93 protein-coding genes and 2 pseudogenes are annotated in these 104,633 nt (G+C 70.3%); 66 read left to right on the forward strand and 29 right to left on the reverse strand.

The genetic code is table 11. The features are described 5' to 3' along the window. Positions 1 to 951: 951 nt before the first annotated feature. Together I4Q55_RS42405 and I4Q55_RS42410 are read right to left on the reverse strand one after the other, a co-directional pair. Positions 952 to 2,943, reverse strand: a complete 1,992-nt coding sequence (locus I4Q55_RS42405; protein WP_206796261.1) for a hypothetical protein — start codon at positions 2,941 to 2,943, stop codon at positions 952 to 954. Beyond that, on the reverse strand, positions 2,940 to 3,743 hold the full coding sequence (locus I4Q55_RS42410; RefSeq protein WP_206796263.1) for a sigma-70 family RNA polymerase sigma factor: 804 nt from the start codon (positions 3,741 to 3,743) through the stop codon (positions 2,940 to 2,942). Before I4Q55_RS42410 ends, I4Q55_RS42405 begins: the two co-directional genes overlap by 4 nt. A 272-nt stretch (positions 3,744 to 4,015) precedes the next feature. Between I4Q55_RS42410 and I4Q55_RS42415 the strand changes: the two genes are divergently transcribed. From I4Q55_RS42415 to I4Q55_RS42460, 10 genes are all read left to right on the forward strand, one after another. After that, positions 4,016 to 4,159, forward strand: coding sequence for a hypothetical protein (locus I4Q55_RS42415; protein ID WP_206796264.1), 144 nt, complete (start codon positions 4,016 to 4,018; stop codon positions 4,157 to 4,159). Between the two features lie 300 nt (positions 4,160 to 4,459). Beyond that, positions 4,460 to 6,301 (forward strand): ATP-binding protein, encoded by a 1,842-nt coding sequence (locus I4Q55_RS42420; protein WP_307793460.1) that lies wholly within the window; start codon positions 4,460 to 4,462, stop codon positions 6,299 to 6,301. Further along, positions 6,301 to 8,019 (forward strand): DEAD/DEAH box helicase, encoded by a 1,719-nt coding sequence (locus tag I4Q55_RS42425; RefSeq protein ID WP_206796266.1) that lies wholly within the window; start codon positions 6,301 to 6,303, stop codon positions 8,017 to 8,019. The genes I4Q55_RS42420 and I4Q55_RS42425 overlap by 1 nt, the downstream gene beginning before the upstream one ends. 1,023 nt (positions 8,020 to 9,042) lie before the next feature. Continuing rightward, positions 9,043 to 9,906 carry a hypothetical protein gene (locus I4Q55_RS42430; protein WP_206796267.1) on the forward strand — a complete coding sequence of 288 codons (864 nt, stop codon included), beginning with the start codon at positions 9,043 to 9,045 and terminating at the stop codon, positions 9,904 to 9,906. A gap of 115 nt (positions 9,907 to 10,021) precedes the next feature. Next, the gene (locus tag I4Q55_RS42435) at positions 10,022 to 10,912 is read left to right on the forward strand and encodes a conjugal transfer protein (protein WP_206796268.1); all 891 of its coding nucleotides are present in this window, start codon (positions 10,022 to 10,024) and stop codon (positions 10,910 to 10,912) included. 16 nt (positions 10,913 to 10,928) lie between these two features. Continuing rightward, positions 10,929 to 11,168, forward strand: a complete 240-nt coding sequence (locus I4Q55_RS42440; RefSeq protein ID WP_206796269.1) for a hypothetical protein — start codon at positions 10,929 to 10,931, stop codon at positions 11,166 to 11,168. Continuing rightward, positions 11,165 to 11,626 (forward strand): hypothetical protein, encoded by a 462-nt coding sequence (locus tag I4Q55_RS42445; RefSeq protein ID WP_242547756.1) that lies wholly within the window; start codon positions 11,165 to 11,167, stop codon positions 11,624 to 11,626. The genes I4Q55_RS42440 and I4Q55_RS42445 overlap by 4 nt, the downstream gene beginning before the upstream one ends. Before the next feature lie 11 nt (positions 11,627 to 11,637). Beyond that, complete coding sequence (locus I4Q55_RS42450) at positions 11,638 to 14,205, forward strand: ATP-binding protein (RefSeq protein ID WP_307793461.1); 2,568 nt, start codon at positions 11,638 to 11,640, stop codon at positions 14,203 to 14,205. Positions 14,206 to 14,391: 186 nt separating this feature from the next. Then, complete coding sequence (locus I4Q55_RS42455) at positions 14,392 to 16,263, forward strand: hypothetical protein (protein WP_307793462.1); 1,872 nt, start codon at positions 14,392 to 14,394, stop codon at positions 16,261 to 16,263. Next, the gene (locus I4Q55_RS42460; protein WP_206796273.1) at positions 16,260 to 17,252 is read left to right on the forward strand and encodes a bifunctional lytic transglycosylase/C40 family peptidase; all 993 of its coding nucleotides are present in this window, start codon (positions 16,260 to 16,262) and stop codon (positions 17,250 to 17,252) included. The genes I4Q55_RS42455 and I4Q55_RS42460 overlap by 4 nt, the downstream gene beginning before the upstream one ends. Positions 17,253 to 17,438: 186 nt before the next feature. On the opposite strand, the gene I4Q55_RS42465 is transcribed toward I4Q55_RS42460, so the two are convergent. Further along, the gene (locus tag I4Q55_RS42465) at positions 17,439 to 18,029 is read right to left on the reverse strand and encodes a hypothetical protein (RefSeq protein WP_206796275.1); all 591 of its coding nucleotides are present in this window, start codon (positions 18,027 to 18,029) and stop codon (positions 17,439 to 17,441) included. Positions 18,030 to 18,092: 63 nt separating this feature from the next. Between I4Q55_RS42465 and I4Q55_RS49860 the strand changes: the two genes are divergently transcribed. Further along, positions 18,093 to 18,860, forward strand: a complete 768-nt coding sequence (locus tag I4Q55_RS49860; RefSeq protein WP_242547757.1) for a hypothetical protein — start codon at positions 18,093 to 18,095, stop codon at positions 18,858 to 18,860. Between the two features lie 22 nt (positions 18,861 to 18,882). On the opposite strand, the gene I4Q55_RS42475 is transcribed toward I4Q55_RS49860, so the two are convergent. After that, positions 18,883 to 19,281 (reverse strand): Lsr2 family protein, encoded by a 399-nt coding sequence (locus I4Q55_RS42475; RefSeq protein WP_206796277.1) that lies wholly within the window; start codon positions 19,279 to 19,281, stop codon positions 18,883 to 18,885. Between the two features lie 560 nt (positions 19,282 to 19,841). On the opposite strand from I4Q55_RS42475, the gene I4Q55_RS42480 reads away from it, so the two are divergent. The 11 genes from I4Q55_RS42480 to I4Q55_RS42530 all read left to right on the forward strand — a co-directional run bounded on the left by I4Q55_RS42480 (position 19,842) and on the right by I4Q55_RS42530 (position 30,860). Further along, positions 19,842 to 21,644, forward strand: coding sequence for an ATP-binding protein (locus I4Q55_RS42480; RefSeq protein WP_206796278.1), 1,803 nt, complete (start codon positions 19,842 to 19,844; stop codon positions 21,642 to 21,644). Between the two features lie 5 nt (positions 21,645 to 21,649). Continuing rightward, positions 21,650 to 22,504 (forward strand): replication-relaxation family protein, encoded by an 855-nt coding sequence (locus tag I4Q55_RS42485; RefSeq protein WP_307793463.1) that lies wholly within the window; start codon positions 21,650 to 21,652, stop codon positions 22,502 to 22,504. Next, positions 22,501 to 23,601: a ParB/RepB/Spo0J family partition protein gene (locus I4Q55_RS42490; RefSeq protein ID WP_206796282.1), complete on the forward strand. Its 1,101-nt coding sequence runs from the start codon at positions 22,501 to 22,503 to the stop codon at positions 23,599 to 23,601. The genes I4Q55_RS42485 and I4Q55_RS42490 overlap by 4 nt, the downstream gene beginning before the upstream one ends. Then, positions 23,598 to 24,689 (forward strand): DUF4417 domain-containing protein, encoded by a 1,092-nt coding sequence (locus tag I4Q55_RS42495; RefSeq protein ID WP_206796284.1) that lies wholly within the window; start codon positions 23,598 to 23,600, stop codon positions 24,687 to 24,689. The genes I4Q55_RS42490 and I4Q55_RS42495 overlap by 4 nt, the downstream gene beginning before the upstream one ends. After that, positions 24,689 to 24,997, forward strand: coding sequence for a hypothetical protein (locus I4Q55_RS42500; protein WP_206796287.1), 309 nt, complete (start codon positions 24,689 to 24,691; stop codon positions 24,995 to 24,997). Before I4Q55_RS42495 ends, I4Q55_RS42500 begins: the two co-directional genes overlap by 1 nt. Positions 24,998 to 25,010: 13 nt before the next feature. Then, entirely contained in the window at positions 25,011 to 27,374 is a 2,364-nt protein-coding gene (locus I4Q55_RS42505) for a hypothetical protein (RefSeq protein ID WP_206796289.1), read from the forward strand. Further along, positions 27,374 to 29,296: a hypothetical protein gene (locus I4Q55_RS42510; RefSeq protein ID WP_206796400.1), complete on the forward strand. Its 1,923-nt coding sequence runs from the start codon at positions 27,374 to 27,376 to the stop codon at positions 29,294 to 29,296. Before I4Q55_RS42505 ends, I4Q55_RS42510 begins: the two co-directional genes overlap by 1 nt. Beyond that, positions 29,293 to 29,739 carry a hypothetical protein gene (locus tag I4Q55_RS42515; protein ID WP_206796291.1) on the forward strand — a complete coding sequence of 149 codons (447 nt, stop codon included), beginning with the start codon at positions 29,293 to 29,295 and terminating at the stop codon, positions 29,737 to 29,739. Before I4Q55_RS42510 ends, I4Q55_RS42515 begins: the two co-directional genes overlap by 4 nt. Positions 29,740 to 29,803: 64 nt before the next feature. Next, on the forward strand, positions 29,804 to 30,151 hold the full coding sequence (locus tag I4Q55_RS42520) for a hypothetical protein (RefSeq protein WP_206796293.1): 348 nt from the start codon (positions 29,804 to 29,806) through the stop codon (positions 30,149 to 30,151). Between the two features lie 38 nt (positions 30,152 to 30,189). Then, positions 30,190 to 30,423, forward strand: a complete 234-nt coding sequence (locus tag I4Q55_RS42525) for a hypothetical protein (RefSeq protein ID WP_206796295.1) — start codon at positions 30,190 to 30,192, stop codon at positions 30,421 to 30,423. 2 nt (positions 30,424 to 30,425) lie between these two features. Continuing rightward, the gene (locus I4Q55_RS42530) at positions 30,426 to 30,860 is read left to right on the forward strand and encodes a hypothetical protein (protein ID WP_206796297.1); all 435 of its coding nucleotides are present in this window, start codon (positions 30,426 to 30,428) and stop codon (positions 30,858 to 30,860) included. A gap of 3 nt (positions 30,861 to 30,863) precedes the next feature. Here the strand turns inward: I4Q55_RS42530 and I4Q55_RS42535 are convergent, their stop codons facing one another. After that, complete coding sequence (locus I4Q55_RS42535) at positions 30,864 to 31,952, reverse strand: hypothetical protein (protein ID WP_242547759.1); 1,089 nt, start codon at positions 31,950 to 31,952, stop codon at positions 30,864 to 30,866. A gap of 203 nt (positions 31,953 to 32,155) precedes the next feature. On the opposite strand from I4Q55_RS42535, the gene I4Q55_RS42540 reads away from it, so the two are divergent. The 5 genes from I4Q55_RS42540 (at position 32,156) to I4Q55_RS42560 (ending at position 38,277) form a co-directional block, all read left to right on the forward strand. Continuing rightward, positions 32,156 to 32,878, forward strand: a complete 723-nt coding sequence (locus I4Q55_RS42540; protein ID WP_307793464.1) for an N-6 DNA methylase — start codon at positions 32,156 to 32,158, stop codon at positions 32,876 to 32,878. A 72-nt stretch (positions 32,879 to 32,950) separates the two neighbouring features. Beyond that, on the forward strand, positions 32,951 to 33,235 hold the full coding sequence (locus tag I4Q55_RS42545) for a hypothetical protein (protein WP_206796299.1): 285 nt from the start codon (positions 32,951 to 32,953) through the stop codon (positions 33,233 to 33,235). 502 nt (positions 33,236 to 33,737) lie between these two features. Continuing rightward, positions 33,738 to 36,020, forward strand: coding sequence for a heavy metal translocating P-type ATPase (locus tag I4Q55_RS42550; protein ID WP_242547760.1), 2,283 nt, complete (start codon positions 33,738 to 33,740; stop codon positions 36,018 to 36,020). Then, positions 36,017 to 37,759: an alpha/beta hydrolase gene (locus I4Q55_RS42555; protein ID WP_206796301.1), complete on the forward strand. Its 1,743-nt coding sequence runs from the start codon at positions 36,017 to 36,019 to the stop codon at positions 37,757 to 37,759. The genes I4Q55_RS42550 and I4Q55_RS42555 overlap by 4 nt, the downstream gene beginning before the upstream one ends. A 62-nt stretch (positions 37,760 to 37,821) precedes the next feature. After that, positions 37,822 to 38,277: a hypothetical protein gene (locus I4Q55_RS42560; RefSeq protein ID WP_206796302.1), complete on the forward strand. Its 456-nt coding sequence runs from the start codon at positions 37,822 to 37,824 to the stop codon at positions 38,275 to 38,277. Here the strand turns inward: I4Q55_RS42560 and I4Q55_RS42565 are convergent. The 3 genes from I4Q55_RS42565 to I4Q55_RS42575 form a co-directional block, all read right to left on the reverse strand. Next, positions 38,225 to 40,954 (reverse strand): HAD-IC family P-type ATPase, encoded by a 2,730-nt coding sequence (locus I4Q55_RS42565; protein ID WP_277992096.1) that lies wholly within the window; start codon positions 40,952 to 40,954, stop codon positions 38,225 to 38,227. The genes I4Q55_RS42560 and I4Q55_RS42565 overlap by 53 nt on opposite strands. Positions 40,955 to 41,019: 65 nt before the next feature. After that, entirely contained in the window at positions 41,020 to 41,907 is an 888-nt protein-coding gene (locus I4Q55_RS42570) for a universal stress protein (RefSeq protein WP_206796304.1), read from the reverse strand. 107 nt (positions 41,908 to 42,014) lie between these two features. Then, positions 42,015 to 43,013 carry a nitroreductase family protein gene (locus tag I4Q55_RS42575; RefSeq protein ID WP_206796305.1) on the reverse strand — a complete coding sequence of 333 codons (999 nt, stop codon included), beginning with the start codon at positions 43,011 to 43,013 and terminating at the stop codon, positions 42,015 to 42,017. A 193-nt stretch (positions 43,014 to 43,206) separates the two neighbouring features. On the opposite strand from I4Q55_RS42575, the gene I4Q55_RS42580 reads away from it, so the two are divergent. From I4Q55_RS42580 to pflA, 7 genes and pseudogenes are all read left to right on the forward strand, one after another. Further along, the gene (locus I4Q55_RS42580) at positions 43,207 to 43,599 is read left to right on the forward strand and encodes an HPF/RaiA family ribosome-associated protein (protein ID WP_206796306.1); all 393 of its coding nucleotides are present in this window, start codon (positions 43,207 to 43,209) and stop codon (positions 43,597 to 43,599) included. Positions 43,600 to 43,809: 210 nt separating this feature from the next. Continuing rightward, a complete protein-coding gene (ppdK, locus tag I4Q55_RS42585; RefSeq protein ID WP_206796308.1) occupies positions 43,810 to 46,491 on the forward strand; it encodes a pyruvate, phosphate dikinase in 2,682 nt (893 codons plus the stop codon). Positions 46,492 to 46,623: 132 nt separating this feature from the next. After that, positions 46,624 to 48,363 (forward strand): annotated as a pseudogene (gene ctaD / locus I4Q55_RS42590) (cytochrome c oxidase subunit I); the annotation flags it as partial. 407 nt (positions 48,364 to 48,770) lie between these two features. Continuing rightward, positions 48,771 to 49,139 carry a sigma 54 modulation/S30EA ribosomal C-terminal domain-containing protein gene (locus tag I4Q55_RS42595; protein ID WP_307793465.1) on the forward strand — a complete coding sequence of 123 codons (369 nt, stop codon included), beginning with the start codon at positions 48,771 to 48,773 and terminating at the stop codon, positions 49,137 to 49,139. After that, the gene (hemG, locus tag I4Q55_RS42600; RefSeq protein ID WP_206796312.1) at positions 49,136 to 50,542 is read left to right on the forward strand and encodes a protoporphyrinogen oxidase; all 1,407 of its coding nucleotides are present in this window, start codon (positions 49,136 to 49,138) and stop codon (positions 50,540 to 50,542) included. The genes I4Q55_RS42595 and hemG overlap by 4 nt, the downstream gene beginning before the upstream one ends. Before the next feature lie 145 nt (positions 50,543 to 50,687). Beyond that, positions 50,688 to 52,779, forward strand: a pseudogene (locus I4Q55_RS49865) (formate acetyltransferase). Beyond that, on the forward strand, positions 52,776 to 53,510 hold the full coding sequence (gene pflA / locus I4Q55_RS42610) for a pyruvate formate-lyase-activating protein (protein ID WP_206796402.1): 735 nt from the start codon (positions 52,776 to 52,778) through the stop codon (positions 53,508 to 53,510). The pseudogene I4Q55_RS49865 and the gene pflA overlap by 4 nt, the downstream one beginning before the upstream one ends. Positions 53,511 to 53,676: 166 nt before the next feature. On the opposite strand, the gene I4Q55_RS42615 is transcribed toward pflA, so the two are convergent. Beyond that, positions 53,677 to 53,904 carry a hypothetical protein gene (locus I4Q55_RS42615; protein WP_206796316.1) on the reverse strand — a complete coding sequence of 76 codons (228 nt, stop codon included), beginning with the start codon at positions 53,902 to 53,904 and terminating at the stop codon, positions 53,677 to 53,679. A 251-nt stretch (positions 53,905 to 54,155) separates the two neighbouring features. On the opposite strand from I4Q55_RS42615, the gene I4Q55_RS42620 reads away from it, so the two are divergent. Both I4Q55_RS42620 and I4Q55_RS42625 read left to right on the forward strand, forming a co-directional pair. Continuing rightward, positions 54,156 to 54,464, forward strand: coding sequence for a hypothetical protein (locus tag I4Q55_RS42620; protein ID WP_206796318.1), 309 nt, complete (start codon positions 54,156 to 54,158; stop codon positions 54,462 to 54,464). A gap of 48 nt (positions 54,465 to 54,512) precedes the next feature. Then, positions 54,513 to 54,752, forward strand: a complete 240-nt coding sequence (locus I4Q55_RS42625; protein WP_206796320.1) for a hypothetical protein — start codon at positions 54,513 to 54,515, stop codon at positions 54,750 to 54,752. 365 nt (positions 54,753 to 55,117) lie between these two features. Here the strand turns inward: I4Q55_RS42625 and I4Q55_RS42630 are convergent, their stop codons facing one another. The 5 genes from I4Q55_RS42630 to I4Q55_RS42650 form a co-directional block, all read right to left on the reverse strand. Continuing rightward, complete coding sequence (locus I4Q55_RS42630) at positions 55,118 to 55,729, reverse strand: CBS domain-containing protein (RefSeq protein WP_206796321.1); 612 nt, start codon at positions 55,727 to 55,729, stop codon at positions 55,118 to 55,120. Between the two features lie 69 nt (positions 55,730 to 55,798). Further along, positions 55,799 to 56,986, reverse strand: a complete 1,188-nt coding sequence (locus I4Q55_RS42635; RefSeq protein ID WP_206796322.1) for a globin domain-containing protein — start codon at positions 56,984 to 56,986, stop codon at positions 55,799 to 55,801. 124 nt (positions 56,987 to 57,110) lie between these two features. Further along, a complete protein-coding gene (locus I4Q55_RS42640; RefSeq protein WP_206796323.1) occupies positions 57,111 to 58,349 on the reverse strand; it encodes an acetyl-CoA hydrolase/transferase family protein in 1,239 nt (412 codons plus the stop codon). Between the two features lie 297 nt (positions 58,350 to 58,646). Then, positions 58,647 to 60,332 (reverse strand): SulP family inorganic anion transporter, encoded by a 1,686-nt coding sequence (locus I4Q55_RS42645; RefSeq protein ID WP_206796324.1) that lies wholly within the window; start codon positions 60,330 to 60,332, stop codon positions 58,647 to 58,649. After that, a complete protein-coding gene (locus I4Q55_RS42650; RefSeq protein WP_206796325.1) occupies positions 60,329 to 60,739 on the reverse strand; it encodes a metalloregulator ArsR/SmtB family transcription factor in 411 nt (136 codons plus the stop codon). Before I4Q55_RS42650 ends, I4Q55_RS42645 begins: the two co-directional genes overlap by 4 nt. 190 nt (positions 60,740 to 60,929) lie before the next feature. On the opposite strand from I4Q55_RS42650, the gene I4Q55_RS42655 reads away from it, so the two are divergent. The 9 genes from I4Q55_RS42655 to I4Q55_RS42695 all read left to right on the forward strand — a co-directional run bounded on the left by I4Q55_RS42655 (position 60,930) and on the right by I4Q55_RS42695 (position 71,004). After that, the gene (locus tag I4Q55_RS42655; protein ID WP_206796326.1) at positions 60,930 to 64,640 is read left to right on the forward strand and encodes a nitrate reductase subunit alpha; all 3,711 of its coding nucleotides are present in this window, start codon (positions 60,930 to 60,932) and stop codon (positions 64,638 to 64,640) included. A gap of 1 nt (position 64,641) precedes the next feature. Next, positions 64,642 to 66,270, forward strand: a complete 1,629-nt coding sequence (narH, locus tag I4Q55_RS42660) for a nitrate reductase subunit beta (protein ID WP_206796327.1) — start codon at positions 64,642 to 64,644, stop codon at positions 66,268 to 66,270. After that, positions 66,267 to 66,962 carry a nitrate reductase molybdenum cofactor assembly chaperone gene (narJ, locus tag I4Q55_RS42665; RefSeq protein ID WP_206796329.1) on the forward strand — a complete coding sequence of 232 codons (696 nt, stop codon included), beginning with the start codon at positions 66,267 to 66,269 and terminating at the stop codon, positions 66,960 to 66,962. The genes narH and narJ overlap by 4 nt, the downstream gene beginning before the upstream one ends. Beyond that, on the forward strand, positions 66,959 to 67,705 hold the full coding sequence (gene narI, locus I4Q55_RS42670; RefSeq protein ID WP_206796330.1) for a respiratory nitrate reductase subunit gamma: 747 nt from the start codon (positions 66,959 to 66,961) through the stop codon (positions 67,703 to 67,705). Before narJ ends, narI begins: the two co-directional genes overlap by 4 nt. Further along, complete coding sequence (locus I4Q55_RS42675) at positions 67,698 to 68,096, forward strand: CBS domain-containing protein (protein WP_206796331.1); 399 nt, start codon at positions 67,698 to 67,700, stop codon at positions 68,094 to 68,096. The genes narI and I4Q55_RS42675 overlap by 8 nt, the downstream gene beginning before the upstream one ends. Then, positions 68,093 to 68,863 carry a YwiC-like family protein gene (locus tag I4Q55_RS42680; protein ID WP_206796332.1) on the forward strand — a complete coding sequence of 257 codons (771 nt, stop codon included), beginning with the start codon at positions 68,093 to 68,095 and terminating at the stop codon, positions 68,861 to 68,863. The genes I4Q55_RS42675 and I4Q55_RS42680 overlap by 4 nt, the downstream gene beginning before the upstream one ends. 117 nt (positions 68,864 to 68,980) lie before the next feature. Then, positions 68,981 to 70,192: an MFS transporter gene (locus I4Q55_RS42685; RefSeq protein WP_206796333.1), complete on the forward strand. Its 1,212-nt coding sequence runs from the start codon at positions 68,981 to 68,983 to the stop codon at positions 70,190 to 70,192. Next, positions 70,185 to 70,652 (forward strand): hemerythrin domain-containing protein, encoded by a 468-nt coding sequence (locus tag I4Q55_RS42690; RefSeq protein ID WP_206796334.1) that lies wholly within the window; start codon positions 70,185 to 70,187, stop codon positions 70,650 to 70,652. The genes I4Q55_RS42685 and I4Q55_RS42690 overlap by 8 nt, the downstream gene beginning before the upstream one ends. A 16-nt stretch (positions 70,653 to 70,668) precedes the next feature. Beyond that, positions 70,669 to 71,004, forward strand: a complete 336-nt coding sequence (locus tag I4Q55_RS42695) for a hypothetical protein (RefSeq protein ID WP_206796335.1) — start codon at positions 70,669 to 70,671, stop codon at positions 71,002 to 71,004. Between the two features lie 163 nt (positions 71,005 to 71,167). On the opposite strand, the gene I4Q55_RS42700 is transcribed toward I4Q55_RS42695, so the two are convergent. From I4Q55_RS42700 to I4Q55_RS42710, 3 genes are all read right to left on the reverse strand, one after another. Then, positions 71,168 to 72,844, reverse strand: coding sequence for a WD40 repeat domain-containing protein (locus tag I4Q55_RS42700; protein ID WP_206796336.1), 1,677 nt, complete (start codon positions 72,842 to 72,844; stop codon positions 71,168 to 71,170). 342 nt (positions 72,845 to 73,186) lie between these two features. Further along, the gene (locus I4Q55_RS42705) at positions 73,187 to 73,624 is read right to left on the reverse strand and encodes a pyridoxamine 5'-phosphate oxidase family protein (protein WP_206796338.1); all 438 of its coding nucleotides are present in this window, start codon (positions 73,622 to 73,624) and stop codon (positions 73,187 to 73,189) included. After that, positions 73,611 to 73,967, reverse strand: a complete 357-nt coding sequence (locus I4Q55_RS42710) for a spore germination protein GerW family protein (protein WP_206796340.1) — start codon at positions 73,965 to 73,967, stop codon at positions 73,611 to 73,613. Before I4Q55_RS42710 ends, I4Q55_RS42705 begins: the two co-directional genes overlap by 14 nt. 159 nt (positions 73,968 to 74,126) lie before the next feature. Here I4Q55_RS42710 and I4Q55_RS42715 point away from each other — a divergent pair, with 159 nt between their 5' ends. The 7 genes from I4Q55_RS42715 to I4Q55_RS42745 are packed head-to-tail and all read left to right on the forward strand — an operon-like array spanning position 74,127 to position 80,271. Then, positions 74,127 to 75,020, forward strand: a complete 894-nt coding sequence (locus tag I4Q55_RS42715) for a class I fructose-bisphosphate aldolase (protein ID WP_206796342.1) — start codon at positions 74,127 to 74,129, stop codon at positions 75,018 to 75,020. After that, positions 75,017 to 75,613, forward strand: a complete 597-nt coding sequence (locus tag I4Q55_RS42720) for a 2-oxoacid:acceptor oxidoreductase family protein (RefSeq protein WP_206796344.1) — start codon at positions 75,017 to 75,019, stop codon at positions 75,611 to 75,613. Before I4Q55_RS42715 ends, I4Q55_RS42720 begins: the two co-directional genes overlap by 4 nt. Beyond that, a complete protein-coding gene (locus tag I4Q55_RS42725) occupies positions 75,597 to 76,838 on the forward strand; it encodes a transketolase C-terminal domain-containing protein (RefSeq protein WP_206796345.1) in 1,242 nt (413 codons plus the stop codon). The genes I4Q55_RS42720 and I4Q55_RS42725 overlap by 17 nt, the downstream gene beginning before the upstream one ends. A 5-nt stretch (positions 76,839 to 76,843) precedes the next feature. Next, positions 76,844 to 77,839, forward strand: coding sequence for a thiamine pyrophosphate-dependent enzyme (locus I4Q55_RS42730; RefSeq protein ID WP_206796348.1), 996 nt, complete (start codon positions 76,844 to 76,846; stop codon positions 77,837 to 77,839). A 1-nt stretch (position 77,840) separates the two neighbouring features. Next, positions 77,841 to 79,463 carry an NAD(P)-binding protein gene (locus tag I4Q55_RS42735; RefSeq protein WP_206796350.1) on the forward strand — a complete coding sequence of 541 codons (1,623 nt, stop codon included), beginning with the start codon at positions 77,841 to 77,843 and terminating at the stop codon, positions 79,461 to 79,463. 9 nt (positions 79,464 to 79,472) lie between these two features. Continuing rightward, complete coding sequence (locus I4Q55_RS42740; RefSeq protein ID WP_206796352.1) at positions 79,473 to 79,739, forward strand: DUF1876 domain-containing protein; 267 nt, start codon at positions 79,473 to 79,475, stop codon at positions 79,737 to 79,739. A gap of 10 nt (positions 79,740 to 79,749) precedes the next feature. Then, positions 79,750 to 80,271 (forward strand): flavodoxin domain-containing protein, encoded by a 522-nt coding sequence (locus tag I4Q55_RS42745; protein ID WP_206796354.1) that lies wholly within the window; start codon positions 79,750 to 79,752, stop codon positions 80,269 to 80,271. A 52-nt stretch (positions 80,272 to 80,323) separates the two neighbouring features. On the opposite strand, the gene I4Q55_RS42750 is transcribed toward I4Q55_RS42745, so the two are convergent. From I4Q55_RS42750 to I4Q55_RS42765, 4 genes are all read right to left on the reverse strand, one after another. Beyond that, complete coding sequence (locus I4Q55_RS42750) at positions 80,324 to 81,343, reverse strand: hypothetical protein (protein ID WP_206796356.1); 1,020 nt, start codon at positions 81,341 to 81,343, stop codon at positions 80,324 to 80,326. Positions 81,344 to 81,423: 80 nt separating this feature from the next. Then, positions 81,424 to 82,377 (reverse strand): magnesium transporter CorA family protein, encoded by a 954-nt coding sequence (locus tag I4Q55_RS42755; protein WP_206796358.1) that lies wholly within the window; start codon positions 82,375 to 82,377, stop codon positions 81,424 to 81,426. Positions 82,378 to 82,381: 4 nt separating this feature from the next. After that, positions 82,382 to 82,822 (reverse strand): hypothetical protein, encoded by a 441-nt coding sequence (locus I4Q55_RS42760; protein WP_242547762.1) that lies wholly within the window; start codon positions 82,820 to 82,822, stop codon positions 82,382 to 82,384. 138 nt (positions 82,823 to 82,960) lie between these two features. After that, on the reverse strand, positions 82,961 to 83,839 hold the full coding sequence (locus tag I4Q55_RS42765; protein WP_206796360.1) for a universal stress protein: 879 nt from the start codon (positions 83,837 to 83,839) through the stop codon (positions 82,961 to 82,963). A gap of 189 nt (positions 83,840 to 84,028) precedes the next feature. On the opposite strand from I4Q55_RS42765, the gene I4Q55_RS42770 reads away from it, so the two are divergent. Next, on the forward strand, positions 84,029 to 84,913 hold the full coding sequence (locus tag I4Q55_RS42770) for a universal stress protein (RefSeq protein ID WP_206796361.1): 885 nt from the start codon (positions 84,029 to 84,031) through the stop codon (positions 84,911 to 84,913). 2 nt (positions 84,914 to 84,915) lie between these two features. Beyond that, positions 84,916 to 85,548, forward strand: coding sequence for a CBS domain-containing protein (locus I4Q55_RS42775; RefSeq protein WP_206796365.1), 633 nt, complete (start codon positions 84,916 to 84,918; stop codon positions 85,546 to 85,548). A gap of 52 nt (positions 85,549 to 85,600) precedes the next feature. Here the strand turns inward: I4Q55_RS42775 and I4Q55_RS42780 are convergent, their stop codons facing one another. Then, positions 85,601 to 86,626, reverse strand: coding sequence for a hypothetical protein (locus I4Q55_RS42780; protein ID WP_206796366.1), 1,026 nt, complete (start codon positions 86,624 to 86,626; stop codon positions 85,601 to 85,603). 26 nt (positions 86,627 to 86,652) lie between these two features. Then, a complete protein-coding gene (locus tag I4Q55_RS42785) occupies positions 86,653 to 87,804 on the reverse strand; it encodes a site-2 protease family protein (RefSeq protein ID WP_206796367.1) in 1,152 nt (383 codons plus the stop codon). Positions 87,805 to 87,932: 128 nt separating this feature from the next. On the opposite strand from I4Q55_RS42785, the gene ppk2 reads away from it, so the two are divergent. Then, positions 87,933 to 88,745, forward strand: coding sequence for a polyphosphate kinase 2 (ppk2, locus tag I4Q55_RS42790; RefSeq protein ID WP_206796368.1), 813 nt, complete (start codon positions 87,933 to 87,935; stop codon positions 88,743 to 88,745). A gap of 13 nt (positions 88,746 to 88,758) precedes the next feature. Continuing rightward, positions 88,759 to 88,950 (forward strand): hypothetical protein, encoded by a 192-nt coding sequence (locus tag I4Q55_RS42795; RefSeq protein WP_206796369.1) that lies wholly within the window; start codon positions 88,759 to 88,761, stop codon positions 88,948 to 88,950. Here I4Q55_RS42795 and I4Q55_RS42800 read toward each other — a convergent pair. After that, the gene (locus tag I4Q55_RS42800; RefSeq protein ID WP_206796370.1) at positions 88,941 to 89,492 is read right to left on the reverse strand and encodes a hypothetical protein; all 552 of its coding nucleotides are present in this window, start codon (positions 89,490 to 89,492) and stop codon (positions 88,941 to 88,943) included. The genes I4Q55_RS42795 and I4Q55_RS42800 overlap by 10 nt on opposite strands. Before the next feature lie 127 nt (positions 89,493 to 89,619). On the opposite strand from I4Q55_RS42800, the gene I4Q55_RS42805 reads away from it, so the two are divergent. The 10 genes from I4Q55_RS42805 (at position 89,620) to I4Q55_RS42850 (ending at position 98,539) form a co-directional block, all read left to right on the forward strand. After that, complete coding sequence (locus tag I4Q55_RS42805) at positions 89,620 to 90,459, forward strand: universal stress protein (protein ID WP_206796371.1); 840 nt, start codon at positions 89,620 to 89,622, stop codon at positions 90,457 to 90,459. 20 nt (positions 90,460 to 90,479) lie between these two features. Further along, positions 90,480 to 91,067, forward strand: coding sequence for an HPP family protein (locus I4Q55_RS42810; protein ID WP_206796381.1), 588 nt, complete (start codon positions 90,480 to 90,482; stop codon positions 91,065 to 91,067). Continuing rightward, positions 91,064 to 91,594 (forward strand): flavodoxin domain-containing protein, encoded by a 531-nt coding sequence (locus I4Q55_RS42815; RefSeq protein WP_206796382.1) that lies wholly within the window; start codon positions 91,064 to 91,066, stop codon positions 91,592 to 91,594. Before I4Q55_RS42810 ends, I4Q55_RS42815 begins: the two co-directional genes overlap by 4 nt. After that, positions 91,591 to 92,994, forward strand: coding sequence for a DUF4389 domain-containing protein (locus I4Q55_RS42820; RefSeq protein ID WP_206796383.1), 1,404 nt, complete (start codon positions 91,591 to 91,593; stop codon positions 92,992 to 92,994). The genes I4Q55_RS42815 and I4Q55_RS42820 overlap by 4 nt, the downstream gene beginning before the upstream one ends. A gap of 13 nt (positions 92,995 to 93,007) precedes the next feature. Further along, positions 93,008 to 93,286: a DUF1918 domain-containing protein gene (locus I4Q55_RS42825; RefSeq protein WP_206796384.1), complete on the forward strand. Its 279-nt coding sequence runs from the start codon at positions 93,008 to 93,010 to the stop codon at positions 93,284 to 93,286. Beyond that, the gene (locus tag I4Q55_RS42830; protein ID WP_206796385.1) at positions 93,270 to 94,181 is read left to right on the forward strand and encodes a universal stress protein; all 912 of its coding nucleotides are present in this window, start codon (positions 93,270 to 93,272) and stop codon (positions 94,179 to 94,181) included. Before I4Q55_RS42825 ends, I4Q55_RS42830 begins: the two co-directional genes overlap by 17 nt. Further along, the gene (locus I4Q55_RS42835; protein ID WP_206796386.1) at positions 94,178 to 94,618 is read left to right on the forward strand and encodes a hypothetical protein; all 441 of its coding nucleotides are present in this window, start codon (positions 94,178 to 94,180) and stop codon (positions 94,616 to 94,618) included. The genes I4Q55_RS42830 and I4Q55_RS42835 overlap by 4 nt, the downstream gene beginning before the upstream one ends. Before the next feature lie 65 nt (positions 94,619 to 94,683). After that, a complete protein-coding gene (locus I4Q55_RS42840; protein ID WP_206796387.1) occupies positions 94,684 to 95,295 on the forward strand; it encodes an HPP family protein in 612 nt (203 codons plus the stop codon). Then, complete coding sequence (locus I4Q55_RS42845; RefSeq protein WP_206796389.1) at positions 95,292 to 96,197, forward strand: universal stress protein; 906 nt, start codon at positions 95,292 to 95,294, stop codon at positions 96,195 to 96,197. Before I4Q55_RS42840 ends, I4Q55_RS42845 begins: the two co-directional genes overlap by 4 nt. Further along, on the forward strand, positions 96,194 to 98,539 hold the full coding sequence (locus I4Q55_RS42850) for a phosphoketolase (protein ID WP_206796390.1): 2,346 nt from the start codon (positions 96,194 to 96,196) through the stop codon (positions 98,537 to 98,539). The genes I4Q55_RS42845 and I4Q55_RS42850 overlap by 4 nt, the downstream gene beginning before the upstream one ends. A gap of 69 nt (positions 98,540 to 98,608) precedes the next feature. On the opposite strand, the gene I4Q55_RS42855 is transcribed toward I4Q55_RS42850, so the two are convergent. The 5 genes from I4Q55_RS42855 to I4Q55_RS42875 form a co-directional block, all read right to left on the reverse strand. Further along, positions 98,609 to 98,809: a hypothetical protein gene (locus I4Q55_RS42855; RefSeq protein ID WP_206796392.1), complete on the reverse strand. Its 201-nt coding sequence runs from the start codon at positions 98,807 to 98,809 to the stop codon at positions 98,609 to 98,611. Beyond that, complete coding sequence (locus I4Q55_RS42860) at positions 98,806 to 99,615, reverse strand: hypothetical protein (protein ID WP_206796393.1); 810 nt, start codon at positions 99,613 to 99,615, stop codon at positions 98,806 to 98,808. Before I4Q55_RS42860 ends, I4Q55_RS42855 begins: the two co-directional genes overlap by 4 nt. Positions 99,616 to 99,881: 266 nt before the next feature. Continuing rightward, the gene (gene cydD, locus I4Q55_RS42865) at positions 99,882 to 103,247 is read right to left on the reverse strand and encodes a thiol reductant ABC exporter subunit CydD (RefSeq protein WP_206796394.1); all 3,366 of its coding nucleotides are present in this window, start codon (positions 103,245 to 103,247) and stop codon (positions 99,882 to 99,884) included. Further along, positions 103,244 to 104,263: a cytochrome d ubiquinol oxidase subunit II gene (gene cydB, locus I4Q55_RS42870; RefSeq protein WP_206796395.1), complete on the reverse strand. Its 1,020-nt coding sequence runs from the start codon at positions 104,261 to 104,263 to the stop codon at positions 103,244 to 103,246. Before cydB ends, cydD begins: the two co-directional genes overlap by 4 nt. 17 nt (positions 104,264 to 104,280) lie before the next feature. Further along, positions 104,281 to 104,633 (reverse strand): cytochrome ubiquinol oxidase subunit I (locus tag I4Q55_RS42875; protein WP_206796396.1); only part of this gene is annotated, 353 nt, incomplete at its 5' end.

The following is a 104,633-nucleotide window of genomic DNA, read 5'->3' on the forward strand; positions in this document are numbered from 1 at the left end:
GCCGCGACGGGCCACCGCGACGACATCGTCACGGAACTCACGGGGGTAGGGCTTGGGCACGGTGACATCCTTCCAGGCGAGGCCGAAGCCTCACAGATGAGGTGTCAACCAGACCCTGGGCAGACCCATGACCGAAGTGTTCAACGTCGAAGTAATCCAGCAACAAGTTGAGCCTGGGATTGTGGCGCCGGCCGCTGGCCGCTGGCTTTCGGTGGGCAAACGGCGCAGGGGGCAATTTCGCCCAGGCCGTGTCGCGTCCGGCCTGCGTTGCTGCCAGGCTTTGCCGCGGGACCGCAGCTCTGGAGTCATCGGGGCGGGCCAAGGGGCGGATACTGCTGCAACTCGAGCGTGCTGCTCGATGTTGCTGGGTATCATGGGCGGCGTCGCCGAACGGAACGGCAAGGTTGCTGCGCCGATAGCCCGGGGCGGTCGCCGCCACGAGTTGCCCGGCAGTGCGAGGCCGCTCGGCATGGTGCGTCAGCACCCAACAGATCACATCCTCCTGGCTTGGCGTGAGGTAGAGCTGGGTCGTGGTGAGCAGCGCGTATCTGAGCACGACTGGGCGTCGGTGAGCGGCAACTTGGGCTCCTCGGCCATCCGATAGGCGGCCGTTTGCTGAAATGCATGTATCGTCGCTGTGCTGCCCGATGCGCCTACAGCAGCGACTCGCTACGGTTTAGCGTCTCGATGCGGCTGCCGAGCGACGAAGGGCGCGGTGGATCCCCTCGACCGTGTCACCGCGGAACCCATTGCAGTGGTCGTCAGCGTCCGCCTGGTCTCCGCGGCCCGAACAACAGGCGCTGTTGACCGTCGAGGTCAGCCGGCGGCTCGATGGCCGGGTGGCACGAGCGAGGTACCGCTGGAGCGGGCGAATGCTGCGGTCGGAGGTGCTCCAGGCGATCGATAACTGATAGTACCGGATCGGTAACGCCATGTGTTGTTGTCCTAGTGTCACCGCGGCGGCCGGTGGCGGCCGGTGCGCACGTGTGCGTCGGGCGTCGCGGCGTGCCGGCCGTACTCCGCTGCGGAGTTGTCGGAGGCGAGCGTGCCCGTCGCCACGGCTGGCAAGACGGACGTTGCCACCTGGCTGGATTCGTCGTGATGGTCGAAGACCGAGCCGGCGAGCGCCGGGATCTGATCGGTCCTTCCGTCATCGGTCCGCCACGGCGCCGGCGACCACGATTTGACCAAGGGGGGTGAAGGTGGGAAGCCGGGTTGCCGCGGGTGTGGGGTAGTCGGGAGCGCGTGGTCCACCAACTCTTTGAGCGCGCCGAGCGCCGAAGCGCGATCGCGGACGTCGCACCGGAGGATCGGTGCGGAAACCTCCAGAGCGGTGCGAATCTCCTCGACGGAATGGGGGGTTGTCCCGTCGACGTCGTGCACGGCCACGACGTACGGCACTTCGCGCTCCTCGAGCCGGTCGATCAGCGGGAAGCAGTCTGCCAGGGCACGGGTGTCGACCACGAGTACGGTACCGAGTGTCCCTGGGAGGTGGGAGATAGCCGGAGTCGGTGACTCCAGCACGGCGAGTGTAAGGCCGTGGTGCATTTCAACCCTCCCCACCTTCGATGCGAGACCGCCCGGGAACGAGACCTCCGTCCGGGTGCCCGGGTCGGACACCGCACTCGCGAAGGTGCTCTTGCCGGAACCCCGTCCACCAGCGACGGTGACGCTATCGAAAGCAACCTCGAACCACCCACTGGCTTCAGTGTCCGCCGGAGTGACGCCGAATTGCTGGACGTACGCCTCCACTTCGCCGTCCGGGGTGGCGATGCGCATCCGGCGAAAGGGCGTGGTCTTGTCCGGGGGACTACTGAGGACCGGGGGGATTGGCGATCGTACGGCGAGCACTGCGTCTGACCAGGGCGACTCGAAGAGCATCGTCCGCGAGCCAGCGGCAAGTTCCCGGACGTCAGAGACCGTTCTCCCGACCCACGGAGCGCCGGCTTCGTCGCGTGACATGTAGCCGGTGCCCAGCGCGGCTTGTGCCCGAAGGCGGGCGTTCGGGTCGGCTGTGCGCCGGTTCCGCTCGACGAGCGCGATCAGCAGTTGCTCTACCAGGCTCATCACCGCCAACTCCGGGTAGCGGCAGACCAAGAGGACACCGTCGCCGTCAAAAGTCCGTTCGATCGCTTCCTGCGGCACCTGGGTGCGCGAGCCCACCCGCTCGAGCATCTCCAGGAGGATGTCCCGGTGCGAGACCGGCGAAGCGCGGTGCGCGGCGGCCCCGACCAAATCGATGCGGACGACAGTACGGCTGCCGACCATTTCGGCCAGCCGTGACGACGGGGAAACGATGATCTTCTCCTGCTCGGTGCGGCTTCGCAGACGGTCGAAGATCTGCGACTGGGCGGCGAGCACCTCCTGAGGCTCGATGCCGAGGATGTTGCCGGCATCGGTGCAGGTGAGACCCAGGGCGACCCGGAAGAGCAGCACGGCGCGATCCCGCTCGGGCAGGGTCCACGCCAGGGCGGCGAAGCGGTCAGGCGGTGCGAGGTCGGGATCGCTGGTGCTCAACCGGCCCACGGCTGCGGACGCGTGGTTCCACGTCCAGCGGAGGAGTGCCCTGCCGTCACCGGGGTGATTCGGCAGGTACTCGAGCACGTCCGTCAGGACCTGCTGCGCGATGTCATCGGCTCGGCTCGTGCTACCCAGCCCAGCCCGGCAGTACCTCGTCATCGGTGCGACAAGGTGGTTGAGCAGCTCATGGGAGCGTTCGACGTCTCGTTCGCTAGAGGATTCGAAGACGTCATCGAGATCGAGAAGCGGTGATCCAGCAGACTCGGCGGCGTCTTCCGGCTGATCGGCTTTGGCGACGAGGGCTTCGGCATGCGCAAGCTCCGTACGCTGTCGGAGACGGCGGGCTCCCGGTGTCCCGAGGGAAGACTTCTCGAGCAAATTGTCGACAGTCTCCAGGGCCCGCAGGTCCTCGAAGTGGGTCATTTTCCCGCTCCTCCCTGGCGCTTGCGATGACGATGGAGGAGTTGCTTCACCATTCCGACAGTGACCTTGCTGCCTACCTCAGCACTGATCAACTCAGCGATCTCGTCGAGCTTGTACCCGAACGCCGACGCGACGACGGCGATCTGAGTCCGGCGGTCGGGCAAGTTTCTGATTGCTTCGTCGATCGTCGACCGGAGCAGCCACATGTCCTCGGGTGACTGAATGATCGTGTCAGGCGTTCGGCCGACGGCTGCTTCTCGCCTCTCGGCAGCCTTCGTGTTGTGCTCCTTCAGCCACGCTCGGTAAACGTTCGGGAAAGCCAGTATGCACGTGCCGATGAAGTACGTGTTCAAGTTCGCGCCGCCGTCCACAGCCCAGCCCTGCCCGGCCATCTGGTTGGCCTTGAAGGTGCGGAGTGCGCTGGTGACGGTGTCGTTCGCCAGGTCGACGTGGTCATCGCGGCCCCACCAGTTCGGCATCGGGCCGAGTGCCCGGCCCTTCTCCCGGCAGCGAGCGAAGATTTCGCCGGAACCCATCCACGCCTTCATGACGGTGACGCCGTAACTGGCCAGCTGGGTCGCAACGTGTTCCCAGCTCGGGCCGGAGAAGTTCGCCGCCGCAAGGTGGTCGAGAAGCTTTTGATCATTGCGTCGCCGTTCCCGAGACTCTGCCTCCGCTTGGTGGGCTGCATCCTCGGCCGCAAGTGCGACCGATTCGCCGTCGTCGGGGGATGTTGTAGGTGTGAAATCGCGGTCGGCGCGACGGCGTATGCCATCGTCGCGCTTCCCGCCGTACTGCATCGTTCCTGCCTTCCCGAACCTTCGAGGGGCTTCGTGGTGCATGCCGGACCGCCGCCGACTTTGCTCGTCGACCTCCGTCCTAGGTGGGGTGATGCAGGGCGGGTTACGGCGCTGTCCGAAATTGATTGAGCGAAGCCCGCAGTGCAGCGGGCGTAACTTCGCCCGCTGCCGTGGCCTAGTACTCCGGGCACAACACCCCGACCCGCCCACCATGGAGAACAACGATGGCCAAACCTCCCTCGCCCCCGCCGCTACTCAGCGTTCGCACGGCGGTGATCCTGCTGCTCGGCGTCGTATTCGGCGCCGTCGTCGGCGGTCTCACCTACCTCGCAGGCAGCAACGTGCCCGCCGCCCTGCTGGCCGGCATGATGAGTGCTGGCGGGGTGATCGTCTTTCTGCACAAAGAGATTCGTTGACAGTTCCCGCCGAGTCGGCCTGCGGTGCCGGCTCGGCGGGATCCAGCTGCTACCCAGCACAAAGACGATGGCCGGGAGACCGTTGTTACAGTCGTGGGATTCGGCAGGCCTCGCTCCAGTCGCGGGCCGCAGGTCGCCGCGGTGCCGGACGTACCGGTTACTAACGATTTGGGAGCGGCAGTCCCGCGCACGTATACGTCTGGTGCCACGACGCGATAAGTGCATCGTTGGCTTGGTTGGATCACTTGGGTCGAATCGAGCGCTCTACATGCCGGAGGACAACGGGTGAAAGTTAGACGGGTGTCGATCAGCAACTTCCGCGGCGTGCGGTCGGGCAGCGTTTTACTGGACTCGCACAGCCTGCTCGTCGGCGGGAACGCCGTCGGGAAGTCCACGATATGCGAAGCCCTCGATCTCGTGCTGGGATTGGAGCGGCTGTACCGCCGACCGGTTATCGACGAGTACGACTTCCACCAGGCGAAATATCGAGGCAGCGACACCACCTCGACGGAAGATTCGTCACCTCCTGAGATTCGCATCGAGGTGGTCCTCACGGAGTTGTCGCAAGAAGCCCTCCGCCGCTTTCGCGGGCACCTCCGGCCGTGGTCGAGGGACAGCGGCGACTTCGCGTCACCGGTCTCCGATGACGCGGTCGAACTCGTCAATGGGGAGTGGTGCTTGCCGGTGGTGTTCCGAGGCCGGTTCAACGCCACGGAGGACGACTTCGAGGGCGACACGTTCTTCGCGCACCCGCAACGGCCCGACGGCGACTACGACGAGGACGCCCTCGGTGGCGAACTCACGGCGTTTCGCCGAGATGACAAAAGATTCTGCGGATTCTTGTATCTTCGGCCGAACCGAACGGGAAACCGCGCACTGAGCTTCGGTCGAGGCTCGCTGATTGACACCATCGTCCGGCTGGAGTCGGATCGGACCGGATCGCTGTGGACCAACGCGCTCGACGCACTCAGCGGGATCGACCTGGCTGAGACGACAGCAGGGTTCGCGGAGATCCGCGGAGAGGTGCTGTCCCGCATCCGGAAGTTCCTGGCGATGCCCGAGGAAGACACCGCGGTCGGCGTGCGACCGTCGGATCTGACCCGGGAACACCTGCGCGAAGTGCTGCGCATGTTCATCGCCATCCAGCCCGGTACCTACCCAGTACCGTTCAACCGACTCTCCACCGGGGCGCTCAACGTTCTGGTATTCGCGCTCCTGACCTACATTGCCGACATCCGCGGTCCCGGCTCGGTCATCTTCGCCATGGAAGAGCCCGAAATCGCTCTGCCTCCGCACACCCAGCGACGTCTCGTGGACTTCGTGACCGAAACCATGGGGCAAGCCATCGTCACTTCGCACTCGCCCTACGTGATCGAACGGTTCGACCCGAGCCGAATCGTAGTCCTCAAGCGCGACGAGACCGGGGCGCTCACCAGCGGCAGGATCGATCTCGGCGAAGACGTCAAACCGAAGAAGTATCGGGAGCAGCGCCGCCAGTTCGCCGAAGCCGTGCTCGGCCGTGCCGTGCTCGTCGTCGAGGGAGCTACCGAAGTCGCGACCTACCTGGCGGTGGCTGACGCCCTCGCCGCCGACCCAGCCACGCCGTATCAACACCCCGACGTCGCGGGCCTGAGCCTATTCGACGCCGGTGGCGATGCCCGCGTCCCGCTATACGGACCAGTCTTCGCCGCGCTGGGCAAGTCCGTGTTCGGGGCGCACGACACCCCCAACACGCCGCTCACCCCGGAACAGTTGACGAAGGCCCAATCGTTCGCGATCCACCTCGACATCGGCTTTCCCAGCATCGAGGACCTCCTCGTCGCCCAGATCCCTCCCGCCGTGCAGCGCAAGTTCCTCACCACGGTCGCGACCCGCTCCGACTACCCACAGCAATGCGGACACCTCCCCGACCCGGCGACCGACGAACAAGTGACCACCCTGACGCGCCACGTCATGAAGAACCGCAAGGGCCCCGAATCGTTCGCGCCACTGCTCATCGCCGAATGCAGTCCCAATGAACTGCCCCGCACCTTGGTCGATCTGCTGCTCGACATTCACAAGCACCTGTCAACAGCCCCGCTCGACACCGATGGGACCCCGACCACCGATATCCAGAGCACCGACGAGCCCAGGCCGACGTGATGGAACTCGATGACACCCGCGTCGCGATCCTCGACGCCTCCGGACACCTTCTCATCCAAGGAGGGCCGGGCAGCGGCAAAACCACCATTGCGTTGCTGAAGGCCGCACGCATCCTCGCCACGTTGGAGTCGGAACAGCGGGTTCTATTCTTGTCCTTCTCCCGCGCCGCCGTCCGGCAGATCGGCGACCGCGTCGCAGAGCACCTGCCCCGCGCCACCCGTGATCACCTGGAAGTCCGTACGTTCCACGCTTTTTTCCTCGACTTCGTCCGCGCCCACGGGCCACTGCTCACCGGCACACCGGCGGTGTTCCTGCCACCCGACGCCGAGAACCAGCACAAAGCCGACCACAACGGCGACTGGGAGGCCGAAACTGAGTGCCTCGCTCGTCGCGGCATCTACGTCTTCGACCAGCTCGCCGCGACCGCCGCCACGGTGCTCGAACGCAGTCCGGCCCTCCGGCACCTCTACAGCGACCGCTATCCGCTCATCATCGTCGACGAGTTCCAGGACACCAACGTCGACCAATGGCGCGTCATCCAAGCACTGGCCGAGAACTCGACCGTCATCTGCCTCGCGGATCCCGACCAGCGCATCTACGAGGGGTTCGTCAAAGGAGTCGACGAAGAACGGCTGCAGCACGCCATCAAAACCCTGACGCCGACACCGTTCGACCTCACCGGAGACAACCACCGCAGCGCCGGCAACGGCATCCTCGACTACGCGAACGCCGTCATGCGCAACGAACCCGCTCTACCGCCACCAGCGATCCAGTATGTCTACTACAGCTACCCCTACTCACCGGAGCAGGTCACTCACTACGCAGTTCTCCAGCTCCAGAACCAACTTTCCACGCAACTGGGCCGGCAACCCACCATCGCCGTCCTCGCTCCGTCCAGTGCCTTCGTCGCCCGCATCTCGGAGGCGATAGCCACCGACCAGACACTCAACGGAAAGACGTTGCCGGCTGCCGACCACGAACTCGTCTGGGACCCAGGCCTGTCAGCCGCCGCTGGTTACGTTGTCGCCAGCATCCTCGAATGGCCTGCACTACCTCGCATCGAGGCGATCACCGCGACACTTCGGAGCGTCGCGGACTTCTACCGCGTCAAGTTCGCCGGCAAGCCAGCCGAATCCACACGATCGACCATTGCGGCGACCGAGCGGGCGATCACCACATTCGCCACCGGCAAGACCCTGCGCACCAAGACCGGCAAGACGATCGTCGATGCGTACGACGCCGGGCTGCAACTCACGGGCAACCCGGTTACGGACTGGCAGCTCGCCCGCTCCCGATTGCGGGGGTCCAATGAGCTAACGGAGGTGTTCGGCAAAGCTAGGTTACTCCGTCTGCTCCACGCGACCGACAGCCTCGCTTGGGGACTCAACGACATCTGGGACGGCGCAGGCGCCTACCCCGCCGCGGCGGACGCCGTACGCCGCATTCTTGCTGATGAACTCGTCGCTGGCCGCCCCGCGGAACCGCATCCCGTCACGCTTATGAACATGCACAAGTCGAAAGGCAAAGAGTTCGACGCGGTCGTCATCGTCGAGGCGCAGCACAACGCCAAACTCCTCGACTCCGGATGGGACGCTAAACGCGTCGTCCGACAACGCCGCGTGCTCCGCGTGGCCATCACCCGTGCCCGATACCGCGTGATCTTCGTGCGCCCGCGGAACGCGTTCCCGCTCGTGCGTGTAGATGTGCCGCGGAAGTGAATCCCGGGCGACGCGGGCGTTCCGCCCGGTAAGTGTGGTTGCGGGCCACGCCGATGGGCGGGCACCGATGCGAGACTGAAGACGGAGAGAGAGTATCCGCAGCGTTGCAGCGCAATCCCTTTTATTTACGTCATAGCGAGACGGTCGGCTGGCGGCCCTCGTCAGTGCGGACTGCAAGATATCTTGTAGGCTGGTCGTGAGATCGGCATCTCGCTGCGATCCGAGGACGTCTTAGACCTTGCCTCCTTGGTATAGAGCGCGTGCTACGAACCGATGGCTCGAGCGTGGAGCTTGGCGCTGTCGAAGAACCCGGCCGGAGAGTGGTTCCACAGCCAGGGTGGTTGCGCTGGGTTTGATAGACCGGCTCGTCCAAGCTTCGGGCGAGGTTGCGCAACATCGTCTCGATCTTCGGCACCAGCAAGTAGACGCAGGCTTCGTCGTCCCCCGACCAGTAGCGCAACAGGCAGTCGGCCAGCACACGCGCGATCTCCGTGGAGATGGAGGGATTCTCGGCGGCGAAGAAGTCCTGGAGCTCTTCACGGCTGGGGCTGTGATTGGTCCCGATCTTGGCGAGTACCTGGGCGAAGATCGGGGCGGTGATCTCCATGTTGAAGGACTCGACGAAGGCAAGTCTCTGCAGCTTCCGCTCGTCGTCGTTCTGCGGCCGCCAGCGGGGGCAGCCCGTCGCCACCGAGCATGACCCGGGTAATCATGGAAAACACCGGGGCTTGTTGTTTGAGGTCCTTCACGCGTGCGCGGTTGCTGTCGGTGAGCCCGCTAGGCGGGGCGCCGGTACCTCCGTGAGAGAAACGCTGCAGGCAAACGCGCCAGTCGTCGTCGTCGGCGATGTGGTCCATCCACTGGAGCGATGGCTCACGGCCTGACTCCTAAGTGAAGTTCAGTTACTCATCCGGGTGATCTTGGCTTGCCCCGTGGCAGGGCAAGGTCGCGGGCCAGGAATGGCGCGAGCACCGGTTCGGACGCTGGCCCGGATCTTGTCATCCAAGCGAAGGAGCTGGCGCTATGAGCAGCCGGTCCACTGAGAACAGCCCGTTGACCATGTTGCAGAAGGAGTTCAGCGACTCCCGGGTGGTAGTGCGGTTCGATCAGTCTCTCCGCGGCTGGTCCGTCAAGGACACCACGCTTTCAGATGTTGCATCGCATGAAGACCTCGTTGCCATCCTGGCCACGCGAGACTACGGCCGACATGATGAAGTTCTTCACGCACTATTGGTCCGGGCGGCGGAACTGGGAAGTTCGGGCGTCGTCGCCACCGAGATCGTGGTGAACGCGCTGTTGCCGGCTGTTCCAGGCATCGTCGGCCGGGTCGTCCGGGCAGCTCGTGCAGCCGCCGGCGCGGTCGGGGTACGGCGTGGCGTAACTGGTGGTGGCGTCTCGGCCTCGGAAGACAGCCGCGACATCCAGGCGTCGGTGATCGGGCACCTGTGGGAGCAGACCCGGTGCTACCCGCTTCGACGGCGGCAGCATGTCGCGGCGAACCTGGTGCGCGAGACCCAGCGGGCTGCCCAACGGGATTTCGGCGTTGACCACGGCCAGGCCGCCGCGGACGTGGTCAGTATCGACGACGACGCGGTGTACCGGCCTCTGGCGGCCCTCCCGGCCGAGCCCGACGCGTCGGAAGAACTGCTCGAGCTGCTGGCGTGGGCGGTGGAGAAGGAGCGGCTCGACGAGCACTCCGCCACCATCCTGACCACCCGTTACTTCGATGGCCCGGTCGGTCGGGACGGCGTCGCCACGGACCGGCAGATCGGCGCGCTGATCGGGCTGAGCCAGCCCACGGTCACCCGGCACCGCCGACGGGCGTTCGAGCAGCTGGCCGAGGCCGCGACGGAGTTTAGCGGCCTTGACCTGCCTTGGCCCAGCTGAATCACACCAGTGGGCCGATCTGCGTGTCTCTGAGCAACAGCCCGCAGGTCTCGCACAGGGAGGTCGAGTCGTGTTCCGTCGTCACGATCGCGGTGGCGCGGGCATCAGCCCGCTGGTGAAGCTGCTGCCCGACGCGGACGTTGAACCCGCGTTGCGGGGTGCGACCCGCCGTGCCGGCCGGTGGGCAGCGTGGTTGGCGGTGCTGGCCAGCCCGCTGCTGACGATCGCCGGTCTGATCGTTCTCCAGCCAGCGGGTGCGCCGTCGATGCGGGACGGCGGCGCACTCGCGTCTTCTACCTCGCCGGAGGGGTGGGCGGAGATGTACGTGCGCTCCTGGCTCTCGGCAACCCGAGACGACCCGGCGGACCTCGAAACCTTCTACCCGCCCGGGATGAAGTCGCAGCGGGCCGTCGGGACGCAGGTTCCGGTCGACACCGCGGTGATCTCGGCGGTCTCGACGGCACCGGGGACGTGGTCGATCGTGGTGGTCGCCGACGTGCTGGTGCTGCAGCCCGACGGCAAGCGCGCGGCGATGTTGCTGTGCGCCCAAGTGGCGATGATCGGCACGGACGCCGCCTTCGTCGCCGCAGCCCTGCCCACGCCGGTGGCTTGCCCGGGCACCGGCGGCGCCGTCGTGCTGGCTTACGACGAGGTCGCTGATCCGGGCGGGCCGGTCGGGCAGTCGGTCGCCGGGTTTCTGGCCGCCTACCTGGCGGGGCAAGGCCAGCTGGACCGCTTCGTCAGTCCCGGGGCAAGCCTTGCCCTGCCGCGGCCGGCGCCGTACATGGCTGTGCAGGTCACCGAGGTGCGCACGCGCGAGAAGTTCGAGCCGGGCCAGGCCGCGCGGCCGGTCGACGGGACGGTTATCCACAGCTTCACCCATGCCTGGGGTTGGGATGCCACTGGGCAGAGCACGCCGGTCGACTACGCGCTGACCCTGGTCGCGCGGGCGGGCCGGTGGGAGATCAACCGCATCGATCCGGCGCCGCTGCTGGCGGGCCGGTGAGCAGGGGAGAAGTCCGATGATCGTGCTGGCCGCGGACGTGAAGTCCTGGATCGACACCAACCTGGCCTGGGGTGACCAGTCCGTCCGGCGGCTGATCCTGCTGGCCGCCGTCGTCGGTGGGATCGGGCTGCTGATCGGCACGAGGGGGAACTTCACGCGGGCGATCAAGTACGGCGTGATCGCGGCGATCTTCCTCGGGATCCTGCTCAACCTCGACGCGGTCGCCGGCATGTTCGGCGCCTGGTTCACGCATTGACCGCGCCGAAGGGCCGAGGCGACGTCCTGGTCGGCCGCTCCTACACCCGCTCACGGCGGTTCCCGCGGATGTTCGGGCGGATGCCCGGCCGTGATGGCGGCTACCTGCCCGGCGGTCCGTACACGCTGACCCAGGGCACGCTGTTCCTCATTCTGCTGGTCGTGGTGTGGAAGCTGCCGCTGCTGGACTGGCTCGGCCCGGCTCGCTGGGTGTTGCCGCTGTCGGCGGTGTTTCTCCGGCGGGCCCGGATCGAGTCCCGGACGCCGCTGGGCTGGCTCGCCGGGTTCAGCGCGCACCTGCTCGCGCCGCGAGCCGGCATGCTCGGTCGCCGCCCTTATCGGCCCGTGCGACCCGAGCGCAGCTGTGGCTGGCTGTACGTGCACCTTGACGTGGCCGAGCAGCCGGTGGCGCCGGTGTCGTCGCTGCAGCAGGTGCTGGCCCAGGCTCGGGAGCGGTGATGGATTCCCCGGTGACCGATGTGGCGGGCAACCTGCTGTTCTGCATCGACGGCTCGGTCTGGGCGGTGTGGCGAGTGCTGCCGCACGAAAGCGCTCGCTCCACCGGGCGCCAGCTGCGGGAGCTGTACGACCGCACGGTGACGCTGATGAAGTCGCTGCGCGGGGAGGTGATGATCGCGTCGCTGTGCGAGCAGGTCCAGGCCCACGCGATCGTCCGGCGCTGCCTCGACGGGATCGATCTGGACGCGAACCCGCACTGGGCGGAGACGGTCCACAACGCCTGGGACCAGCTCGACACTCTCGACGTCCTCGGCCGCAGCTTCTGGCTCTCCAAACCCCTCGCCGGCCACGGCTGGAAGGAAGCCGCCCAGGCGACCGCGCGTGCGGCAGCCACTGCGGTCGGTGAGCTGCTCGGCGTGCCCGCCCGGCCTGCCTCGGCCGCCACGGTGGCAGCTGGCCGGGAGCGGGCGCGGGTGGCGGCCCAGGAGCTCGGCGGGGCGGTCCCGTTCCGGCCGGCGACGGAGGTGGAGTTGCTCTGGTGGCTTTGCCGGGCTCCGGTACGCGGGGTGAACGAACCCCAGCTCGACCGGACCGACGCCGTCCACAACACCGGCCTCGCCGTCCGGCGGGGGAGCGGACGCGCGCGGCTGACGACGCTGCGCAGCTGCGTGTTCGACGAAGGCGGCCGCACCGACCCGGCCGAGAACCGGCAGGGCTGGGGGCCGCTGGGGCTGCTGAACCGACGGTTCGTCAAGTGCGTGACGCCGTCCGACGACGGCGCGGTCGCCAGCTACCAGGCATTCCTCGTGCTGGCCGAGATGCCGCGGGCCTTCACTTTCCCCGGGCACGAGATCCTGGCTCGGCTGGCCGACATCGGGTTCGGCGTCGACTACGCGCTGCGGATCACCGCCCGCTCGAACGAGGACGCCCGCGCCGCCAACCGGCGCCGGACCCGGGACCTGATGAGCCAGGACGAGGAGCACGCCGGCGACACCGCCGGAGTCCCGGCGGACGTCATCTCGGCGCAGGAGGAGATCCAGCACAAGAACGCCCGCCTCGGCGCCAGCTCGACCGAGATCGACCTCGAGGTCGGCGTCGTCGCCTGCGTCTGGGGCCCCACCGCGCGTGACGCCGACGCCCGCGCGAAGGCGCTGCGGCAGGCGTTCTTGGGCGGGGAGTACCGGTGGGAGCGACCGCTCGGCGGTCAGCGGCAGCTCTACCAGGCGCTGCTGCCGGGGAGCCGGACGCCGATGGTGGTGCGCGAGTGCAGCCAGAACCTCCTCGCCACCGACTCCGCGATGCTCCTGCCGGTCTCGGCGACCGACTTCGGCGACCCGACCGGGGCGTTGTTCGGCTTGACCGTGGACGGCGGTGCCATCACCCCGTTCCTGCTCGACCCGACCTACGGGCCCACCCACGACTCCTCGGGCGGGATCGCGGTCATCGGCGAGCTTGGTGCTGGGAAGTCGGTGATCCTGAAGAACGTCGCCGCGGTCGTGCGGCTGATGCTCGACGGGCGGGTTATCGTCATCGACCGGACCCGCAGCCGGGAATGGGCGCCCGTCGCGGCGGCGCTGCCGGGGAACGCGCAGATCGTCGACATCATCGACCCCAGCCTCGACGACCGGCCCGCCGCGGCTCAGCTGCGGCACTCCTGCGACCCGCTGCGGGTCTTCCGCAGCACGAGCAAGTCGAGCACCGGGATCGCCGAGACGTTCTTCGCGTCCTGGCTGGACCTGGAGTCCAACTCTGCCGAACGGGACGCCCTTGGCCGCGGCCTCGACGACGTCAGCGGCCACCCGGACGCCTCCAGCAACCGACTTGTCGACACGCTCCGGAGGCACGGCGGGCGCGACCCTGCGGCCCGGGCGTTGGCGGATCGGCTCGAGCGGCTGCGGCGCGACCCGATCACCCGCCCGATCTTCGACGCCGAACTGCCGCCGGTGGACCTGTTCGGCGCGGACATGGTCGTGTTCTGCACCAACGAGATCCCGCTGCCGAGCGCTCTAGAAATGAGCAACGAGCGGATGGCCGCCCGGATCCCGCCGCGCAAGCTCTTCGGCCGCGCCTTCCACCTGCTCATCGCCGCGATCGCCAAGGAAATCTGCTTCACCACGGGCCGGTGGGGCGAGTTCATCTGTGACGAGGCCTACAACGTCACCGGCACCCCCGAAGGCCAGCAGATCGCTCTGGAGTTCGTCCGCGACGGCCGCAAGCACGGCGCCGACGCCGCGTTCGGATCCCACGCGCCGAAAGACCTCGGCGACGACGTCCTGCGCGGCCTGATCGCGGTGCGGTTCCTCGGCCGCCACCGCGACGACGGCCTCGCCCGCGCCAGCCTGGCCTGGCTCGGCGTCGACCCCGCCGATGCCCGCTACCACGAGGTCGTCACCAAGGACCTGTCGCCGCTGAACCCGTCCGGTGGCGAGGAGGAGCGGCGTGCTCGAGCGGGGGAGTTTCTGGTGCGGGACCACAGTGGACGGATCGGCAAGGTCAAGGTGATGACCCAGCCGTATCGCACGCTGCCAGACGCCGTCCTGACCACACCTGACGTATCCCGAGGCCATCGGGCGCATTGAAGACCGGCCTTCTGATCCCTGTCTCACAGAGACGCAGGGCAGGAGGTCGTGATGAGACTGCGTTCTGCCGGAACCCGTGGGATCGCGATCGTCGCTGTCGCCGTCCTCATTGGACTCGTCACGCCACAAGCTGCACACGGCCAGACGCAACAGAATCCGTGCGAGCCATATCCGACCTGCCTGTGGGTGCCCGGTGACCAGCCGCCGCCGAAGCCGGGTCCGGACGCGCCGCCACTGCCGTTGCAGGACGACCCTGGTCACCACGTCCACCTCGGTGGGATCTTCAGCATCGACGACGGCTACGGCCGCGATCTGCACAACTACGATCTCTTCGCTAACCTGCCCGGGCTGCTGGACAACCCGATGCCGACGATCTGGCTGTGGCTGGCCAACATCGGCTTCGCCGTCGGCAAGTACGCGGTCGGGTTCTCGGTCTGGTTTACCGAATGGGCCGCCTCCAGCCAGGTCTTCGACTGGATCAAAGCGCCGGCGCGAGACCTCGAAGGCATCTGGCAGACCTCGGTCATCGGCGACCTGAAGCTCCGCGAGATCGCGATGCTCGTGGCCACCTGTTACCTCGGGCTGCTGTTCGCGCGCGGCCTGACTACCCGGGCATGGCGGGAAACCGCGTCGACCATCGCGGTCAACGTCCTCGCCGTCGGGATCCTCACCCATCCCGTCGACGTCCTCGTCGGCGACGAGGGCGTGCTGTCCCTGTCTCGCGACCTCGCTGCCGACGTGTCCAGCGTCGTCATGGGCCAGGAGCCCGGCGGCACCGGGAACCCGGCCGCGCCGATCGGCCAGGCGTTCATCGACAACCTGCTGGTCACGCCCTGGGAGACGCTCAATTACGGCACGCCGATCAGCCGGGTCAAGGGCATCCCCGGCGCGTGCCAGTACTCCGTCAAGCGAGTCCTCGACGACGGTCCGTGGTCCGGCAAGGACGACAGCACCAAGGCCCGCGAACTCGACGGCTGCCCCGGCGACTACGGCAAGTACAACGAGGTCGCCGACGGCGATCGCACCCTCGGAGCTTGGCTGTACGCGATCGCGATGCTCCTGTTCGCCATCCTGGTGATCTGCCTAAACGCCATCCAGGTTCTCGCCCCGTACCTGCTGCTGTTCGAGGGGCTGCTGCTCGCGCTCGCCCTGGTCGCCGCGCTGGTGCCCTCGATGCAGCACCAGCTCGCTTACCGGGTCGGCTCGATCGCCGCCACCATCGCCCGGCTGCTGGCTGGCATGGTGTTCCTCGCCGTCATGACCGTGCTGCTGCGCACGCTCATGCTGGCCGACCTCGGCCCGCAGCTGGTTCGGTTCGCCGTCATCGACCTCGTCGTCTTCTCCGGCTTCCTCTTCCGCAAACGCCTGGCCGCGAACCTCCAGCGAGTCCGCGGCCAGGTCAGCTCCCGGCTGCAACGGCTCGGCAGGCCACGCCACGCACCGAAGGCGCTGCCGACGCCGATCGTCCCCGCTGGTCCGGATCGGCTGGCCCGCACGGTCAAGGCCGGGACGTCCGCGTTCGCGGAGACCTTCGCGCCGGTCGGGCGGCTCAAGGAGCGTCTGGTCACCGCTGGGCATGCCGGAGGGCAGGTGCTCAAGTACACCGTGGGAGCGCCGGTTTCGTGGCCGCAGGCAGCCCACCGTGCGCAGACGGCGCTCACCACGAAGGCCGGCGTCGCCAAAGGTGCGCTGGCCCGCCGAGCCGAGGCCGCCAAGACCTACGCCACGGCCTACGCCGGAAACCTCGGGACAGCGACCGGCGCGCGGCCCGCATGGCACGCCGCCACGACGGTGCTCGCCGCACTCGGCAACCGTGCAGGCGGGCAGAAACCGGCAGCGTCGACCTACCTCAGCGCGGAGATCGCCGGAACGACGCCGCCGGCCACCGGACGGAAACCGGCGTTCACCGGCACCAACCTCGGCGCCGCGGCCCACGGGCGCGGCTTCATCACGAAGCCACCGGCTGAGACCGCTCCGCCGCCCGCGATGCTGCCGCCGTCCGTCCCATGGGCGCAGCGGCTGCGCCAGCGGCTCGGCGACGCCGCCAGCCGACGATGAACCCGCTGCTCGCCCTCCGAGGCGTCGAGACCGCACGAGACCAGCTTCGCGAGCACCCGGCCCGCTGGGGCTGCCTCGCCGCGCTGCTGCTGTTCGGCCCGCCTGCCGTCTGCGTGCTGATCGTCGTCGTCCTGCTCGCGACGCTCGCCGGAGCCGGCGACTCGAGCTCGGCAGCGGCACCGAACGGCGGCGCGGTGGGCGACATCCCGGCCGACTACCTCGCCCTCTACCGCGAAGCCGCCCAAACCTGCCCCGGCCTCGACTGGACCATCCTCGCCGCCATCGGCAAGATCGAAACCGACCACGGACGTTCGCAGCTGCCCGGCGTCCACAGCGGGGAGAACAGCGCCAAGGCGGGCGGCCCGATGCAGTTCCTGCAGCCGACGTTCAACAGTGTCGTCGCCCGCCACCCGCCGCCGCCCGGCGGCGCGCACCCGCCGTCCCGGTACAACCCGCACGACGCGATCTACGCCGCCGCGGCCTACCTCTGCGACTCCGGAGCCCGCGACGGACGCGACCTGCACGCCGCGATCTTCGCCTACAACCACGCCGAGTGGTACGTGAAGAAGGTCCTCGCCCAAGCGGAAAAGTACAGCTGCGGCGCGGTGCAGGCACCGAACGACACTGTCCGGGCCGTGATCAAGTTTGCTTGCGACCAACTGGGGCTGCCCTACGTGTGGGGCGGCGACGGACCTGCCAACGGCGACCGCGGCTTCGACTGCTCGGGACTCACCAAGGCTTCCTACGCCGCAGCTGGCATCGGCTTGCCCCGGACAGCGCAGACCCAGTACAACGCCGGGCCACGGATCGCGGCAGCTCCGCTCCAGCCAGGTGATCTAGTCTTCTTCGGGACAAGCACCGGTCACATCACTCACGTCGGGCTCGCTCTCTCGGCGACCTCGATGGTGAACGCACCGGACTTCGGGACACCCGTCCGAGTCGACACGATCAGGCGACCTCTCGGTGCCACACGACCGGCCGGCTCGTAGCTGCCAAGGAGCGCACGGCTAGGTTGCCTCGGCGACGAGCTGCCCGAAGTCGGCAACTGCGGCTGCGCGCTGGGGCGACGCGAACGCTGGCCGCAGTCGCTCGGCCGCGGCATTCGACATGCGCCAGAAGGTTCCCGAGCTCGCTCCGGCGAATGGGCCGAACGCGAGCGGTGCCGCGACGGTCGGCTACGCGTCTTCACGCGAGCGTTTGGCGGGGAGATCGCCCCGGTAGGACGCGAGGAACCAGCTCGCAACGAGCGATACCGGATACAGGGCCTGGAGCACGTTCGTCTCGATGTTGATGTTCACGAGCGTCCATCCGATCCATGCGGCGCCGTCCCTCCGGTCGCGTAGCCACGCGATTCCCACGGCCGCGCAGCTGACACCCACGCAGATGCCGGCGGCAGCGAAGAACCCGGCTCCTTGTACCGCTACCAGGAACGACATCCACGCCATCTCCGAGGCGACGGCGTGGATCGGCACGGTCGGTGCGCTGTTGAGATTGAACAGCACCCCGGCGAGGGCGGCTGCTCCGAGAAACAGCGGTAGGTGCCTCGGCTCGTCAGCCCAGGAGACCACGGGCATCAGTTTCTCGCTGACCTGTGTGAACCCCAGGAAGTCGCCGACATGCGCGGCAATGGTCGTAGGGGCAATGATCTGCGCGATCACCGCGAAACTCAGCCAGATCGTCGAGCAGATGCCCGCCACGACCGACACCACCTTGTGCAGGAAATTCTCGCTGACTGTCTTCGCCGCGAGTGCTTCAGCGATGGCCATCGAACCCCCTCAAGATCGAATCCATGCGCCATTGTAGGTGCATAATCGCAGGTAGGGGATGCTATGGAACTGGTCGCCGCTTCGCCCGGCGCGCGAGCTTGGCCATCGGGTCGAAACGATCGTCGAGGCTTGCCGGCGCATGTCGGTGCCGAATTGAATCAGGCCTGGATGGGCGTGACTGGTTCCGACGAGTCATCGATCGCGGGAGGCGTTGTGTCGGAGGTTCGCGGACAGGTCCAACCGGCGGTCGTTGGCCTCGACGTTGGCAGCGCGTTCGGCATCGATCACAAGCAGAACACATTCCCTGCTCGGGAGGCTCTTTTGGACGTTGCCCCGAATGCCGACATGTTCCCCCGCACGCATGGCCGCCAGGTCATGCTGGGGAACAGCGCGCCGAAGGCGCTCCGTCTGGGCGACCTGGTCACGAGCGTCGCGTTCTGGTGGGTGACCACCGCCGCGGTCGCGATCCTGATCGCGGTCTTCGTCCTCCACCGACACCTTCGTTCCCACCACCTCCGCTCCCGTGTCCGGTTCGAGCTGCTGCCGACGGCCACGTTCGATCCCTCGCCGCAAGCCGTGCAGGCGTTCGCGCATCAGCTGGGGCGGGTGCGGCCGGTGCGTGGTTGGGTGCCGAAGTCGGTGGTGGGGGTGCGGATCCGGTTCGGCACGGATTCCGAGTTCGGGAAGATGGTCATGAGCGTGGAGGGGCGCGAGTCCGTGACCGGCGTGCTCAACAAGCTCGTTTATCCCGACGTCGAGATCCGGCGGGCGACGTCCGACGTCGGCGACGAGGGTGATGTCTCCTCGCCGCCGACAGGACGACAGCGGTGATCTTTCCCCAGTGATCTGCTGGTCAAGCGGCGGTCTTCTTGCGCGAAGCACGCTTCCGCGGTGCCGGAGCCTCCGCCTCGGCGACCTGGGCTTGCTCGAAGGCGGAAACCACCTCGGAGGAGAGACGTCCGCGCTCGGAGACCTCATAGCCGTTCGCGTTGGCCCAGGCGCGGATCTGCTGGTTGCGCTCGCGGTCGGACGCGGTGGTCGCGGTCGACTGGCCCGTGGCGACGCGGACCTTGCGGCCGCCGATGCGCCGGCCGGCGCCGACGTAGCGGGCCAGTTCGTCGCGCAGGGCGGCGGCGTTCTCGTCCGAGAGGTCAATTTCGTAGGTCACGCCGTCGAGGCCGAACTGCACGGTCTGTGCGGCGGGGGTGCCGTCGATGTCGTCGAGGATCTCGACGAGGACTTTCTGGGCCATTGAATGCTCCTCGGGATGGATGCGCGTCCAGGAACACCTGCAAGTTGCAGATTCTGCGATGTTCTGTCGCCGAGTGTATCCACAACGCGACCGGAAAGGAAAAGTCACCCCCGTGCTCGGCTGCATCAAATCCGCCCGGTGTCTCCCGTGACTGATGGTGCAAACCGTTCGTGGGAGGAGAACCCGCCGTGCATCGTCAGCCGTCCTCGCCGGACGTTCACGTGGCGCGAGCCGAGCTTGTCCTGGCACGGCCTGCGCATCTTCCGCTGTCGGCCTTGCCGATTCGGCCGGACGATCCACTTCAGACGCTGGCGAACGCACTTGGTGACGTTCGCGTCGACCTCGGTGAATCGGTGCAGGTCTGCCTGGATCTTGTCCCGTTGACGCCGGCGCGTATCCGGCACCTCGCTCGTCGAGCCATACCGCATTCCGGTGGAAACGGTATGAGGCCGTTCGGCGTAGTCGCCGACCTTGTCGCTGAACTGCTTGGCGAGTTCTTGCCCACTGCTCGCCCTCAGGCAGCCGGGCGTTCACGAAATGTGATGTCTTCGCCTCAGCGAGTGAAAAACAAGTTCGTGACCGATGAGCCGGTTTTCGCTGTTCAGGTCCTGATCCGCTGTGTTTCGGAAATCCCGGGCCGGGCGCAGGCGCACCTGCGCAGTGTCATCGGAGCGTTCGACATCTTCCGAGGTGAGAACTACTGGCGGGTGCGCGGCCCGCGAGTCCTCGGCTGGCACTTCGGCGCGGACACCGCGGGAGTGCGCTGGCTGTTCGACCGGCGATTCCGGACTGGGCTGGCGAAGCCGCGGCCGGGCTCGCTCGTGACGACCAGCGAGATCGCGGGCCTGCTGAAGCCGCCGTCTGGCCGGTGCCAGTCGCCGGCGATCGCCCGCAGCCGCGGCTGGGTGCTCCCCGCGCCGCGCGAGATTCCGACCTACCGGCCGGGGACGGGCCTGGTGCGGCTCGGGTACGTCACCGACGTCAACGGCGACGAGCGCCTGGTCGGCGTGCCCCTGCGCGAGCTGCTGTTCTCCGCCCGCTTCGGCAAGGCCGGGTTCGGAAAGACCGAAGAAGCCCTGGCCCAGGCCATCGAGATCGCCCAGCTCGGCGGCGGCGTCTGGTTCCTCGACCCCCACGCCGATGGTTGGAAGCGCGCCAAGCCCTACCTCTCCGATCCGGCGTTGCGGGCGCGGCTGTGGGAGGTCAACCTCGACGTCCGCGGCCGGAGCAAGCGCCTCCCCGGCTGGAACCCGCTGAGCATGCAGGGCTTCACCGAGTCCGACATCGAGGACCGCGTCGACGCCGTGGTGACGTCCTTCGCCGCGGCGCTCGGCTGGGGTGACGCGGCGCCGCGGGCGAAGTCGATCCTAACCAAGGCCTGCGAGGCCCTTTGCTACGTCGCGATGCGGCTCCCGGCCGACTGCGCACCGACGATCTTCCAGATCCCGACGCTACTGGACGACGAAACCTGGCGCGAATCCATCCTGCCGGCGCTCAAGCCGTCCGTGCGCCGGTACTGGACGGACTCGTTCCCGAAGCTGACCCCCGACGCGACCACGGTCGTCACCAACATCATCAACCGCCTGCGGACCAGCCCGACGCTCTCGGCGTTCCTCGGCTCCTCGGTCACGACCTACGACGTGCGGCGGGCGATGGACACCGGGCGGATCGTGTTCGTCTGCACCACCGGCACCGGCGAGACGAACAAGCTGATCACCTCGTTCATGATCTACGACCTGTTTCGCGCCGGCCGCTCCCGCGCCGACACCCCGGTCGAGCAACGGCGCAGGTGCGACGCCTTCGTCGACGAGCTCGCCGCGGTCGACGGCGCCTCCCGCGGCTACCTCGCCGCAATCCTCGAGCAGCTGCGCAAGTACCGCGTCGCGCTGCACGCGATGAACCAGATGCCCGACCGGCTCGCCGCCGAGACCCGCAGGGCGCTGCTGCAGAACCAGTCGCTGCTGATGACCTCGGCCGCCGCGATCGACGGCGCCCGCACGGTGGCTCGGGAGTTCGGTGGCCTGGTCCAGCCGGCCACGGTGACCGAGCTGGAGCAGTTCCATCACGTCGTCACCGTCACCCTCGGCGGGCAGCGGACGACGCCGTTCAAGATCCGCGGGCTGCACGTCGACGACGAGTTCGCCGAGCACTTCCATCCCGAATGGAACGACGACGTCGGCCAGGCCCTCGACGCCAACCTCGCGCGCCGCCCGATCGGCGAGGTCCTCGACGAGCTCGAGGACCTGGACGACCGGATCCTCGCCGCCCTGCAGGCCGAGCGGCCGGCACCGCCGCCGCGCCGCGGACGTCCGCCGACCCGGGGCAGCGGCGCCGGCATCGACCTGACCTCGAGCGTGGAGTGATCATCGTGGACGTCTTCCAGCGTGAGGCCCTGACCGTCCTGTACTGGCATCGGCTGGTGTCCACGGAGCAAGTCCGGCGGCTGGTGGCCCCGACGCTGTCCCCGGTCACCGTGCGCGCGAAGCTCACCGGCCTGCGGCAAGCCGGGCTGGCCGACCGGATCACGCGGGAGCACCGGCCGCGCACTTGGCACGTGACCTCGGATGGAGCCGAGGTCGTTGAGGCTGCGGGGGCGGTCGACGCGCGTGCTTATCGGCTGCCGGGCACCGCGGTCGCGCACCTGCTGCAGGAGCACACCCTTGACGTCGTCGAGACTGGTCTCGCGTTCGTCGAGACGGCTCGGGAGCACGGCGACGAGTGCGGTCCGTTGTCCTGGACGCCGGAGGTTGCCCACCCGTTTCGTGACCGCGCGGGAGACCGGCGCGGGGTCGTGATCGCCGACGCCGTCCTGCACTACGTGCTCGAGGAGGCTGGCAGGCGGTCGCAGCGGACGCTGTTCGTCGAGCTGGACCGCGCGACGATGCCGGTCGCACGCTTGGCCCGCAAGCTCGTCGGCTATATCCGCTACCACGACCACGCCCCAGCCGGAGCAGGTCGGAAGCCGACGTGGCGGGAGCGGTATCCCCGGTTCCCGCGGGTCCTGATTGTCCTGTCCGGTGCCGAGGAGCGCGTGCTCGAGCGCCGGCTCGCAGACCTGCGTGCCCACGCTCAGGCCATGCCCTTGGTGAGCACGGCCGCGGGGCGGGTCGACCTGGTGGTGACGACCTTGCCCCAGCTGGTGGCGCGCGGCCCGCTGGAGCCGGTGGCGATGCCGTTGCTGGGCGATCCGCGGTGGGTGAGCGTGTTCGGCAGGCTGTCATGACCGAGGTCGTGCAGCAGTTCGGGCTGTCACCGCGGCTGCGGCAACGCCGGTTCGCGCTGCTGCCGCTGCGCGGCGAGGGCACGCCGTTCACCGAGCTGCAGGGCCGGCTCCCTGGCGACGCCACCACGCCGGCGGACCTCGCGGACCTGATCTCCTCGATCGCCAGCGTCGGCGTCCTGCAGCCGGTGCTGGTCGAGGAGATCGACGCCGGTGACGGGACGCATCCGGCGATGAAGCTGGCCGCGGGGGAGCGGCGGCTGCGCGCGTGCCGGTGGGGCGCGGTCAACCGGCCGGACAACCCGCACTTCGCCGCGCTGCCCGCCGTGGTCTGCCCAGGCCCGCTGTCGGATGAGGAACGACGGATCTGGCAGCTCGTGGAGAACCTGGCTCGGGAGAGCCTGCGGCCCGGTGAGCTCGCCGCCGCCTTGGTACTCGACCGCTGCGCCGTCCTGCTCGGCAAGCTTCTGGCCGGCGGCCGCGCCGTTCCGGCCGAGGTCTACGCGATCGACGACCCGATCGCCCGCTTCGCCGCGATGGAACGCATCCGCGGCAGCGACAAGAGCTGTGCCGCGCCGTGGGCCGAAGTCCTGACCCGGCTCGGCCTGCAGCTGAGCCCGCGCAAGGCCCGCGAGCTGGTCCGCGCCTTCGCCGAGATGCCCCGCGAGATCGCCGAGGAGATGGACGAGGCGAAGGTGTCGCTGCACACCCGCATCCGGTTCGTCGAACTGCGCCGCGGCCGAGAGCAAGCTGCCGCCGACATCTGGGCCGCAGTGAAGAACACCGGCCGGACCCGGCTGCTGCCCTCCGCCCTCGCCGCCGCCAGCGCTGATGAAGGGCTGAGCGCAGAGCAAGCCCTGGACGAAGCCGAGCGCGTCCAGGAGCAAGCGGACGCTGCTCGCGCCGAAAAGCTACGCACCAAGCCGGGGGCGCAGGTCGCCGCGGTCGACAGCCGGCTCGTTGAGCGCGCTCTGGCCGCCCTGCGCCAGCTGCTTCTCGCCCTGGTCCAGGGTGCCGAGTTGGGGGAGCACGACCGCGGCTCGGTCGCGCTGCTGCTCGACCAGCTCGGCGACGTCATCCACAAGGGAGGGCCCGCGTGAGCACCTTCCTTGGCATGCCGAATGCGCCGGCCGCGCGCTGCGACTGCCGGCGCTGCCCCTGGTACGTCGACGCCGAGCCTGCAGTCGCCATCGCGCCGCTGTGCTCCGGCTGCAACTCCGACTGCTCCTACTGCGGCTGCGCCCGCACCGACTGTCGCGCGTGCCCGATCCGTTGCGGCTCCCGCACCGACATCGACGCCTGGATGCGCGACGTCGGCGGCACTCTGGAATTCGACGACCTCACCGTCAGCACCCCGCTGCCGACGCCGCTACCGGCCTTTATCCCGCAGGTCGACGGCTCCAGCGTCGCCGAGCTCGACGAGGCCGTGCGGTGGCCGGCGTACGCGGTCGGACTGCGGCGGGTGTTTTCTCCTCGCACCCACGAGCTTTACCCGCGCTGGTGCGACGGCCGGTCCGCGGCCGAGGTCTTCGAGGTGCCGGACACCACGCTGACGGTCCTCAGCGGATACGGGGAGGATCCGCTCGTCGAGGCTTTCTGGACCGCCCGGCACCGCGACGACCTCATCGCGCGCATCGCGGCCCTGCAGTTCGGGCTCGTGCTGGCGCCGAACTACTCGATCTACGGCAACTGGCCCCGCGCTGAACACCTGATCAACATGCGCCGCTCGCTGATCATCGCCGCCGAGTTCGCCGCGGCCGGCATCCCGACCGTGCCGAACCTGTACTGGTACCGCCTCGAAGACCTGCGCCGCCAGGCCGACTGGGCCGCCGAGACCGAGCCGGCCGCCGTCGCGGTCAACGTCCAAACCGTGCGGGAGAACAACAACTGGCAGGCCTGGGCGCTGCCCGGCTTGTCCTGGCTGGCCGAGAACCTCCCGCCGGACGTCGTGGTGATCCTGACCGGCCTGTCGCGGCGGGATCGCATCGAGACCGCGCTCGACCTGTTCGGCGACCGGCTCGTCGTGATCAGCCAGAACCCGGCGCAGTACGCCCTGCACGGCGCCCTGATGACCGCCGACGGCCGCCAGGACGTCCACGCCCGCATTCCCGACGCGTTCGCCCGCTCCGTTCGGTTCATGGCCTCGCTGCTTCCCCACGGCACCGTCACCACCCGGGGAGGCACCTGATGTCCCGGCACGTCTGGGTTCTGCTGGGCTGGTCGCCCGAACACGGCGCCGCGGTCACGGTCGTCGGCGTCGTGGGCCTCGAGACGGAGAAGCCGGAGAGCTTCGTCGAATGGATCCCGCGGGAACCCTTCGCCGGACGGATCTGGCGTGAACGACTTGCCGGCGCCGACCCGGCGACGCTGGCCGACCGGATGGCGTTCTGGGCCGAGACGCCGGTTGCCCCGGCCGTGCGGGTGGAGCCGGCCGAAGGAGCACTCGGGGACGTGGTGAGGGCGCAGGTCGACGACGTCCTCGGGGCGGCGAACTGAGCCGGGACCGCCGATGGGGACCAACGCCAAAGCCGGCCACGCCGCCTACACCGTCGCGCCCGCCGGTGCCTTCGCCGAACACCTCGCCGCCGTCTGCGCGAACACCGAGGAGCCCGCGGACGCAGCCGAGGCCGACCTGCAGTTCATCGCCGGCATCGTCGCGGGCGGCGTCGACCCCGACGACCCCTTCGGACCGCCAGCGATCGACCTGCCCGGCGATCCGGTCGAGGGCTATGGCGTGTTCTCCGCCGCGGTCGGCACGGCCCTCGCGGCCGGGAGCCAGCTCTCCGACACGGCTGCCGGGCCTTACCAGGAGCAGCTCCAGGCACTCAGCGCCGAGTACTTGGCAAACCTCGAGCCCGGGCAACTCGCCGAGATTGCCGCCGCATCGGGATTCGAGCATCCGGAGCTGGTCGGGATCGGCGGGCAGGACCCGCATCCCCTGTCCGTGTGGCTCAATCCCTCCGTTCCTGCCGATGCCGAAGCCAAGAAGAAGATCCAGGCCCTCGCACAGGCCCGCCACGACGCCCTCTGCGCCGGCCAGACGATCAACGGCAAAACGCTTGCCGAGTGGGATCTCTCGGCGACCGCCTCGGCGTTGCCCGAGGGGTTCGAGGGGTGGGCGGCGACCGAAGCCGACCTCGCCGAGGTGCAGGGCGACTTCGACGCTGCCGCAGCCGCAGTCGCCAAGCAAGGCGCCGCCGCCGAGCCCGAGCTGGTCGCCGCGCTGGTGCACTGGGAAAACCGGATCGCCACCGCACAGAGCGTCGACCCGGCTCAGGACTTCGGCGTCGCGACCGCGGCGGCCCGTCACCACGTCGACGAGCTCCTGGGAGCCGTCACCCCGCTGCAGCTGAGTGCCGCGGTGGCGACCGGGAAACACGACGGGCACATCGCCGATCCGCAGCTGCAGACTCTCGACGCCCACCAAGTCCTGCAGCTGCTGCGCGCCTCCACGCCGGCTGCCGAACGCCAGGAGATCGCCGGCGTCGTCGCCGAGCGGTCGGCGATGCTGGCGCACTCCGCCACCTGCGCCGCCGAGGCCACCGCCACCCTCGACGCCGGCCCGGTCGACCAGGTGAACGCCGGTGCGCTGGTGCCGCAGCTGCGGGCGATTGCCGAAGTGCACACCGCCGCCGCGGCATGGGACACCTTCGAACCGGCTCCGCTGAACCAGGCGGTTCTGCACGCCGGCCAGGCGAAGGTGCTCGCCTGGGCCGACGGCCAGAAGGTCGGCGACCTGCGGAAGTTCGTCGCCGGCGTCGGCATCGTGACGTCGGCCGAGGCTGCCGCGGCGACCAAGTCGACACTCGGGAAGCTGCTGCAGGGCCACCTGAAGGCCTCGACCGCGACGGTCAGCGCTGTCAAGGGCACACTCAAAGCTCCGGCGAAGCCGGCTCCGGTCCCGAAAGCGTCCCCGGACCCTCCGAAGCGCCTCAGCCGGTTCGGGATGCAGCACGCTCAGCTCGTCGCCGCCCTGCAGCAGGCTTCGGCCGCTCACGCCATCATCCCCAAGGCCTTGGACCCGGCCGTCGTTGCGGCCTGGGACTTCGGGGCGGGCACACCGGCGAATCTCGGCGGCACCCATCCGAAGACCCTCCACACCGGACCGGACGGCACGACGTGGCTGGCCAAGCAGGAAGCAACCCCGCACGCGGGCGCCATCACCCACACTGAGGCCGCGGCTTCCCGGCTCGCCGCCCGCGCCGGCCTTCCCGTCGTCCCGGTCTACGCGACCAAAGTCGATGGCAAACCCGTCAGCGTGCAGCCCCTGCTCACCGGGGCCAAACCGATCGCGGGTACCGCGTCGAGCTGGTCGCAAGCCGACGTCGACGAGATCGTCCGGCTGCACGTCACCAGCTGGGCACTGGGCAACCACGATTCCCACCAGGGCAACGTCCTGCGCACGAATGCCGGCGGGCTCGTGCCCATCGACCAGGGCCAGTCGTTCAAGAACTTCGGCCGCGACAAGCTCAAGCTCGGCTACCGCCCCAGCACCACGGCCGTCTATCACCAGGTCTATGACGCTCACCTGGCAGGCAAACTCGGGCCGGGCGTGCAGGTCAACCCGGCCGCGGCGCACTCGGTCATCCGCCGGCTCGAGTCCGTGCCGGACGCCGAATGGCGCGCCATGCTCCACACCGTCGCCCACGCCGGTGCCGCACAGAAGCTGACGTGGGTCGCGCCGATGCGTGCTCGTGCCGCGAAGGCGAAGGGCATCCCGGAGGCAGCCGTCACCACCGGCCAGATCGCCGAGTCCTTTCTGGACTACGCCGTCGAGCGCAAGAAGACCCTGCGGCGCGACTTCGTGAAGTTCTTCACGGAGGACCTGAAGATTTCTACCGCCACCGCGCTGGCGCACCTCGGCAAGACGTGATGGGCACCAACGCAAAAACCACCCACACCCCGTACGCGATCGCCCCGGCCGGCGGGAGCGACCCCGTCGAAGTCGACGAACAGCCGGCGGTATTCGTCGACGAGCCGATCGCCGCCGAACCGGGGCAACAGCCGGTCACCCCGATCCCGCTGACTCCGGATGTCGGACACGCCTACGGCGAGCCCGTGCTCGTCGGGGGTGCCGATCTGAACGCCTCGACCGCCACGCTGGTCAGCTACCACAGCGCGAACGGTCCGCGTACCGTGCTGCACGCCCGCGTCGACGAAGACGCCGAAGCAAAGCTGCTCGACGCACTCAACATCAGCCCCGGGATGGTGCCGACGCAGGTCGAGCAGCAGGTCACCGGCAGGCTGCCCGTCGACGAGCAACACGACCTGGCCGAGAAAATCATCACCGCGGCCAAGAGCGTCAACCACCACATCGCCAACGGCACCCTTACTGCCGAACAGGGGCCGCCGGCGACGACCGCGAAGAAGATCGACGCTGCGGAAACCGCCGTTCAAGGTCTCGGCGACGCGGCCTCGCCGGTCGAGAAAGCCATGCTCGATCACTACGCCGCCCAGCTCCAGGACGTGCAGCACGCCGTCGCGACCGGAACGCCGGTCGCCCAGGTCAAGCCGTTCCTGCACGAAGGCACTGAGTTGGTCACCGTCATGGTCCCGGCGTCGCCACCCGACGGGGCCGCTGGCGCGGTCGCCGTGCTCCGCGGCGCGACCCGGATCAAGCCGAAACTGGACACCACCACCGGGCAAGCCAGCTGGGACGGGGCCCGCACGACCAACGTCCTCGGCAAGGAGTACGCCATCGACCTCGGTGACGGCTACCAGGCGGTCTACCGGCCTTACGGCGTCAACGACCCGGCGACGACCGAGTACTCGCTGCGTGGACGTCTCGAAGTCATAGCCCCTGCGGGCGAGGGCCACGGCCCTGAACTCGTCGCGCGGCTCGGACAGCTCAACCTGGCCAACCGGCCGATGACCCGGGACGAGGGCGAGTACACCTACCTCACCGCCAATATCACCGCGCAAAGCCTGGAGAAGCGTGCCGAAGTCGCTGCCGCGCACGCCACCGGCCAGCACCTCGAGGAGATGGTCCGGCAGGAGATCTTTCACGAACGCTCCCACGAAGCGGTCGGCATGACCGGCCCGCAGCTGGCCGACTTCGCCAAGAACATCCAGCTCGAAGCCCACACGCGAGCGCTGCCGGCGAAGGTGCAGGTTCTCCGCGAAGCCGTCGCCAAGGCCACGGGTTTCGCCGACGGTGACGCGCTCGCCGCCAGCACTGGCTACGACCCGGCGCCGCGGCGTTCGGCGGGTTGGCTGACCTGGACCCGGTTCGACGTCGGCAACTCCGCGAGCAAGCTCAGCAGCGCGGTCGCCGGCCGATCTCTGGTCCACTCGACCTCGTACACCGGCCTGAAGGCCATGCTGGCTACCGCTGTCCTGGCGTCCACCGAGCGTCGGACGACGATGGGCACCCACGTGGGCGTGGGCCAGAGCGAGGCAGCCGACAAGCTCACTGGCGGCGCGAGCTCCGTCTTCCTGCGCGTTTTGCCGACGTCGTCACTGGATTCCGGACCGAAGCTGATCTGGGACCAACCGGGACGGCTGCTCGCCCGCGCCGACTACTACGGCGCCAACGCCGACACCTACGGAGTGGTCAACCCGGCCAAAGCCGGTCAGTACGCGAAGTCGACCCGCGACCCGTTCAAGATCGCCAAGTTCGCCAACTCGAGCAACGAGGTGATGTTCACCGACGGCATCGACCTCCTCGGCCCGGAAGGCCCGAGCCGCATCCTGTGCAACAACACCTCCCAGCGCGATGAAATCCGGACGATGTTGCAGGCCAAGGGCATCACCGCCATCGCAGGGAAGCCGGTCGAGAAGGTCGTCACCGTATGAGCAGTCCGACTGCCGACCAGCTTTGGACCGCGCTGAACGAGTTGCTCGCCGGCCGCGGTGAAGACGCCACCGACGACCTGCCCGGTGCCGAACTCGTCGTCACCGAGGAGGACCAGGAGGTGTTCCGCGCCGCGCTCGCCCGACACGCTCGCCGGGACCCCGCCGATCCCGCCGTGATCTGGATTCGACCGCTCGTGGCTTTCGCCGGCGCCCAGGATGGCCTCCCGGTGTTCGACCTCTCGATCGTCCGACGGCGTGCCCTGCATGTCACAGCAGTTCAAGCCATCGAACGCGGCCTCGACCTCGAACTGGTCACCGGGCAGCACGCGCGGGTCCAGCCGGCTCGCGGCGCCGAACTCGCGATGCTGCAGGACTTCGACACCTGGATGACCACCCTGTCGCTCGAACAGCGGACCGAGGTCGAAGCGCTCGACAGCGACTGAATCTGTCCCGTCACGTCCGGCCCGTGTCTCTGGCGATACCCGGGCGATGCGGTGGTGACGGACGATGCGACACGACGACGAGGCGCCGGAAATCGCGGCCGTGGAATGGGTCGCCGACCACCTCGAAGCCCACGGCCACCTCCTCGTGCACGGCTCGACGATCGCCGAAGTCATCGGCCGCGTCCAAGCAGTCGATGTCCGCCCGGTCGCGGCACCGCAGGACGTACGGCTGCGGATCCTGCACACCGGCTGGTGGCAGACGGAGACGTGCCACTGCCGGCGCTCACTGGCGTGTTCGAACCACCCGAGGTGGCACTACCACCCGGCCGCGGCCACCGATCGGAACGCCTGGCGAGGCGCCGAAGTGCGGCTCGTGCTCGCGGTGAATCAACCCGACGCGGCGGAGACGTGACTCCTGCGTCCGAACTCGGCTCTGCCACGGAGGAAACCGTGTACGAATACTCCGACGACGAACTCGACCAGGCCGCGACTTCCGCCGCGCAGCGATTCGACCTGGACACCCCGCACGCCCGCGAACTGGTCGACATCGTCGCGACCGCGCTCACCGAAGGCGGCGACGCGATCGACGACGCGGCCTGGGACGTCCAGGACAACGACCCGGGCGTCGCGGGGGAGGACTTCGTCGACGACGTCGCGAACAACCTCGGCTACGACCTCCCCTGACCGTGGATCCGGTACTCGACGACGGCGCCGACCGCTACATCGTCCTGCAGCGCAAGGGCCAGCTGTTCCCCGCGATCTACGCCGCGGCTCACCGGCTTTGCCGGCTGCCCGTCTGGCGGGGACGTGACGCCGTCGATCCCTCACCGGTGCTCGACGCCCTTGAGGACTCGGCGATCCAGGTTGCGTTCTTCTCCGGCGGGGAGATCAATGCGTCGCTGGAGCGGCTGTTGACCGCGGCTCGTGCTGTCGTCGACACGGTCCGGACCATCCAGGCGTCCAGCCGGCCGGGTTTCGGTGGCAACGTCGACGAGCGGCTTCGGCCCGACGACGAGGCCGGTCGTCGGCAACTGGACCATGCGATCACGGGGTTCGTCGAAGCCGCCCGCTCGGACCTGCGCATCGAGGGCAGCTGGCTGCCCGTGCATCCGGCGAGCTGACGGCTACTCGCTGGTGCGGGTCGGTGGCTTGTCGACCAAGTTCACCTTCTTGGTGATGCGGATCGGCGCGTCGACCGGCCCGCGCCAGTGTCCCGCGACCGGCGTCAACCGGCGCAGCGTCCGTCCCGGACCGTAGGCTTGGCGGCGGATGAACGGCGCGACCGGGAACCGGACACCCACCGTCCGTCCCGACGGCTCGCCGCGATGAGCCGATCGCGAAGAGGTCTTTCGGCTCACCGAGACCACCCTGACCGGTGCGGCGCTGTAGCCCGCCCGTTCGGCGCGGACGCGCTGAGTACGGGGGAGGTGCTCTTCGGCGGTCTCGGTCAAGGTGTTCGGCGTGCAGAAGATCCAGCCGGCGTGGACGGTCTGCAGCCACCCGATCGTCGTCTCGGCGGCGCCGATCTGATCGGGACGGATCGCCCGGACGCCCGGGGCGGGCGCCCGTGAGGCCGCCTTCGCGCCCCAAGGCATGTAGAGCTCGTTATCCCAGGTCAGTTCGGCGTTCTGCTGGTGGGCCGTCAGCTCGGCCTCGGCAGCGCTCGCTCCCATCGACCGGGCCAGCCGCTTGATCGCCGCGAAATCGGTGACGCTCCAGAAAGTCACCCAGAGTCCGCCGGTGTCCGAGGAGAGAAGTTCGGTCCCGCCCCAGGAAACGGCGACGATGTCGATGCGCTTGCCGTCCTCTCGAACGTACTCGGCCATCGGCTCGGCGAACAGCATGAAGCCCGTCGGCGCCGGGATGTCCTGCGGCTGGATGTCCCAGTGGTCTCGCAGGCTTGGCGCGGCTTGACGGACCAGGCGGGTGATGTCGGGGGTCACGTAGAACAGCTGCGCTCGGCTGAGCCGCTGATGTTCGTCGGCGAGCAGCAGCCGGGCGCCGAGTCCTGGTTCGGCCACGGGCCTCAATGTCCCGCGGCCACAACGCAGGGAAGCTTCGGCGAAGAGGGTGGCCGGCTCGGTCAGGAGGTAGTCGGCCAGGTGCTCTCGCAGGTCCGGCAGTTGCCGTGGTGTGGGAGGCGACCAGCCAGCCGACTCGGGAGCTGTCATCGGTGCATCGCTCCTTCGAAACCTTGTGTACGAAGTTCTCATGATTTACGTTAGGCAAACCTTGAGAACTAAGTCAACAAGGAATCAAAGGGGAGTTTGAGATGAGCAGGAAGCATCGGCGCAACCGGGGGCCGGCGAGCAAGTCGATCAACGCTGAAGCCCACGCCCTGACAGTCGCCGTCGAGGTCGCCTCGGCCTGGCACAAAGGTGGTGGTCCCGACCGGCCGGAAGTGCCGCTCGGAGTGGTGGCGACCATCGCGGCCGCCGGGTTGCTTGTCGACCGCGCTGACGGTGTGGCCGTGGGAATCCGGCTGGCCACGCCGGCCGGCTTCGTCGACATCGCCCGGCGGATCTGGGCCGTGACTGTCGCTCGCCGTCCGGATCTGCCGTTGTCGGTGTATCCGCTGCTCGGCTGGCTGTTCGCCGACGTCGACGAGCCACTGCTGCAGCGGATCAAGCGGACCGCCGACGCTGCACTGCGCGCCGGCCAACTCGACTTGACCGCGACCGAACGCCGTTTCGACTGCGACCTGCTCGGCCCCGTGCTCGGCGCGCTGCGCTCTCGGACGGCAGCGAAGGTGAACGCGCAGATGTACACCCCTGGTGACATCGCCTGCGCGCTGACCGCCGTCGCCATCGGCGACCTCGAACCTGGGCAGGCGTTCTCCGACGTGACCGTCGGCACCGGCGGGCTCTTCCGGGCGGCCGCGCAGGTTGTCCGCAGCCGCGGATTCGACCCGGCGGACATGCAGTGGTTCGGCGCCGATGTCGACGAACTCGCCATCGCGGCCACCGCGGTCAACAGCCTTCTCTGGGGTCTCGGGCCGCAGGTCTTCCTCTTCGCGGGAGACGTCCTCGTTCACCCGCAGTGGGCGGACGAGGCGTGTCGCAGGCGAGCGCAGTTCCTTGGCGAGGTCGGCAGTCTGGAGGATCAGATCAAGCTGCTGGGCTTCCTGAAGAACCTCTGATCACGGCCGTGCGCCGACGCGCCGCACCGCCGAATCCCGCGATGACCTGGTCGTTCCTGCTAACTTCCCGACGTGGAACACGTCGACCGGCAGATCGCCGATGGCCCGGCCGCGCCGGCCGACACGACCTTCCGCTATGTCGACATGGTGGAAATCGGCACCTGGTTCGACGTCAGCCACCGTGCCGTCGCGAACTGGCGTTCCCGCTACGCCGGCGCGCACCCGTTCCCGGAACCGGACGTGGTCATCGGCCGCACGCCCGGCTGGTCTCCTGACCGCAGGAGCGAGATCGAACAGTGGGAGGCGGGGCGCCCTGGCCAGGGAGCCGGCGGTGGCCGTCCGAGAAAGGCGGACTGACGGCTGTTCACTGCCTGGTGTTCGGGAGGCCGGTCAGTCCGGTGGAGATGTCTGATGGGTGCCACGGTGCGCGGCTCTGATCGTCTTCGATAACCCCTCACACGGCTGGCTGCGGGTCGGGTTTCCAGACCGGCGCGCCGCAGGACCGCTACCTGGCGATCTTCGAGGCCTTGGGGCTGCCGCTGATCTCGGGCACCGCGCGGCGGCGCACCAACCCAGCCTTGTTGATCACGTCCAGCAGCTCGGCGTAAATCGCGTCGCTGCGTCGGCGCCAAGACCACGATCCGAACTCCGGCGCCGGGTTCCACCGGGGCCCCGTTCCGAGTGGCCGAAGGGCCCTTCAGCCGGGGGTTTGTGGCCCTATCCGCTCGCGGCTCGGCGCGATCGGATGTGGATCGCGGTTGTTCCGGACGGGAGGCTTTCGGTGATCGAAGTCGGCGAGTCGACGCCTGGCACGACAGGGGCCTGGATACGACGGGTGCGGAGGTGGGCGGAGCCGGCATTGCTGGTTGTCACCGTGGGCGCGCTGCTTGCAGGTGGGGTGGCGTGGCTGGCGGGTGCGGCTGTGTTCGCCGACGTGTGCTGGGCAGCCGGGACGCTGGTGGCGGTGCTGCCGGCGGTGTGGTGGGTCGTCGCGGCGCTGCGGCGGAAGCAGGCCGGGGTCGATCTGATCGCGGTGCTGGCGTTGGTGGGCACGCTGGCGGTCGGTGAGTACGTCGCCGGGGCGCTGATCGCGGTGATGCTGGCGACCGGGCGTGCGCTGGACGCCGCGGCGGAGCGGCGGGCGTCGCATGATTTGCGGGCGTTGCTGGAACACGCGCCGAAGTCGGCTCGGCGGCGGAGCGGCGACACGGTCACCGTCGTGCCGTTGTCAAAAGTAGTGGTCGGCGATCTGCTGGTCGTCGGCCCTGGCGAGGTCGTTCCGGCCGACGGTGTCGTGGACAGTGGCTTCGCGGTGCTGGACGAGTCGGTGCTGACCGGCGAGCCGCTGCAGGTCGAGCGGTCCGCGGGTGATCCGGTGCGCAGTGGGGTGGTGAACGCCGGGTCGGCGTTCGAGCTGCGGGCCGCGGCCACCGCGGAGGAGAGCACGTACGCGGGCATCGTGCGGCTGGCACGCCAAGCGGGCGCGGAGAGCGCCCCGGTGGTGCGGCTGGCCGACCGGTATGCCGCCTGGTTCCTGCCGTTGTCGCTGGCCGTGGCCGGGTTGGCGTGGCTGGTCAGCGGGTCCGCGGAGCGCGCGGTGGCCGTGCTGGTGGTCGCCACGCCGTGTCCGCTGCTGCTGGCGGCGCCGGTCGCGATCGTGTCGGGGCTGTCCCGCTCCTCCCGTCTTGGGGTGATCATCCGCGGTGGCGGGGCCTTGGAGACGCTGGGGCGCGCGCGGACGCTGGTGATGGACAAGACCGGGACGCTGACCACCGGCCGGCCTGCCGTCGTGGAGATCGCGGCGGCACCCAACTGGCAGCCGGACGAGGTGCTGCGGCTGGCCGCGTCGGTGGATCAGCTGTCCCCGCACGTGCTGGCGGAGGCGATCACGGCCGAAGCCCGCGTGCGGAGCCTGGTGCTGTCGCTGCCCCGTGACGTGGTCGAAGAGCCCGGCCGCGGTGTGCGTGCGACGGTCGAGGGCCGCCGGATCGAGGTCGGCAAGCCGGGAGGGCCGCTCGGCGAGGAGCCGTGGACGGTGGCGGTGCAGAGCCGCGCGCGGCTGGACGGGGCCGCGGTCGCGTGGCTGACAGTCGACGGCGCGGTGGCCGGCGCGGTGCTGTTGCGGGATCCGCTGCGGCGCGACGCTCCTCGTACCCTGCGGCGGCTGCGCGGCGCGGGGTTGCGCAGGCTCGTCATGCTCACCGGGGATCGCCGGGAACCTGCGCAGGAAATCGGCACCGTGCTGGGCTTGGACGAAGTGCGCGCGGACCAGACGCCCGCGGACAAGGTGGCCGCCGTCCGCGAGGAACGTGCGCGTCAGGTGACGGTGATGGTGGGTGACGGCGTCAACGACGCGCCCGCGCTCGCCGCGGCCGACGTGGGCGTGGCCATGGGCGCGCGCGGCTCCACCGCGTCCTCCGAGGCAGCTGACATCGTGCTGACCACCGACCGGCTGGATCGGCTGGCCGACGCGATGGATATCGCCCGCCGGGCGCGCCGCATCGCCGTCCAGAGCGCTATGACCGGCATGGCACTGTCGCTCGCGGCGATGGCGGTCGCCGCCGTGGGCTGGCTGCCACCCGCCGCCGGCGCGTTGCTGCAGGAAGGCATCGACGTCGCGGTCATCCTCAACGCGCTGCGAGCGTTGCGCGGCAAACTCGCCGGCGGGCTCGCGCTCGCCCCGGCCACCGAGCAGCTGCTGCACCGGTTCGCCGCAGAGCACGACGAGCTGCGCGGCATCGTCCCGGCGGTGCGCGACGCCGCCGACCTGCTGGCCGCCGGGCCCACACCGGAGGTCCTGAGCGAACTGCAGCGGGTGCACAAACTGCTGTGCGAGCGGGTGCTGCCGCACGAACGAGCCGAAGAAACCCAGCTCTACCCCGCCCTCGCGGGTCCGCTGGGCGGTCCGGAAGCGACCGCGACGATGAGCCGGGCGCACGCGGAGATCGAACGGCTCACCCACCGGCTGGGCCACCACCTGCAGCTGGCGGGATCCGCCGGCCGGATCGGCCCCGACCAGGTCGACGACCTGCTGTCGGCTCTGTACGGCCTGTTTGCCGTGTTGAGTCTGCACTTCGTCCAGGAGGAAGAGAACTACTTCGCGTTGGCGGCGGAGCCCGAGGAACTGGGGAAGCGGCCATGACTCTCGATCGGGAAGCCCCGGCGGTCCGGGCGGGGGAAGTGTCGTTCGTGGTCGCTGGCTCGCGGTGCGCGGCGGACCTCTACTGGCCACCGGACGCCGGGCGACCCGTGCCATGCGTGGTCATGGGGCACGGTGGAAGCGGGACCAAACGGCTCGGCCTGCCGGGCTATGCGCGGCGGTTCGCCGCCCGGGGCATGGCGGTCCTGGTCTTCGACTACCGGCACTTCGGCGCCAGCGAGGGCAGCCCGCGCCAGCTGATCGACGTTCGCCAGCAACGGGAAGACTACCGCGGTGCCGTCGCCTACGCCCGGACGTTGCCGGGGATCGATCCGGCTCGGATCGCGCTGTGGGGCACGTCGTTGAGCGGAGGGCACGTGCTCGCCGTAGCGGCCGAAGATCCGGCCATCGCGGCGGTGGTGGCACAGGTTCCCGTGCTCGACCGCCGGCGCCGCGGCCGCACCCTTGCCCAGCGGCTCGACCGCGATGTCCTGACTCGCCTGCTGCAGTTCACCGCGGCGGCCGTGCGGGACCTGGTGTGCTGGTGGCGAGGCGAACCGCCGTACCTCGTCCCGGTCGTCGACGAGCCTGGGCGGCTCGCGGCGTTCGTCGAGCCGGAAGCCCGGGCGGTGTTCACCGCGCTCGGTGGTGAGGCCACCGGCTGGCGCAATGCCGTCGCGCCGCGGTTTGTCTTCGCTCTTCCCCGCTACGCCGACGGCACCGCCGAGCGGCTGGCGATGCCGGTGCTGATGTGCCTGGCCGACCACGATCTGGAGGCCTCGAGCCGGTTCGCCGCGAAAGTCGCCGCGAAAGCACCGGTCGCGGAAGTCCGGCACTACCCGGCCGGGCACTTCGACGTCTACGTGCCGCCCTGGTTCGACCGCATCAGCACCGATCAGGCCGAATTTCTCCATGGCCGGCTGTGCACCGAGGCCGGCGCGTCCGTGCCGCCGCCGGAAGTGTCTCGGATGCTTTGCCTACGCACCGGGTCGGGGCGGCCGCTGGTCTTCCTGCCCGGCCTCGGCTCCCACGACCATCCGCCCCGGGCGTTGGACCGGTGGTTCCAGACCCGGCAGGTCAAGCCGCTGGCCCGCGGCCGCGAAGTCTGGTGGGTCGCCCGCCGCACCGATGGCCTTGCCAAGACCACGATCGCCGAGCTCGCCCGCGAACACGCCGCGGCCCTGCGGTGGTGGTTCGGCCGCCCGGTTGACGTCGTCGGGGTCTCCACCGGCGGCAGCATCGCCTTACAGCTGGCGGCAGACCACCCCGATGTGGTGCGGCGGCTGGTCGTCGTCTCGGCCGCCTACCGCCTCGGCGACTTCGGCCGCACCACTCAGCGCCGGGCCGCGAAATGGCTCCGCCTGCACCGGCCACGCCGCGCCGGCGCGGCGATGATGTCGATCCTCGGCGCCGCTCCCGGCACCCGGCACGTCATGCGGGCACTGGGCTGGCTGCTCGGCCCGCTGATCGCTCCCGCCGATCATGGGCTGCTGGCCACGATCGATGCCGAAGACGACTTCGACCTCCGGCTCCGGCTGCCGGAGATCACCGTGCCCACCCTCATCGTCGGCGGCGACCAGGATGCCTGCTACGGCAAGGAACTCTTCCAGCAGACGGCCGCGGAGATCCCTGGTGCCCGGCTGATCCTTTACCCCGGCCACGGCCACCTCGGAATCCAACCTGGACAGCTGACCGACGACATTCGCAGCTTCCTCGACGGCGAAGGCCCTTCGCCCAGGTGACAGACTCCTCTAGGCCGCTGTGCCTGCGGATTCGAAACTGGACCCGTACCGGAGGAGGTCTCATGTCCGCAACTGTGCAGCGACCGCGGCGTCACACCACGCGTCGGGTCGGCTACCTGGTGGCCGCTGTGGTCGATGTCGTGCTGCTCGTGCTGATCAACGTGGAGCCGGGCTGGCAGGCCGCGCCGGTGCTGACCGACGCGGCCGCTGGTGTGGTGGTGGTCGTGGACATTTCGCTGGCCATCGCCCTGGCCGTCAACTTGCTCTGCGTCTTCTTTGCACGGCCGTGGTTGGCCAGATCCGGTGAAGTGGTGAGCACGGCCGCCGGCCTGGCCGCGGTGAGCACGGTGCTGGCTGTGTTCCCCTTCCGCTTCGGCGATCCGGCTGTCGACTGGGCGGCCGTCATGCGCGGCGGATTGACTTCGGTTGTGGCGGTGGTGTCCATCGCGCTGGTGGTCCAGCTCGTCAAACTCGTACTGGCGGTCCGCTTTCGCCGGGCCCACGGTCGCTGGGAGTGAGCTGGGTACGGCGGCGTCGTAGTGCTTTGCGGAGCTCTTCGAACGCGAGCGCGGTGGCGGCCAGTGCGGTGGCGACAGCCCAGTCGGCCGCGGTGAGGGCGGTCGTGCCGACCAGCGCCTGTGCTGCGGGAACGTGGACCGCGCAGATCTGCAGGACCAGCACGGCGGCGAGGGCGGCCCAGAGGCGCCAGTTCCGTAGCAGCAGCGGGCCGAACACCGTGGCGTTTTCGTCGCGGACGTTGAAGAGGTTGAACACCTGGTAGAGCACGAAGGTCGTGAAGGCCAGGGTTTGCGCGGTGTCGGTGCCGCGGTCGAGGCCGAGCCGGTAGGCGGAGAGGGTGCCGGCGGTCATGAGGAGGCCGGTGCCGGCGATGCGGGCGAGGCGGCGTCCGGTGAGGATGTGCGCGCCCGGGGGCCGGGGTGGTTCGTGCATGACGGCGCGGCGGGCGGGTTCGAGGCCGAGGGCCAGTGCCGGTGGTCCGTCGGCGATGACGTTGACCCACAACAACATCAGCGGGGTGAGTATCGCGGGTTCGGACAGGAAGAGCACGGATCCGGCGACCATGGTGAGGATCGCGGCGAGGTTGGTGTTGATCTGGAAGCGGACGAACTTGACGATGTTGTCGTAGATGGTGCGGCCTTGGCGGACGGCGCCGACGATGGTGGCGAAGTTGTCGTCGGTGAGGACCATCGCGGCGGCCTCTTTGGACACGTCGGTGCCGGTGATGCCCATGGCCACGCCGATGTCGGCGCCTTTGAGGGCGGGCGCGTCGTTGACGCCGTCGCCGGTCATGGCGACGGTTTCGTGGTGGCGTTGCAGGGTCTGCACGATGCGGATCTTGTGTTCGGGGGCGACGCGGGCGAACACGCCAACGCCGGGTGCCTCCCGCTCGAGGGCGCTGTCGTCGAGCCGGTCGATGTCCTTGCCGGTGATGCCGCGGCCGGTGATGCCGAGGGCGCGGGCGATCGAGGTGGCGGTGGCGAGGTGGTCGCCGGTGATCATCTTGACGTCGATGCCGGCGGTGTGGCACTCGGCGACCGCGGCGGCGGCTTCGGGGCGGGGCGGGTCGAGGATGCCGACGAGGCCGACGAGGACAAGCTGCTCGGGTAGGAGCGGGGTTTCGGTGGCGTCGATGCCGGGCTGCTCGGCGACGGCGATGGCCAGCACGCGTTCGCCGCGGCCGGCGAGCTCCTCGAGCACCGCGGAGATCTCGCGGTATCGCTGCGCGTCGAGCGGGCGGTCGCCGCCGGTGCAGCGGACGTGGGTGGCGCGGCGGAGCAGGACGTCCGGGGCGCCCTTGACGCACACCCGTACGCAGGATCCGGTGCGGTGGAAGGTGGCCATGTACTTGCGGCCGGAGTCGAACGGGATCTCGGCGACGCGCGGGGTGGCCTGGCGCAGTGCGGTGACGTCCACTCCGGCTTTGCCGGCGAGGGTGACCAGGGCACCCTCGGTGGGGTCGCCCACGAGCGTGCCGTCGCGGACGACGGAGTCGTTGCACAGGGCGGCGGGCGCCAGCACGTCGCGCAGGTCGGGAGCCGGGCTTCCGTCTTCGGCTGCGATCGTCCCGTCGGGCCGGTAGCCCTCGCCGCTGATGCGGTAGCGGCGGCCGGCGTGCCACAGCGAGCGGGCGGTCATCTGGTTGAGGGTGAGCGTGCCGGTCTTGTCGGTGCAGATCACCGTGGTCGAGCCGAGGGTCTCGACCGCGGTGAGGCGTTTGACGATGGCCCGCCGTCGGGCCATGCGGCGCATGCCCAGCGCGAGCGTGACCGTGACGACCGCGGGCAGCCCTTCCGGGATGGCCGCCACGCCGAGCGCGACGGCGAGGGTGATGACCTCGCCGAGGCCGCTGCCGGTGAGGAACTGGATCACCGCGACTCCGGCGACCGCGATCCCGGCGAGGTAGGCCAGCCGCACCCCGAGCTTGTCCAGCTGCCGCTGCAGTGGGGTGCGGACGGCTTCGGTCCGTTGCAGCAGACCGGCGACCTTGCCGATCTCGGTGGCCATGCCGGTCGCGGTGACCAGCAGTTCGCCGCGGCCGCGGGTGACGATGCTGGTCATGTGGGCCATGCAGGCGCGGTCGGGCAGGCCGACATCGGCGGGCAGGGCTTCGCTGGTCTTGGTGACCGGGACCGACTCGCCGGTCAGGCCGGACTCGTCGGTCTCCAAGGTGACTTGGTCCAGCACTCGCCCGTCGGCGGGGATCCGGTCCCCGGCCTCGACCAGCACGACGTCACCAGGCACCAGATCGGCGGCCGGTACGTCGACGACCCGCCCGCCACGCCGGACCCGCGCGGACGGGCTCAACATCTCCCGCAGGGCCGCCACGGCACGGTCGGCGCGCCGTTCTTGGAAGAACCCCAGCACGCCGTTGAGGCCCACGACGACCCCGATGACCAGGGCCTCCCGGAAGGAGCGTTCGACTACGCCGGCCAGCGCGGCGGCGAGCACCAGCACCACGTTCAGCGGATTGGCGACCTGGGCGACGAGTGCCTGCCACCAGGGCCTGGCCGGCGGCTCGGCCAGCCGGTTCGACCCGATCTCAGCGAGACGGTGGGCGGCTTCCACATCGTCCAGACCACCGGCGGGGTCCACGTGCAGCCGGGACGCCAGCTCGGCGATTTCCAGTCGCCACGGCTGCGAAACGGAGGGGGACGCAGTCCGGTTGCCGGTCAGGACGGGTCCTCCTCCTTCGCTGGGTTCCCGGTCAGCCGGTTGAGGTGAGCCGGCCGATGGCCTGGTCATGGCCGGGGCGGCGGAACGACGGCCACCGGGCAGGCGGCGTGGTAGATGAGGGCATGGCTCGTGGAACCCAGGAGCAGGCCGCGGAAGCCACCCCGGCCGCGGGAGCCGACCACGACCAGCTGGGCGTTCTCGGCCTGTTCGAGCAGGGTGTGCGCGGGCCGGTGCCGGGCGACGACGACCTCCACCGGCACGTCCGGGTGCTCGGCCCGGGCCGGGACGAGCCACTCGCCGACCAGCGCACGGTGCTCGCGCTCGATCGCGTTCCAGGCCTCGTCCACGCCGATCTCGCCCAGTGGCATGTCCAGCCAGGTGTGCACCGCGACCAGCGGCACCCCGCGCGAGGCGGCGGCGCGGAAGGCGAACGGGATCGCCGCCGCGCTGGTGGGTGACCCGTCCACGCCGACGACCACCGGCCCGTCTTCTCGCGGTTCGGTCCGGGCGTCGGCGCCGCGGACCACCACGATCGGGCAGTGGCCGTAGGTGGCCACCGCCACCGCGATCGACCCCACCACCAAGCCGGTGAACCCGCCCAGGCCCCGTGACCCCAGTACGACGAGCTCCGCCGACGCCGAGCGGGCGATCAGCTGCTCGGCCGCCCAGCCGCGGACCAGGTCCGTGCTCATCCGCACGTCCGGTGCGGCCTTCTGCGCCACCGATTCCGCCGCATCGAGCCATTCGCGGCCGTACTCGAGCTGCGCGCGGTGGTAGGCGGGCACCAGGCCTTCCGCGTACGGCACGGCCACCGGCACCAGCGCGCACGCGTGGACGATCACCAGTGGCAGGTCCCGCCGGACCGCCTCCTGGGCGGCCCAGCTCACCGCGTGGGTCGCGGCGGTCGAACCGTCCACCCCCACCACGATCGGCCGAACGCCTGCTTCCACCATTTGTCACTCCCTCTGAGATGTCCTGATCAAACGACTACCCGCCCCTGCGGGAAGCCACACGGCAGTCACACCCCGCTCGAGCGAGCGGGGCTGCGCGACCGCGGTACCTACGCGCTGAGCTGGTCCGGTTCCAGCAGGACGTCGGCCAGTGATCGTCGCGGGGTCCACGCCACCGGCTTGCCATGGCCCAGGCGCAGGACGATCTGCGGCCACAGCCCGCCGCCGAGCAGGTCGCGCAGCTCGGCACGGACGGAGGCGACTTCGACCGGCTGGGAGATGAACGACGCGTCGAGCCCGGCGGCGGTCGCGGTCAGCAGCACGCGCTGCATGGCTTGACCGGCCCGGATCCGGTCGAGCCGGGTGTCGTCGAAGGAGCCGATGACCACGACCAGCGGGTCGGATTCGTCGATCCGGCCGCGCCGGGGCGAGGGCTCGGTCCCGAAGTCCCGCAGGATCCAGCCGCCGTCGTCGGCGGGCATCGCGCCGGCGGCGTAGTCGGGGACGCCGTCGCGGCTGCGGCGGTCGCGGCCGGTCCAGTACCGCCACTCGGCGAGGAACGCGGGGTTGGCGACCTGGGCGTGGTGGCTCTTGTTGACCAGTTCCCGCAAGCGGTCCAGCTGGACGGCGTCCAGCCGCGGCAGCCAGGCCTGCTCGATCTCGGCGGCGTGCCGCAGCTTGGTGACCACGGTGGCCGGGATGGCGGCCTGCTCGAACGGCGTGCGGTTGGTGTGCCGGCGCGGGATCGCGTCGGCCAGCTCGACCAGCCGCGGGTCGGGTTTGCGGGCGGCGAAGGGCCGGACCACGGCCAGCAGCGTCGGCTCGTCACGCCGGGGGAGCAGCGTCGTGGCCGGGTGGGCGCCCAGCGCGTGGATCGCGGTGCGCAGGTTGAACAGCGCGGCCCCGCAGGACAGCAGCAGCTCACGCCGGTCGGCGTCGACGACCGGAAGCGCCCGCTCGGTGTCCGCGTGCAGCTCGAGCCCCACGGGGGTGCAGCGGAACCGCCAGGGCTGCGTGTTGTGCGTCGACGGGGCCAGCACCGCGGCACCGATCACGGATTTCACCTGGTCGGAGTCCAGCAGGCCGACCGGCGTGATGGCTGAAGTCATGTCTCCCCCCATGCCGCGGGCGCGGCACGCTGTGGATCGGAAGGCTCGGCCCGAGGATCTCCCGGGCGGACCGGGCTCCGAAAGAGCACAAGGTCACCAGCAGCGAGCCTCTGGGGTCGGTGGAGCCTTTGGTCCTTCGGGCAAGGGACCTGTGGTTCTGGGTGGACTCGCACAGGGCGAAGATGATCAGGGCATGCAGATCCACATCAGCACCGACAAGAACGTGCACGGCAGTGACGCCCTGATGCGACGCGTCGAGCAGGAGCTCGAGTCCGCATTCTCCCGCTCCTCCGAGCGAATCACCCGTCTGGAAGCCCACCTCGGTGACGAAATCGCCGCTCGCGCTGCCGGGCTGGATCGGCGGTGCGTGCTCGAAGCGCGCCTGGCCGGGCACGGGGTTGTTTCGGTGACCCATCACGCCGGTTCGGTGACCGACGCCTGCCACGGCGCCATCCGCAAGCTCGAAAGCGTGCTGGAGAGCAAGTTCGGCCGGCTATACCAGCACAAGGGCGGGGAGTCCATCCGGCACCTGGACGTACCGGCCGACCCGGCCCAGACCGTTACACCGGCGGTCGGCGCACACTGACGCCACCCACCGGAAACGCGGGCGAAGCGGCGTTTCCGGCGAGGACCAACAGCTCCTCCGAATGAGGACCTACGGCACCCGGCGGTGGACCGTTGTGCAGTGTCCGGCACGGTTCCGAACCGGTGGGATGGAGCAGGCCGAGGACCGAACTCACGGCCCGACGGCCGCCGCAAGGCACAGGCTACTTCGGACACCGACGTGGAGATGACGATGCACAAGTACGTGTACGACTTCGCCGAGGGCAACCGCGCCATGGCGGACCTGCTCGGGGGCAAGGGTGCCAACCTCGCCGAGATGACCGTGATGGGCCTGCCGGTGCCGCCGGGGTTCACGATCACCACCGAAGCGTGCCGGGCGTACCTGGTCGCCGGTGCACCACCCGAGGGGCTGGCCGAGGAGGTGGCGGAGCACCTGCACACGCTGGAGCGCGCGATGGGCCGCAAGCTCGGCCAGGTGGACGAGCCGCTGCTCGTTTCGGTCCGCTCCGGAGCGCGGTTCTCGATGCCGGGGATGATGGACACCGTCCTCGACATCGGGCTGACCGACGAATCGGTGACCGGGCTCGCCGCGTGGTCGGGGGATGAGCGGCTGGCGTGGGACTCCTACCGGCGACTGGTGCAGATGTTCGGCACGACCGTGCTCGGCGTCGACGCCGCCCACTTCGCCGGCGCGTTGCGGGCCGCGAAGCAGGCCAAGGGCGTCACCGGTGACCTCGGCCTGGACGCGGCCGACCTGCGCGCGCTGACCGCCACGTTCAAGGACATCGTTCACGAACAGGCGGGCCGGGAGTTCCCGCAGGACCCGCGCGAGCAGCTGAACCTCGCGATCAACTCGGTGTTCGAGTCGTGGAACACCGACCGCGCCCACGTGTACCGCCGCGCCGAGCACATCCCCGAAGACCTGGGCACCGCGGTAAACGTGTGTGCAATGGTGTTCGGCAACCTCGGCGAGAACTCCGGCACAGGTGTCGCGTTCACCCGTGACCCCGCCACCGGGGCGCCCGGCGTCTACGGCGACTACCTGGCCGACGCCCAGGGCGAGGACGTCGTGGCCGGCATCCGCAACACCCTGCCCCTGCACCGGCTCGCCGACCTGCAGCCCCGTGCCTACGAGCAGCTCCTGGGAATCATGCGGACGCTGGAGGAACACTACCGGGACCTGTGCGACATCGAGTTCACCATCGAACGCGGCCGGCTGTGGATGCTGCAGACCCGGGTCGGCAAGCGCACCGCGGCCGCCGCGTTCCGCATCGCCGAGGCCCTGCGCGAAGAAGGTGTGATCGACGCCGACGAGGCGCTGCGGCGGGTCACCGGCGCGCAGCTGGCGCAACTGATGTTCCCCCGCTTCGCCGACACCGCCACCGCGCCCGTCGCCACCGGCGTGGCGGCGTCCCCGGGCGCGGCGGTCGGTGAAGCGGTGTTCGACTCGGCCACCGCGGTCCGCCGGGCGGAGGAAGGCGCCGCCGTCATCCTGGTCCGGCGGGAAACCAATCCCGACGACCTCGACGGACTGATCCACGCCCGGGGCGTGCTCACCAGCCGCGGCGGCAAGACGTCCCACGCCGCCGTCGTCGCCCGCGGGCTGGGGCGCACGTGCGTGTGCGGCGCCGAGTCCTTGGACGTCGATGTGGCGAACCGCCGGTTCACGACCGCGGACGGCACGGTGGTCGCCGAGGGCGACGTGATTTCCATCGACGGCACCGCGGGCGAGGTGTATCTCGGCGAGCTGGCCGTGGTGCCGTCCCCGGTCGTCGACTACTTCGAAGGCCGCCGCGAGCCCGGAACCGATGCGCTGTTGCGGGCGGTCGACCGGATCACCACGCACGCCGACACCCGGCGGCGGCTGGAGGTCCGGGCGAACGCCGACACGCCGCAGGACACGCAACGGGCCCGCCGTCTCGGCGCGACCGGGGTCGGACTGTGCCGCACGGAGCACATGTTCCTCGGCGACCGCCGGGTGCTGGTCGAACGGCTGATCCTGGCCGGGACCGACGCCGAGCGCGAGTCCGCGCTCGCGGCGCTGCTCCCGTTGCAACGAGCGGACTTCGTGCGGATTCTCGAGGAGATGGACGGGCTGCCGGTCACGATCCGGCTGCTGGACCCGCCGTTGCACGAGTTCCTGCCCGACCGCACGGCGCTGACCGCCGAAGTGGCGGTGGCCAAGGCACTCGGCCGGCGGGGTGCGCCGGAAGACCTGCTGCGCGCGGTCGACCGGCTGCACGAAGAGAACCCGATGCTCGGCACCCGCGGAGTCCGGCTCGGGCTGGTCGTGCCCGGTCTCTACGAGATGCAGGTGCGTGCCATCGCCGAAGCCGCCGCGACCCGGGTGCGTGCGGGCGGTGCCCCGCGCGTGGAGATCATGATCCCGCTGGTCGGCGACGTGCGGGAGCTGGACATAATGGCCGGCCGCGCCCGGCGGATCCTCGACGAGATCACCGCCGAAACGGGATTCCCGTACGAGATCGGCACAATGATCGAGCTGCCCCGGGCCGCAGTGACCGCAGGGCGGATCGCCGGGTCGGCGGAGTTCTTCTCCTTCGGCACCAACGACCTGACCCAGACGGTGTGGGGCTTCTCGCGGGACGACGTCGAGGCGTCGTTCTTCCCCACCTACCTCGCCGAGGGCATCTTCGGCGTGTCCCCATTCGAGACGATCGACCGCGACGGCGTCGGCAAGCTCATCGCCGGCGCCGTGGAAGCGGGCCGGGCCACCCGCCCGGGCCTGGTCATGGGGGTGTGCGGCGAACACGGCGGCGACCCCGCGTCGATCGGGTTCTTCCACGAGGCGGGCCTCGACTACGTGTCCTGCTCGCCCTTCCGAGTGCCGGTCGCCCGCCTCGAAGCCGGACGCGCCGCCGTCGGCCAGGCCGACAGCGCCGTCGACAACCGATAGGAGACGAAGGCGCCGCGGCGTCCCGTTCCCCGAGGGACTTTGGGGTATCCACAGAGGACTTTGGTCCCTGTCGGGCGGGGCGGGTGCCGCGGTCGACTGTCGCGTGCGACGAACGGACAGACAGGAGCGCCCGTGACGGCCACGAGACCCGGCCCGATTGCCATCCGACCGCAGGCGGGACGCGAACGCGTCAAGGGTGCGTGGCTGCTGCAGCTGCTGCGCACCACCGACCACAAACAGATCGGCGTGATGTACCTGGTCACGACGTTCGCGTTCTTCCTCATCGGGGGAGCGATGGCGATGCTGATCCGCTCCGAGCTCGCGCGACCGGGACTGCAGTTCCTTTCACAGGAGCAGTACAACCAGCTGTTCACCATGCACGGCACGGTGATGCTGCTGCTGTACGCGACGCCGAGCGTGTTCGGCTTCGCCAACTTCGTGCTCCCGCTGCAGATCGGCTCGCCGGACGTCGCGTTCCCGCGGCTGAACGCGTTCTCGTTCTGGCTGTTCCTGTTCGGCGGCCTGATCATGCTGAGCGGGTTCTTGACCCCGGGTGGCGCCGCCGACTTCGGCTGGTTCGCCTACACCCCGCTCTCGGACGCCATCCACTCACCCGGCGTCGGCGCCAACCTCTGGATCGTCGGGGTGGCCGTCGGCGGCCTCGGCACCATTCTCGGCGCGGTCAACATGGTCACCACCGTGGTGTGCCTGCGCGCGCCGGGCATGACGATGTGGCGGATGCCGATCTTCACCTGGAACATCCTGGTCACCAGCATTCTCGTGCTGATCGTGTTCCCGATCCTCACCGCCGCCGGGTTCGGCCTGCTCGCCGACCGATTGATCGGAGCGCACGTGTTCGACCCAGCCAACGGTGGCGCGGTCCTGTGGCAGCACCTGTTCTGGTTCTTCGGCCACCCCGAGGTCTACATCCTGGCCCTGCCGTTCTTCGGGGTGGTCTCCGAGATCCTGCCGGTGTTCTCCCGGAAACCGCTGTTCGGCTACCGCGGCCTGGTCTGGGCGACGCTGTCCATCGCGGCCCTGTCGGTCGCGGTGTGGGCACACCACATGTACGCCACGGGCGCCGTGCTGCTGCCGTTCTTCTCCTTCATGACCTTCCTGGTGGCCGTGCCCACCGGGGTCAAGTTCTTCAACTGGATCGGCACGATGTGGAAGGGGCAGCTGACGTTCGAGTCACCGATGCTGTTCTCCGTCGGCTTCCTGGTGACGTTCCTCTTCGGTGGCCTGACCGGTGTGCTGCTCGCGGCGCCGGCGATCGACTTCCACGTGTCGGACAGCTACTTCGTCGTCGCGCACTTCCACTACGTGCTCTACGGCACGATCGTGTTCGCCACCTTCGCCGGCATCTACTTCTGGTTCCCGAAGATCACCGGCCGGATGATGGACGAGAAGCTCGGCAAGTGGCACTTCTGGACCACGTTCATCGGCTTCCACGGCACGTTCCTCGTCCAGCACTGGCTGGGCGCGGAGGGCATGCCCCGCCGGTACGCGGACTACCTCACCAGCGACGGGTTCACCACGCTGAACACGATCTCGACGGTCGGGGCGTACCTGCTCGGCGCTTCGGTGCTGCCGTTCGTCTGGAACGTGGTCAAGAGCTACCGCTACGGCGAGATCGTCACGGTGGACGACCCGTGGGGCTACGGCAACTCGCTCGAGTGGGCGACGTCCTGCCCGCCGCCGCGGCACAACTTCACCGAGCTGCCCCGGATCCGCTCCGAGCGGCCTGCGTTCGAGCTGCACTACCCACACATGATCGAACGCCTTCGCCGCGAGGGCGAGATCACCCTCACCGGCAAACCGAAAACCCATGCGACCGGTGAAGATCCACCGCTCCTCCCCCGCGGATCGATGACCGATTTGTTACCACTGCAGAAAGGCAGACTGTGTCGCGCACGCTCAATCTGGACGTGGACGTCTCAGGTGACGTCATCCCGGCCGCCCGGGAGTTCGTCCGCCGCCGGATCGGCGCTGTGCTCCGGCGGGTGCCGGGGCAGGTCGAATCGGCGAAGCTCAAGCTCACGGTGTACCGGAAACCGGCTGTGCCGCGGCCCGCGCTCGTGGAGGCGAACCTCGTCGTCGACGGGCGGCCGTTGCGGGCCCAGCTGCCCGGCGTGTTCTTCCAGGAGGCGGCCACGCTGCTCCGGAGACGGCTCGGTGAACAGCTGGCGCGGCTGCAGAACCCCAGCGTGCCGAGGCCGTGGTCCTCATCGACCGGCGAGCCGCCAGCGCTTCCGCGGCCGGCTGGGCAGCGGGCAATCGTGCGCCGCAAACGGTGTCCGCTGAGGACGTGCCGCCCGGACGAAGCAGCACTGACGATGGACCTGATGGACTACCGCGTCCACCTCTTCGTCGACGCCGACACCGGCGAGGACGCGGTGGTCTACCGCGGCGGTCCGACAGGGTACCGGCTCGCCCGGCTGGCCGGTCTGGCCCCGCCGGCCGGGACCGTCACGACGCCGTGGGTCGTCAACGTCCACCCGGTGCCCCGGCTGACCCTCGAGGCGGCCGTCGAGCGGCTCGACGCCCTCGAGCTGCCGTTCCTGTTCTTCCGGGACGCCGGCACCGACCGCGGCGCCGTGCTCTACCAGCGCTACGACGGGCATTACGGGCTCGTCACCGCGGCATGACCGGCACGCGTCGCGTCGCGGTCGTCGGCGGCGGGATCTCCGGGCTGGCCACGGCTTACTTCCTTCGGCAGCGTCGCGATCCACCCGAGGTCCTCCTCATCGAGGCCGACCATCGGCTGGGCGGCAAGATCCGCACGCACGACGTCGAGGGCCTGCCGGTCGACACCGGACCGGACGGGTTCCTGATCCGGGCGCCCCGGATGCGGGCGCTGGTCGACGAACTCGGTCTGTCGCCCGCGCTGGCGGCCCCCGCCACCGCCCGGTCCTACCTGTGGAGCCGGGAGGCCTTGCGGCCGCTGCCCTCCGGCGCGGCGTTCGGTATCCCTCGCCGGGTACTGCCACTGCTGCGCTCCCGCCTGCTGTCCCCGGTCGGGCTGGCCCGCGCCGGGCTGGACCTCGTGCTGCCGGCCACGGAGCTGCCCGGCGACCCGTCGGTCGCCGAAGTGGTGCGGCCCCGGTTCGGTACGCAGCTGCTGGACCGGCTGGTCGGTCCTCTGGTCGGCGGGGTGTACGCCGGACAGCCGGACAGGCTGAGCGCACGCAGCGCGACCCCGGACGTCGCCGCGCTGGCCCGCCGGTCCCGCAGCCTCTACCTGGGACTGCGACGCACCGCCAGCCCGGCTTCGGGGCCGGCTTTCATGACCGTCGACGGTGGCCTGGGCCGCCTGGTGGACGCGCTGGCCGACCGGCTCGCCGACATCCGCCTCGGCAGCCGGGTGAGCAGGATCGACCGCGGAACCGGCGGCTACCGCCTCCGGTTCGCCGTGGGCAACCCGGAAGACGTCAACGCGGTGGTCCTCGCGGTGCCGGCGTTCACGGCCGCAGACCTGCTCGCGCCCCTGAGCCCGGAAGCTGCCCTCGCCCTGGGCGAAATTCCCTACGCCGACGTCGCGAGCGTGACCCTGGCTTACCCGCGTGCCGCGCTGCGGCGTCCGCTCGACGGCACCGGTTTCCTCACTCCCGCCGGTGAAGGACGGCTCATCGTGGGCTGCACCTGGTTGCCGGCGAAGTGGGCGCACCTCGACGATTCGGCGGTCGTGCTCCTCCGATGCCTGGTCGGCCGTCACGGCGACACCCGCTGGCGCGACCTCGACGACGACACGCTCGCTGCGCGGGTCCACCGGGAACTGGCCGAAGCGATGGACTTGACCGCGGGACCTGAGCGGGTGCACATCCAGCGCTGGCCGGCGGCGTTGCCCCAGTACACCATCGGCCACCAGGACCGGCTCGATCGGATCGACGCCGGATTGCGCTCCTTGCCGGGGATCCACGTGACCGGGGCCGCGTACCACGGCGTCGGTTTGGCCGCGTGCGTTACTCAGGCCGAGCAGGTGGCGGCGGAGGTGTTTGCGGCTACCTGCGAACACGCCGTGGCAGCGGACGGCGCCGCCGACGCCCACTAGGAGCACAAGGGCCGGCGGCAGAGGACCAAAGGCCCGCATTTTTCAACCGGCCTTCCCTGTGCCATCGCGATCAAGCAGACGATCGTGGTGGGAGAACGAGAAAAGGGAAGGTGGGTGCGTGATGGCAGCACCGGTGGCCGGTCCGATGACCCGGACCGACGCGTGGTCCGGGTTCCACGGCCAGAGCTGGCGCGAGGACATCGACGTCCGGCAGTTCGTGCAAGACAACTACACGCCTTACGAGGGCGGGGCGGAGTTCCTGGCCGGCCCGACCGACCGCACCACAAAGTTGTGGGTGACGCTGACCGAGTTGTTCGCCGAAGAGCGCCGCCGCGGAATCCTCGACGTCGACTTCCGCACGCCGTCATCGATCACCGCGCACGCCCCGGGGTACATCGACCGGGACCTGGAGCTGATCGTCGGGTTGCAGACCGACGCACCGCTCAAGCGCGCGATCATGCCGACCGGCGGGTTGCGCATGGTGGAAGCGGGGCTCGCGGCCTACGGCTACGAGCTGGACCCGGCGGTCAAGGAGATCTTCACCCGGTACCGCAAGACGCACAACGACGGCGTGTTCGACGCCTACACCGCCGAGATTCTGCGGGCCCGGCGTGCGGGGATCATCACCGGGCTGCCGGACGCCTACGGGCGCGGGCGGATCATCGGCGACTACCGCCGGGTCGCGCTCTACGGGGTGGACCGGCTGGTCGAGGCGAAGCGGGCCGAGCGTGCCGCGCTGGACGCGGTGCTCTCGACCGAGGCGGTCATCCGGGACCGTGAGGAGCTGGCCGAGCAGATCCGCGCGCTCGACGAGCTGCGGGAGATGGCCGCGTCCTACGGGGACGACATCTCGCGCCCGGCCGCCACCGCACGCGAGGCGGTGCAGTGGCTCTACTACGCCTATCTCGCGGCGACCAAGGAGCTTCCTGCGCACCCCGGCCTACGACGAGCTGTTCTCCGGCGACCCCACCTGGGTCACCGAGGCGATCGGCGGCATCGGCGAGGACCGGCGGCCGCTGGTCACGAAGACCAGCTTCCGGTTCCTGCAGACGCTTTACAACCTCGGCCCCGCCCCGGAACCCAACCTGACGGTGCTGTGGTCGCCCCGGCTGCCGGCGGGCTTCAAGCGGTTTTGCGCGCAGGTGTCGATCGACACCAGCTCCATCCAGTACGAGAGCGACGACCTGCTCCGGCCCCGGTTCGGCGACGACACCGCGATCGCGTGCTGCGTGTCGGCGATGCGGGTCGGCAAGCAGATGCAGTTCTTCGGCGCCCGGGTCAACCTGGCCAAAGCACTGCTGTACGCCATCAACGGCGGGCGCGACGAGCTGACCGGCGAGCAGGTCGCCCCCGCGTTCGCTCCACTGTCCGGGGACTACCTGGACTACGCGCAGCTGCGGGCGGCGTTGGACCGGATGACCGACTGGCTCGCCCGTACCTATGTGGACGCGTTGAACATCATCCACTACATGCACGACAAGTACGCCTACGAGCGACTCGAGATGGCGCTGCACGACTACCCGGTGCAGCGGCTGCTGGGGTGTGGCATCGCCGGTCTGTCGGTCGTCGCCGACAGCTTGTCCGCGGTGAAGCACGCCCGGGTACGGGTGATCCGGGACGAGACCGGGCTCGCCGTCGACTACGCCGTCGAAGGCGAATTCCCACGTTACGGCAACAACGACGACCGCGCCGACTCGATCGCCGTCGAGCTGGTCGAGGACTTCATGACCAAGGTCCGCCGCTACCCGGCCTACCGCGACGCCGTCCACAGCCAGTCGGTACTCACCATCACCTCCAACGTGGTGTACGGCAAGCACACCGGCAACACCCCCGATGGCCGCCGGGCCGGCGAGCCGTTCGCGCCGGGGGCCAACCCGATGAACGGCCGGGACGACCACGGCCTGGTGGCCGCGGCGCTGTCGGTGGCCAAGCTGCCCTACGACCAGGCCCAGGACGGCATCTCGCTCACCGCGACCGTCGTCCCGGACGGCCTCGGCCGCACCCGGGAGGAGCGGATCGCCAACCTGTGCGGCGTCCTGGACGGCTACGTCGACGCGGGCGGGTTCCACCTCAACGCCAACGTGCTGGACCGGAAGACGCTGCTCGATGCGATGGCGCATCCCGAGAAGTACCCGCAGCTGACCATCCGCGTGTCCGGCTACGCCGTGAACTTCGTGCGGCTCACCCCGGAACAGCAGCGCGACGTGGTCAACCGGACCTTCCACGGCTCGGTGTGACCGGCACGCTCGGGTCCGTCCACTCCTGGGACATTTCCACGGGGGTGGACGGGCCCGGTACCCGGTTCGTGGTGTTCACCAGCGGCTGCCCGCTGCGCTGCCTGTACTGCCAGAATCCCGACACCTGGCACATGCGCGACGGGAAGCGGGTCTCCGTCGACGACCTGGTCGCCGAAATGACCCGGTACCGCCGGTTCATCGAGGTCGCCGGGGGTGGCCTCACGGTCAGCGGCGGGGAACCGCTGCTGCAGCCCGCGTTCGTGGGCGAGCTGCTCCACCGGGCCAAGGCGCTCGGCCTGCACACCGCGCTCGACACCTCCGGCAACCTCGGCACCAAGGCCACCGACGCGCTACTCGCGGACACCGACCTCGTGCTGCTGGACATCAAGTCCTGGGACCCTGGCCGTTACCGCCGCTTGACCGGCGGCGACGTCGCGCCGACCTTGGCTTTCGCCCGGCGGCTGTCGGAGCTGGGGAAGGCGATGTGGGTGCGGTTCGTGCTGGTGCCCGGCCACACCGACGACCCCGATGATGTCGAAGGGATCGCGTCCTTCGTCAGTTCCTTGTCCACCGTGGAACGGGTGGACGTCCTGCCGTTCCACAAGCTGGGCGCGGCCAAGTACACCGCGCTCGGGTTGCCGTTCCCCCTCGCCCACGTATCGACCCCCGAGCCGGACCTCGTCCGGCGGGTCCGCGACCAGTTCGCCGGGCACGGCCTGCCGACGACCTGACCGTGCTTCACGCCCGCAGCCGCCTGCCGGTTCGTCGAGAACGGGGAAAGCTCGCGGCGATCGGCCGTCTCGACGCCGCCGGCGACCTCGTCGCGGGTACCGCGGGAACGATCGTGCGGACCTGAACACCGGCGTCGGCGTTCCGGCGGAAGCCGGAAACGCTGCCTCAGTTCTCCGGGTTGTCGACGATGTCGAGCCGATAGCCGGGCACCAGCCGTGCGTGGCCCGGGGTGAATTCGATCCACACAGAACCGGGGCGGAGGTCGGGTGCGTGGTCGACCACGACTCCGGTCTGGCCGTCGAACTGGCCGCTGTGGGCGCGCACGCGCAGCCCGGTGGGGAATCCGCCGGCCCGGGCTGGACCGAGGTGCTTGGTGCGGTGGGCGAGTCGCATGTCGGCCTCCAGTTCGATGGAAGGGGCCTTGGTCTTCTCCCCGTCCCTCGATGATGCCGCTCGGCGGCAGGCGGGTGCAGGGGAGAAGGCCAAGACCCGGCGGGCCGATCTGTCCGTCCGGATGGAGTCGTTGTTCCCGCGCCCGCTGCAGTCCACATAGGGGTCGGGACTTCCAAATGGGGTCTTCCGGGGCGGCGGTTGGTGACCAACGGCCCTGCGCGGACCCGGGGCCGGGTGGGCATGGTGAAGGGGTGAACAGTTCATCCGCGACGGTCACCGCTGAGGTCGGACCCGGCATCGATCCCACTCTGCTCGACGACGCGCTTTCGCGGGCGCGGGCATTCTGCGCAACGAACCCGCTCGGCGCCCTCACCATCGCGGCCCGGAAGACCGGGCACCCGGCCATGCCCGACGCGGTGCTCGCCGACGTCCACGCCTCGGTACGTGGCCGGCACGTCGACGCCCGCGCCGTCGCTCCCACCTTCGACGCCGCACTCGATCACGCCCTCGCACGGCTCACCGAACAACTCGACCGGCACGTCGCACTCGCCGCTGTCTGAGCCTCCTGCGGCGCCGTGAACGGCGCCCACCACCACGTCAGGACCGACATGCTCGACTTTCTCGTCACCACCCAGCCAACGGCTCACGAACGCGACCGTGCGATCCGGGTGGTGCGACAGCACGCTCTCGACGACCAAGATCAGGCCGAGCTGCTGGATATGCTCGGCTTGGCCCAGGATGACGTCCCCATGCCGGCACCGCGGCCTCACGGGAACCTGTCGGCAGCCGAGCTGCTCGAGCTGTTCGCTCCCTTCGCCGCCGAGCGGGCGGCCCTGGCCGCGCGCTGATCCGCGGCCGGTAGCCAGGGGAGATGCGTGCCAGACGCTCCAACGCTGCCGCGACCGGGAAACCGGACTTGGTGCGGGCGCCGGCGGTGTACCTGCACCGGCTCCGCCGCGAGATCGCGGCGATGCCCGCGTCGACGGTTACGGGAGGTGCTCGTCCCGGTCGCCGGATGAGCGCCGCCGATGGGGCACATGCACCACGTCCGCCTCGACGTCGCGCTCCAGAACCCCGCGTGTCTCGCTCATGTCGAGCAGATGGCCCTCTTCGTCGCGGGCGACCCAGACGTGCCGTCCGCCGACCACCTCTTGCTTGATGACGACCTGGGACCGGTCGTCTGGTGTCTCGTTCCCTATTCCTCGGTTCCGGGTCACTGTGGGGCGGGCGCGGCGACTTGGACGCCGACGACCCCGGGGAGCGCGCCGGCGATGACCGTCGCCATGTGGCGTTCCGATGCGTCGGCGCCTTCGCAGGTCAGCGTGACGCACCCGTCGGCCACCGCGACCTGCCACGGTCGCCGGCTCGCCATCGCCAGGTGGTGCCGGACGTCGCGCTCGATGACCGAGCCCTCGCGTGCGATCGTCCGCAGCAGGTCTCGGCGGCTGACGACGCCGGCCAGTTTCGTGCCGACCACGATCGGGATCACCCTCAGGTGCTTGTCGAGCATCAGGCGGCCCAGTACGGCTTCGTGGGCGTCCGGAGCGGCGGTGACGACCTCGGTCGTCATCACCTCGGCGACCGTGGCGGACGGCCTCGACGGCGGTGGCGGGGGCGCGTCCTGGTGGATCAGAGTTCGCGGGTCGGGCAGGATTCTGCCGCGCAGAAGGTCGGCCTCGGTCACCACGCCCACCAGGTCGCCGTCCTCGTTCACCACCGGCAGCGTCGTGAAACTGTGCGTCGCCAACAGCCGCACGACTTCCTTCACCGACGTCTCCGGCGTGGTGGTCACCACTGAGGTCGTCATGAGCTGGTCTGCACGCATCACGGTCCTTTCCGCGCTCGGCCTCCCTTGCCCCGTACCCGGCCGCAAGGCCGGTAAACGAAGCCCCGGTCAGTCCCGGTCGAGCATGCCGGGGCCGAAGACCTCGTAGTGGATGTGCTCGGCGGGCAGGCCGCGGCGGATCAGCCCGGCGCGGACGGCGTGCATGAACGGGAGCGGGCCGCACAGGTAGGCGGTGGTTCCCGGAGGCAGCGGCAGCGCGTCGACGTCCATGAGCCCGGGCCGCGAGTGCTTGTCGTGGTCGTTCTCGTACCAGTGCAGTTCGTCGGCCTCAGCCAGCCCCGTCGCGGTCTGGGCATATTCGCGGCGCAGCGCGTGGTGGGCGGGGGAGCGGTCGGCGTGGGCGAGGACGACCCGCCGGGTCGGCTGGGTGCGGGTGAGGTGGTCGAGCATGGCGGCCATCGGGGTGATCCCGATGCCGGCGCTGACGAGCAGCACCGGTCCGTCGCCTGAGGTGAGGGTCGTCTCGCCCGCGGGTGGGCCGAGCAGGAGGATGTCGTCTTCGGTGACGTGGTCGTGCAGGTGGTTGGAGACCGCGCCGTCCGGTGTGCCGTCGTGGCCGCGGACCCGGCGGACGGTGATCCGCAGCGAACCGCGTCCGGGGCCCTGGGACAGCGAGTATTGGCGAGGCTGGCGGTGGCCGTCGGGCAGATCGACGGCAACCGAGACGTACTGACCGGGGGCGAAGTCCGGCACCGTCCCGCCGTCGTCGGGCACCAGGGTGAACGAGACGGTGTCGACGGCTTCGTCGAGGCGCTTGGCGACGCGCCAGCGGCGCCAGAGGTCGGCGGGGTCGAGGTCGCCGCGCTGGTAGAGGCGTGCTTCGGCGGCGATCAGGCGGCAGGCGAGCAGCCAGTAGACCTCGTGCCAGGCGGCGGCGATTTCGGGGGTGACCGCGTCGCCGAGGACGGTGCCGACGGCGGTGAGCAGGTGGTGACCCACGATCGGGTACTGCTCGGCTCGGATGCCGAGTGACACATGCTTGTGGGCGATCCGCTCGGCGATCGAGTCGAAGGGCGCGGTGTCTTCGGCGAGCAGGTGTTCGGCGAAGCCGGCCACGGCCGCGGCGAGCGCGAGCTTCTGCCGGCCGTCGGCCTGGTTGCCCTGGTTGAACAGGTCGAGCAGCTCGGGGTGCGCGGCGAACATCGACGAGTAGAACTCACCGGTGATCTCCACGGCGTGCGCACGAACCACGGGCAGGGTGGCGCGAACCACCGCGGCGGATGCAGGCGAGAGCAAGGAATTCTCCTCAGATGGGGAACCGGACTCGCTCCCGATCTTGCCGAGACGACGTGCAAGGCCACAGGGATCTTCGGGCCCTCAGTCGAGGACCTTGGTCACCAAACGGATTCGGCCGATCGGATCAACCGCGGAGAGCGAACCCGAGCTCTCGCCCCCGTTCCCGGAGGTCGTCGCGGACGTCCGGGTGGGCGACACGGTCCACGATCTGCTGGGCCTGCTCGCTCGAGTCGTTGCCCCAGATGGTGGCGGTGCCGTTCTCGCTGACGATGAAGCTGTGCTGAAAGGAGGTGACGGGACCCGCCAGCCGGGGCACGACCGTCGACACGTTCGCCTTCGGGTGCCAGGACGGGAGCGCGATGATCGCCCGCCCGCCCGGGGAATGCAGGGCGCCGACCACGAAGTCGGTCTGGCCGCCGAAGCCCGAGTGGATCGAGCCGCGCACCCGGCTGGCGTTGGCCTGGGCGAACAGGTCGACCTCCAGCGCGCTGTTCACCGAGATGAGGGAGCGCCGGCGGGCGATCACGGCGGGATCGTTGGTCTTCTCGGTCCGCAGCAGCCGGACCCGCGGGTTGCGGTCGACCCACTTGTACAGCTCGGCGCTGCCGAACACGAACGACGCCGTGATCGGGACAGCCGGGTCCAGGGCGCCGGCCCGGTCGAGGCCGAGCACGCCGTCGCTGAACATCTCCGACCACACCGCGAGCCCCCGTCGTCCGGTCACCGCAGCCAGGGTCGCGTCGGGGATGCCGCCGATCCCGAGTTGCAGCGTCGCGCCGTCGGCCACCAGCTCGGCCACCCGCCCGCCGATCGTGCGCGCCGCGTCGCCCAGTGGCCGCGGCTCGGGTGACCGGAGCGGCTCGTCGGCTTCGATGGCGTAGTCGATCTCGTCCAGCGGTAGCACGCCGTCGCCATGGGTGTACGGCATGTTCGGGTTGAGCTGCGCCACCACCAGGCCACCGCGGGAACGGACCGCTTCGATCGCCGCGGGCAGGATGTTGACTTCGGTGCCCAGCGATACTGTGCCGTTCACCGGCGGGGACGTGTGGATCAGGACGACGTCCGGTGGGAGCGAGTGCTTGAGCAGCTCAGGGGCCAGTGACAGCCGGCACGGGAAATACCGCAGACCGGCCCTGCCCCGCATTCCCGGACCGACGAAGGGCGTCTCGAGCAGCACACCTTCTCGATCCGGCATGCCCGCCTGCGCGTTCAGGGCGAACAGCCGGTACTCCGGCAGTGCGGCGTCCAGGACGGCCAGCGCCCGTGCGGGCGTGGCGAAGTTCCCGCTGACGACGACCCTGGGTGCCGGTCCTGGCACCTCGGCCAGTACCGCGCCCAGCTGCGACTCCGACAGCATCCGCATCGGCGGCTCTCCGTTCGTCGTTCCTGCCGATCATGCCCGGACCGTGCGGTCCAATGGTGATGATCATGGCATCGGCCCGACGTCACCCGCAGGGGCCTTTGTCCTTCTCCGGCAAGGACTTTGCGCCCTGCCACACGGCACCGCGGAGGTAAATCCTGAAGGTCGAGGGATCGTCCCGCAGCCCCGGAAGCCTCCCGAAGCGGGCGCCCTCGCACAGAACGGTGGTGGTGGCCCGGGCCGCGTCCCCCTTCCCCTGCCGCCCGGCCGCCACCACCGGATCTGCGCCACGGCTGATCATCAACGCGGCGTGGACTGTCCTTCCGTACCGACAACGGTGGCGTCGGGTGTCCGCGCCCGTCGCACGTGTGACCGGGCGTGGGCGGCGGCTTCGGCGAAGTCGGTGAACAGGTGGTTCTCGTGCCGGAGTTTGCCGAGGGCGCCGGTGGCGGTCAGCACGTGCTGGTGGTGTGGCCGGATTCCCTTGACCAGCACGGTGATGCCGCGGGCTTCGAGTTCTTCGATCGCTTCGCCGAGTGCTTTCGCGCCGGTGGCGTCGAGGAGGTGCAGGCGGGACAGGCGCAGGATGACGACGAGGACGTTGTCTGCGGTGCCGGCGATGTCGGTGACTATGCGTTCGGAGGCGCCCCAGAACATCGCGCCTTCGAAGCCGAACACCGCGATGTGTTCGTCGCCAGGGGTGGCGGGGCCGGGAAGCGGGTCTTGCCGGGCGTGGGCGGAGCCGGCGAGGTGGCGCAGGGCGAAGAAGGCGGCGACGAGCAGGCCGATTTCGACGGCGAGGATGAGGTCCGCCGCGACGGTCACCAGCGCGGTCACGGCGAAGGTGGCCGCGCTGGAGCGGCTCGCCTGAACGACCTCGCGGATCGTGCCGAACGGCACCATCCGCAGGCTGGTGACCATGAGAACGCCCGCCAGCGCGGCCAGCGGGATGCGGGACACGAGTCCGGTGGCGGCGTAGATCACCGCGAGGATCACCAGCGCGTGCGTGATGGCGGCCAGCCGGGTGCGGGCGCCGGAGCGGGCGTTGACGGCGGTGCGGGCGATCGCGCCGGTGGCGGGCATGCCGCCGAAGAGGCCGCTGGCGATCGAGGCCAGTCCTTGGCCGACGAGTTCGCGGTCCGGGCGGGTCGGGCCGACCGGGGGCCCGCTGCGGGTCATCGTCACGGCGACGCGGGCGGAGAGCAGGGATTCGATGGCCGCCAGCGCGGCGACCGCGACGACGGCTCCGGTGAGGTCGCCTACGGCGCCGAGGCTGAAGGACGGCAGTGCGGGGGTCAGGGTGCTCGGCAGGCCGCCGATCCGCGGCAGGGGGGCGTGGACGAGTTCGGCGATGACGGTCGCCGCGGCGACCGCGAGCAGGGACGCCGGGATCCCGCGGTGCAGCATGGGCAGCACGAGCATGAGCACGGCGACCAGCGCCACGGTCGCGATCGTCCAGCCGGCCGCACCACCGCCGGTCACGGCGTGGGCGACGGCGCCGGCCGCGGCCAGGGCCGGGTTCTTCCCCGGTGGCGCGGTCGTGCTGACGGCCGCGGGGACCTGCTGCAGGAAGATGATGCAGGCGATCCCCAGCGTGAAGCCTTCGACGACTGGCCAGGGGAGATACCCGACCAGCCGGCCCAGCCGCGCGGCGCCCGCGACGAGCACGACCAGACCGCCGAGGATCGAGACCAGGGCGACCGAGGAAGCGCCGTGGACCGCGACGATCGGGGCCAGGACCACGGCCATCGCGCCGGTGGGCCCGGACACCTGGACCGGGGAGCCGCCGAACACCGCGGCGACGATGCCGGCCACAACGGCCGTGACCAGGCCGGCCGCCGGTCCCGCGCCCGAGCTGACCCCGAACGCCAGTGCCAGCGGCAGGGCCACGACACCGACGGTGACCCCGGCGAGGAGGTCCGCGCGGAGCACGGGCCCGTGGAGGTCGTAATCACCCCGGCCGGGCAGCAGGTCGCGGGCGTTCACGCCCGGGCCGCGATCTCGTCGAGCATGGCTTGCGGACTCGCGCCGGGCAACGGTGGCAGCTCGCGCGCCGCACGCAGCTGCTCCGAACCGGGGCGCAGCCCGGCCATCAGAAAGGCGCGGGCGACCACGAGGAGCTCGGCGACCAGGGGTTCGGCGAGCCAGTACTCGACAGCGTTGCCGGTGCGCGACGAGGTGACGACGCGGGAGCGGCGCAGTACCGCGAGGTGCTGGGACAGCTGGGAGGCTTCGCACCCGGTCACTTCGAGCAGTCGTGTCACCGGCGCGCCCTCTTCGCCGGCGGCGGCCAGCACCTCCAGCACTTGGATCCGCGTCGGGTGTGCGAGGCACTTGAACAGGTCGGCCTTGATCCGGTACAGCGGCTCCGTGGTGCGGGATCTTGCGGGCATGAGCACCTCCTGGGTTGATGATTCTATCAATCCATCAATCCATCGCGGATCGGGGCCGCGCGCGAAGGACGAAAGTCCATTCGAGCCGTGACATTCGCCTGGTGATCGATCCGGTGCCTTCATCGAAGCTGGGCAGTGTCCGGCGGACACCAGGTGGTGTCGCCGTCCCGCCTGAAGGAGCCGCGTCATCGTGTTCAGCCATCCGGATCCCGCGGCGCCCGCGAACGACCACGTTCCCGGCCACGGCCCGCTGCTCGGCGTCCGCCGGTTCCTGACGAAGGAGACGGTCGGCGACCGCGGCCGCACCCTGCACCAGATCGACTCCGGTGCCTGGGAGACCTTCTACCGCGACCGGTGGAGCTACGACCGGGTCGTGCGCTCGACCCACGGGGTGAACTGCACCGGGTCGTGCTCGTGGAACGTCTTCGTCAAGGACGACCTCATCACCTGGGAACACCAGGCCACCGACTACCCGACGACCGGCCCGGACAGCCCGGACTACGAGCCGCGCGGCTGCCCACGCGGTGCGTCGTTCTCCTGGTACGAGTACTCGCCGTCGCGCGTGCGGCACCCGTACGTGCGGGGCTCGCTGCTCACCATGTTCCGGGCGGGTGTGAAGCGGTTCGGCGACCCGGTGGCGGCGTGGGCGGACATCGTCGAGGACCCGCGCAAGGCCGAGGCCTACAAGGGGCAGCGCGGCCGCGGCGGGTTCGTGCGGGCCACGTTCGACGAGGCGGCCACGATGGTGGCCGCCGCACACGTGTACACGACCAAGACCTTCGGGCCGGACCGCGTGGTCGGCTTCTCGCCGATCCCCGCGATGTCGATGGCGTCCTTCGCCGCCGGGACCCGGTACCACGCGCTGCTGGGCGGCACGCTTCTGTCGTTCTACGACTGGTACGCCGATCTGCCGGTCGCCTCGCCGCAGGTGTGGGGCGACCAGACCGACGTCCCCGAAGCCGGCGACTGGTGGAACTCCACCTACCTGATGATGTGGGGCTCGAACATCCCGGTGACGCGCACCCCGGACGCCCACTTCCTCGCCGAGGCCCGCTACCGCGGCACCAAGGTCGTCGCGGTCAGCCCCGACTACGCCGACAACGTCAAGTTCGCCGACGACTGGCTGGCCCCGCACTCCGGCACCGACGGTGCGCTGGCGATGGCCATGGGCCACGTCGTCCTCACCGAGTTCTTCCGCGACCGGCAGGTGCCCTACTTCACCGACTACGTCCGGTCGTACACCGATCTGCCGTTCCTGGTGACGCTGCAGGAGCGTGAGCCGGGCGTGTACGCGACCGACCGGTTCCTGACTGCAGCCGACCTCGGCGACACCGACCCCGGTGCGCAACACAAGACCGTCCTGCTCGACGACGCGACCGGCGAGCCGCACGTGCCCCACGGCTCGCTCGGCTTCCGCTACGGCGCGGAGGCCGAGGGGCAGTGGAACCTCGACCTCGGTGACGTCGTGCCGGCCCTGGGTGTGCTCGACCACGCCACCGAACAGGTCGCCGTGGACCTCGCCCGGTTCGACATCGGAGAGACCGAGGGCGGCGCCACCATGCGCCGCGGTGTCCCGGTCGTGCGCGTCGGCGAGCACCTGGTCACCGGGGTGTTCGACCTGGTCATGGCGCAGTACGGCGTCCGTCGCGGCGAGCAGCCGGGCGAGTGGCCAACCGGGTACGACGACGCCGGAGCGCCGCACACGCCCGCGTGGCAGGAGCGGATCACCGGCGTCCCGGCCGTGATGGCGACCAAGATCGGACGCGAGCTGGCCCGCAACGCCGAGCGCAGCCGCGGCCGCACCCTGATCGCCCTGGGCGCGGGCGCGAACCAGTGGTTCCACTCCGACATGACCTACCGCGCCCTGATCGCGCTGGTGACCCTGACCGGCTGCCAGGGCGTCAACGGCGGCGGCTGGGCGCACTACGTCGGCCAGGAGAAGGCCCGGCCGGTCACCGGGCAGCAGCACCTGAGCTTCGCCTTCGACTGGCAGCGCCCGATGCGCCACCAGGCGAGCACGCCGTTCTGGTACCTGCACACCGACCAGTGGCGCTACGAAAAGGTCCCAGCCGACGAGCTGGCATCCCCGCTCGGGCAGGGCCGGTTGGCCGGGATGAGCTTCGCCGACACCGTCGCGGCCGCGCAGCGGATGGGCTGGTCGCCGGGCCACCCGGCGTTCGACCGCAACCCCCTCGACCTGACCGACGAAGCCGCGGCCGCCGGCGTGAGCGTGGGCGAGCACATCGTCGGCGAACTGAAGGCGGGCCGGCTGCACGCCGTGGCCGACGACCCGGACAACCCGGCGAACTTCCCACGCTGCCTGACCCTGTGGCGGGCCAACCTGCTCGGCTCGTCCGGCAAGGGCAACGAGTTCTTCATGAAGCACCTGCTCGGCGTCGACTCGCTGGCCTCGGCCGAAGAATGCGGGCCGGGCGAGCGCCCGCGGGACGTGGCGTGGCGCGAGGAAGCACCCACCGGCAAGCTCGACCTGCTGACCACGCTCGACTTCCGGATGACCAACACCGGCCTGCACTCCGACATCGTGCTGCCCGCGGCCACCTGGTACGAGAAGCACGACATCTCGACCACCGACATGCACCCGTTCGTGCACTCGTTCTCCCCGGCGGTCGCCCCGCCCGCCGAGGTGCGCACCGACTACGACGCCTTCCTCGCGATCGCCGACAAGGTCAGCGAGCTGGCGGTCACGCACCTCGGCAAGCGCCGCGACGTGCTGGCCGCGCCGCTGCAGCACGACACCCCCGACGAACTCGCGACACCGTCGGGCCGCGTGCGCGACTGGCGCCACGGCGAGTGCGATCCCATCCCGGGCGTGACGATGCCGAAACTGGTCGAGGTCGAGCGCGACTACACCCTCATCGGCGCCAAGATGCGCGCGGTCGGCCCGCTGCTGGACAAGCTCGGCACGACGACCAAGGGCATCACAATCGACGTCACCCCGGAGCTGGAGTACCTGCGCCACCAGAACGGGGTCGTGGCCGATGGCCCCTTCGCGGGCCGGCCGTCACTGTCCACAGCGGACCGGATGTGCGAGGCGATCCTCGCCCTGTCCGGCACGACCAACGGCCGCGTGGCGCACGAAGGCTTTCTGCAGCTGGAAAAGCGGACCGGGCAGCCGTTCACCGACCTCGTCGAAGGCCACGAGACCGACCACGTCACCTACGCGGCCACACAGCAGGCGCCGCAGCCGGTGATCACCAGCCCGGAGTGGTCCGGCTCGGAGAAGGGCGGCCGCCGGTACTCCCCGTTCACCATCAACGTCGAGCGCCGCAAGCCCTGGCACACCCTGACCGGGCGGCAGCACTTCTTCGTCGAGCACGACTGGGTCGCCGAGCTGGGCGAGCACCTGCCCGGCTACCGGCCGCCGCTGAACATGGCGCGGCACTTCGGGAAACCGGGCGAGCTCGCCGACGGCGGTGTCACCGTCCGGTTCCTCACCCCGCACGCGAAGTGGTCGATCCACTCGATGTACCACGACAACGAGCTGATGCTCGCGCTGTCGCGGGGCGGCCCGGTGATCTGGATGAGCGTCCAGGACGCCGCGAAGATCGGCGTCGCCGACAACGACTGGGTCGAGGCGGTCAACCGCAACGGCGTGGTCGTGGCGCGTGCCGTGGTGAGCCACCGGATGCCGGAGGGCACGGTGTTCCAGTACCACTCGCCCGAGCGCACGGTGAACGTCCCGAAGACCGAGAAAACCGGCAAGGGCAAGGGCAAACGCGGTGGTTACCACAACTCGATGACCCGGCTGCTGGTCAAGCCCACGCACCTGGCGGGCGGACACGCGCAGCTGACCTACGCCTTCAACTACTACGGCCCGATCGGCAGCCAGCGAGACGAGATCACCGTGATCCGGCGGCGCAGCCAGAATGTGGAGTACTGACATGCGGATCCGCGCCCAGGTCGCGATGGTGATGAACCTCGACAAGTGCATCGGCTGTCACACGTGCTCGGTGACCTGCAAGCAGACGTGGACCAACCGCGAGGGCACCGAGTACGTCTGGTTCAACAACGTCGAGACGAAACCCGGCATCGGCTACCCGAAGCACTACGAGGACCAGGAACGCTGGAAGGGCGGCTGGCAGCTCGACGGCAAGGGCCGGCTGGTCCTGCGTTCAGGCGGCCGCCTGAAGCGGCTTTCGCGGATCTTCGCCAACCCCGACCTGCCGACGCTCGAGGACTACTACGAGCCCGCGACCTTCGACAAGGACGTCCTCGTCGACGCGCCCGCCGGGCTGGCCGACACCCCGGTCAAGCAGCCGCGTTCGGCGCTCACCGGCGAGCCGATGAGCCTGGAGTGGGGCGCGAACTGGGAGGACGGTCTCGGCGGTGCCCACGAACGAGCCGGCACCGACCCGAACATCACCGCGATGGACCCGGAAGCGGCCGCGCGGGTGAAGTTCGAGTTCGAGAAGACGTTCATGTTCCACCTGCCGCGGATCTGCGAGCACTGCCTCAACCCCGCCTGCGTCTCAGCCTGCCCGTCGGGCGCGATGTACAAGCGCGAGGAGGACGGCATCGTCCTGGTCGACCAGGACCGCTGCCGCGGCTGGCGGATGTGCGTGAGCGCGTGTCCCTACAAGAAGGTCTACGTCAACCACGCCACCGGCAAGGCCGAGAAGTGCACCTTCTGCTTCCCGCGCATCGAAGCCGGACAGCCCACGATCTGCTCGGAGACCTGCGTCGGCCGACTGCGCTACCTGGGTCTGGTCTTCTACGACGAGGACGCCATCCTCGCCGCCGCCTCGGTCGAGGACGAGAAGGAACTGCTCGCCGCGCAGCGAGCGGTGTTCCTCGACCCGCACGACCCCGAAACCGTGCGGCTGGCCACTGAGGCCGGGCTGCCCGAGGAATGGGTGCTCGCCGCACAGGCGTCCCCGGTGTGGAAGCTGATCAGCGAGTACGAGATCGCGTTGCCGCTACACCCGGAGTACCGAACCTTGCCGATGGTTTGGTACGTCCCGCCGCTCTCGCCTGTGCTGGACGCGGTCAGCGCCGCCGGCCGTGACGACACCGACGCCGACGACGTCTTCCACACCATCCGAGACTTGCGGATCCCGGTGGAGTACCTCGCCGAGCTGTTCACCGCCGGTGACGCCGATGCGGTGGCCGGGGTACTGATGAAGCTCGCCGCGATGCGTTCCTACATGCGGGCGCGCACCCTCGACGGCACCGTGGCCGAGGAACTCTGTGACTCGGTCGGCATGTCGGGGGAGCAGATCGAGGCGATGTACCGGCTACTGGCGATCGCCAAGTACGACGAGCGCTACGTCATCCCCACCGCCTACAGCAAGGATGCCGCCGCGCTCGAAGCCCAAGCCGCGTCCACATCGGACTGTTCGCTCGACTGCACCGGCGGCCCCGGGATGACCGAGTCCGTCGCTGCCACCGGGGAGCGGTTCCACCTCGTCGCCGACGACCAGCAGGTCCGCCCGGGCCGCCGGAGCCTCTTCACCCGCCGCTCCGACGGCCGGCTCGGGCTGACCCTCGACCCGGCGGGAGGCCCGGCATGACCCCGTCTCCGGCGGATCGGACCCGGCTGTTCGACCTCGCCTCCCTGCTGCTCACCTACCCCGACTGCCGGTTGTCCGGAGCGAAGGAGGAACTGCGGGCCGCCGTCGGCCAGATCGCCGACCCCGAGGTGCGCGAGCAGCTCACAACGTTCCTCGACTGGTTCCTCACCACCGATGCCGTGGACGTCGAAGCCCACTACGTGCGGACGTTCGACCTCCGCCGTCGCTGTGGCCTGTACCTGACCTACTACCTGCATGGCGACACCCGCAAACGCGGCATCGCCCTGCTGACCCTCAAGCAGCGCTACCGCGCCCACGGCCTGCGCCTGGCCGACGGCGAGCTGCCCGACCTGCTGCCGGTGGTGCTGGAGTTCGCCGCTGCGGCCGGCCCGGGCGACGGAGAAGCGCCGCTGCGTCAGCACCGCCAGGGCCTGGAACTGCTGCGGTCGGCCCTGGAGGACGCCCGATCGCCGTACCGGCACCTGCTCGAAGCCGTCGTCGCTGCGTTGCCGCCGTTGACCGACGCCGACCGGGATGCGATCCGGGCACTCGCGGCGGATGGGCCGCCCGTGGAATCCGTCGGGCTGGCGCCCTACGGGGCCGACGTCGACTCGATCGACTTCGGCCCGGACCTGAGTACCGGCTTCAGTACCGAACCGTGCGCCCACGCGCACTTGGAGAGTGCCCCGTGAGCACGTTCACCTGGATCGTCGTCCCCTACGCCTGCCTCGCCGTGTTCGTCCTCGGCCACGTCTGGCGGTGGCGCAAGGATCAGTTCGGCTGGACCACCCACACCAGCCAGCTGCTGGAAAGCCGCATCCTGCGCTGGGGCTCGCCGCTGTTCCACCTCGGCGCGTTCGGCGTGATCGCCGGCCACGCCATGGGTCTGCTGGTCCCCGCTTCGCTGACCTCGGCGCTCGGCATTCCCGAAAGCCTTTACCACGCCACCGCCGTGTGGGGCGGCACGATCACCGGCGTCATGCTGGTCGTGGGCTTGGTCCTGCTCATCGCCCGCCGCTTCGTCAAGGGCCGCGTCCGCCGGACGACGACCACAATGGACAGAGTCCTCTACGTGGCGCTGGCGGCGATGGTGATCCTCGGGATGACCGCCACCGTCGGCACCAACCTGCTGGGCGACGGCTACGACTACCGCGAGACCATCGCCGTCTGGTTCCGCAGCGTCTTCTGGTTCTCCCCGCAGAGCCACCTCATGATCGAGGCACCGCTGGTCTACCAGCTGCACGCGATCGGCGGGTTCCTGTTCCTCGCGCTGTGGCCGTTCACGCGGCTGGTGCACGTGTGGTCGGCGCCGCTCGCTTACCTGTGGCGCCCCTACGTCGTCTACCGGGCCCGCCGTGGCGCGCCGCCCGTTCCCGTCCTGCCGCCGGCCGTCGTGCGTGACCGGGCGGTCGCGGAAAGGCGAAGCCATGCGTGAGCCGGCGGTCGGCGAGGTGGTGGTGCGGCTGCCGAAGACCTTGCCCGTCGACATCTCGGTCGCCCAGGCTCGGGCCTGTTTCGCCGACGACCACGTCCACATGCTGCTGCTCACCGAGTCCGGACGGCTGCTGGGCACGCTGGTGCGCGACGACCTGAGCGACGCAGGCGACGGCCCGGCCCTGACCCACTCGCACATGGCCGGCCGGACCATCCCGGCGGACCTGCCCGCCGAGTACGCCCGGCAGCTCCTGCTGGCCCGTGGACAACGGCGGCTGGCCGTGGTCGACGACGAGGGCGTCCTCGTGGGCCTGTTGTGCCTCAAGCGGCGCCTCACCGGGTTCTGCAGCGACGCCGACGTCGCCGCGCGCGCCGCGGAGCGCGGCGAATGAGCACGCGGGCACCCGCTCGTCGCCGTGATCCGGTGGTGCCCGGGCAGCACGGCGCGTGGGGGTTCCTGGGCCTGCCGCTCCTGCTCGGCATCGCCGCCGCAGGCTGGTCCTTCTGGCTGGTGCCGCTGATCGTCGCCTGGGTGGCCGGCTACCCGAGCAGCTGGGCCCTGTCCGGTCTGCTCACCGCCCGGCGTCCCGAACGCTTCCGCCGTGCCGCGCTGGTGTGGACACCGATCTGCGTGCTCGCCGGCGCGACGGTGCTGGTCACCCACCCTTGGCTGGGCTGGGTGCTCGTGGTGTACGCCCTGCTGTTCGGCGTAAACCTGCACCAAGCCCGGGTGCGTCGCGAGCGGTCGCTGGCGAACGACCTGGTCCTGATCGCCGAGTGCGTGCTGCTCGTGCCGGTGGTGGCCGGAGTGGTTGCGGGAGAAGGATTCACGCCGCCGTGGACGGCGATGACCACTCCGACCGTGTTCGCCGCCGCGGTGGTGACCGCCCTGACGCTGATCGGGTCGACGCTGCACGTGAAGTCGCTGATCCGTGAACGCGCCAACCCCTCGTACACCCACGCCTCGAGGGTTTTCGCGCTCGCCGCGCCGGTCGTGGTCTACCTGGTCTGCGGGCAGTGGTGGCTGGTCCTCCCGTTCGTCCTGCTGGCCGCCCGCGCGCTCTGGTGGCACGACCCGTCCTGGCGGCCGGCCCGGATCGGGCTCGTCGAACTGGCCGGGCTCGTTTCCGTTGGCACGGCGGGTTTTCTGGCGTTCTAGTCCGCAGTGGACCGAGGTGACCTTGGTCCTCCGTCCGGAGGACTTCGGCTCTGTGCCGGGCACCGGCGGAGCGCGGAAGCTGTGCACACTGACCGACGCGACACGAATGAGACGCCGATGACCTCGACACAAGACCACCCGGTCAAGACCGGCCGGCGGATGCTGATGCTGGGCCTGGCCACCGCCGGGTTCGCGATCAACTTCTGGGCATGGGCACTGCTGAGCCCGCTCGGCCCGCTGTTCAAGGACTCCCTGAAACTGACCGCGTTCCAGCAGGCCCTGCTGGTCGCCGTTCCCGTGGTGGTCGGCTCCCTCGGCCGGATCCCGGTCGGCGCGCTCACCGACCGGTTCGGCGGCCGCGTGATGTTCCCGGTGATCTCCGGCCTGACGATCGTGCCCGTGCTGTTCCTCGGCCTCGCCGGGCATTCGTCGCTGGCCGCGTTGCTGATCGGCGGGTTCTTCCTCGGCCTCGGCGGCACGTCGTTCGCGGTCGGGGTCCCGTTCGTCAACGCCTGGTTCCCGCCCGAGCGGCGTGGGCTGGCGATCGGCGTCTTCGGCGCGGGGATGGGCGGTACGGCGATCAGCGCGCTGACCACCGTGCCGCTGGTGAAGGCGGGCGCGGTCGTGACACCGTTCATCATCACCGCCGTGGTCCTGGCCCTCTACGCGGTCGTCGCGGCCGTGTTCCTGCGGGACGCGCCGGGCCGCACGGTGCCGGCCGAGCCCCTCTCCCGCCGGATGCGCGACACCCTCCGGCTCCCGGTGACGTGGCAGGCGTCGGCGTTGTACGCGATCGCGTTCGGCGGTTACGTCGCGTTCTCGGTCTACCTGCCCGCCTACCTCAAGACCGGCTACGGGCTCGCTCAGACCGACGCCGCCAACCGCATGGCCGGGTTCGTGCTCTTCGCTGTGGTCATGCGCCCGATCGGCGGCTGGCTGTCCGACCGCTTCGGCCCCGTGCGAGTGCTGGGCGGCGTCTTCGCAGTGGTCACCGTCAGCGCTGCCGTACAAGCGTTCGGCCCCGGTCTGATGCCGCTGGGCACCGCCGCGTTCCTGACCATGGCGGCCGCGCTCGGCGCAGGCAGCGGCGCGGTGTTCGCGCTGGTCGCGCTGCTCGCCCCGGCGAACAAGGTCGGCTCGGTCACCGGCGTCGTCGGCGCTGCCGGCGGGCTCGGCGGGTTCATCCCGCCGCTGGTGATGGGTGCCCTCTACGGCGAACTCGGTTCCTACGCCCTCGGCCTGGCCGCGCTGGCCCTGGTCGCGGCGGGCGCGTTCACGTTCACCGCGACCGTGGCGCGGCGTTCGCTGCACCAGCACCAGCGTGTGTGAGTACTGCGGCTGTCAGGCCGTACCGGCCATCCGGGACCTGACACGGGAGCACGACGAGGTCGTCGCGTTGATCAGCCGGGTCCGCGCGGCGCACAGCCGCGGGGACGTCACGGTGATGGCGGAGCTGGTCACCCGGATCGCGCGCGTCCTCGGGCCCCACACCGCGGTCGAGGAGGAAGGCCTGTTCCCGGCGCTGGCGGACGAGTTCCCCGGGCACATCGCCGGCCTGACCGCCCAGCACCGGGTCATCGAGACCGTGCTCGGTGAGGCCGCCGACGGGGTACCCGCCGACCCGGGCTGGCCGGCCCGGCTGCTGGAGACGCTGCACCTGCTCCGCGAGCACATCCTCGCGGAGCAGGACGGCGTCTTCCCGGCGGCGCTCAGCCGCCTGGATCCGGCTGCTTGGGACGCGATCGACATGGTCCGGCGACGTGTCGGCCCAGCCGAACGGACGAACTGAGGAAGGAAGGCCGGAAATGACCACGCACCCGGATGTCACCCAGGTCGACGCAGCGGCCGCCGAGCTGATCGAGGAAGCCCGCCGGCACGACGCCCGCCGTGCCGCGCGGACCCTCGTCACCGGTGCGAGCCAGCGAGCCACGCTGATCGCCCTTGCCGAGGGCGCGGAGCTGGCCGAACACGACTCGCCGCCCGCGGCCACCCTGTACATCGTGACCGGCCGGGTGCGGCTGCACACCGAGGACCACAGCTGGACCCTCGAGCGTGGGCAGCTCGCCCGCATCCCGCCGCAACGGCACGGTCTCACCGCCCTCGCCGACAGCGCCGTTCTCCTCACCGTCGCGCTGCATTGACTGGGACGATGACCGGGCCGAACTGTGCAAGCCGCGACGGACTCCCTGACGATGCCGAGCCCGTGACGACCGGCCGGTGACGTCGCGCCGCCCTGGTGGTGGCAGCCGTGCTGCCACCACCAGATCGCTCAGCGCCGAATACTGCCCGGTCCGGTTCTCGGTTTCAGCCGAGCCGCCAGAGGAGCACATCGCCGATGCTGTTGCCGGAGGCCAGGAAATTCCCGCGGTGATTGAAGATGACCGTGGATACGACACCAGCGAGCTGGTTGACGCCGAGCCGGCGGCCGCCGACAGGGCGGTTCGGGTCGGAGACGTCCCACTGCCAGATGCCGCCGCAGCCGCCGTGGACGAGCGTGCCGCCATCGGGACTGTAGGCCACCGAATTGACGAAATCCCCCGAGAAGTTCGGGTGACGTCCTCGGCGAACGGGCCGGCTCGTGTTCGCGACGTCCCACAGCCAGATCTTGCCCCTGGGCACGTCGTTCCAGCCGACGATCGCGATGTCGGTGCCTCGTGGGGAGTACGCCGTGGCGACGATGTAGCCGGCGATCGGATCCGTCTCCCCGCCGAGTGCCCGCGGTTCTCGCGGTTCGGAGACGTCCCACAGCCACAGCTTCCCGTTGTACCCGGTTCCTACGAGCACGGTCCCGTCGGGACTGAAGGCAAAGGAGCCGATGGCGTCTTCGTGGCCCGTGCCTGCGTGCAGTTCGGCTACCGAACACGGACTGCCGAGGTCTTGGACATCCCAGAGGCTGATTCCGCCGCCGGTGCCGACGGCGAGGATTCGCCCGTCCGGGCTGAAGGTCACTGCGTGCAGTGAGTCGGCATAGCACGTAATAGGATCTTCGATGCAGAACGATGATCCGTCCGGGGAGATTGCCCAGAGCCACACTTGAGAGCACATGCTGCCTGCATTCCCGCCCACGGCCAGCAGTGTCTCGTGAGGGTGGAAGGCAACGGACTTGACATCGAACAGGCTGTCGACCGTCAACGGCCGACCGGTCGCCACGGGGTTCGAGCTGTTCGTGACGTCCCAGAGCCAAACAGTTCCTTCGTGGTCGACCTCCACGCTGTCGCCCCCTACGGCGAGTAGTGTGTCGTCGGCGTTGAACGCCAGTGATCTGAGGTTTTTCGACTGCCGTGGGAGGGCCACCAAGCCGTTGCGTTGTCGTAGTGGTACGTCGAGGCTCGCAGCGCCGGGTGGTGAACTGTGCCGCGCCGCCCTGCCGACTTGCTCCTCCGTTCCCCCGTCATGGTCGTCCGGCAGGCAGAGCCAGGCGATGGCTGTGGTTTCTTTCGCCCGCACCGTGATCTGCCGATAGGTCCGCGGGTCGATGACGCGTGACTGTCGCACCACCTCTTGGTAGAACCAATCCGACGTGACCACGGTCAGTACACCTCGCGAACCGGCCAGGGCTTCCTTGACCACGTCCGCGTCGCGCAGGCGGGTGGCGTGGATTCCCGCTCGGGACGACCAGATGTGTTCGCCGGTCTCTCCCTCGCCCGAGTCCAGTGCCATCCGCAACCTCATGCGTGCGTTCGGGTTCCGGCTCGCGTTGTAGTCTCGGATGCCTTGGCTCAGCGGGGCGGGCACCGCGACTACGAGGAGCTCCTTCGGCACGGTCGCCGGGACCGTGATGAACAAGGCGTCCCCGTTCGGTTGGCAGACGCACTCGTCCCAAGGGATGCCGGCCTCGACCAACGCGGTCCGGAGCACCTTCGGCAGTGCTTCCATGACTTCGAGCCGGTCGCTGTTCGTCCGGAACTCGTCGGAGAACCGCTCGACATCGACAGTCACGACTGTCCGATGCTCGGTCCTGACCTTCCCGTCGCCCTGCATGCACCCTCCTTGCGCATCAGCTCGTGCCATGCCCGTGCAGCGAATGATCGTGGGCGTGCGACAGGTCGGATAGCGGCCATCGGTGGGAGATCAGGCTCGATCTTCGTTGGCGCGGCGAGCCGTGGTGGTGGATGTCAAACTTTTGTCACCAATTCTGGCGCACCGGACGGCATTTTACAGTCTGCCGTGTATGCGACATTCGCGGATCGCGCCGTCGTCGTCGGCGAGCAGGACGCGGTGTGGCATAGCCGCCATGATGCCCGCGCGGAGGCTCGACATCCTGCCGGGTTTCCAGGACACCAGCGGACGGTTAGCGGCCAGTGAAGCACGGCTTCCGTGTCGTCACGGTGCGCCCGATTCGGTCGCGTCATCCGCGTCCGGCCGGAGGGCGAGTCGGCGGCCCTCGATCCGGTCGACGCCGATCCGCAGCAGCCGGTCGCGTGGTGGGGGAGCCCACGAGCGGAGGCCGGCGCCGAGCTGGGTGGCCACGGTTTCGACGTCCGTCGTGAGGGTGGCGGTCCCGGTGACGATCACGCTCCAGCCGGTGTGGCCGCCGGGGTCGTAGGCGTCGGCTTCGAAGGTGACCGGCTGCCCGTCGAGCCGGTCGGCCCAGGAGTTCCGGCCCGACCGCAGCCAGATCGCGTCGCCCGCCACGGTGAAGTTGACCGGCCGGATCGCCGGCCGCCCGTCGCGGACGAAAGCCAGGCGGCCGAGCGGGACGGAGGCGAGCAGCGCGCGGCAGCGGGCCGGGCCCAGCGGGGCCAGATCAGGGACGCTCATCGGTCTCGGCGCGGTACTTGAGCTTGGCCAGCCGCGTCGCGGCGAAGATCGCCGCAACGGCGATCGCGCCCAGCGTCGCCACGAGGCGGTTCACATCCACCGCTGGCTCCCAGCGGAGCTTCCCGTCCTTGATGACGTAGGCCCCGACTGGTTTGGCCGACAGCCCGAAGCCGCCGCCTTCGCCGGAGCGGCCCTTCTCGTCGCGGCTGTCGCCGCCACCTCCGCCGGTGCCGACGGTCGAAGCCACGATCACCGTGACGCCGTCGACCTCGTACGGTTCGCCGTAGACCATCCTGGTCTCCAGCCCGTCCTTCGCCTTCGTGAGCAGTTCGTCGACCTTCATGCCGCGAAGTGTCGTCGGGGCGGGTGCGAGAGCGGCAGAGCCGATGGTCCCTTCCGCCGGTGACCGACGGCCCCCGCACCGATGGCGTTCGCCAGCGGCGGTGCTGAACTCGTCCCGATTTGCTGAGTACACCACGAATCCGCGACTTCGGAGGCCGCCATGGCGCACCGACCCGCACTGGCCGAGCTCGGGCTGAACACCGGCAAGAAGACCCGGCTGCACCGCATCCTGCACGAGCACGGTCTGCGCAACGGCACTGCGTTCTTCCTGCCCTACGACCAGGGGCTGGAGCACGGACCGCGCGACTTCTTCGCCAATCCGGCCGCGGGTGACCCGAAGTACATCCTGAAGCTCGCGCTCGAGGGTGGCTTCAACGGGATCGCGATCCAGATCGGGCTGGCCGAGAAGTTCTACTGGGACTACGCGGGCGAGCTGCCGCTGGTCTTGAAGCTCAACGGCAAGACCGAGATCCCGTCGGACGCCGAGGCGCTGTCCCCGCTGCACGGCAGTGTCGAGGACGCGGTCCGGCTGGGCGCGGACGCCGTCGGGTACACCCTTTACGTCGGAACTCCCGCGCAGGAGCAGGACTTCGCGCAGCTGCGGCAGGTCCGCGCCGACGCGCACCGCCTGGGGATGCCGCTGATCGTCTGGGCCTACCCGCGCGGCTCGGCGATCGAGGCCAAGGGCGGCCGCGACTCGTTCTACGCCGTCGACTACGCCGCGCGCACCGCTTCCGAGCTGGGCGCCGACGTCGTCAAGGTCAACTTCCCGCACCCGGCGAAGATCGACAACGTGCCCAGTGCCTACGCCAAGGAGACGACGAGCCAGCAGGCGATCGACGCCGTCGTCCGGTCGGCCGGGCGGACGCTGCTGCTGGTGTCGGGCGGCGGCAAGGCGGGTGACGAGGCGATGCTGGAGAAGGCGCGGGAGTCGATGGAGGCCGGGGCGACCGGGCTGATCTTCGGCCGCAACGTCTGGCAGCGCGACCACGACGAGTCCCTGCGGTTCGTCTCGGCGTTGCGGGACATCCTCGCGAAGTACCCGAGCGCATGAGCACGACCGAGGTCCGCATCCACGGTCGCGGCGGCCAGGGCGTGGTGACGGCGGCCGAGCTGCTGTCGGTGGCCGCGTTCACCGAGGGCCGGCACGCGCAGGCGTTTCCCAGCTTCGGCTCGGAACGCACCGGCGCGCCGGTGGTCTCGTTCTGCCGGATCTCCGGCGCGGCGATCCGCACTCGCGAACCGATCGTCCGGCCTGACGCGCTGATCATCCAGGACGCCACCCTGCTGCACCAGGTGAACGTCTTCGAAGGTCTCAAACCCGAGGGTTACCTGCTCGTGAACTCCGCGCACAGCTTCGGCGAGTTGGGGCTGGGCGAGTTCGTCCGCGGGTTCCGGCGGGACCGCCTGCTCGTCGTGCCCGCGACCGAGCTGGCGAGGAAACACCTGGGCCGGGCGGTCCCCAACGCGGCTCTGCTCGGCGGGTTCGCCGCGCTGACCGGCGTGATCGAGCTGCGGTCGGTGATCGCCGCGATCGCCGGGAGGTTCAGCGGGGCGAAGGCGGACGGCAACATCGCGGCGGCCACGGCCGCCTACGGGTTCGTTCGCGCCGAGCGGGAGGAGCTGGCCGGTGCTCAGGCAGATTGAGGGGTCCCGGGCCGTGGCCGACGCGGTCGCGCTGTGCCGCCCGGAGGTGATCTGCGCGTACCCGATTTCGCCGCAGACGCACATCGTCGAGGGCCTGGCCGAGCTGGTGAAGTCCGGTTCGCTCACGCCGTGCGAGTTCGTCAACGTCGAGTCGGAGTTCGCGGCGATGTCGGTCGCCATCGGGGCGTCCGCGGCCGGCGCGCGGGCCTACACCGCGACGGCCAGCCAGGGGCTGCTGTACATGACCGAGGCGGTGTTCAACGCGTCCGGGCTGGGCCTGCCGATCGTGATGACGGTGGCCAACCGGGCGATCGGGGCGCCGATCAACATCTGGAACGACCAGAGCGACAGCATGGCGCTGCGCGACGCCGGGTGGATCCAGCTCTACGCCGAGACCAACCAGGAAGCCGCGGACCTGCACGTCCAGGCGTTCCGGATCGCCGAGGAGCTGTCCACGCCGGTGATGGTGTGCATGGACGGGTTCGTGCTGACTCACGCGTGGGAACAAGTCGACACGCCGGATCAGGACCAGGTCGACGCCTTCCTGCCGCCGTACGAGCCGCGCCAGGTCCTCGACCCGGCCGAGCCGTCGTCCATCGGGGCGATGGTCGGGCCAGAGGCCTTCACGGAAGTCCGCTACCTCGCCCACGCCCGCCTGATGGAGGCGCTCGACGTCGTCCCGGACGTCTCGGAGCGCTTCGCCGAGGCGTTCGGCCGCAACTCCGGCGGACTGACCCGGTCGTACCGCACGGAGGACGCCGAGACGATCGTGATCGCGCTCGGCTCGGTGCTCGGCACGCTCAAGGACACCATCGACGAACTGCGTGAGGACGGCCTGCGCGTCGGCGTGCTGGGCGTAACCTGCTTCCGGCCGTTCCCCGTCGACGCGGTCCGCGCGGCGATCGGTCACGCCCGGCGCGTCGTCGTGCTGGAACGTGCCTTCGAGTCCGGCGTGGGCGGGATCGTCACGCAGAACGTCGTCACGGCGGCGCCCGCGGTCGAGGTTCGCACCGTGGTCGCCGGGCTCGGCGGCCGCGCGATCACGAAGAACTCGCTTTCCGGGATGCTGCGGTCCGCGGGCCGGTTGCGGCCGCTGACCTTCCTCGACCTCGATCGCTCCCTGATCGACCGGGAGCTGGCCCGGCTCGCGGCCACGCGCCGGTCGGGGCCGACGGCCGAAAACCTCCTCCGCGACCTCGGTGCGGTCGCCTCACGGATCGGGTGATGAGCATGGCGGCGAGGCCGATCAAGTTCTATCAGACCGGCAGCTTCGCGGTCGGCGGCCGGCTGCTCGGCGAGGACCAGCGCAGCGTGCAGTCCGACCGGCAGCGGATCAACTCCATCGACTGCGGCCACCGGGCCTGCCAAGGCTGCGGCGAGGCTTTGGGTGCGCGGTACGCGCTCGACGCGGCCATGCGCGCCACCGGGAACCAGATGGTCGCGGTCAATGCGACCGGGTGCCTGGAGGTCTTCTCGACGCCGTACCCCGAGACGTCGTGGCGGATCCCGTGGCTGCACTCCCTGTTCGGTAACGCACCGGCCGTCGCCACCGGTGTCGCCGCAGCAATGAAGGCCAAGGGCCGCACCGACGTCCGCGTGGTCGGGCAGGGCGGCGACGGCGGGACCGTCGACATCGGTTTCGCGTGCCTGTCGGGCATGTTCGAGCGCAACGACGACGTGCTCTACATCTGTTACGACAACGAGGCGTACATGAACACCGGCGTCCAGCGCTCGGGCGCCACCCCCGCCGCGGCGTGCACGGCGACGACCCCGGCCGTCGGTCCCGAACCCGGCGCGGTGTTCGGCCAGGGCAAGAACCTGCCATTGATCGCGATGGCGCACGAGATCCCTTATGTGGCGACGGCGACCGTGGCGGACCTGCGCGACCTGGAAGCGAAGGTGACGCGGGCGATGGAGTTCCACGGCGCCCGGTACCTGCACGTGCTCGTGCCGTGTCCGCTCGGCTGGGGCAGCGCGTCCCACGACACGATCCGGATCGCCCGGCTGGCCAAGGAGAGTGGGATCTTCCCGGTGCTCGAGGCCGAGTACGGGGTGGTCGTCACGACCTCGAAGATCCGCCACCGGGTGCCGGTCGAGGACTACCTGCGGCTCCAGACCCGGTACGCGCACCTGTTCGGCGACGAACCGCGCACCGGCGTGATCGCCGGGATCCAGGCCCAGGCCGACCGCAACATCCGCCGGTTCGACCTGCTCGAGGAGGCCTGAGATGGAGCACGAGAAGCCGTTCGCGATCACGCTCGACGTCGGGTCCAGCCGGGCGAACAAGACCGGGGCGTGGCGCTCCGAGCGGCCGGTCTACGTGGACTTGCTGCCGCCGTGCAACCAGGCGTGCCCGTCCGGCCAGGACATCCAGAAGTGGCTGTACCACGCGGAATCCGGTGACTACGAGACCGCGTGGCGGGGCATCATGGCCGACAACCCGCTGCCCGCGGTGCTCGGGCGGATCTGCTACCGGCCGTGCGAGAGTGCCTGCAACCGCGGCCAGCTCGACGAAGCCGTCGGGATCAACTCCGTCGAGCGGTTCCTTGGCGACGAAGGCATCAAGCAGGGCTGGACGATCCCGGTCGCCGAACCGACCGGCAAGCGCGTGCTCGTCGTCGGCGCGGGTCCGGCCGGGCTGTCCGCCGCCTACCACCTGGCCCGGCTCGGGCACGCCGTCACAGTCCGCGACGCCGAGGCGGCGCCCGGCGGGATGATGCGCTACGGCATCCCGCGCTACCGGCTGCCGCGCGAGGTCATCGACGCCGAAATCGCCCGGATCCGGGCGATGGGCGTCGAGTTCGAGCAGAACACACGGGTCACCGACGTCGTGGCCGCGAAGACCGGATTCGACGCCGTTTTCCTCGCCGTGGGAGCCCAGGTCGGCAAGCGGGCCTACATCCCGGCCGGTGACTCCGCGCGTGTGCTCGACGCGGTTTCGCTGCTGCACGGGATGGAAAGCGGGGAGCGGCCGCTGCTCGGCCGTCGCGTCGCCGTCTACGGCGGCGGCAACACCGCGATGGACGCCGCTCGCACCGCGAAGCGGCTCGGCGCCACCGATGCCGTCGTGGTCTACCGCCGCACCCGCGATCGAATGCCCGCGCACGAGTCCGAAGTGGCCGAGGCAGTCGAAGAGGGCGTGGCGATGCGGTGGCTGTCGACGATCAGCGAGATCGACGGCGACGGCATCACGGTCGAGAAGATGCGCCTCGACGAGTCCGGCTTCCCGCAGCCGACCGGGGAGTTCGAGCGGCTCGCGGCGGACAGCGTCGTGCTGGCCCTCGGCCAGGACACCGATCTGTCCCTTGTGGACGAGCTGCCGGACGTCGAGCGTGTGGACGGCGTCGTGCGCGTCGGCCCGGGCATGACAACAGGCCACCCGGGGATCTTCGCGGGCGGCGACATGGTGCCGTCGGGCCGGACCGCCACCGTCGCGGTGGGGCACGGGGCGAAGGCCGCCCGGGAGATCGACGCCTGGCTGCGCGGCGCCGTCGCGCCGGAGCCGCAAGCCCGGCGCGAGGCGACCTTCGACAACCTCAACACCTGGTACTACAGCGACGCCGACCGGAAGGTCCGGCCGCACCTGGACCTGTCCCGGCGGGTGTCGACCTTCGACGAGATCAAGGGTGGGCTGACCGAGTCGACCGCGTTGTTCGAGGCGCGTCGCTGCCTGTCGTGCGGCAACTGCTTCGAATGCGACAACTGCTATGGCGTCTGCCCGGACAACGCGGTGCTCAAGCTCGAGCCGGGGGAGAAGTACGCGATCGACCTCGACTACTGCAAGGGGTGCGGGATCTGCGTCGCCGAATGTCCCTGCGGCGCCATCGAAATGGTGCCCGAGGAAACCTGAGGAGGACTCATGCGCGAGAAGCGCTGGCAAGTCGAGATCATCATCGACGAAGACGAAGGACGTACCCGGGCCACCGCCCGCCTGCACACTGCCGACGACACCCGCGTCTCCGGAACCGGGACCGCCCGGCTCAACCCGGCCGACCGGAACGTGCCCGAGATCGGCGACGAACTCGCCGCTTCCCGCGCGCTGAGCGACCTGGCGCACAACTTGTTCGAATGCGCGGCCGGGGACATCGAAGAACTGACCCACCAGCCGATCCGGCTGGAACGCTGAGGAGGCGGACATGCGAGCCGTGATCGTGTTCGAATCGATGTTCGGCGCCACCGAGAAGGTGGCCCGTGCCATTGCCGGCGGTTTGTCGGTGTCGGTCGGGGCCGAGGTGGTGAACGTCGACGATGCACCTTCGGACCTCACCGGGGTCGAGTTGCTCGTCGTCGGCGGGCCCACCCACGTGCATGGCATGAGCCGGGCCGCGACGCGGAAGTCGGCCGCGGACCAGGTGGCTTACGAGGTGCGGTCGCGGACCGGGATCCGGGAATGGCTGAACTCCCTCGAGTCGCTCCCGCCGGGGCTCGCGTTCGCGGCGTTCGACACCCGGATCGACAAGCCGCGCGTGTTCACCGGTGCGGCCTCGCTCGGCGTCACGAAGCGGCTGGACCGGCTCGGGGGCCGGGCGGCGGCGCCCGCCGAAAGCTTCTTCGTCGGCACCGGTTCGATCGACGCCGGCCCCGAGCCGGGTGAGCTGGCCCGCGCCGAGGCGTGGGGTGCGGCACTCGGCGCTGCCGTGCGCCGGACCGTGGCCTGAACGGCCGCATTGCCGTCCGCCGTGCGTATCGGCGGACGGCGGTGGCACCGGTTCACCTCAACCCCGGCAGGCGACGTAGGGCGACGCCGGTCACCGCCGACGTGGTCGCCGCCATCACCAAGCCGCCGGCAATGCCGATCAGGATGGTCGGTCCCAGGCCCTGCCCGGGTTGCCACAACGGCATCGTGACGCCCAGGAAGCCGGCCAGGCCGAGCAGCCAGGCACCGGCGGTGGTGAAGATCCAGCGCGCCGAGCGGGCGAGGTGGCGGCGCAGGACCAGCCATTGGGCGAAGCCGATGGACAGCAACAGGGCCGTGCCGAGGACGGCGGCCACCGGCCAGAGCACCAGTGGTGGCCAGGACACGAGGCCCGCTGCCCACGTGCTCGGGGCGAGGCCGGCCAGGTAGGCGAAGGACGCCGCCCCGGCCGTGGCCGCCACCCATCGCCGGGTGTTGAAGGCGGGCAGAATGCGCCGGAGGACGAGTGCCTGGCCGGTGCCGAGCGCGGCTCCTTCGACCGCGCCGGCCAGCAGCAGGGCGGGCAGCGAAACGGCCGTGGGGCTGTTCGCGGTCAGGGCACCGGTGACGGCCGGGATCGCGAAGCCGAGGAACTCGGCGACCGTGACGACCAGGAACCACGTCCAAGCCAGGCGCCTACCCCGCAAAAGAGGCACCGGCGGAGCGGTGAAAGCCACGATCGGCGTGTCCGCGGTCAGCGGGAGGCGGGGAAATCGGCCGCGGTAGGCCTCGGCTCCGGCGTCGCGCTCCGCCCCGGTGAGCAGCCGCCCTTCGGCCGCGATCCAGCGGCCGTCGAGCAGCACCTCGGCCCCGGCGCCGTGGCGGAAGTGCCGCCACCAGCGCTTGCGATCGGGGGTTCCGGCGGCGACCAGGATCTCCGCACCGGCGCAGGCGTACTGCACCGGGAGCGTGATCGGCTCCGGCGCGGTGGCGGGCCGGTACCGCAGTGCGGTGAGCGTTCCGTTCAGCAGCGGGGCAAGCCGGGAGCCGAGCAGCCGCAGCAACGTCCGGTTCGGCAAGCCGGGGCGGGTCGGGTTCGCAGTGCCAGTCGTCATCCCGCCAGTACAGGCGGCGGTGGACGGCCGCAGCAGGGCCGATCGAACCCCGGCCGGAGGACTTTGGCCACCCGTCGGGTTCAGAGCCAGTCGCGGCGTTTGAACAGCGCGTACAACGTCGCGGAGATGATCAGGATGGCCAGGGTCGACACCCACACCCCGGATGCCGTCCCGAAGCCCGGGTACGGGATGTTCTGGCCGTAGAACCCGGTGATCGCGGTCGGGACGGCGATGATCGCGGCCCAGCTGGTGACCTTCTTCATGATCGTGTTGAGCCGGTTTCCCTGGATGCTCAGTTGCGTCTCGCGGATCGTGGCGATCAGGTCGCGCAGGGACTCCGTCCACTCGGTGACGCGCAGGACGTGGTCGTAGACGTCCTGGAAGTAGGGCAGGAGGGTGTCGTCGCGGCGCATCAGGGCGGCGACGATCTCCCGCATCGGGACGGCCAGGTGCCGCAGCCGGCTGAGGCTGCGGCGCAGGCGCAGGGAGCGGCGTTGCAGGTCGGTGTGGTCGACGCGGTCGGCGAACACGAGGTCTTCGAGGGCTTCGACCTGCTCGTCGAGGGCTTGGACGGCGTCGAGGTGCCCGTCGACGAGGTAGTCGAGCAGGCCGTGCAGGAGGAATGCGGCGCCTGCCTTGGCCAGGTCCGGGGTGGTGTCCCAGCGGGCGGTGAGGGCGTCGATGTCGGTGGTGCCGTTGCGGTGCACGGTGATCAGCACGCGGTCGGTGATGAACGCGTCGAGTTCCGAGGCGGTCAGGACGCCGTCGGTCACGTGCACGGTGTAGGCGGCGAGGAACGAGTGCCGGTCGTAGCGGACGAGCTTGGGGCGTTGGTGGTCTTCGTCGAGGACAGAGGCGACGGCCAGCGGGTGGAGGCCGAGTTCGGTGGTGAGCGCCGCGAGGTCGCCGGCGGTGGGGGCGTCGAAGTCGAGCCACAGGGTCACCGAGGGGTCAGCGAGGTGGTGGGCGGCTTCGGTGGCGGGGAAGTTCTCCCGTTCGAGGACACCGCTGCGGTACAGCCGGCTGCGTGTCATCGGCTCAGTGGTCGTGTGCCGCGGCGAGGCTGGCGCGGCAGGCGCGGACCAGCTGGCGGGTGGCCCGCGTGGCCGGGGTGTCGCCGCAGGACGGGCAGCGGACCGAGACGTCGCCGGCCAGCTGGTCGATCGCGACGTTCAGCGCGCATTCGCAGGCGCGGCACCAGCGGGTGCCGGTGATGATGACGACGTGCAGGGGCGAGGCGACGCAGTCGTGCAGCCAGCGGCGGTGGGTGCGGCAGGTGACGCGCTCCAGCGGGTCCAGGCCGTCCTCTTCGGACCGGTCTTCGGCGGTCAGCGTGCGTGCCAGGCGCTGGTCGGCGACGTCGGCGTAGCGGGGATCGATGAAATCGGCCGGCCGCAGAGCGAGCCGGTCACGGCGGTTGCGGCGGGGGGACGTCGGCTCGGCTGTGGTCGCCGGGGCGAATCCGCGGTGTGCGTCCATGATGTGCCTCACTTTCGTCTGATCCCAGACTCCGCCGGTCCGGGCCGGACGACGAGTGCCGTACCGTCCTCGTTCCCGGGGCCCACGGACACGGACCTGGCGGGTCGAAGGGCCACGGGCGCGAGGACTTTCGGTCCCTCAGGACGCGGTTCGCACGAGGTACACCGGACAGGCCGCACTGTGCAGCAGGGCCTGGCCGGTGGAGCCGAGCAGCAGGCCGGGGAACCCGCCGCGGCCACGGTTGCCGAGCACGACGAGCTGGGCGGCGCCACTGCGCTCGATCAGCTCGCGCCGCGGGTGGGCCCGGACGACAACCCGGTCGACTTCCACGTCTCCGATGTCGTGGCCGCCGAGCCGGTCGGTCAACAGCCGGTGGCCGGCGTCGGTCACCGACTCAGGGTGCTCCGGGTGACCGGGTTCGTGCGGTGGCGGATCGTCGGCCCACGCGTGCACGACGACCAGCGGGACCTGACGGGACTTGGCTTCGTCGAGGGCGACGGCGAGGATGCGGCTGCTCGCTTCGCCGCCGTCGATGCCGGCGAGGACCGGACGTCCGGCGGCTTCGGCCTTGTCCCAGGCGTCACCGCGCACGATGACCGTGTCGCACGAGGCATGTGCGCTGACAGCCGAGGCGACCGACCCGGCGAGGAGCCCGGTGAGCCGGCCCTTTCCGGATGACCCGACGACGAGCAAGGCGGCCGTCTTGGACGCATCGACGAGGGCTTGGGCGGCGCGGTCGGGGTCGAGCCGGGTCGTCGCGCCCGGAACGCCCTGCGCGGCCGCGAGCTCGGCCGCGGTGCGCAGGGAGCGGCCGCCGTGCTCACGCAGGACGTCCTTCATCTCCTCGGGCGGCGGCACGACACCGCCGGCGAGCAAGGCCGAGAAGTCGATCGCGTAGACGATCTCCAGCGTCGCGTCGCGCCGGCGAGCGGTACGGGCTGCCCAGCGGACAGCGTCGAGCGACTCGGCCGATCCGTCGACTCCGACGACGATCGGCCGGCTGGTGGGTGCGGTCATCGGCGGCTCCATTCTCGTGGCATCCCTGGTCATCTCCTCGAGGTCCACGGTGCGCTTCCGGCCGGGTAGGTCGGAGCGGCCGAAGGTCCTCGCGGGCGGGGACGAACGGCCGCAGCGTCCGCCCGCCGGCGAGACCTACCTTCGAGCCGGATGCGTGGTCCGCGCACCGGAACCCGGAGGAAACAGGTCATGAGCACAACCGGAAACCCGCCGGTCGTCGTCGCCGTCGACGATTCGGAAACGGCCGCGGCGGCTGCGCTGTGGGCGGCTGGGGAAGCCGCCCGCCGACATGCGTCGCTGCTCGTCTTCACCGCGTACGGCTACGAGGACGCCGCGTTCGGCGGGAAGATGTCGCCGCCGTCGGACTGGCTCAGGATCAAGGAGGCCGAAGCCGGCGAACTGCTGCGCACGACGCGGGCGACCCTCGAAGCCGCCGTTCCCGGGTTGGACGTGTCCACCGAGGCCAGTGATCGCGGGCCGGTCCCCGTCCTGCTGGAGGTCTCGGCGCGGACCCGGATCCTGGTCACCGGGGAGCCGGTCGGCGTGATCGCGGGTCTGTTCAGCGGCTCGCCCGACGTCGACCTCGCCGCCAAGGCGCACTGCCCGGTCGTGGTCGTGCGCGGGAACGAGTCCGTGGACGGCCCGGTGGTCGTCGGCGTCGACGGCAGCCCGCTGAGCGAGGCCGCGATCGCGTGGGCGTTCGAGGAGGCCTCGCTCCGCGGTGCTCCGCTCGTCGCGCTGTACGCCTGGCACGACGGGGACACCGCGGGCTTGTTCAGCGACGGCAACGTCGCCTTCCAGGGCGAAGCCGTTCAGGACTCCGGCCGGCGGCTGCTGGCCGAGCGGCTCGCCGGCTGGCAGGAAAAGTACCCGGACGTCCAGGTCGAGCGCCGGGTCGAGCACGACAAGCCGCGCTCCCGGTTGCTGTCGGCGAGCCGCGGCGCGCAGCTGGTCGTGGTCGGCAGCCGTGGCCGGGGTGGTTTCGCCGGGCTGGTGCTGGGTTCGACGAGCCAGGCCCTGCTGCACCACGCGTCGTGCCCGGTCATGGTGGTCCGCACCGAGAAGGAGAACTGAACATGAACGCCGGAATGGTGTCCGCGGTGATGACCGCCGACCCGATCACCGTCTCCACGAAGACGCCGTTCAAGGACATCGCCGAGTTGCTGACCGGCAACGGGATCAGCGCGGTCGGCGTCCTCGACAAGACGGGTGCGCTCGTCGGCGTCGTTTCCGAGGCCGACCTGCTGCCGCACCTGTGGGAGGACCGCAGGCCCCGGTGGCGTGACCGCCGGCTGGCCCGCAAGGCGACGGCGTGCGTCGCGAAGGACCTGATGACGAGCCCGGCCGTCACGATCGACGCCGAGGCCACGCTCGCCGCCGCCGCGGCGGAGTTCGCGCGCACCGGCGTCCGGCGGTTGTTCGTGCTGCGGGCCGGGAAGGTGGCGGGAGTGCTGTCCCGCCGCGACCTGGTGGCGGTCTTCACCCGCGGCGACGCCGAACTCGAGCGCGAGATCACCGACCGCGTGCGTGACCGGCTCAACCTCGGGCCCGACCGGGTTCGCGTGCAGGTCCGGGCCGGGGTCGTGATGGTCGTGGGGCGCGTGGAGCGGCGCAGCGACATCGACCCGGTGACGCGGCTGATCCACGAGCTGTCCGGGGTGGTGGAGGTCCGCAACCGCCTGGACTACGTCTGGAACGACGTCGCCTGAAAGGCATACGAACGAGGCCTCCACCCGGATGCGGGCGGAGGCCTCGTTCCTTTCACCGGCCGCGCGGCTGTGCCGGTATCGGCAGGCCGATGCCGTACGGGTGGGTCACCGGCCGCAAGACCTCGCCGAGCGGACGCCGCGGTGTCGCCGGGAGCGGGGCCGCTCCCTCCGGGAGGTACCCGATGCGCACGACGAGCTGCGGCTCGCCGCGGCCATCGAGGACGCAGTCGCGGATCAGACCGCGGGTGCAGGTCAGCTCGAGCGGTTCGGTGTACACGCACGACGCGAGGTTCAACCGGGTAGCGGTCAGGAGGACCGCGCTGGCTGCTTCTCCCGCGCGAAGGCGATCGAGAGCGCTGTCGCCCGCGGTGGACAGCACGGTCAGCGCGGCGCCGTCACGGCCCGCGGTGTCGTCCGGCCTCGCGTCGGCGAAGTCGCGGACACGCAGCTCGCGGACTGCCGTGCGCGACTGGATCGCGTTCTGCGCGGGCACCCCGTCCGGGGCGTAGTTCCGTCCGCTCCAGGCGGCCAGCTCGATCGCGTAGTCCGGGTCGGCCCGGTGCAGCCCGCCGGCCTCCACGGCGGCGCTCGTGAGCGCCGACAGCTGGGGTGCTCCGGCGACCACACACAGCGCGGCGCCGTGGTCAGCGGCGCTCTTCTGGAGCAACACCTCGTCCCGCACGAGCAACGGACGGCGGGCGAAGCGGCGGCGGTCCGAGCGGCGGCGCGGGATGGCCGCGGCGAGCGCGATGTCGCCGTCTCGGGTGTCGTGCGGCACCAGGTCGATCCGGGCCAGGAGTCCCGGTTCGCCCGGGTCGGGCAGCCGGTGGACCTGTGCGGCCCAGCCCGTGGCCGCCGCGGCGACCGTGAAGTGGTGCAGCGCGCAGCCGCAGCTGACCAGCAGGTCGCGGCCGTCGGGGTCGGTGTTCCGCAGATGACGGCGTGGGTCCGCGCGCAGCTCGACCGTGCGGCCGGCGAACCGCCAGTCCCACGGCTGTGAGTTGTGGACGGAAGGGGCACGCACCGCGAGGGCGATGGCCGCTCTCACCGTGTACGCGTCGGGCATCGGGTGGTCCATCGGTTCCTCCTCGCCATCGGTTGTTCTCACGCTCGTCTCGGCCGCTCACGGTGGGCTTCGGCACCGAGAACGGCCAGTTCGAGCGTGCGTGCGATGTCGCCCGGGCTGACGACGCCGACCAGGACGCCGTCCTCGACCACCAGCACGAGGTCCTGCCCGGGCCGGTTCCCGAACCGGCTGAGGACGGTTGTCAGCGGGACGTCGGGGGCGGCGACGAGGCATCCCGGTGGCCGCACGCAGACGTTCTCGACGCGGGTCGAAGTGCGGGCCGTGTCGGGCACTCGTGCCAGCGCGGAAAGGCTCACCACGCCGACCGGGCGGCCGTCGAACGTCACCACCGGGTAGGTGCGGAAGCGCCCGGACGCGGCCTGCTCGACGAACCCCTGCACGGTGAACCAGCCGGGCGCGGTGACCGGGTCCGGCGTCATGATCTCGCCGAGCGCGATCCGGCTGAGCACCTCGCGTGCCGGACCGGCCGCGAGCTCGGCACGGGCGCTGAAGCCAAGGAACCAGCCGATGCCCACCAGCCAGAGACCGGCGAAGCTGCCGAACCACAGCAACTCCACGAGCCCGGCGACCGAGAGCATCAGGCCGAGGACCCTGCCCGAGCGGGCGGCCGCTGCCTGGGCTCGCCGTTTGTCGCCGGTGAGCTTCCAGACGACGGCTTGGAGGATCCGGCCGCCGTCCAGCGGGGCGCCGGGCAGGAGGTTGAACACCGCCAGGACGAGGTTCGTCCAGCCCAGCCAGCCCACGGTGACGACCACGACGGCGGGCACGGCCCCGGAGAAGAGCCGGCTGAGGCCGAGGAAGCCGGCGCCGGCCAGCAGGCTCGCGAGCGGGCCCGCCACGGCGACCGCGAACGCGGAACGCGGGGTCGGCGGGTCGTCGGGCACCTCCGTGCTGCCGCCGAGCAGCCACAGCGTGATGCGATCGACGGTGAGCCCGCGGTGACGCGCCACGAGCGCGTGGCTCAGCTCGTGCACCAGCAGCGAGGCGAGGAGCACCACGGCACCGGCGATCCCGGTCGCCCAGTACACGAGCGCCGGCTGTCCCGGGACTGCTTCCGGGAGGATTGACTGCGCCAGGAATTCGGCCAGAAGGGCCATGATCAGGAGCACGGACCAGTGCGCGCCGACGCGGATACCGGCGGGGCGCCCGAGCGGGAACGTGGCGTGCATGCCCGGACCATCCTCCCGCGGGCGGGCGCGGGCGAGGGCCGCACCGCCCCGGAGTGAGGGACCAAAGACCCCTGCGTCGCCGACGTCCGGCCGCAGCCCCGGTGCGGCCGGATTCGTAGCGTCGGGGCATGGCCGGACAGAAGAACTCGCGGATCCTGCGTGCGGTGTACGAGCGGGAGCTGCTGCGCCTGCAGGCCGAACTCGTGAAGCTCCAGGAGTGGGTGCGCCACGAAGGTGCGCGTCTGGTCGTGGTCTTCGAGGGCCGGGACGCCGCCGGGAAGGGTAGTACGATCAAGCGCGTCACCGAGCACCTCAATCCGCGGGTGGTGCGGATCGCGGCGTTGCCGAGCCCGACCGGTCGCGAGCGGACCCAGTGGTACTTCCAGCGCTACATCGAGCACCTGCCCGCGGCCGGCGAGATCGTCCTGTTCGACCGCAGCTGGTACAACCGGGCCGGCGTCGAGCGGGTGATGGGGTTCTGCACCCCGGAGGAGCACCGGCGGTTCCTGCAGCAGTGCCCGATCTTCGAGCGGCTGCTCATCGACGACGGCATCCTGCTGCGCAAGTACTGGTTTTCGGTCAGTCTCGATGAACAGGAACGCCGGTTCGCGGCGCGGATCGACGATCCGATGCGGCGCTGGAAGCTCTCGACCATCGACCTGCAGTCGGTGACGCACTGGGAGGACTACTCGCGGGCGAAAGACGACATGTTCGTGCACACCGACACCGCCGAATCGCCCTGGCACGTGGTCGAGAGCGAGGAGAAGCGGCGGGGACGGCTGAACATGATCGCGCACCTGCTTTCCACTGTCCCCTACCACGAGGTGCCCCGTCAGGCGGTGTCGTTGCCGCCGCGACCCGGGCCCAGCGGCTACTTCCGCCCCGACCGGCGGTTGCAGACCTACGTTCCCGACCACGCGGCGACCCTGTTGCCGCACTGAACCGGAGGAAGTCATGGACGCCGCGGAAAAGGCCGCCATCGAAGCCGAGGCTCGCCGTGAGGTCGCGGAGAAGGGCCGCCGGGGCCCGAAGCTGGGCCGCTACCTGCACGCGGTCGAACACCACGCGGTCAAGGAGAACGAGGAAGACGTCGTCCCGGCCGCCGCGGACGACCCGCGGCGGCCGACGGGGGAACCTCAGCCTTGATCGGTGCGCGCGTAGGCCGCGAGGGCCCGCTTCCGGGCTTTCGCGGCCACCGTGCGGATCAGCGCCGTGCGCACGGACCCGATGACCGGTCGGGAGATCCGCCAGTAGCGCCGGAACTTCAGCCAGCTTTCGGGGTCGCTCAGCCGGACCCGCGTGTGCACCGTCAGCAGCGTGCGGTGTGCCCCGTAGGGGAGCACCGACACGGCCAGAACGAGCTTCCCGAAGCCGGGCTCCTCGAACGCGGTGAAGTCGCCGGCCTCCACCCGGTGCCAGCTGATCACCGGTTTCCGGAACTTGCCGGCCACGCCGAGCGCGAACTCACTGCCCGGCCGGTCGCCGAGGAGCGTCCAGTCGCGCCCACACTCCGGCAGCATCCGCAGCCGGCCGGCCGCGGTGGCGACACCACCGCGGACGTCGGTGAAGTCCAGCTCGCGTGCCGCCGCGTAGGTGTCCTTCACCGGTGCGTCCACGATCAGGTGGCGCACCAGCTCGAAGTGCGGGTGCGGGAGGAAGTGGTCGATCAGCAGGTCTGGTCCGGTCATCGTCCCAGGGTCGGCGGGGCTCGCCGCGCGGGACAGGCGGATTTGGTCCCCGGTGAAAGGGACTTCGTGCTCTGAACGGTGAGTACGCGAGCGGCAATGCTGGCTCCGAGACCCGCAGGAGGAACTGATGACCGCAACCGCCAACCGGCCCGTGCTCGCCGGGGTGGACGCTTCGGCGGCGTCCTTCGACGCCGTCCGCTGGGCCGCGAAGGAAGCTCGACGGCGCGAAACGACCCTGCAGCTCCTGCACGCCTGCCTCTTCGAAGACGGCCCATCGCGGGCAGGCAACTCCGAACTGCTGCTCGAACACGCTCACCGCTTCCTGCACCGCGCCGCGGAGATCGCCCGCGAGGAGGCGCCGGGGGTGCGGGTCGAGACCTCGGTCCGGCTCGGGCTCGCCGTCGATCTGCTGCTCGCCGAGTCCGGTGGCGCGGCGCTCGTCGTCCTCGGTTCGCACGGTCTCGGTGGCCTGCGCGGCGTACTGATCGGTTCGGTGGCCCTGCGGGTCGCGGCCGGGGCGTCCTGCCCGGTCGTGGTCGTGCCCGCGCACCGGCCCCACCGGAGCGGCCCGATCGTCGTCGGCGTCGACCCGTCGGGCTCGAGCGAGCACGCTCTGCGGTTCGCTCTCGAGGAAGCCGCCGCGGTGCGGGCGCCGGTGCACGTCGTGCACGCCTGGCACGACGGCCTGCTGGTGCCCGAGGCGGCGCTCGCGGACATCGGGGTCACCGAGCAGCGCGAGCTGGACGCCCACATCGCGAGCTGGGTGCGCAAGTACCCGGCGCTGGACATCACCGCACGGGCCGTCCGGGACCGCATCGCCTCGCGCGCTCTGCTGAACGCGGCCGGCGACGCGCGGCTGATCGTCGTCGGCACCCGCGGCCGTGGCCCGGTCGCCGGAGGGGTGCTGGGGTCGACCGGCAACGCCCTGCTCGAGCACGCGACCTGCCCGGTCGTGGTCGTGCACTGAACTCGAAAAGAGGAACCACCATGAAGGCACGCGACATCATGACGAGGCCGGTCGTGCGGGTCGGCCCGGGAACACCGGTGCGCGAGGCCATCGTGCTGCTCACCGAGCACTGCGTCGCGGCGCTGCCGGTGGTGGGGGAGGAGGACGCGGTACTGGGCGTGTTCACCGAGGCCGACGCTCTCCGCAGTGGCGTCGCCGGGGTGGGACCGGCTCCGGACGTGCTGGTGGCCGCGGTGATGACGGCGCCCGCCGAGACGGTGGGGCTCGACACCGACGTCACCGAGATCGCCCGCCACATGCTGGGCGACCGGCGGCGCAGCATCCCCGTGGTGGACGATGACGGCGTGCTCGTCGGCATCGTCAGCCGCCGGGACATGCTCAGCCCGTTGGTGCGCCAGGACGATTCGGTCGCCTCACACCTCAATGCGCTGCTGACCGATTACGCGGGGCACCGCGACCGGTGGGTGATCTCCGTCACCGGCGGCATGGTGACGATCCGGGGTGTCTTCACCGACGAGGCCGAGCGCCGCGTCGTGACCGCACTGGCGAGGACGGTGCACGGCGTCGTCGGCGTCGAGCTGTGGGAAGAAACCACGGTGAAGACATGAGGATCCTCGTTGCGGTGGCCACCCGACATGGCGCCACCAGGGAAATCGCCGACAACATCGCTGCCGCGGTCGACTCCGCGCTGACCGACGCCGCAGTTCGGTCACAGGTCGAGATCCGGGACGCAAGTCTGGTGCGATCGGTCGAGGGTTTCGACGCGGTGGTCCTTGGCAGTGCTGTCTACATGGGACACTGGCTGGAGCCGGCGCGGAAGCTCGCCGAGTCCTTTTCGGACGAACTCTGCCGGGTGCCGGTCTGGCTCTTCTCCAGCGGTCCCGTCGGTGAGCAGGACAAGCCGGCCGAAGAGCCGGTCGTGATCGATGATCTCGTGGAGCGGCTCGGGGCCCGTGGCCACCGGCTGTTCGGAGGAAAGATCGACCGCCACGCACTGCACTTCCCGGAACGCGCCGTCGTGGCGGCCCTGCGCGTTGCGGACGGCGACAACCGGGACTGGCCGTCGATCCGGGCCTGGGGCCGGGACATCGGTTCGAGCCTGGCCCAGGCCCAGGCTGCGAGGAGCACGTCATGACCACCCCGAAGACCTACCCCGTCCGGGTCGAAGCGACCTTGGACGAACCGCTGTCCCGCTGGCTCTGGCTGGTGAAGTGGATCCTGGCGATCCCGCACTACGTCGTCTTGGCGTTCCTGTGGTTCGCTTACCCGTTCGTGACGATCGCCGCGTTCTTCGCGATCCTGGTGACCGGCCGGTATCCGCGTCCGCTCTTCGAGTTCACGTCGGGTGTGCTGCGCTGGAGCTGGCGGGTGCAGTACTACTCCTACGCCGCGCTGGGCACCGACCGGTACCCGCCGTTCACCTTCGCCGACGTTCCGGACTACCCGGCGCGGCTCGAAATCGCCTACCCCGAACGGCTTTCGCGTGGACTCGTTCTCGTGAAGTGGTGGCTGCTGGCCATCCCGCACCTCGTCATCGTCGGCCTGTTCGTCGGCGGCGGCAGCTGGCTGGCGTCTCGCTCCGGAAGCGACGACTTCAACTGGGCCGCCGGCGGGCTCGTCGGTGTCCTGGTCCTGGTCGCCGGCGTGGTGCTGCTGTTCACCGGCCGCTATCCCCGGCCGATCTTCGACTTCGTGCTCGGCATGGACCGCTGGGTGCTGCGGGTCGCCGCCTACGTGTCCCTGATGACCGACGAGTACCCGCCGTTCCGGCTCGACATGGGCGGCGCCGAAGCCGGTCACGAGCCGCCGCACCCGCACCCGCAGGCGCACCCGGCCGGTTCCGCCGGCTGGACCGGCGGCCGGATCGCCGCCGCGGTGACCGGCGCCGTGCTGGTACTGGGCTCGATGGGGTTGCTGACCGGCGGCGGGGCACTTCTGTGGGCCGACCGCACCCAGCGCGACGCCGACGGCTACCTGACCGCATCGACCGACGTCGTCGCGAGCGGCTACGCGGTCACGACCGACCCCGTGCAAGTGCACGGCATCTCCGGGTTCACCGCTTTCGTTGGTGACGCCCGGGTCCGGGCCACGAGCACGGACGGCCGCCCGGTGTTCGTCGGCATCGGCCGTTCGGACGCTGTCGCCGCCTACCTGGCCGGCACCGAGTACACCACCCTCGCCGACCGCCGCACTGGCGACCGGACCCACCCGGGCGGTGCCCCGGCCGTCCCACCCGGCGACGCCGGGGTGTGGGTGGCGAGCACGTCCGGCCCGGGCGCCCAGGCCCTCGCCTGGCCGGTTCTCGACGGGCAATGGACCGCTGTCGTGATGAACGCCGACGGCTCGCGCGGCATCTCCGCGCGCGCGGAAGCCGGCGCGACCGCGCCCGCCGTCGGCTGGGTTGCGCTCGGCCTGCTGATCACCGGGATCGCGATGCTGGCCGGTGGTGCCGCCCTGATCGGGATCGCGGCGCACCGCGCTTCGCGGCACCCGGGCGCGCCCACCACACCCGAACCGTCCACCGCGGACATCTGAGAAGGGAAAGACCATGCACGCGAAGCCGGGCGATTGGCTCGTCATCAAGGGCCCGCGGACCGGCGCGCCGGACCAGCGCGGCCGCATCCTCGAGGTGCACGCCGCCGACGGGACACCGCCGTACGTCGTCCGCTGGACCGCCGACGACCACGTGTCGACGGTGTTCCCCGGGCACGACGCCGTGGTGCTCACCGCCGAGGAGGAGCAGGCCGCCGAAGAGCAGGCCCGCGCCCGGTACGACCGGATCCAGCACCTGATCCACGAGGAGGACAGCCATGTACGGCTTCACTGACGGCGCGATCGTCGCCGGGATCGACGGTTCGGCCTCCGCGGTGCAGGCCGCCGTCTGGGCCGGTGCGGAGGCCGTTCGCCGTGGCCGGCCGTTGCGGCTGGTGCAGGTGTACGCCCTGCCGCAGGTGAAGGCGCCGGTCGCGTTCGGCACCCACGAGCAGGTCCGGGCAGGTCTGGCCGAGCGGGCCGAAGGCTGGCTCGCCGACGCCCGGGCCGCCGTCCTCGCCGAGCACCCCGGCCTCGACGTCACCACGGCCGCCCGGGAGTGGAGCCCGGTCACCGCCTTGGTCCAGGAGTCCCAACACGCCGAGCTGCTGGTGCTGGGCTCGCGGGGACTGGGCGGCTTCACCGGGTTGCTGGTCGGCTCCACCGCGGTCGCCGTGGCCGCCCACACGCATTGCCCGATCGTCGTCGTCCGCGGCCGGAAGCCGCATGACCCGCCACCGGTCACCGGGCCGGTCGTCGTGGGCACCGACGGTTCGCCCGACAGCGAGGCCGCGATCGCGTTCGCCTGCGAGGAGGCGCGGTTGCGCGGCACCGGACTCGTCGCGGTGCACACCTGGAGCGACGTCCTCGCCGACGGCACGCTCCGGCCGCACCCGATGGACGAAAACCCGGACGAGATAGCAGCGGCGGAGCGCGTCAAACTCGCCGAGCAAGTCGTGGGCTGGCAGCGAAAGTACCCGGATCTGACGATCGAGCTGGAGGTCACCCGCGGCCGGCCGGTGCGGACGCTGCTGGAGCGCGGCGAGCGCGCGCAGCTGATCGTGGTCGGCTGCCGCGGCCGCGGCGGATTCACCGGCATGCTGCTCGGCTCGACCAGCCAGGCCCTGATCGCGCACTCGCCCTGCCCAGTGGCGGTGGTGCGGCCCCAGCGGACCGGGAGGACACCATGAGCACCCTGCGGACCCGGACCACGATGCGGCTGCTGGCCACGTTCGAGACGCTGTTCGCCGCGAGTGCGGTGTACGGCGGGATCTCGCTGGTCGTCGGAGCACCTGGATTCACGATGCCGGTCGAGTGGCTGGCGCCGCTCGGGCTGACCAGCTGGGTGCTACCCGGCATCGCCCTGGCACTCGGCATCGGCGGCACGCTGGCGTGGGCGTCGGTGTTCGCCTGGCGGATCGACTTCCGCGCGCCGATCGCGGCACTCGCCGCCTGCGGCGTGCTCACCGGCTGGCTGGCGATCCAGTTCGGCGTGATCGGTGTGCGCGCGCCGGTCCAGTGGGTGACCGCCGGGCTGGTGATCGCGCTGCTCGGTCTCGCACTCCTGGCCCGGCACGGGTTGAGCCGTGACCACGTGAGAAGGGACGTAAGTCCCCGCGACCGGTGACCGACGCCAGCGGTCGCCGGAGTCCGGCTTTCCTAGGTTGGGAGGTGACAGGAAAGGAACTTCCGATGCGCGCACGCGACCTGATGACTTCGCCGGTGATCACCGTGCAGCCGTGGACTTCGGCCAAGGAGGCGGCCGAGCTGCTGTCCATGCACGGCTTCACCGCTCTGCCCGTGGTCGACGACGACGGCGGCCTGATCGGCATCGTCACCGAGGCCGACCTGATCCGCGGCCGGATCCCCGCCGACCCGCGCCAAGCCCACCGGCACCACGATGCCGCCGTCGCCGGCAAGTCGGTCGGGGACGTGATGACCAGTCCCGCCACCGCGATGGACACCGGAACCGACATCGCCGACCTGTGCCAGGCCCTGGTGGACGCCCGGATCCGGGCGATGCCGATCGTCGACGGTTCGGTCGTCGTCGGCATCGTCACCCGCGGCGACATCGTCCGCATGCTCGCGCGGGAGGACGCCGACATCGCCCGCGACGTCAAGCACCGCTTGGAAATCTACGGCGGCAGCGGCCGCTGGCACGTCGACGTCCGCGACGGCTACGTCCACATCATCGACCAGTACGACGACGACACCGACCGGCACGTCGCCCAGTTGCTGGCACTCGCCGTGCCCGGCGTCGTCGCCGCCGATACCGCCTACGCGGGTGAGGAGCAGACACGATGACCACCACCGACCCGAGGATCACCGTCGGCGTCGACGGCTCGGCGGGCTCGACCGCCGCCGTCACGTGGGCGGCGAAGCTCGCCTCCCGGCGGCACCTCCAGCTCAAGATCGTGCACGGACTGCAGGTCGCAGGCCTGTACTACGGCGGCGGCATGACCGGCATCGGCGCGGCGACGCTGTTCGAAGCGGTCCAGAAGGACGGCGAACGTGCCATCGCCGACGCCCGCGCTCTGGCCACATCGATCGACAAGGACCTCGTCCTCACAACCGAGCTGCCCAACGATCCGCCGGTGCCGGTGCTGATCGAGGAGTCCCGGCACGCCCGGATGCTCGTCGTCGGCCGGACCGGCACCGGTGGGTTCGCCGACATGCTCCTCGGGGGTACCGCCGCGTCGGTCGCCGGTCATGCCCACTGCCCGGTCGTGGTCGTCCGCGGCCGCGAGGGCACCACGGCCGTTCCGGAGATGGGCCCGGTCGTGGTCGGCGTCGACGGCAGCCCGAACAGCGAGCAGGCCATCGCCGTCGCGTTCGAGGAGGCTTCGCTGCGCGGGACACCGCTGATTGCGGTGCACGCCTGGAACGACGTGACCTACGAGGACGCCTTCGGCAGCGCACGCATCCTGACCCAGCCGGAATCCCTCGAAGAGGGAGAGGAGCGGCTGCTCGGTCAGCGGCTCGCGGGATGGCAGGAGAAATACCCCGACGTCGAGGTCCGCCGCAAGCTGGTCCGCGACCGGCCACGGCACGTCCTGCTCGAGGAGAGCAAGACGGCCCAACTGGTCGTCGTCGGCAGCCGCGGCCGTGGCGGCTTCACCGGCATGCTGCTCGGCTCGACCAGCCAGGCGCTCGTCCAGCACGCCGACTGCCCGGTGCTCGTGGTCCGTCCGGAGCCGAAGGCATGACCGCCGTCGACGCCCGGCCCGCGGTGCTCGGCAGCACCGAGCTGGCTCAGGTGGACGCCCTCTGGCGGGCCGCGAACTACCTCTCGGCCGGCCAGATCTACCTGATGGCGAACCCGTTGTTGCGCGATCCGCTGCGGGCCGAGGACGTCAAGCCGAGATTGCTGGGACATTGGGGGACCTCACCGGGCCTGAACTTCGTCTACGCGCACCTGAACCGGGCGATCCTCGCCCACGACCTGAACGCCATGTTGGTCACCGGTCCGGGCCACGGCGGCCCGGCGCTGCTGGCGAACACGTGGCTCGAAGGCAGCTACACCGAAGCGTGGCCGGAGGTCACACGGGACGTGGGTGGCATGCGGGAGCTGTTCAGGCAGTTCTCGTTCCCCGGCGGTGTTCCCAGCCATGTCGCGCCGCAGGTGCCTGGGTCGATCCACGAGGGCGGGGAGCTGGGTTACTCGCTGGCGCACGCCTTCGGTGCGGCGTTCGACAACCCCGGCCTGCTCGTCGCCTGCGTGGTCGGGGACGGCGAAGCCGAGACCGGGCCCCTTGCCACGTCGTGGCACGCCAACAAGTTCCTCGACCCGGACCGCGACGGCGCGGTGCTGCCGATCCTGCACCTCAACGGCTACAAGATCGCCAACCCGACCGTGCTGTCGCGGATCCCGCCGGCCGAGCTGGACGCGCTGCTGCGCGGCTACGGCTACGAGCCGATCTACGTCGAGGGCAGCGACCCGGAGACGATGCACCAGGCGATGGCCGCCGCGCTCGACTCGGCGGTCACCACCCTCGCGCAGCGGCGCGGGGTGTGGCCGATGATCGTGCTGCGCAGCCCGAAAGGCTGGACCGGTCCATCCGTTGTGGACGGAAAGCCGGTCGAAGGGACCTGGCGCGCTCACCAGGTGCCGCTGTCGGAGGTCCGTAAGAACCCGGATCACCTGAAGCAGCTGGAGCAGTGGTTGCGCTCCTACCGTCCGGAAGAGCTGTTCGACTCCCGCGGCCGTCCGGTCGCCGACGTCACGGCGATGATCCCGGCGGGGGACCGGCGGATGGGCGCCAACCCGAACGCCAACGGCGGCATTCTGCTGCGGCCGCTCGCACTGCCGGACACCGCAGCCCACGCCGTCGCGGTCCCGAGCCCGGGCGCGACGGTGGCCGAGCCGACCCGGGTGCTGGGCCGGTTCCTGCGGGACGTGTTCGCGCTCAACGCCGACAGGGCGAACTTCCGCCTGTTCGGGCCCGACGAGACGGCGTCCAACCGACTGGATGCGGTCTACGACGTCACCGGCAAGCAGTGGCAGGCCGCGGTCGAACCGGTCGACGAGCACCTGTCGGCCGACGGCCGGGTGCTGGAGGTGCTCTCGGAGCACCTGTGCCAGGGCTGGCTCGAGGGCTACCTGTTGTCGGGGCGGCACGGGTTGTTCTCGTGCTACGAGGCGTTCGTGCACATCGTCGACTCGATGGTGAACCAGCACATCAAGTGGCTGCGGGTGCACCGGCAAATCCCGTGGCGGCGGCCGGTCGCGTCGCTGAACTACCTGCTCACCTCGCACGTGTGGCGGCAGGACCACAACGGGTTCTCCCACCAGGACCCCGGGTTCGTCGACCACGTGGCGAACAAGAGCAGCGAGGTCGTGCGGATCTACTTCCCACCGGACACCAACACGCTGCTCGAAGTCGCGGCACACTGCCTGCGCAGCCGAGACTACGTGAACGTCGTCGTCGCTGGCAAGAACGACTCGCCGAACTGGCTCGACGCCGAGCAGGCCGCGCTGCACTGCAGCCGGGGCGTGAGCATCTGGGAGTGGGCGAGCACGCACACCGACCGGGAACCGGACGTCGTCCTCGGCTGCGCGGGTGACGCCCCGACGCTGGAGATCTTGGCCGCCGCGAAGATCCTCCGGGAGGAGCTGCCGGACCTCGCCGTGCGCGTGGTCAACGTGGTCGACCTGATGCGCCTGCAGCCGGCGGCCGAGCACCCGCACGGTCTCGGTGACCGGGAGTTCGACGCGTTGTTCACGCCGGACCGCCCGGTGATCTTCGCCTACCACGGTTACCCGTGGCTGATCCACCGGCTGGCCTACCGCCGGACTAACCACCACGACATGCACGTGCGCGGCTACACCGAGCACGGCACCACGACCACGCCGTTCGACATGCTGGTGCTCAACCACATGGACCGGTTCCAGCTGGTGATCGACGTGATCGACCGGGTACCCGGCCTCGTGGCGACGGCGGGCGTGCTGCGGCAGAAGATGACCGAGGCCCAGGGCCGGCACGGCCGGTGGATCCGCGCCCACGGCGAGGATCTGCCCGAAGTGCGGCACTGGACCTGGGAGGACTGAGAGAGGATGGCCGCCGCGGTCACACCGGCCGCGGCGGTCACGCGGAGCGATCCGGCTTCCGGACTTCCGCTAAGCGCTCATGAGCCCGGCGGTGCTGAAGATCGTAACCACGGCGGCGGTGACCGCGAGGAAGGCGCCCCCGCCGGCCAGGACACCGCTCGAGATCTTCCGTGTCTCGAGCCACCTGACGAATCCCGTGATCAGCGCGGCGATCACGCCGATCAGCACCGCGATCGTGATCAAGGCGAGGACCGCACCCGTGTGCGTCATTTCGTGTTCCCTTCCGGGCGCGAGCCGGCTGGCGGGCGCATCCATTTGACCAGCCGGTACTGGTACATGAGGGTTGATCCAGTTGGCGAAAGCGGTGCGGGCGTGTAAGTCTCCCGGCGTTCGACCAGGTCATGGTCGAGCAACGCCTTCAAGCCGCGTTGCGTGGTGTCAGCGGACCACCCGTACCACTCCTCCATGCGATCGGGCGGATACGCCGACCACGGCTTCTCCTTGGCCACGACGAGCAGCATTGCCAGCCCGGGAAGCGTGATCTTCGCGTCAAGATCGTTCTTCCAGAAGGCGGTCGGGATCCGGAGGAAGCGATCACTCTCGTCTTGACCGTCCGGCCTGGTGTATGGCTCTCCGCTGGCATCCTCGCGAAGCAGGGTCACTTCGATGCGCCGCGCGCCCCGCTCGGTCCGGTTCTTGGTGATCAGACCGCGTTGCTCCAGCCGGTCAAGCGTTCGCCACGCGGCAGTTCTCGCGGCCAGCTGCGTCGCCGTCGCTTCCGCGTCGAACAAGCGGGCCCACACCAGGCTGTCGAGCTGGGTCGTCCATGCGCCGTCCCGGGTTCCGCCGCTTGCGCCGACGATCGTCAGGTAAGCGCGGAGACCCCGTAGGTCCCCGTTCCTGACGAAAGTCTTGAGCGGTCCGTGACGAGGGGAGTGCCCTTGCGGGCGTTGGACGAAGGCATGCCTCAGCGGCACGATCGGGCGCTTGTTGCGGTCGAGCAACCTCGCGCGAGCGTCGAGCCCGGTCGCCTCCGGCTTCTGCCGGAGCGCCACAGGCTTCTTCGAGGTCTTCATGGTGGTCTATTACGGCAGATGCCCCAGCATGATAGCAACAGAGTTGCCAATCGGAATTGAGCCGGAGTAGCGGTAGGTATGAGAGTACCGCTGAAACTTCTGCTGCTAGCTCCACTGCAACATCCATGCGTAGGACTCAGGGATGGCGCAATCCAGCTCGATGGTCTCGGAGTGCGGAGCCGCAGCCTTGGCGGTGCCGGGGCGCTGCAACCGGGCCAAATGGGTGCTTTCCACTACCGATCGCGGACAGCTTCCGATGGTTACTCTCAGTTGCAAGCAGCCTCCGCGTGGCTTGATGGGCGCAGTGCGATCGTCGGCAGCTTTGCGAACTCCGCCGGCCGGTGGGTGACCACCAGCGTCGAGCGGCCGTCCGTTGCCGTCAGCACGTCGGCCGCCAAAGCCGCCGCCGTTGGGGCGTCCAGATGGGCCGTCGGTTCGTCGAGCAGCAGGATCGGACGGTCCGACAGCAGCGCGCGGGCCACCCCGATGCGCTGGCGTTCGCCGCCCGACACCGCGGTTCCGTGGGTGCCCAACGCGGTGTCGAGGCCGTCGGGCAGCGCATGCAGCCACGGGCCCAGCTGCGCCAGGTCCAGGGCGGCCCGAAGCTCGGCGTCGGCGGCAGCGGGCCGGGCCAGGCGGAGGTTTTCCCGCAGCGTGCTGTCGAACAGGTGCGTTTCCGGTCCGCACCAGGCGATCTGCTCCCGCACCGAGTCGCCGTCGTAGGTGCGGGTGTCGACGTCGTCGAGCAGGACGTGGCCGGCCGTCGGGGTGAGGTAGCGCATCAGCGCCGCGATCACCGTGCTCTTGCCCGCACCGGACCGGCCGGTCAGCGCGAGCCGCCGGCCGGGGCCGAGCCGCAAGGTGACGTCTCGGACGGCGTCGTGGTGGCTGCTCGGCCAGCGGACGGCGAGGTGCTCGGCCGCCAGCTCCGCCGCGGCGGGCGCGGGGATCACGGGCTCGGGCTCCGAGTCCTGGACGGCGTCGAGGTCGGCGAGTCGGCACGCGGCGTGCCCGGCGCCCAAGAGGCGTTGCGCCGCTTCCGGCAAGCCGGCCACCAGTTCGGCGGTCGCGAGCGGCGTCAGCGCCAGCACGGCCAGGGCCGGCCCGGGGATGGTGCCCGCGCGCACGGCCAGGATGCCCAGCACGAGGCAGGCGATGGAGGTCAGGCCGACGCCGAGCGTCGCGATCCCCGAGCCGAGCCCGCGCCGGATCGCGGACCGGCGAGCGAGGGCGGTCAGTCCGGCGTCGAGTTCCCGCAGCCGGTGGTGCCGGCGCACCGCCGCGTCGTGGACGATCAGGTCGGCCGACGCTTGGAGCAGCTCGACCGTGCCCGCGGCGAGCTCGGTCCGTAGCCGGGCGGTTTCGCGCTGCGCCCGGCGGGCCGTCACCGCCGCGACCAGCGGGGCGAGAACGCCGGCCGCGAACAGGCCCACGGCGGCCGCGAGCCCGGCGCCCGGCAGGATCACCCCGAGGGTGACCGCGGTCGCCGACAACACCACGAACGTCGACACACCCGGGACCAGGCCGCGGACCAGGACGTCCTGCTGGCTGTCCACATCGGACACCAGCCGGTGCAGCAGGTCGCCGCGGCGCAGCCGGGCCGTGCGGGCCGGGCCGATCCGGACCAGCCGGTCCCAGATCCGCACGCGCAGTTCGGTGAGCGCGCGCAGGGCAACGTCGTGGGACAGCAGACGCTCGAGGTAGCGCAGGATCCCCTTGGCCAGTCCGAAAGTGCGTACGGCGACGATCGCCACCATGAGGCTCAGCACCGGCGGGTGCAGCGCGGCGCTGGCGATCAGCCACGACGACGTCGCGGTCAGCGCCACCCCGCAGCCCAGGGCGGCGGTCGCGGCGAGGCACGCCAGCGCGAGGCGCCACCGGTAGGGGCGCACGGCGTCCAGCAGCGGCCGCCACGTCGAGCCCGATCCCGCCGCGGCGGCCGCTTCGGCATCCGGTGCGGCCACCGCAGTGCGAGTCGCCGTGGGGGCGACGGCGGGTGCCGGCAACGTGGCGGTCCCGGTGCGCGGCGCGCCGAGGGTGACCACTCGGTCGCACCGGGCCAGCACCGCGGGGTGGTGGCTGATGACGACGGCGGTCCGGCCTGCGAGGACCTTTGGTAGCCGGTCGAGGATGGCGGCCTCGGTCTCCGCGTCGACGCCCTCGGTGGGTTCGTCGAGCAGGATCAGCGGCCGGTCGAGCAGCACCGCGCGGGCCAGTGCGACGCGGCGGCGCTGCCCGGTCGACAGCCCGGCGCCCAGCTCGCCGATCACCGTGGAGAGCGGGACGTCGAGTGCCGCGGTGTCGGCCGCCGCGGCCACGGCGTCGTCGGTGGCGTCGGGGGAGCCGAGCCGGATGTTCTCCGCCACGGTCCCGGCGACGAGGTGCGGTTGCTGCGGGACCCAGGCGAGGTGCCGGTGCCAGGTGGCGCGGCCGATGCCGGCGAGATCCACGTCCCCGAGCAGGACCCGGCCGCGGTCGGGACGCCGCCAGCCGAGCAGGATGTCGAGCAGCGTGGACTTCCCCGCGCCGCTCGGCCCGGTCACGCCGACGATCTCCCCGGCCGGGACTTGAAAGCTGAACCGGTCGAGGATCGGCCCGGACCGCCCCTCGACCGTGACGTCTTCGCAGCGCAGAGCGACGCGGGTGAGGTCAGGGACCGTGTGAGTGCCGGTGTCGTCGGACAACGTGTCGGCCAGCGCGATGATCTCTTCGGCCGCGGCGAGCCCTTCGGCGCTGTCGTGGAACCGGGCGCCGACCGCCCGCAGCGGCAGGTAGACCTCGGGCGCGAGGATGAGCACGACGAGCGCGGTCTGCAGGTCGAGCTCTCCGGCCAGCAGGCGCAGCCCGACCGAGACGGCGACGACCGCGACCGAGAGCGTAGCCAGCAGCTCCAGGGCCAGTGCGGACAGGAACGCGACGCGCAGCGTCTTCAAGGTCTGGGTGCGGTACTTCTCGGTGATCTCCCGCAGCGACCGGAGCTGGGCCCGCGCCCGGCCGAACGCCGTCAGCTCGGCAAGCCCGGCCACCAGGTCGAGGAAGTGATTGCCCAACACCGAAAGCGTCTTCCACTGCCGCTGGACGTCCCGCTGGGTGTAGAGGCCGATGAGGATCATGAAGATCGGGATCAGCGGCACCGTGAATCCGACGATGACCGCGGCGACCCAGTCGGCGAGCAGGATCCGCACCCCCACCACCAGTGGGACGACCGCCGCGATCAGCAGCTGCGGCAGGTACCGCGCGAAGTAGCCCTCCAGGCGGTCGACCCCGTGCGTGGCCAGGGCCGCCACCTCTGCGGGGGATCGGTCCGCCCGGCGCGGCCCGATCCGCAGCGCGGCCGCGACGACCGTCTCCCGCAGCTGGGCGAGGGCTCGGGCGGCGGCGCGGTGGGCTGTCGTTTCCGACAGCCACGCGAGGCCGGCTCGAGCGAACACGACGAGCACGAGCAGGCCCAGCGGCAGCGCCAGGCTCAGGAGACCGAAGCCGTCGAGGAACGCCCAGGTGATCGTCTTCGCCAGCAGCTCCGCCTGGGCGAGCACCAGCATCGCGGTGAGCACGCCCAGCGCGGCGCAGGCGAGGACGAACGGCCGGACCGCGCTCGCGTGGCGCAGCAGCCGCGGGTCGAGGGGCTTCACCGGCGGCCCGCGGGCAGGCCGCCGTCGGCGGGGATCGACGCGCGGCTGATCCGCTTGCGGAACACCCAGTACGTCCACGCCTGGTAGGCCAGCACGATCGGGGTGAACACGACCGCGACCCAGGTCATGATCTGCAGCGTGTACGGCGTCGAGGACGCGTTAGTGGTGGTCAGGCTGAACGCCGGGTCGGTCGTCGAGGGCAGCACGTCCGGGTACAGCGACCAGAACAGCGTGAAGGTGACCGCGATGATCGCGGCGGCGGTGCTGGTGAAGGCGTACCCGTCTCGCTCGCCGGCGGTGAACAGCACCGCGGCGACGAGCAGCAGCGCGGCTACGGCCGAGGACAGCCACGCCCAGCCGCCGTGCTCGATGGCGGTATAGGTGAGGAAGACACCGCCGAACACGATCGCCGTTCCGCCCAGGGCGCGGGCCAGGGTGCGGGCCCGGCCGCGGATTTCCCCGGTGGTTTTGAGGGTGAGGAAGACCGCGCCGTGGAAGGTGAAGAGGCTGAGGGTGGCCAGGCCGCCGAGCAGGGCGTAGGGGTTGAGCAGGGTGAGGAAGGTGCCGGTGAAGTGGTGCTGCGCGTCGAGGGGGACGCCGTGGACGATGTTGCCGAAGGCGACGCCCCAGAGCAGGGCGGGGGCGGCGGAGCCGAAGACGATGATCCAGTCCCAGGTGGTGCGCCAGCGGGGGTTGTCGATCTTGCCGCGGAACTCGAACGCGACTCCGCGCAGGATGAGGGCGACGAGGACGAGCAGCAGGGCGAGGTAGAAGCCGGAGAAGAGGCTGGAGTACCAGAGGGGGAAGGCGGCGAAGGTGGCGCCGCCGGCGACGAGCAGCCAGACTTCGTTGCCGTCCCAGACCGGGCCGATCGTGTTGATCAGCACGCGGCGGTCGGTGTCGTCGTGGCCGAGGACGCGCAGCAGCGTGCCGACGCCGAAGTCGAAGCCTTCGAGGACGAAGTAGCCGGTCCAGAGGACCGCGATGAGCAGGAACCAGATGTCGGTGAGGGCCATGACGGGTCTCCGGCGTCTCAGTAGGCGAAGGCCGCGGGGCGCGGCTCATCGGACTCGGTCTCGTCCGCCGGTGCCTCGGGGGGTGGGGGACCGGCTTTGGCGTAGCGGACCATCAGGACGCCGTCGACGACCGCGAGCACGCCGTAGAGCAGCGTGAACACGATCAGCGACGTCAGCACACTGCCCGCGGAAACCGTGGGCGACACCGAGTCGGCGGTCTTGAGCACGCCGAACACCGACCACGGCTGGCGGCCCATTTCGGTGAAGATCCAGCCGACGCTGTTGGCCAGGAACGGCAGCGCGATCCCGGCGGTCGCGACGGGGAAGAACCAGCGGGCGCGCGGCGTGCGGCCGCGGCGGAACAACCACA

The sequence above is a fragment of the Amycolatopsis sp. MtRt-6 genome, assembly GCF_017308975.1.
Classification (GTDB): Bacteria; Actinomycetota; Actinomycetes; order Mycobacteriales; family Pseudonocardiaceae; genus Amycolatopsis.

Coding starts and splice junctions, on each gene's coding strand:
- I4Q55_RS42405 (WP_206796261.1), bottom strand. CDS start 2,943: ATGACCCACTTCGAGGACCTGCGGGCCCTGGAGACTGTCGACAATTTG.
- I4Q55_RS42410 (WP_206796263.1), bottom strand. CDS start 3,743: ATGCAGTACGGCGGGAAGCGCGACGATGGCATACGCCGTCGCGCCGAC.
- I4Q55_RS42425 (WP_206796266.1), top strand. CDS start 6,301: ATGGAACTCGATGACACCCGCGTCGCGATCCTCGACGCCTCCGGACAC.
- I4Q55_RS42430 (WP_206796267.1), top strand. CDS start 9,043: ATGAGCAGCCGGTCCACTGAGAACAGCCCGTTGACCATGTTGCAGAAG.
- I4Q55_RS42440 (WP_206796269.1), top strand. CDS start 10,929: ATGATCGTGCTGGCCGCGGACGTGAAGTCCTGGATCGACACCAACCTG.
- I4Q55_RS42460 (WP_206796273.1), top strand. CDS start 16,260: ATGAACCCGCTGCTCGCCCTCCGAGGCGTCGAGACCGCACGAGACCAG.
- I4Q55_RS42465 (WP_206796275.1), bottom strand. CDS start 18,029: ATGGCCATCGCTGAAGCACTCGCGGCGAAGACAGTCAGCGAGAATTTC.
- I4Q55_RS49860 (WP_242547757.1), top strand. CDS start 18,093: ATGGAACTGGTCGCCGCTTCGCCCGGCGCGCGAGCTTGGCCATCGGGT.
- I4Q55_RS42475 (WP_206796277.1), bottom strand. CDS start 19,281: ATGGCCCAGAAAGTCCTCGTCGAGATCCTCGACGACATCGACGGCACC.
- I4Q55_RS42490 (WP_206796282.1), top strand. CDS start 22,501: ATGACCGAGGTCGTGCAGCAGTTCGGGCTGTCACCGCGGCTGCGGCAA.
- I4Q55_RS42500 (WP_206796287.1), top strand. CDS start 24,689: ATGTCCCGGCACGTCTGGGTTCTGCTGGGCTGGTCGCCCGAACACGGC.
- I4Q55_RS42505 (WP_206796289.1), top strand. CDS start 25,011: ATGGGGACCAACGCCAAAGCCGGCCACGCCGCCTACACCGTCGCGCCC.
- I4Q55_RS42510 (WP_206796400.1), top strand. CDS start 27,374: ATGGGCACCAACGCAAAAACCACCCACACCCCGTACGCGATCGCCCCG.
- I4Q55_RS42515 (WP_206796291.1), top strand. CDS start 29,293: ATGAGCAGTCCGACTGCCGACCAGCTTTGGACCGCGCTGAACGAGTTG.
- I4Q55_RS42520 (WP_206796293.1), top strand. CDS start 29,804: ATGCGACACGACGACGAGGCGCCGGAAATCGCGGCCGTGGAATGGGTC.
- I4Q55_RS42535 (WP_242547759.1), bottom strand. CDS start 31,952: ATGAGAACTTCGTACACAAGGTTTCGAAGGAGCGATGCACCGATGACA.
- I4Q55_RS42555 (WP_206796301.1), top strand. CDS start 36,017: ATGACTCTCGATCGGGAAGCCCCGGCGGTCCGGGCGGGGGAAGTGTCG.
- I4Q55_RS42560 (WP_206796302.1), top strand. CDS start 37,822: ATGTCCGCAACTGTGCAGCGACCGCGGCGTCACACCACGCGTCGGGTC.
- I4Q55_RS42570 (WP_206796304.1), bottom strand. CDS start 41,907: ATGGTGGAAGCAGGCGTTCGGCCGATCGTGGTGGGGGTGGACGGTTCG.
- I4Q55_RS42575 (WP_206796305.1), bottom strand. CDS start 43,013: ATGACTTCAGCCATCACGCCGGTCGGCCTGCTGGACTCCGACCAGGTG.
- I4Q55_RS42580 (WP_206796306.1), top strand. CDS start 43,207: ATGCAGATCCACATCAGCACCGACAAGAACGTGCACGGCAGTGACGCC.
- ppdK (WP_206796308.1), top strand. CDS start 43,810: ATGCACAAGTACGTGTACGACTTCGCCGAGGGCAACCGCGCCATGGCG.
- hemG (WP_206796312.1), top strand. CDS start 49,136: ATGACCGGCACGCGTCGCGTCGCGGTCGTCGGCGGCGGGATCTCCGGG.
- I4Q55_RS42615 (WP_206796316.1), bottom strand. CDS start 53,904: ATGCGACTCGCCCACCGCACCAAGCACCTCGGTCCAGCCCGGGCCGGC.
- I4Q55_RS42625 (WP_206796320.1), top strand. CDS start 54,513: ATGCTCGACTTTCTCGTCACCACCCAGCCAACGGCTCACGAACGCGAC.
- I4Q55_RS42630 (WP_206796321.1), bottom strand. CDS start 55,729: ATGCGTGCAGACCAGCTCATGACGACCTCAGTGGTGACCACCACGCCG.
- I4Q55_RS42640 (WP_206796323.1), bottom strand. CDS start 58,349: ATGCGGATGCTGTCGGAGTCGCAGCTGGGCGCGGTACTGGCCGAGGTG.
- I4Q55_RS42650 (WP_206796325.1), bottom strand. CDS start 60,739: ATGCCCGCAAGATCCCGCACCACGGAGCCGCTGTACCGGATCAAGGCC.
- narH (WP_206796327.1), top strand. CDS start 64,642: ATGCGGATCCGCGCCCAGGTCGCGATGGTGATGAACCTCGACAAGTGC.
- narJ (WP_206796329.1), top strand. CDS start 66,267: ATGACCCCGTCTCCGGCGGATCGGACCCGGCTGTTCGACCTCGCCTCC.
- I4Q55_RS42675 (WP_206796331.1), top strand. CDS start 67,698: ATGCGTGAGCCGGCGGTCGGCGAGGTGGTGGTGCGGCTGCCGAAGACC.
- I4Q55_RS42680 (WP_206796332.1), top strand. CDS start 68,093: ATGAGCACGCGGGCACCCGCTCGTCGCCGTGATCCGGTGGTGCCCGGG.
- I4Q55_RS42685 (WP_206796333.1), top strand. CDS start 68,981: ATGACCTCGACACAAGACCACCCGGTCAAGACCGGCCGGCGGATGCTG.
- I4Q55_RS42695 (WP_206796335.1), top strand. CDS start 70,669: ATGACCACGCACCCGGATGTCACCCAGGTCGACGCAGCGGCCGCCGAG.
- I4Q55_RS42700 (WP_206796336.1), bottom strand. CDS start 72,844: ATGCAGGGCGACGGGAAGGTCAGGACCGAGCATCGGACAGTCGTGACT.
- I4Q55_RS42705 (WP_206796338.1), bottom strand. CDS start 73,624: ATGAGCGTCCCTGATCTGGCCCCGCTGGGCCCGGCCCGCTGCCGCGCG.
- I4Q55_RS42710 (WP_206796340.1), bottom strand. CDS start 73,967: ATGAAGGTCGACGAACTGCTCACGAAGGCGAAGGACGGGCTGGAGACC.
- I4Q55_RS42715 (WP_206796342.1), top strand. CDS start 74,127: ATGGCGCACCGACCCGCACTGGCCGAGCTCGGGCTGAACACCGGCAAG.
- I4Q55_RS42720 (WP_206796344.1), top strand. CDS start 75,017: ATGAGCACGACCGAGGTCCGCATCCACGGTCGCGGCGGCCAGGGCGTG.
- I4Q55_RS42730 (WP_206796348.1), top strand. CDS start 76,844: ATGGCGGCGAGGCCGATCAAGTTCTATCAGACCGGCAGCTTCGCGGTC.
- I4Q55_RS42735 (WP_206796350.1), top strand. CDS start 77,841: ATGGAGCACGAGAAGCCGTTCGCGATCACGCTCGACGTCGGGTCCAGC.
- I4Q55_RS42740 (WP_206796352.1), top strand. CDS start 79,473: ATGCGCGAGAAGCGCTGGCAAGTCGAGATCATCATCGACGAAGACGAA.
- I4Q55_RS42745 (WP_206796354.1), top strand. CDS start 79,750: ATGCGAGCCGTGATCGTGTTCGAATCGATGTTCGGCGCCACCGAGAAG.
- I4Q55_RS42750 (WP_206796356.1), bottom strand. CDS start 81,343: ATGACGACTGGCACTGCGAACCCGACCCGCCCCGGCTTGCCGAACCGG.
- I4Q55_RS42755 (WP_206796358.1), bottom strand. CDS start 82,377: ATGACACGCAGCCGGCTGTACCGCAGCGGTGTCCTCGAACGGGAGAAC.
- I4Q55_RS42760 (WP_242547762.1), bottom strand. CDS start 82,822: ATGGACGCACACCGCGGATTCGCCCCGGCGACCACAGCCGAGCCGACG.
- I4Q55_RS42765 (WP_206796360.1), bottom strand. CDS start 83,839: ATGACCGCACCCACCAGCCGGCCGATCGTCGTCGGAGTCGACGGATCG.
- I4Q55_RS42770 (WP_206796361.1), top strand. CDS start 84,029: ATGAGCACAACCGGAAACCCGCCGGTCGTCGTCGCCGTCGACGATTCG.
- I4Q55_RS42775 (WP_206796365.1), top strand. CDS start 84,916: ATGAACGCCGGAATGGTGTCCGCGGTGATGACCGCCGACCCGATCACC.
- I4Q55_RS42780 (WP_206796366.1), bottom strand. CDS start 86,626: ATGGACCACCCGATGCCCGACGCGTACACGGTGAGAGCGGCCATCGCC.
- I4Q55_RS42785 (WP_206796367.1), bottom strand. CDS start 87,804: ATGCACGCCACGTTCCCGCTCGGGCGCCCCGCCGGTATCCGCGTCGGC.
- ppk2 (WP_206796368.1), top strand. CDS start 87,933: ATGGCCGGACAGAAGAACTCGCGGATCCTGCGTGCGGTGTACGAGCGG.
- I4Q55_RS42795 (WP_206796369.1), top strand. CDS start 88,759: ATGGACGCCGCGGAAAAGGCCGCCATCGAAGCCGAGGCTCGCCGTGAG.
- I4Q55_RS42800 (WP_206796370.1), bottom strand. CDS start 89,492: ATGACCGGACCAGACCTGCTGATCGACCACTTCCTCCCGCACCCGCAC.
- I4Q55_RS42805 (WP_206796371.1), top strand. CDS start 89,620: ATGACCGCAACCGCCAACCGGCCCGTGCTCGCCGGGGTGGACGCTTCG.
- I4Q55_RS42810 (WP_206796381.1), top strand. CDS start 90,480: ATGAAGGCACGCGACATCATGACGAGGCCGGTCGTGCGGGTCGGCCCG.
- I4Q55_RS42815 (WP_206796382.1), top strand. CDS start 91,064: ATGAGGATCCTCGTTGCGGTGGCCACCCGACATGGCGCCACCAGGGAA.
- I4Q55_RS42820 (WP_206796383.1), top strand. CDS start 91,591: ATGACCACCCCGAAGACCTACCCCGTCCGGGTCGAAGCGACCTTGGAC.
- I4Q55_RS42825 (WP_206796384.1), top strand. CDS start 93,008: ATGCACGCGAAGCCGGGCGATTGGCTCGTCATCAAGGGCCCGCGGACC.
- I4Q55_RS42830 (WP_206796385.1), top strand. CDS start 93,270: ATGTACGGCTTCACTGACGGCGCGATCGTCGCCGGGATCGACGGTTCG.
- I4Q55_RS42835 (WP_206796386.1), top strand. CDS start 94,178: ATGAGCACCCTGCGGACCCGGACCACGATGCGGCTGCTGGCCACGTTC.
- I4Q55_RS42840 (WP_206796387.1), top strand. CDS start 94,684: ATGCGCGCACGCGACCTGATGACTTCGCCGGTGATCACCGTGCAGCCG.
- I4Q55_RS42845 (WP_206796389.1), top strand. CDS start 95,292: ATGACCACCACCGACCCGAGGATCACCGTCGGCGTCGACGGCTCGGCG.
- I4Q55_RS42850 (WP_206796390.1), top strand. CDS start 96,194: ATGACCGCCGTCGACGCCCGGCCCGCGGTGCTCGGCAGCACCGAGCTG.
- I4Q55_RS42855 (WP_206796392.1), bottom strand. CDS start 98,809: ATGACGCACACGGGTGCGGTCCTCGCCTTGATCACGATCGCGGTGCTG.
- I4Q55_RS42860 (WP_206796393.1), bottom strand. CDS start 99,615: ATGAAGACCTCGAAGAAGCCTGTGGCGCTCCGGCAGAAGCCGGAGGCG.
- cydB (WP_206796395.1), bottom strand. CDS start 104,263: ATGGCCCTCACCGACATCTGGTTCCTGCTCATCGCGGTCCTCTGGACC.